Source organism: Caproicibacter fermentans (assembly GCF_014303955.1).
GTDB classification, from domain to species: Bacteria; Bacillota; Clostridia; order Oscillospirales; family Acutalibacteraceae; genus Caproicibacter; species Caproicibacter fermentans.
On record NZ_CP060286.1, the window covers coordinates 573026 to 688368 of the forward strand.

A 115343-nucleotide genomic window follows, 5' to 3' on the forward strand; every position below is an offset into this window, starting at 1 on the left:
AATTCCAGAAGCAGAATCGGCCGGATCCGTTTGCCGCCCAACAGAAGGCTGTATCGCATTGCCTGAAACAGCCCGCCCTGCAACAGCTTTTCCTCCGGAACATACTTCTCAAGTCCCGCCTGAATCGCTTCGGCGTAATTCCGCGGTTCAATCCTGCTCATCCGTTTTTCCTTCCTTTTGATCCATCTCCGTGATCTCCCGCACCTTTTGCTCGGCCTCGGTCAGCTTCCGGTAACAGAGCGAGGACAGGGCGGAACCTTCTTCAAAGAGTTTCAGGGATTCTTCCAGAGAGGTTTCCCCCGATTCCATCGTCCCGACGATTTCTTCCAACCTTGCTGCGGCTTCTTCAAAACTCAGCTTCTGTTTCACAGCACTCCAGCCTCCGATCGTTTCTTTTTTCTCATGCAGACATTTTCCACCACACAGTCAATATTGCCGTCGTTCATTTTCATGGAAAGAAATTCGCCCTTCCTTACTTTGGAAGCACTGCCGATCGGGCTCCCGTTCTCATCACAGGCCACCGCGTATCCACGCGACAGCACGGCAAGAGGACTGAGTGCGTTCAATCGCCCGCTTTCAGATGACAAAATAGTATGGCAGCTCTGTATTTTCCGGGACATATGACCGTTCAACGCGGAAGAAAACTGTGTGATTACCTGCTTTCTCTGTTCCAGCCGCTCTGCCGGGTTGCGAAAAACACCGCTGTCGGAAAGCCGGTCGATCCGCCGGCCCGCGTCGGAGAGGACGGACTCAATCGCCTGATTAAGACGCTGTCTCATACCGCGAAGCTCCGCTGCCAGCTCCATTCTGTCGGGGACCGCCAATTCCGCCGCCGCGGAAGGCGTCGGTGCCCGCAGGTCGGCGGCAAAATCACAAATCGTGAAATCCGTTTCGTGCCCGACCGCGGAAATCACCGGAATATGGGAGGCCGCAACCGCACGGGCGACCGATTCCTCATTAAACGGCCACAAATCTTCCAGTGAACCTCCGCCCCGCCCGACGATCAACACATCGGCGCAGTTCAAGCGATTGAACCGTTCAACCGCATCGGCGATCTGGGGCGCGGCCTCCGTCCCCTGAACCGCCACAGGACAAAAAACAATTTCAGCCGCCGGGTATCTTCGGCCCAGCACCGTAAGAATATCATGTACCGCAGCGCCGGAGGGCGAAGTGATGACTCCGATTCTTTCCGGATATTTCGGGATCTGCTTTTTCTTTCCGAATAAACCCTCGGCCTCCAGTTTTCTTTTTAACTGTTCAAACGCAATGCTCAAAGCGCCGACTCCGTCGGGCTGCAGATCTTCAATGTAAAGCTGATATTGACCGGTCGCCTCATAAACGCTTACACGGCCCCGGGCAATTACTTTCATGCCGTCCTCCGGCACAAACCGCAAGCGCTCCGTATAACGCGCAAACATCACCGCTTTTATGACGCTCTTTTCATCCTTTAACGACAGATATAAATGGCCTGAGCGATAATAATTTTTGAAATTTGAAATTTCTCCCGAGACAAAAACCTGCGTCAGATGCGGATCCTGTTCAAAAACGGAACGAATGTACGTATTCAGCTGCGTAACGCTCAAAACCATCGGCGTAATCCGGTTCACTGCAAATAACCTTCTTTCCACGCGGCAAGCACGGCGATCCCGGCGGCATTGTCACAGGAATATTCGGGCTCAGCAAAAAATGCTCCGTACTTTTTTTCCAGTGCGATTCGAAGAATGCCGTCGCTCATGACGCCGCCCGCAAATACAAGAGGAAGTTCCCCGTACTGCTTTAAAAGGACTTCCGCCATTCCGTCCAATGCCGCCAGAATGGAAGCGAGGCAGAACGCGGCAATCTCTTCTTTCGGCGTGCCCCTGTCAAGCATGGCCCTGCAGCGGTTTTCAATCCCGGAGAGCGAACAGTCCGCCCCCTTTAAAGTTGCCCGAACGGCTGAAGGGCGTTTTACTCTGCCGGCGAGCGCCTCCAGTTCCTTTCCTGCAGGAAAAGGGAGTCCAAGCATGGCGCCGACCCGGTCAACTGCCTGTCCGCCTTTCAGGTCCAGCGATCTGGCTACGATTTCAGTCTGAAAAACCTGTTTTTTTTCCGGCGTTGCCAGCACGGCTTCCGTCGTTCCTCCGGAAACGTGAAACGCAAGAAACCGCGTCTTAAGAAGATCGACTTTACCCGCAGAATACAGTGCCGCGGCAATATGCCCCTGCTGATGGGAAAACAAATGTAGCGGCAACCGGCAGACCTGGGAAATTGCTTTCGCAGACCCAAGGCCGGCAAGGAAGCAGGGCATATAGGAACTCTCCATGCTTCTCGGCCGGTCGGACGCTCCAACCGCCTCGATTTCCGAATCAGCAAGAGAAAGCGCGGAGAGCACCTGCGGCAGTTGGACCACATGATGAAAAACGGCGTCGCTCTGGCGGAGGCCCAGTTCTCCTTTCTTCACCGGCAGCGGCATTTTATTCTGGCTGACTACTCCGTCATTCCAGAGAGCCGCGGAGGTCGTATAGTTACTGGTGTCGATTCCCAATACGCTAGGCATGTTCCGCTTCCTGTGTCTTTGCCAGCGAACCCAGGACTCCGTTTACAAACGGTGCGTCTTCGGCGGTTCCATATTTCTTGGCGAGCTCGACCGCCTCGTTGATGGATACACTGATTGGAATATCTTTTTCATATAACATCTCATATACTGCTAGGCGCAGAATGGAGAGGGACACCTTTGAAAGGCGGCTGACTTTCCACCCGCGGGTAAAACTTTCGATTGTTTCATCCAGCGTCGATTCGTTTGTCTGCACGTTCGCCGCGACCGTTTCCGCAAAATCGTCGATAGGAAAGTCACCGGCCTCGTTTGCGGCGGTTACGACGTCGTCTATGTTTTCATGGTTGATGCTCCTTGCAAAAATCAGAGCAAAAGCCTGCTCGCGCGCTTCGCGTCTTTTCATTGATTTCCCCCGTGAGTTTATAGTTTCGAAGAAAAACCCTCCACACTGTGGAGGGTTCAACCCGTTTACCGATCATCCACGGGAATTATTATACCACATTTGCCTGCGAACACAACTATTCGCATTCAACAATCTTGATTTTATCATAGGAAATACCGGCCTGATCGGCAACAATATCCCGGACCACGATCGCGTCGTTCTGCGTATTGGTCTTGGTCTTTACGACGACGCTGCATTCTTCATTCTGCAGGAATACGACGCAGTCGTCAAAACCTTTCGCCTTAATCAGATTTTCGATCTCAGCTTCCTTCACGATGTTCTGGGCAATCGTGTTCGCCTGCGACACAGCCGTTTGCTTTGCCGCGTCTGTTTCTCCGGCGCCGCTTACAACCTTTTGCAGCATTTCAACGGATTCGTCCCGGGCTTTTTCCCGCGTAAGTCTCGCGGATGCGAAATAGTCGTCTCCCGCGACGCTCGCGCTGGTATCGACCGCCGAAGAATTTTCGCCGGAACTTGCGCCGCTTTCGTTTCCGGACGCGTTGACCAGCAGAGTTTCACCCAGCTCCCGTCCGGACGTGACGGCATTCGTCGCGGAAAGCTGCGTATTCCCCGACAGCGCCCAGTTCAGATAGACGGCCGCCCCCAGCGCAACAACCAAAGACGCAAGAACGAGCTGCCGTTTGCCCATTGTCATAATCGAATTCCCCCTGTTTTCTTTATTTTGCTTTTATGACGCATACCCGTACGGAAGAGATATCGAGAGCCGTCGTGACGGCGTCGATGACGCTCTGCTGTACCACCGGGTTTCCGCCGCCGTCGCAGACCACAACGACGCCCTTGACAACCGGCTGGATCTCGGTTACCGCAAGCGCCTGTTCGGAACCGTCGGCGCCTTTCACCAGAATGTAATTGGTCTCGTTGCTTTGATCCGTTTCATTTCTGGTCGTGCCGTCCGACTGGTCCTTCGTCGTCTGGCCGCTGGCCTTTTCTTCTTTTGCGTAAACCGACTGCTTTGTCTGTTCCAGGGTCACCATGACGTTCGCGCTGCCGACCCCCTGAATTTTTGTAATCAGCTCCGTCAGTTCAGTTTCAAGATGTGTCTCGTATTCCTCCGCCGTATAAGTTTTTAATGGCGAGACCGCTGTTTGCTGCGTCTTCCCGCTGTTTGTCAGAAATCCGGAAAGAAAAATGAGCGCGATTCCAACCAGACCGGCGCCAAGAATAATTTTACGGTAATTTTCATTCTCTGCCAAAAGGTCCAACAGACCGGTTCCCCGGGCTTTTCCCTCTTTTTCGTCACCCTTCATTGGAAACGACCTCCGTTTTGATTCCCAGCGTCTTTTCCAGCGCGGACGAAACACCGGCGCGTCCGGATGCTGCTTCCCCGTCAACGGTTACAATTACTTTATTAATTGATATGCTGCCGTTTTCATCCGTATCCATAATCACCTGAACATTTTTACAGTTTATCCCCATTCTCTTTAATTCCGAGTGGACCAATCCGGTAATACTCTGCTGCGCGGCGTCCTCATACTGCCGGTCCACCGTGGACTTCAGCCGTTCATTTTCTTTTGCCGGATGACTTTCCGTTGCCAGACCGGCCCGAATCTGCGGAACAGCCTTGGAGATTGGAGCAGCAAGAGCACAAATGATAAAAGCGCCGATGACAAACTTCGCCATTCGTTCCATGGAACCGTTCGGGACAAGGCTCTGAAGCATGGCGGCGGACAGAGCGGCAAGGCAAATTACCGTCGCCCATTCCCTGACCCCGTTCATTTCACGCCCCCGACAACAAGCATGATGACTGTTGAGATAATCAGGATCATCATGCTGCAAAGCAGGACCGCCAACATTGTTGACACTACGTCCGATGAGGCTTTCAGCAGCGAGGAGATCTCATTCAGGTCAAAAATCTGTCCGATGCCCGCGCACAGATTCAGCGTGAGGATCCAGATCATACATTCCGCGATAATCGGCAGAAAGATAAAGATCCCGGCAAGAAGCCCAAATGCGCTGACACCGGATTTCAGTAATTTGACACAGCCTGTTACGGTCTGCAGGGCCTCGCCAAGCGCATTGCCGACCACCGGGACAAAACTGCTGACGACAAACTTAGCGGCTTTCGAGCCCGTGTTGTCCAGCGACGACGCAACAATGGAATGCATGGTGATCAGGCTGGTGAACAGCGTCATGCACAGCCCCATGATCCATTTGACCATCTTATTGAGTGCAGCGCACAGCCCGCTCAGATTAATGCCGGGAGAAACCGCCGATACAATCGACAGTGCCAAAAATATATTCAGCATCGGAATAAAAAAGGTCGTTGACAGAATGGAAATCGCATTTCCGGCGGCAAGCATCAGGATATGGTACGACCCGGCGGAAACCGGCTGCCCCGCCGCGATCATGATTCCGGTAAGGACCGGAATGCAGGCCAGCAGAAACCCGGAGGCGGCGTTCAGCACATCCGCGGCGTCGTGGATACAGGATACAATCGGAGTAACCACGATCGTGCAGATGCAGAGCGTCCCGACCATTCCGATTACCCCGCCCATCGGCTTTTCGCCGAAGGACAGCTTCATCCCGTTCAAAAGCGCGCAGAGCAGAATCACCGCAAGTACGCCGCATAGAATTTTTAATGGATTTTTAGCCTGTCCTGTAAATACGCTTAAGATTTTCTGAAAGTAATTCTGAGGTGAAATAGAGGTGATGGTATTCCAGTCCGTTCCTTCCACCCCAAGATCGCCCAATAATTTTTTTGTTTCCGGAGACAAGCTGTCCGGTAACTCATCCGCTCCGCTCTGCTTCAGCTGGTCCTCATAAAACTCCTCCGTCAGCTGAGGCAGCCCGGATTCCGTCGCCGCCGCGAACACCGGATGTGAAAATACAATCGCGGCGGCAACCGCAATGATCAGGCAGACTGCTTTTTTCATTCTTCACCCACCGATCAGATTCACCGCTGTCTCCGCTATTTTTTCAAACAGAGGCAGAGACAGAATCACGATAGAAATTTTTCCGGCAAGTTCCATTTTAGAGGCCAGCGCGTTTTCCCCCGCATCCCGGCAGGAGTCTGCCGCAAACTGCGCCAGAAAGCTGATTCCGAGCGTTTTGAGCAAGATCAGGATATAGTCCGTAGTCAATCCCGTTGCGGAAAACAATGTTTGAATCTGATGCATGGCGGGAGCGACGCTTGCAAAAATTTCGAGCAGAATCACAACTCCCGCCGCAATGCTCAGTAAAACGGCGTACTCCTGATGATACCGGCGCAGCATGGCGGCAATTACCGCCGCGCAAACGGCTACTCCCGCAATTCCAACGATATTCATGTTACAAGCTGAATATGGATTTAATCGTCTTAAACAATGTGCTGATCTGCTGGATGATCATCATTAAAACAACGATCAATCCCGCCAGAGTGGTCATCATGGCCTGCTCCTGACGGCCGGAACGCTCCAGCAGCTGATTTAAAACCGCAACAATGATTCCGATTGCAGCGATTTTAAAAATCAAATCCACATCCATTTTTCTTCCTCCGTTTTCAGCACAGCAGCAGCGCCGAGGATAAGCCGGCGAATATGCCGAGCATCAGATATAATTTTGATTTCCTGTTCCGGTCTTCCCGAGCCGATTTCAGATTCGCACCGAACAACCCGGAAAACAGTTCCAGGTGCGAAATCTGGCCATCCGTATCGCTGGCTCCGAAATCCTCTCCGAAAGAGAGCAGCATTTCCCGGTCCCGCGCGGTAAATCCGTCGTATTTTGCAAAGCAAACCACGGCGGATTTCCATGCCGCGGCAAACCCCTTCCCGCCGTCAGATTGTTTCGCACACTCCCGCATAAAACGAAAATCCGTTCCATGCCTTTTTAAGACCTGAACGACAGGAACGGCGGAATAACGGACCTCCGTTTTTGCTGCGGAAAGGAACCGCAGAAACGATTCCAGGCTTTCTACCCTTACGGAAAGCTTACGCGATTCCATAAAGCCCCAGAGAGTTCCCGCCATAATCAGCAGAAGCGCCCCCAACAGCTTCAGCAAGCAAATCACCCGCTTTATAAATTCCTGCAATTTTTCCTGGCCCGTGCTTCGCATCCAAAAGAGCGACAGAAGCAAACGCCCCCGTGCGCAGCAGCTTTTGCGTCTGCACACGCCGCATCAGTTCCTGAACGGACCCGGCATGAATGCTTGCAATCATTGTGGCGCCGGTATTTAGCCCCTGTTCCACCGCAGTTACTTCACTTTCAGATCCGATTTCATCGCAGATGATAATTTCCGGCGATAAGGTTCGCACGGCAAGCAAAATTCCATCGGCTTTGGGATAACCGTCCAGCACATCGCAGCAGCACCCCAGATCATTCTGCGGAACCCCCATATAGGTCCCGGCTATTTCTCCGCGTTCGTCAACGACGGCAACCTTCTTCAGGTTTCCGCGGGAACCGCCGGACAACTGCCTTGCAAGGTCGCGGAGGATTGTTGTTTTTCCGCTGGAGGGAGCTCCCGCAAGCAAAAGTCCTTCCTGTAAGCGATTCCCAAGCTGATCCAGCAGTAAATCGGCGGCGCCCCGGATTTCGCGTGAAATTCTTAAGTTGATGGAAGAGATTTCGCGCACGGAACCGATGACCGCAGACTGTAAAACCGCCGTCCCGCAGATGCCCGCCCTATGTCCCCCGCTCAGAGTGATATAACCGTTTTTAATCTCGTTTTCATGGCTGTAGATGGAATAGCTGCACAGATTTCGAAAGCTCTCTTCCAAATCCCTGCGCTCCGCGACTAACAAGCCCGGAATCACACGGCACGCAAGGCGCCCGCCGGGGCCAAGAAAATAGGTGCCCTCCGCGCAGCAGATGCAAACCGGACGGTTCACGCGCAGCCGAATTTCCTGTGTGTGCTTCTTTACATCGGCTGGCAAATTGAAAAGAGCCGTACTAATTCTTTCACAGATACATTTGGAAGCGGTGTCAAACCGCTCGTCCCTTTCTTCGATCATTACCTTGTCCTCTCCCTTCATCCAATAGATATGGGCAAAAAGGGAAGGTTAGAACAAAAAAATAGGCCTCCGGGCCAAACGCCGGCAAAGGCCGAAAAAATCTCCGGCCCCTGCTGGGAACCGGAGATTTATTTTAGGAGCCAATTATTTCTATTGTGTAGTGAAACGACTTACTTTGTCCCGGCGGAAGAAGAGTCATTCCTCTTTTCTTTTCAAACGAGTCTCCCTCATCCGCGCAGGTAGGCAGCCCGCTCCACGGTTCCAGCGCTACAAAAGGACCGCCGTTCGAACTGGACCAAATCAGAAAATATTTGAAATCGTGAAATTCCATTTGAATCCCGCGGCCGGTCTTCGGGCAAAACAGCTTTACCGCGTCAGAGCGCAGGGAATCGAAAATCAGCGCGTCGTTTTCAAACAAATGATGATTTAACTTCAGAACCGATTCATTTTTTAAGATCGCTCGGCGCCGGCATAAATCGACAAGCCCGGTTTGTGAATCGGGGGACGGGCAGTCCGCAGTCTCCGGATATTCGAATTCCACGATATAATCCTCGAAAAGCTCCCCGGCGGTCAGCGGACAGCGAAAGCCCGGATGTCCGCCGATCTGAAACGGCAAATCGGAATTGCCCGGATTGCAAACGGTGTACCGGGTCGTCAGGCTTTTACCAAGCAGAAAATACTGAATCTCCAATTCAAAATCGTAAGGAAACCGTTCTTTTGTTTCCAAATCGGAGCGCAAAGCAAACGTAATAGAATCCTCGCTTTTGTCCTTCAGCACAAACTCCCTTTTGCGCGCAACGCCATGCCGCTCCATCCGGCAGATCCGACGGGAGGCCGTTACAGCCTGTTTATTTCGAAGACAGCCCACAATCGGAAAAAGAACCGGCGCTTGCCCGCCCCAGTAAGTTTTGTCTCCCTGCCACAAATATTCCAAGTCCGAACAGCGAAGTGAAATCAGTTCCCCACCGAATGTATTAAAATCCGCAGTTATATTTTGATTCGAAATTGTATCTTTCATGACAAATCCCCCGTTTCAAATTAGACGTTCCGTTATTTTCGAAGTCAGGAGTTTTCGCCAAGCATTTCTTCGAGCTCGTGCTCCGAAATTACGGCTACACCAAGCTGGTTGGCTTTTGTCAGTTTGCTGCCAGAGTCTTCGCCGGCCACAACATAATCCGTTTTCTTAGATACACTGCCGCTGACCTTTCCCCCGTGCTTTTCGATCAGCTCCGTTGCCTGTGCTCTGGACAGGTTCGGCAGCGTTCCGGTCAACACAAAAGTCTTCCCCTGAAAGCGGCTGTCCGAAACAGCGGTCAAACAAGACATATTAACTCCGGCGTCTTTTAAGCGGCCAATCAGATGCGCCGTATTGGACAAAGCGAAAAATTGAAGCACGCTCTGAGCGATAATGCCGCCTATGCCTTCCACCGAGGCAAGAGCGTCCTCTTCCGCCTGAAAAATTCCGTCGATGGTCCGGAAGCGGGCGGACAGAAGTTTTGCCGCTTTTTGTCCGACGTGAGGAATTCCCAGAGCAAAAATCAAGCGGTAAAGATCGTTCGCTTTAGAACGGTCAATTGCGGCAATCAGATTATCGGCAGATTTTTCGCCCTTGCGGTCCAATTCAAGGATTTGTTCCTTCTTTAAAAAATACAGATCGGCCGGGGACGACAGAAGATGCTTTTCAACAAGCTGCTCGATGACAGCCGGTCCCATCCCGTCAATATCCATTGCGTCACGGCTGCAAAAGTGAATCAGATGCCTGAGCAGTTGGGCGGGGCATTCCGGATTCGTACAGCGAACGGCGGCCTCCCCCTCTTCCCGAACCACCGGCGCACCGCAGGACGGGCAAACCTCCGGCATCGTAAAGGGCTGAGAATCTTCCGTATGGCAGACCACGCCGACCACTTCCGGAATGATCTCCCCCGCCTTTCTCATCACAACCATGTCGCCGACCCGAATTCCTTTTTCTTCAATGAAGTCCTGATTATGGAGGGTCGCACGGCTGACTGTTGTACCCGCAAGTTCAACGGGCTCAAAGATCCCGATCGGCGTCAGGGCGCCGGTTCGGCCGACATTTACCTCTATTCTTAAAAGTTTTGTCTGTTTTTCTTCCGGAGGATATTTAAACGCTTCCGCCCATCTGGGAAATTTAGCAGTGCTGCCAAGCATTTGTCTTTGTGAAAAGGAATCAACCTTTACAACCGCGCCGTCAATGGAATAATCAAGAGTTCCGCGTAATTCTCCAATCCGTCCTACCTCTTCAAGGACTTCCTCGATGGTATTGCAGGTGCGGTAAAAGGGAGGAACCGCGAATCCTAATTTTTTTAAGAAGTCCAGCGATTCTTTATGGCTGTGCAATTCGGTCCCCGCGACCTGCTGCACATTGAATACAAAAATATCGAGTTCGCGGGCAGCAGTAATCCTGGCATTTTTCTGTCTTAGTGAACCGGCCGCAGCATTACGCGGATTTTTAAACGGTTTTTCTCCTTCAAGCTCCTGAAGCGCCGCAAGTTTAAAGAAACTGCGATGAGACATGTAGACCTCGCCCCGCACTTCCAAAAACGGAATCGGCTGCGTTAGCTTTTTAGGAAGACTTCGAATCATCCGGAGATTTTCGGTAATATCTTCGCCCACCGCGCCGTCTCCCCGGGTGGAACCCCTGACAAAGACGCCGTCCCGGTACTCAGCGGAAACAGAAAGTCCATCGAATTTCGGTTCCACAATATAGGTTGGATTTCCCACCGCCGCGCGTACCCGGCGGTCAAAATCTTTCATCTCTTGACCGGAAAAGGAATCGTGAAGGCTTTCCATCGGAACCGCATGAATCACGGGGGAGAATTTATTCAGAGCTTCTCCCCCTACCTTCTGGGTTGGAGATTCCGGTGTGACAAGTTCCGGAAACTGTCCCTCGATCTGTTCCAATCGTCTGTAAAGTTCATCATATTCGAAATCGTCGATTTCAGGTGAATCCTCGACATAATATTTTTGGTTATGGTAACTGATCTGCTCCGAAAGCCGATGCCATAATTGTCTCGCTTCTTCTAATTCCAAAGCTTTCCGCCTCCTGCGAATTTCAGTCCCAATTTGCAACCACCTGCGGCACAGAGCCGACGACGACCGTTTCCGCAACCAGAATATTTGTTTTGACATCTGTTGTCGCATCAAATCCGGGCAAGAAGGAATAGATGCTCGTATTGATGTCAAGATAAATCTGATGCTTTGTCTGATTGATTCCCGCCGAAGTCAGTTCGCTGTTGAATTCGGCTGTTACGTTACCGGAAAGAGACGCCTTCAGCGCGATTTTGGGACCTTTTCCGTGAAAAAAGTCTCCGCCGATTAAAGTACCCAGAGGGACCCATACGGTAGAATATGTATCATTGTTTAGCTTATCCTGAATATTTTCAATAATTTTTGCCTTGAGCTCATTCATTTTCATCATATTGGTCGTAATGGCCAAAACCTGACCGTCGCTGCCGCGCTGAACCGTAATTAAGTCGTCATAAGATATGTTGTCCCGATTCAGCTCTTCCATTACCGCATTGTTTATCGTGTTCACGGACTTGATTTTCGCTTCGTTAGCCGTAATAGACTCTATGACCGGCCTGATCTGGCTGTTGAAAATCAGTATGAACGCAAAAAATACAAACAGAAAAAGAATGAGTCTTCCTCTGGCGGGCATCGGGCTCCGTCTTCTCCGCCTCATGGGACGCACCTCCCAAAGTATATTACTGCATAATATACAAGGAGGAATTATTATGTGAATAAAACGGGCACAAAGAAACTTGCGAATCTTTGTGCCCGTTTTTATTGTTGAATCATTTATTATTCAGCCGTTTCATCTCCGGCGGGTTCCGCGGGCTTTTCAGGCTCCTCTTCCGGCTCCAATAAAGCGCGGATGGAAAGACTGACGCGATGCTTGTCAAAATCAATATCCGTAATCTTAACCTTTACCATATCATTGATCTTCAGAACATCCTGCGGCTTTTCGATCCGGTGATCGGCGATCTGAGAGATATGAATCAACCCGTCGATTCCGGGAATCACCTGAGCAAATGCGCCGAATGTCGTCATACCGACTACTTTTACCTCAGCCACACTTCCGACCGGATATTCTTTTTTCAGGATTTCCCACGGATTATCCTCCGGCCTTTTATAGCCGAGAGAGATTTTACCCTTCTCCTGGTCCAAACCCTTAATATAAACCGTTACCTTGTCGCCAACATTTACTACTTCGGAAGGATGTTTAATTCTTGACCAGGAAAGTTCGGAAATGTGAATCATTCCGTCGATGCCGCCCAGATCGACAAAGGCGCCATAAGAAGTCAGGGATTTGACAACACCGGTATATACTTTTCCCACTTCAGCGGTTTCCCAGAATTTATCGGCCTGAGCCTTGCGTTCATCTTTCAGAACAGAACGAATGGACCCAACGGCGCGCTTACGGCTGCGGTTTACTTCGATAATGCGGAATTTAACTTCTTTTTTCAGAAGAGCCTCAATCGGATCCGTGCGGGACGCCGTTGCCTGAGACGCGGGAATGAAAACGCGCACTCCGTTTGTAACGGCAATTAAACCGCCCTTGATAATCTCAGTGACGACGCCGTCCAAAACGGACTGGTCCTCTTCCGCCGCATCGATTTTCTCCCAACCCTTTGTGGCGTCCAGGCGCTTTTTGGAAAGCATGATCGTTCCTTCCTGGTCGTTTGTACGCATAATGAGAAGATCCAGCTCGTCTCCGATTTTCACCAAATCTTCAGGTTTTACATTCGGATCAGCCGAAAGTTCGGAAGCGGGAATATATCCAGCCTGTTTTCTGCCTACGTCTACCAGAACTTCGCTTGGCGTTACTCCGACAACGACACCGTGAACCTTCTCATCTGTATTTAAACTTTTGAGAGACTCTTCAAGCATTTCCTCAAAGCTTCCCTCGGTAGTATTTTCTTTGGGACCGGCACCCTGGTTGATTTCTGACATGGTATCAAGTACCTCCTTTATAATGCTTGCCGGCGTCGACGCGCCCGCAGTAATGCCAATGCATCCAGCCCGACTCAGGGCCGACAGCGGAAGCTCGTCCGCAGATTCGACAAGATAGGCGGCGCAGTTCTTTTTGCACAATTCAAAAAGTTTGGCGGTATTGGAACTCTGCTTTCCGCCGATGATAATCATTGCGTCGCACTGCCGCGACAGTTCAGCCGCTTCAGACTGGCGTATCGCAGTTGCATTACATATTGTATCAAAAACTGCGGCATTTGTATATACCCTTTTGATGATTTCCAAACAATTTTCCCATTCATTTACACTGAAAGTTGTCTGCGATACTACACAAACGGGCTCTTCGGGCCTGACTGTTTCCCGGTCAATGATTCCTCTCAGCTCGTCGGCATTTTTAAAAACCAGGCAGCGGCCGCTGCAATGGCCTATGATCCCTTTGATCTCCGGGTGTTCCGCATCTCCGGCAACAAGAACAGTTTTCCCATCCTTCGACGCATGAGCCACAATATTTTGAATTTTTTGCACGAAGAGGCAAGTGGCGTTGCAGCACTCTATTCCACGTTCTGCAATTTCATCCAGAGTGTCCTCGGAAACTCCATGGGAACGAACTACCAGAGTTGCGCCTTCCGGGACTTCCGCAGGCGAATTCACGATTTTTACTCCGCGCTGCTCAAATCGGCTCAGTGTCTGTGGATTATGGATAATCGGGCCCAGAGTGCAAACCTGCTTCCCCTCATCGAGCAGTCTGCACACCGTTTGTACCGCACGGTCCACGCCGAAACAAAACCCGGCGGATTCTGCCACTTTAATTTTCATGATGTCACCCCGGAAAACCGACTTATTTTCATCCTCGGGAATTCCCGAGATCCGCCTCCCTCAGTTCCGCAATTCTGGCCATAACAAGCTTGCTTGCATTCCGGAATTCCGACGGAGTACCGTTTTTGATTCCAAGCTCTTCCTCTGAAATAGGGACCCCAAATGAGACATAGCATGGATGAAACAGCCTTGGCATTCTGCCTTTTTTAGGCGTAATGCAGCACGGAACAATTGGAGCATGGCAGTTGTGCGCCAGCATGACCGCACCGGATTTCGGGTGCAGAAAATTTCCGTCCCTCGTACGGGTTCCCTCGATAAAAATCCCCAGAATCCGGCCGGTGTCCAGAATATCCTTGGCTGTATAAATTGCTGTTTTATCTCCCTTTCCCCTTGAAACGGGAAAAGCTCCCAGGGATTTGATGATTGGTGCAAGGAATTTAATATGAAACAATTCTTCCTTTGCCATAAAATAGATCTGGCGTTTTTGACTGTAGGCGAGCCGAAGCGGGTCCGTCATGCTCATATGGTTGCAGCAAAGAATCGCCTTCCCGTCTTTCGGCAACTTTTCCGCATTTCGAACCCGAATCGGCATCAAGCTGCGAAAAAACCAAGGCATAAATATTCTTAAAAAAGAATAAAGAGGAGTCCGTTTCATTGTTTCACCAATTTTCATTCAGATTTTTAAGCCCGAGCGTATCACATTGACGACCCGATTTACAGACTGCTCCAACGTATTTCCGGTTGTGTCAATCTGCACAGAATCTTTCGCGGGAATCAGCGGAGCAACCTCGCGGTGTGAATCATGATAGTCACGCTGAATCATATCCTTTAAAACCTCGGAGTATTCCGCCTTTTTGCCTTTTTGCAGCAACTCCCTGTATCTTCTTTGCGCCCGTTCTTCCGGCGAAGCGGTAAGAAATATTTTGACCTGAGCGTTCGGAAGGACCACCGTGCCGATATCGCGGCCGTCCATTACGACGTTCCGCTCGGCGGCAAGGGTTCTTTGCATGGAAAACAAAAATTGCCGTACCTCCGGGATTGCTGAAACCTCAGACGCGGCGTTAGAAACCTCCTCAGCACGGATTTCCGGCGTTACGTCGCTGCCGCAGAGAAGCACTTTCTGCTTCCCATTCTGAAACTCAAGGGAAACAGTCACGTTTGAAAGGGCGGCGCACACGGCTTCCCGATTGTCCGGCGCTATCCCATGTTTGAGCATGTACAGACCGATCGCGCGGTACAAAGCCCCCGTATCAACGTAAACAAATCCAAGAATTTTAGCAGCCCGCCTGGCTACCGTACTTTTCCCCGCCCCGGCCGGTCCGTCAATCGCAACAGCAATCATCTATGATCCCCCCTAACCTGGTACGGAATTTCCGGCCAGCCGGCCGGTGGAAAACGCAATCTGAAGATTGTATCCGCCGGTATAGGCGTCCACATCCAAAACTTCGCCTGCAAAATACAAGCCCTTTATCAGCTTGGACTGCATCGTCTTCGGGTCAACCTCCCGAACAGAAACCCCTCCCGATGTGACCACAGCCTCTTCAATCGGACGAAAAGCTTCGATCGAAAATGAAAAAGATTTCAGCAGTGAAGCAAAGCCATGGCGTATTTCCCTGGTAATCAGATTGCATTTGATGTGAGGTTCAATTCCGGACCTGCGAACCGCCACGGGGATCAACGCTCTTGGCAATAAAGAGGAAAGTGAATTTTCAAAATCCCGGTTCTGATTTTCTCGGAACTCCCGAACCAGGCGGGCGTCCAGCTTCTCCGGACTGAGAGCGGGCTTTAAATCGATCGCAATACGGTAACGCCCCGGCGACATGTCGCGAAGATGAGCACTGGCGCTGAGTATCACAGGGCCGGAAAGCCCAAAATGGGTAAACAGCAGTTCGCCGAAATCATCATAGATGGTTTTGCCTGATTGCTGATCTTTTACGCTGATCGAAATATTTTTTAGAGACAGCCCCATCATCTCTTTGCAATCCGTACCCTGAACAACAAGCGGAACCAGAGAAGGTCGCAGCCGCGTCACGGTATGTCCCGCTTGCTTCGCAAAAAGATACCCGTCCCCGGTGGAACCGGTTGCGGGATATGATTTTCCGCCACAGCAAACTATTACGCTCTGCGCAGAAATTTGGCCGCCGTCCTTCAGCTTAACTCCCTGAATACTGCCATCGGAAATCAAAAGCTGTTTTGCTTCTTCGTTCAGCATTTGAGCGCCGGACGCTTTGACAAACCGCTCCAGCGCCCCGACGACATCAGCAGCTTTGTCGGACTGGGGAAAAACCCGGTTTCCGCGCTCAGTTTTGAGCGGCACGCCCAAATTTTCAAAAAAGCTCATGGTATCTTGCGGAGAAAACCGAGAAGCCGCGCCGAATAAAAAACGGCCGTTTGTCGGCACGGAAGCGATGAACTCCGGCACGCTGCAATGATTCGTGAGATTGCATCTTCCCTTGCCGGTAATGCCGACCTTCCTGCCCGGTTTCTGATTTTTTTCCAGCAGACAGACCCTTAGGCCCCTCCGGGCGGCTGTCCCGGCCGCCATCATCCCGGCTGCTCCCGCGCCGATTACTAAAACATCAAACTTCAATTCGAGCTGTCATCCACCTTTTCATAAACGCCGTAAGCGTCCCAGATATCTTCGAGATTCTGAAAGATTTTTTTAGACTCTTCAGACTTTTTCAGGGAAGTCGCGACAATCAGCGCATTGATCAGGCTGAGCGGCGCGCAAAGCGAATCCACAATGGAAGCAATTTCGCTTCTGGCAAGCAGCACGCAGCCGGATGCCTGAGCAACCGGAGAAAGGGAACTGTCTGTAATCCCTATCACCTTGGCACCTCTGTCATGCGCAAAATTCATCGCTTTCGCGATTTTTCTGGAATACCGCGGAAAGCTGATCCCAATGACCGTGTCGCTTTGATCAACCCGAATCATCTGCTCAAAAATTTCGCCTTCGCTCGTTGCCTGAACCAACAGAACATTTTCGAATAACAGGTTCAGGTAATAAGAAAGAAAAGTCCCAAGCGCCAGCGCGCTCCGCGCCGCCAGGATATAGATCTTTCTGGACGCCACAATGGAATCTACGGCCTTGTAAAAACTGTCGTGATTTGTTTCCTCCATCGTACGGCGTATTACGTCGATATCCTGATTAAATACAAAATCAAGAACATCCGAATTTCCGATCCGTTCCGACGTAACCTCCATACGCTGAAAGGAGGTCAGCTTATTCCGGATCATCTCCTGTATCGCCTGCTGAAGCTGCGGATATCCCGCATAACCGATCTGGGTGGCAAAACGTACGACCGTCGACTCGCTGACCCCAACAGTGGCTCCCAGCTTGGAGGCCGTCATAAATGCGACTTTATCATAATGCTCTTCTATATATGCTGCGATACGCTTTTGACCTTTTGAAAAACTGTCAACCTTGTTCTGAATCCTTACCGCAAGTAGATTATCCATTTCAACTCCGCCTTTTCTCTGCATTTGTCCCGGACCGTCCGCCCAGAGTATTTTGAGCCGGGGACTCCTTTTTCATCAAAAAGAGTGGCCGGATATTGATTTCCGGTCCAATCCTTATTTTAATTCCGCAGCCGTTAAAAATCAAGTAAAACTTCCGCTGATAGGACAAGGCAGCCTATTTTGACCGGAACAGTTTTTTTATCATTGGATGTATCCTGCTAAAGTATGTGATTACCAGGAGCGAAACGGCGTAATCATAAATCAGAAAAACAACATTTCCGGCCAAAAGGAACAGCCAGGGGAGATAATAGCCGAAAATCGAAAAACTCTCTTTGGGTACGCTCAGAAAAGCAACCGACAGACAAAAATCCAGTACGGCCGCAGCATTGAATACAATCAATTTCACGGCCGTCTGGAGCTCTATCCTGCGTAAATGATTTTCCAATAAAGACTTGAGAATCGGATAATACCCGAAAAACAAGACAAAAAATAAGACGGCCTCCTTGTCCGCGGCAAGAAGCACGGAAAGAATGGACTGCGCCGCATAGACGCTGAAAGCCCAGCCGGTTCCGGCTTCAGCCACAACGGAAATCATCAGAATCCCCGCAAAAGCAGGAAGCGCATAGGTTCCAACCGGAATCATGCCGGTCAGAAACATCACCGCGGTGCCGAGCGCAGTTACCACAGAACAAAAAGCCAATCGAAGGCTGTGATTCAACTCAATCTTCCTCCAAAAAAACGAACGGATCAGCAGCAAGGGTAAACGCTTCCGCCAAAGCAGTTACAGCAGAGGTTTGCAAGGCACAGCGACGTGCACAGATCGCAGCCGCCAACCCCTCCGTACTGCGGAACATTGGGATTGTATCCGCCGAACATGCCGTTTCGCTGATTCGTTACCTGGTTAAAAGCGGCACGGTACTCCGCATTGGAAGGATCCATCCGGCAGGCGTTTGCAAAATCGTTATAGGCTTCATCCAGCCATCCGCGTCTGTAAAGAACAGTGCCCTTCAAAAAGAACCATTCGGCGTTCCGGTTTTCCAGCGGAACGCCGTCCAGAATCTGTTCGGCATCCGCAATCCTTTCGGAATTAATCAGGTTGCGTACATCATAAAACCCCGTGCTCCGGCCTGAATAGCCTTCGGTTCCGGAATACCCCGCATACCCGCTTTGACCGCCGTTTTTCCGCTGCCTGCGTTCTTTGATAATCTGGTCGTACGCCTCGTTGACTTCTTTCATTTTTTCTCCGGCAAGATCGGCCAGCGGACTGTCCGCGTAATTATCCGGATGATATTTCTTCGCAAGTTCCCGGTAAGCGCTTTTTATTTCGTCATCCGTTGCGTTCGGCGATACTCCAAGAACTCTGTAAGGATCAGACATTCGTTTTCTCCTTTTTAAACAACAGTTCCTTCTGCATCTGCGGCAGGCCCAGAAAAACGACATTCCGGACAATAGAACCCATTGAATTCATTTCCATCAAATTATAAGCCGCGCCAAGCTGCGAAAGCGTTTGGTTTAAAACCTCGTTTGCATAAGCCCTCGCTTTTCGGATATCCTCGGGATCGCTTTCGCCGTTCAGATGGAACCGGATCGCAAGTGGATTAAACGCGCCTTCTTTTAGATCGTCGCTCAGGTCGTCCGCCGCGTCAATAAAATAAATCCAGCGGCCAATATAATAGCCAAACCGATTCAAAACGCGCGATTTTGGCGTGGACGGATCTTCCCCCGAAGAGAACTCCATAATGCGCTCCATCATCCGTGCCGTCGGTTCCGCACAGGAATCCAGTCCGGGCGAATCCCTATGTTCAATCTCACGCTGCCGGTCCATCGCCTCCGATATAATTTCACCTAGTCCCGGATAATCGGCTGCCGCCTTGCGATAGGCATGTCTGACAATCGGCAGAACAAAAACGCGCAGATACTTTTTGAAACCTTTCGAATCAAAAATATCGTCTTTCAGCTTATGATACAATAATATCATCGTAAGAGCGGAAGCCTGTTCAAATTCCAGCCCCGCTTTTTCGCAGAATGCGCATTGCTTGAGCGGGTTAACCACACATCTTCCCTTTTCTAGTTTGGGAATCGGTTCTGAAGAAGCCGAAATCAGAACGAGCGCGTAAAAAGTACAGTCATAATTCAATGCAAGCCTTGCAGCAATCCCGTATTTTTTACCGAGAATCTTGCAAAGCGAGCAGTAAATTCCGTTATACGCTTCAAGTTCCCGTACAAGAAGTTCCGATTTCTGAGGTTTCACATAGCCAAACAAAAAGATCATCCTTATTCCTATTGAGATCGCCACAAGTTCAATCTTATTTTACTCTACCCCGCACCGACATTTAATTAACAATGTGTAAATTTTATTGGGATGCATCGGAATATCCCTTTGTCCCGCGGTCCAGAATGATATTACCGGAAAAAGCATTGTTTTTTTTTAAATGGCATCGTATAATGAAATAAAGTAATAAGGACAGGAGGTATAAAATATGAAATTATATGATATCGACGTGATTAAATTAATTGAATTGCTGGACCAGTCAAAAGGAAATGTTTATCTGGTAACGGATGATGGAAACAAACTGAATCTGAAAAGCAAGCTATGTCAACTGTACGGCGTGCGTGCTTTGCTTGAAAAAACGAAAAACTCGACTGTATCGGCGGAATTAAGTGTAGAAAACCCAGAAGACGAGTTGATGTTTATAAACTATATGATGAGTAAATAAAATGAATTTTGAACGCCGCTGTATGATTGCAGCGGCGTTTTTTTATCCCTTCAACTTAGTAAGCCGCGCTCAGCGGATTCAGAATTCCATAAGATTTATTTTCAATATCGTCAATAAAGCGAATTGCCTTTCCGGCGCCCACCGCCACGCAATTCTGAGGATCGACGGCAATATGCACCGGCATTTTTGTCTTTTTGGAAATCAGACTGTCGAAACCAAACAGCTGAGCGGAACCGCCCGTTAAAATCATCCCGTCGGAATAGACATCCCCGACCAATTCCGGAGGGGTCTTTTCCAGCATTTCCTGAATGACGCGGATCACCTGCATGACACTGTCGATCAAAGCCTCCAGAATTTCGTCACTCGTAATGTCCGCCCACTGCGGCAGTCCGGTCATCGCGTTGCGGCCCTTCACCCGAAATGTTGAAACATCTTTTCTGGGATAAACGCACCCGATCGCCAGCTTGGCGTTTTCAGCCATGCGCCGCCCGATAATCAGGTTGTATTTTCTCCTGATGTATTTGATAATCGCTTCATTGAAAGCATTGCCGGCCACTTTGACAGAGCGGGATATCGCAATACCGCTGAGTGAAAGCACCGCCATATCCGTTGTTCCGCCGCCGATGTCAACAACAAGGGTTCCGTGAGGCTCTGAAATGTCCACTCCCGCCCCCAGCGCCGCGGCCACTGGCTCTTCGATCAGACAGATTTTTCTCACGCCGGAAGAACTGATTGCATCGACAACCGCTCGCTTTTCCACTTCCGTTATTTTACAGGGGACGCTGACCACGACGCGCGGCATTACAACGCGGCTCTGATTAATCTTCTTTAAGTATGTCCCGATCAGGTATTGGGCCAGGTCAAAATTGGAAATCACCCCCCCTCCAGCGGCAGGCAGACATTAATTTTATCGGAAGTCCGCCCAATCATCGTGTAGGCTTCTTTTCCGGTCGCGACAACCTCACCCGTTTCAACATTAACCGCCGCAGCGGAAGGCTCGTTCAGAATAATTCCTTTACCATCAAGATAGATTTTTGTCGTAGACGTACCAAGGTCTATCGCAAGGTCGGTTCCCAGCACAAAATCACATCCATTTCTTATAAAAACACATTCGGAAGCAAATGCGGACTAAATTCACCCGCTTATTATAAAATAAAATACGTTCAATTTCAACAAGGCGTCCTTTCAACCTGCGCGATTGCGGCACACGAAACGGCTTTGGCTCCGTTTTCGAGAAGGACCCTGGCACATTCGCAAAGGGTAAAGCCTGTTGTTACAATATCGTCTATCAACAATACGCTTTCCCCGGCGGCCAAATCTTTGTCGGCTCGGTAAATTCCCTTGACATTTTTCATTCGCTCCGTGCGCGGAAGCAGATGCTGCTCCGGATTATCGCGAATTTTCTCAAGGCATTCCCGATAGGGAAGATTCAGCTTTTCAGCGATTTTTCTTGCAATCAACTCCGACTGATTATATCCGCGGCCTTTTTTTCTTTCGTGGGAAATCGGTACCGCCGTTACTACATCAAAGGAAGACGCGTTCATTCGGTTCCCGATCAATTCAGAAAGCTGATCCGCATAAAATTCCGCATTGCTTTTTTCTGCGTAAAACTTAAATCTTATGATCGAATCACGAACCTGATCCTCGTAGGAGTAGAGGACGGCACATGGAATATTCTGTCCGCTGTCGGGAAGATTCATGCAGCGCACTGCGCTGACAGGCTTGATTGCGCAGACGCAGCCCTGACAAATTTTTGTTCCCGGCGCAACGATCTTGTCGCAGAAAATGCAATGCGGCGGAAAGATCAATTCCAGACAGAATAAAATTATTTTTTTAAACTTCATCCTCCCCGCCCCCGGTTAAAAGATAGGCCAGTCCCGTGTACCGTCTGGTCTTGCGATTGTTTTCAACCATAGAACGAACCGTTTCAGGAGTGCCGACAAGGATCAGCAGGGACTTAGCCCGGGTCACCGCAGTATAGAGCAGATTTCTGTAAGCAAGCTGAGGCGCACCCCGGTACATCGGCATGACTACCGCGGGAAATTCATTGCCCTGGCTTTTATGTACCGTCATCGCATAGGCAAGTTCCAGTTCCGCCGCAGTCTCGGTCTCGTAAGAGACAATTCGATCGTCCATGCGAACCGTGATCACAGAAGCTCGGCGATCTATCGACTGAATGATACCAAGGTCGCCGTTAAATACGCCCTCTCCTACCGAACCGTCCAAGCGGTTCCACGGCAGATTGTAATCGTTGCGAACCTGCATGACTTTGTCGCCCTCGCGGAAAAGCGAGCCGTTTACCCGGATTTCCGTCTTTCGGCCGTCCGGTGGATTGATTGCCTGTTGAAGTTTTTTATTCAATTCCGTTGTTCCAAGCTCTCCTTTTCGTGACGGCGAAAGAACCTGTATCTCTGTCAGGGAAGAAAAACCGTAGCTTTCCGGAAGCCGGCGGTTGCATAAATCAACAATGGTTGCGCCGATATTTGCCGGAACAGTGCATTTTAAAAAGAAAAAGTCTTCATTTCTGATGTCAAGTTCCGGCATTTCCCCGGAAACAATCCGGTGAGCGTTTCTTACAATCAGGCTCTGCATGGATTGCCGGAAAACCTGCCGAAGCTGCACAACGGGCAGAAGCCCGGAAGCGATCAGATCTCCGATCACATTCCCCGGCCCGACGGAAGGAAGCTGGTCGCTGTCGCCAACAAGGATCAGCCTGCGTCCAAGCGGAAGCGCCCTTAAAAGAGCTTCAAAAAGGGCGGTGTCAACCATGGATAATTCGTCAATTACGAGCGCATCGCACTCAAGCAGATTTTTTTCATTCCGGGCAAATACGGGCCTGTCCTCTTCGTCCCACTCCACCTGTAAAAGCCGATGAATGGTTTTTGCCTCCCTGCCTGTCAGCTCCGACATCCGTTTCGCCGCCCTGCCGGTCGGCGCCGCAAGCAAAACCTTTTCACCGCTGCGCTCCAGCAGGCGGATGATCGCGTTCAGCGTCGTTGTTTTTCCGGTACCCGGGCCGCCGGTCAGAATCAAAATTCCTTTGGACAAAGCCTCCCGCACAGCCTGCTTCTGCCCTTCGGCGTACTGAATTCCGAATTCCCTTTCAACCTCCGCAAGCCTGTCGTCAACTCCCGTAACCGACGGAGCCGGAAAGCGGAGCAGCATTTTGATCCGTTCCGCGGAATAAACCTCAGAGCGATAAAGACCGGGAAGAAAAACAAATTCCCTGTCTCGAAAAGTACAGGCGACAACGGATGTATCCGCTTTTAAATCCTCAAGGACGTCACGGGTCAGGCTCTGTTCCACTCCCAGCAGGCGGGCCGCGGCCGAGGTCAGCTTGTCCGCAGGCAAACAGGTATGTCCGTTTCCCATATTGTGCTTGATCACGTGAAGGATTCCCGCGCGAACGCGGCAGATGTCGTCCTGCGGGCGTTCCAGCGACGCGGCAATCCGGTCGGCCCGGTCGAATCCGATGCTCACGCCGTCCTCGCAGAGACAGTATGGATTTTCTCTGACGCGGTCTACTGACTGCGCGCCGTAATATTTCCAGACGCGCACGGCCTCCTCGGGAGAAATCCCATATCCGCCAAGCTGTACCATCATCTGCCTGATTCCGCCGAGCCTTTTTACCTCTTCGCAGATTTTTTCCGCCTTTGGCTTCGTAATGCCCCGAACGGAGCAAAGGCGTTCCGGCTCGTTTTCCATGACCTCCAGCGCAGTGCCGCCAAAAAGCTCCACTATTTTTTTCGCCGTAGACGGTCCGACCCCCTTTACGGCGCCGGAGGAGAGATATTTCAGCATGGCCGCTTCATTGGCCGGTTTGGAACGCTCAAACGCCTCCACATGGAACTGCTCCCCATAATTCTGGCTGGTGATCCAGTTTCCAACGACATGCAATTCCTCGCCGGCACCGACAAACGGCAAATTCCCCACCGCCGTAACCAGTTCTTCGCCGTTATTGATTTCAATAACGGCATATCCGTTTTTTTCGTTTCGAAAAATAATCTGTTCCACCGTTCCGGTCATTTCCAGAAGTCCTGTTTCCGCCATCCAGTTCCCTCTTGTTCGCGTTGTAATATCTCTAGTATAAACGATCCGATATGTATTTGCAAATATTAACGGCAAAGGATCTTTTGTACTTCATCCGGCCGGCAGAGCCGGATTTCCGGCAGTTCGTAGCAAGCGATTTCACAGATTCGTCTGGTCTCTTCGTCCATACCACAATCGACGACCAGAAGCTGCGCTGCACTGTCCGGAAACCATTTAATCCGCTCGCAGGCACTTCTTAAAACCAATTCCGCTTCTTCGTCATGCCCGGTCATGGAAACGATCAGAAAAAATCCACCCGGATTTTTTGTTTTCAGCAGCCAGAATAAAAACATCCGGAATGCTTCCACAATTCCAAGAATGGCAAACAGCACAAAAACACTTTTGAAAATAATTTCAAACATAAAAACCACCCCAACACATTCTATGTGCCGGGGCGGAATTTTGATTATTTTTTCAATACGGCTTTCAGTGCATCCACACGATCGCATTTTTCCCAGGAAACGCCGAGGTCCTCCCGGCCCATATGGCCGTAATTGGAGACAGAGCGGAAAATGGGGCGCCGAAGGTCCAAATCCCGGATGATCGCGCCGGGTCTTAAATCAAATGTCTTTTCAACCGCATCGGAGAGTTCTTCTCCCGTGTAAGGTGAAGTTCCGAACGTGTCGACACGGACGGAGACAGGCCTGGCAACGCCGATCGCATAGGCGAGCTGCACCTCGCATTTTCTGGCTATTCCCGCCGCGACAAGGTTTTTGGCGATGTAGCGGGCGGCATAGGACGCGGAGCGATCGACCTTCGTCGGGTCTTTCCCTGAAAATGCGCCGCCGCCGTGACGGGCATATCCGCCGTAGGTGTCAACGATGATTTTTCTTCCGGTCAGCCCGCTGTCTCCGACCGGACCGCCGATTACAAACCTTCCGGTTGGATTGACATAATACTTTGTTTTTTCATCCAGCCACCGCTGTGGAACCACCGCCTGAATCACATGTTTCATTACATCGACGCGAATCTGTTCCAAGGTGACATCCGGGCTATGCTGGGCCGAAACCACAACCGTGTCCACACGGACAGGTCTGTCTTCCTCGTATTCCACAGTAACCTGAGTTTTGCCATCCGGCCTCAGGTAAGGAATCAGTCCGGTTTTTCTCACTTCGCTCAGCCGCCTGGCCAGTTTATGGGCAAGTGAAATAGGAAGCGGCATCAGTTCGGGGGTTTCATCGCAGGCATAACCGAACATAAGCCCCTGGTCTCCGGCTCCAATCAGGTCGCTTTCATCCGTTGCGCCGTTTTTTGCTTCGTAGGAGCGGTCCACACCCATGGCGATGTCCGGCGACTGCACATCAATCGAAGTTAATACCCCGCAGGTGTTTCCGTCAAAACCGCAATCCGGGTTATTGTATCCGATATCCTTTACGACGTCCCTTGCAATGGAGGCAATATCCACGTAACAGTTTGTCGAGATTTCTCCCATTACATGAATGATTCCTGTCGTCGCCGTAACCTCACACGCAACGTGCGCCGCCGGGTCCTGGGCTATGATCGCGTCCAAAACGGCGTCCGCAATCTGGTCACACATTTTATCGGGGTGCCCTTCCGTTACGGATTCCGACGTAAAAAAATGCTTTGACATATATTTGTTTCCTCCTGACTTTCCTCAGTTGGCCTTAGGCCATCCCTGAAAAATAAAAAAACACCGTCCGGAAAACCGGACGGTATTGATCCACCTCATCTTTCGGCTTTCCCGCAGGATTTGGCACCTTACTTTCTTAAAAGCAGGTTGTCGGACATCACAGGGCCTGTTCCCTCCGTCGCTCTTGATAAGGACCTATTCATTTTTAATAAGCAAATTATAGCACAGGCCGCAGAAGTTGTAAAGCGTTAACCATAAAATACCCGGTTAATCATATTCTATGTCATTTGCCTATCCTGTTGTGTAAAATGGGACTGACTTTTTTATACAGCAGCATGGTCAGGCACGAAACGGTAACTCCTTTAAACAGGTTAAACGGTGCTACAGCCAGCATAATAAAGGTCGTAAGTCCCTGAATCGATGGGTTAACAGCGGAGCCCATACTGATTAATGCATTCATCGGCATGTGAAAAGCAGCCGCATAAACAGGAAGGAGCACATAGGCGTTTATCAGGCTGCTGACTACAATCAATGCCAGCGTTCCGGTAATTAAGCCGACAATCGCATACCGCCTTGATTTATGATGCTGATAAATGACCGCGCTGGGAATCACCATGGAACTTCCGAATAAAAAATTGGCAAGGTCGCCCACGCCTGCGGTAGAACTGCCGTGAATCAGCATATAAAGCAATACTTTGATCAGTTCAATCAGCACCCCGGCCGCAGGGCCCATTGCAAAGGCTCCGATCAGGACCGGTATTTCACTGAAGTCAAGTTGGTAAAATGCCGGAGCAAACCAAAGCGGAAACTCAAACATCATCAGTACGAAAGCGATTCCTGAAAGAACGCCGATCTGTGCGATACTCCTGGCATCCAGCTTTAATCCCTGTCTCTTGCCTGCTTTTTCATAATCCATTGAATTCATCTAATTTTCTCCTCTTCTTTCATCCGGACTTTACCGTCGGCTTCGGAATCGAACCGAAATCTGCGGCTGACTGCCGCTCGCGGGCTGATCGGCTGTTGCCGTTTTACCGCCGGTGGGGAAGTTCGCCCCGCCCTGAACCTTTTTCTTAAAAAATCATCCCGGATGCTCGGCAGGGTCAACGGATGAAATAAAAAAAGTCCCGCAAAAATGCGGGACGGAATAAACGTTATAAAACGCTTTTCTTCTTCCATCCGGACTTTACCGTCGGCTTTGGAATTCAACCAAAATCTGCGTTTCCGCTCGCGGGCTTGTCGGCTTAATGCCGCTTTACCGCCGGTGAGGAATTTCACCTCGCCCCGAAGACTGATTTATTTGTTTACAGTATATCACGGGAATCAGGTTCTGTCAAGATTCCGCCTGATATTCCTTTGGGATATTCCGGTCGATAATATCCTGTATGAACTGCTTGCTGAATTCCGGAGTCCGTTTCCGTACGCTGTGTTTCTTTGCCAGCGCGTCCGTATATTCGCTTAGCGGGTAAATCGCAAGATTCTCAAATCCGGTTTCATAGTGCGTGACAATCGGCTCAAATTTCATACTGGAGTATGTTGTTTTTCCTGTTTCAAAGTTTTTTGTCATTGTCACGGTCAGGAGACCGCTGACCATGTTTCTGCCATAGAGCTGCCCGGAAATGAAATTTCCCATTGCGAAAATCACAGGACATTTTGCCCCATCTGACGCTCTCATGAGCAAAGTGAGCTTTTGCACCACATGCGGGTGGTTTCCGAATATAATATCAGCGCCCCAGTCAACCATATTCTGCGCCAAATTTTTCTGCTTGTCCGTCAGGGTATAAGTGTCTTCCGTTCCCCAATGGACGGATATTACGACGACGTCGGCCATGCTTTTCGCCTTTTGAATCAGGCTTTTGATTAATTCCGTATCGCTCGCGTAGATGATCCTGTAATTTGATCCTTTCGGCAGGTACAAACCGTTGGTCATTTCCGTGATTCCGATATGGGCCGTTTTAATCCCTTTTGCTTCCACAATCCGTATATTCTGAAGGTCCTCATCATTTCGATAGGCCCCGACGACCTTGACCGGCTGGGTATCCCAGTAATCAAGCGTTGCCTTGATTCCTTTCTCGCCCATATCCAGCAGATGGTTGTTCGCCTGATTAATGACGTCGAACCCTAAATGGACCAGCTCGTCCCCAACTTCGGTCGGTGAATTAAAAAGAGGATAGCCTGAAATCGGCGCAGCCTTTGAGGCCAAAACAGATTCCTGATTAATCACCGCGACGTCGGCGCCGCGTATGGTGCCGGCAACGCGTTGATACATCGGGTCAAAATCGTAGCCTTTTCCTCCCGCCAGCTTTTGGGCATGGTTGTACACGGAACTGTGAATCAAATCGTCCCCGGCACCCAGAATCGTAATGGAAACCGGCTTTTGAACCGGTTTGGAGGAAGCAGCTTCTGATGCCGCTGAGGAGGATACGGATGATGATGGCACTGCGAAGGACGACGACTGGGCACGGTTGAAGCCCGGAATTTGTCCGGAATAAACCGCGGCTGCTGCGGCAAACACGGCGCACAATATTACGGCAACGGATATGACCGCCGTCCGCCGGGACGCGGAATGATTTTTTCTACGCATAAATCAATATACCTTCTTTGTATCACTATGATTGGGAATGATAACAGTATAACATACTGCGTTGGCAAAAGTCATGCAATTTCTGCCGCCGGCAGACTTATATCTTGAAAACATCGAGAAAAAGGTAGAAAAACTCGATCAAACTTGTTATTCTTATAATATAGTATTTTATTGGCAAATCCGAAGGAAGGTGATTGATTGAACCGCAAAAAAAGCCCCAAACTTGCCGCTGTCCTCGATATAGACTCCAATGCTCTGAAGATGCGAATTTCTCAGCTGAAAAAAGGAAAAATTGATGATCTCGAGACTCTCGAATATCCGCTGCACCTTGGCCATGAAGTTTTTACGGACGGAAAGATCAGCTTTGAAAGCCTGCGCGAACTGTCCTCCCTGCTGCACGGTTATGAAGACGTTTTGAACGGGTATGGCGTAACGGACTACAGGGCGGTTGCAACGACGGCTCTGAGAGAAGCGGAAAACCGATCGTTCATTATCGACCAGCTCAAAATTCAAAACGGATTGCAAATTGAAGTTCTTGAGGATGATCAGGAAAAGACCCTAATTTATTGGGAAATTTTAAATTATTTGAATAAAATTGAAAACAAACGGGGCGAAAGCGCTCTGATTTGTTATATCGGGGCCGGCACCATCGGCTTTTCGGTGTATGACGGAAAGCAAATGATTTTTTCTCAGAACATCCCGATGGGGTCTTTAAAGCTGCACGATATGCTGGGGAATATTCAAAATATGACGGAGGATTTTTATACCGTCGTCGAAGAATATTTGGATTCCATCCTAGGGCATATCAACATCCCACTGGAAAACGGCAAGGCTAATAATCTGATTTTGACCGGCAGCGGGATCCGACTGATTGCGAAGATCTGCGGAATTGAGCAGGCGGACGGGAGATATGAACTGGATTCCCTGAGAATCAAGGATTTATTCCAACAAATACGAAAGATGCCGCAGGAACGGATCGGTCGCAAATATAATCTTTCCGAAGAAACGGCGGAACTGCTGTATTCTTCTCTTTCAATCGCAATGAAACTTCTTCATTACACGAATTCCGCAACAATTCTGTCGCCGGAAGTGGAGCTTTGGGACGCTTTAATCCGGCAAATGCTGATTGCGAAAAGCTCGGGGCAATATCAGGACCATGTGCGCGTCAGCGCAATCTCCTGCGCAAAGAAAATTTCCGACTCCTATCATTGCAGCAGAGCGCATACGGAATGTGTCAGAGGGTTTTCCTGTAAAATTTTTGATAAAATGAAGGGCCTGCACGGTTTGGGCAGAAGAGAGCGCCTGCTTTTGGAACTGGCTTCCATCCTGCATGACTGCGGGCATTATGTTACGGTAAAGCAGCACCTTCAGAGCTCATTCGATATTATCAAGGACACGGATATTTACGGGCTCACAGACGAGGAAATGCTGCTGACGGCTTTTGTTGCACGCTATAATGAATACGACGTTCCCAGCCACCGGAACCACACCTTTGCGCTGCTGAGTGAAAATAACAGGCTGATCGTTTCAAAGCTGGTGGCAATCTTCCGGTTATCCAACGCACTTGACAAATCGCAGAAACAAAAGCTCTCCGATATCAAGGTCCGGCTGGAAAAGGACCGGTTGACGATTTCGGCCCAGAGCGACGCGAATCTTTTTTTGGAGCAATGGGCGTTTGATCAGTGTGCGCCGTATTTTAAAGAGGTTTTCGGTTGCAATCCCGAACTTACCATAAAATCTAACCTGCTGTGAAAAGGTTGTGTGACCATTGAGTGAGAAAGAAGAAAAACATGTGATCCCGTACATCAATCGGGAATTAAGCTGGGTCGATTTTAATTATCGCGTGCTGGAAGAATCCTTCCGAAAAGAAAATCCGATTATGGAACGAATGCGTTTTCTCGGCATTACGGCCTCGAACCTGGATGAATTTTTCATGGTGCGCGTCGCAGGTGTGGAAGATCAGGTAGATTCCCATTATTTCATGCGCGATCTTTCCGGATATACGCCCGCCGAACTGCTTTTGACTCTATCTCAAAAAATTCACAGCTTTATTGAAAAGCAGTATTCCTGTTTTACCCGCTCCGTTTTACCTGCTCTGAAAAAAAGCGGAATACGTTTTCTGAAAGCTGACGAGTTGAATGAAAGTCAGAAAAAATACATCTCCGAATATTTTGATAAGATTCTGTTCCCCGTTCTTACGCCTTTGGCCGTAGACAGAAGCCGGCCGTTTCCACTGCTCGCAAATCGCAGCCTGAATATTGCCGTCCGCCTGAAAGGCGAAGATGAATCTTATTTTGCGGTGGTTCAGGTCCCCGGCATTTTAACGCGTTTTCTAAATATTCCGTCGGAGGGCGGAAACGACTACATTCTTCTTGAAAATGTCATTATTTATAAGTTGGGGGAACTGTTTGAACTGAATGAAATCCGTTCGGCCTGTACCTTCCGCATTACAAGAAGCTCTGATCTTGATATTGATGAAGACTCGGACGACCTGCTGATTGAAGTACAGAAATTCCTGAAAAAGCGTAAACGCGGCAAACCCGTTCGCCTTGAACTTTCCCGGGGACATGACTATGAAACGGAATTGTTCCTGAAAGAAATGCTGGAGATTGAAGATCATCAAATTTATGAGATACCGGGCCCGCTGGATTTGACTTTCTGCTCCTCCTTTGCCTCTATGCCAAAATACGAGCAATTCTGCTACCGTCCGCTGCAGCCGGTTTATCCGCCGAGTGATTTTGCCGACTGTGACGATATTTTCAAAGCGATCCGAGAGCGGGACCGCATGGTTCATCATCCGTATGAAAGCTTTGAAACGGTCATCGATTTCGTTCGAACAGCCGCGGAGGATGAAAATGTCCTCGCGATTAAGCAGACGCTATACCGGGTCAGCGGACATTCCCCCATTGTTGCGGCGCTGATCCGCGCGGCTGAGAACGGAAAACAGGTAACCGTTTTGGTTGAACTAAAAGCCCGTTTTGATGAAGAAAACAACATTATGTGGGCGAAAAAACTGGAAGAAGCCGGATGCCATGTAATTTACGGGCTTGTCGGGTTAAAAACGCACTGCAAAATTTTGCTTGTCGTTCGCCGCGACGAAGACGGAATCCGAAGGTATGTACACATGGCTACGGGAAACTATAACGATTCAACGGCGAAAGTCTATACGGATATCGGCATTTTCACCTGTCGGGAACCATACGGGGGTTGACGCTTCTTCCCTTTTTAATGTCTTGACCGGCTATTCCCGCCCCCCTGAATATAATCGCTTTATCGTTGCCCCGTCAGCCCTTCGCCCTTTTTTTCTCCGCATGATTCGAAACGAGACAGAGAATGCAAAAAAATCTCTGCCCTGCGGAATTACCGCCAAGGTCAACTCTCTAGTGGACCCTGAGATCATTGATCTTCTGTATCAGGCGTCGAAAGCGGGAGTTCCGGTTCACCTGATTGTACGCGGCATTTGCTGCCTGATTCCCGGAAAAACAGGATTCAGTGAAAACATTACGGTAAGAAGCATTGTAGGAAGATTGCTGGAACACAGCCGCATTTTTGTATTTGGAAACGCCGGAAATACAAAAGTGTTTCTCGGAAGCGCCGACTGGATGCAGCGAAATTTGGACCGCCGTGTGGAACTTGTCTTCCCCGTGGAAGACGAACATCTTCGCGGCAGAATCATGAAGATAGTCGACTTGCTGTTAAACGACAACGAGAACGCGCGCACCATGGAAGCCGACGGCACTTACTCCAGAGTAGACAGAAGAGGAAAAACACCTCTCAGCTGCCAGGATGAGTTCGCAAAAATCGCTCAGCAATATGCACACTTCCAGTTAGACAGAGAAGTTTCAGCACCTGAAACTGCTTACTCAATAAAACGGAAAGGAATCACGGAACCATGAAAAAGATAGGACTGCTGACAAGTGGAGGCGACTGCCAGGGACTGAATGCAGCCCTTCGCGGAATTGCGAAATCTCTTTACAACCGAATGGGCCGAAACATAGAATTATATGGCATTCAGGATGGTTACCGGGGCCTGATGGAGGGAATCTGCCGCCGCATGGACGCGGATGATTTTTCCGGAATTCTGACTTTGGGAGGAACCGTTCTCGGAACATCCAGGCAGCCGTTCAAACAAATGCGGACGGAAAACGATGATAAGGTCAAAAAAATGAAATCAAATTACAAAAAATGGGGATTAGACTGTCTTATCATTCTGGGCGGCAACGGTACGCATAAGACAGCCAACCTCCTTTGGGAAGAGGGGTTGAACATTATCACTCTTCCCAAGACAATCGATAACGATTTGTGGGGAACGGACATGAGCTTTGGATTCCAGAGCGCTGTCGAAAACGCGGCTCACGTCATCGACTGCATTCACACCACCGCGACCTCGCACAGCAGGGTCTTTATCGTGGAAATCATGGGCCATAAAGTAGGCTGGCTGACTCTGTATGCAGGCATCGCGGGCGGAGCCGATGTCATTCTGATGCCGGAAATGCCTTACAATATTGAAAGTGTTGCGGAATCTCTACGCAAAAGGAATCAGCAGGGAAAACGCTTTTCCATACTTGCTGTTGCCGAAGGTGCAATCTCCATAGATGAGTCCGGACTCAGCAAAAAACAGTTTAAGGCGGAGCGGGTAAAAATGCCTTATCCATCCATTTCTTACCGCCTTGCAGATGAAATTGAAAAAATGACGGAACAGGAAACAAGAGTAACCGTTCCTGGCCATTTTCAGCGCGGTGGAAGCCCATGCCCGTATGACCGTGTCCTTGCCACACGGTTCGGTGCTGCAGCAGCAAAACTGGTCGTTGAAGAAAATTATGGAAACATGGTGTCGCTTCAAAACGACCGTATTGTTGCCGTACCACTGCAGGAGGTCGCCGGAAAATTAAAGACTGTACCGCTCGACAGTGAAATAATCCTGACTGCTCAGGATACCGGTATCAGCTTTGGAAATTGATTAATAAGCAAAAGAATGAATGCTACCCGGGCGCCTCTTTAAAGCTGCCTTTCAGACAAATCTTCTGAGTCGTCGAGGGTTATTAAAAAAACATGGCCCGGCGAGGAATTTACCTCACCGGGCCATGCTGATAAACAGTCTAACAACCGCTAATTACTCAATAATTTTGGAAACGACGCCGGAACCGACCGTGTGGCCGCCCTCACGGATCGCGAAACGAAGTCCCTCTTCCATAGCAATCGGCGTAATTAATTCAACCGTCATCTGAACGTTATCGCCAGGCATGCACATCTCGGTTCCTTCCGGAAGATCGATGGTACCTGTAACGTCTGTTGTACGGAAATAGAACTGCGGACGATAATTGTTGAAGAACGGAGTATGACGGCCGCCTTCATCCTTCGTCAGAACATAAACCTGACCGACAAACTTGGTATGCGGATGCACACTGCCCGGCTTTGCAATAACCTGACCGCGCTCAATTTCTTCTCTCTGAATACCGCGGAGAAGCATACCGATGTTATCGCCGGCTTCTGCGAAGTCGAGGGACTTACGGAACATTTCGAGGCCCGTGATAACAGACTTCTTCTTCTCCGGAGAAAGACCGACAATTTCAACTTCATCGCCGATTTTGGCCATACCGCGCTCAACTCTGCCCGTAGCGACTGTGCCGCGGCCGCTGATAGTCATAACATCCTCGACAGGCATCAGGAACGGAAGATCAGACTTGCGTTCCGGAGTCGGGATGAAGCTGTCAACAGCATCCATCAGTTCCCAGATGGATTTGTATTCCGGCGCATCGGGATCCTTGGAGGTGCATTCCAGCGCTTTCAGAGCGGAACCGCGAATAATCGGGGTATCGTCACCGGGGAATTCATATTCGTTCAGCAGATCACGAATTTCCATTTCAACAAGGTCAAGAAGCTCTTCATCGTCAACCTGGTCAACCTTGTTCATATAAACAACGATATAAGGCACGCCTACCTGACGGGCAAGCAGAATGTGCTCACGGGTCTGGGGCATCGGACCGTCCGCAGCAGAGACGACAAGGATCGCGCCGTCCATCTGTGCAGCACCGGTAATCATATTTTTAACATAGTCGGCATGGCCCGGGCAGTCAACGTGAGCATAGTGGCGGGCTTCCGTTTGATACTCAACGTGAGCCGTATTAATTGTAATACCACGTGCTCTTTCTTCCGGTGCCTTGTCGATGTTTGCGTAATCGACAAAATCAGCTTCACCTTTGAAGTTAAGAACCTTCGTGATAGCCGCAGTCAAAGTGGTCTTACCATGGTCAACGTGACCGATGGTGCCAATGTTTACATGAGGTTTCGACCTGTCAAATTTTGCTTTTGCCATTGGAGATCCTCCTTTTTATTTATCCGAACTGGAATGATAGATTTTACATTATGCTTAACATTCTAACAATAAAAAGGTTAAAAAGCAAGCATATTTTACGAGGTTATTCCGATTTTTTACTGCGGGACGTAATAATCTTTTCCGAAATATTCTTCGGTACTTCCGTATAGCTGCCGGGCTCCATAACATACTGGCCCCGGCCCTGCGTTTTAGACCGCAGATCGGTGGAATAGCCGAACATTTCCGAAAGCGGAACCATAGCGCGAATCTGCTGCGCGCCCGGGATTGCGTCCATTCCTTCGATCATTCCGCGACGGGAGTTCAGGTCGCCCATCACGTCGCCCATGTAATCTTCCGGAACGGTAACACTAACCTTCATAATCGGTTCCAAAATAACCGGATCGGCTTTCGTCATAGCTTCCTTAAACGCCATTGAACCGGCAATCTTAAACGCGAGCTCCGAAGAGTCGACTTCGTGGAACGATCCATCGTAAAGCGTGACCTTGGCATCCACAACCGGATAGCCCGCCATAACGCCGGACAGCATCGCGCCCTGAATTCCCTGGTCTACGGCAGGAATAAATTCCTTCGGAATCGCACCGCCCGTAACGGCGTTGACAAATTCATAACCCTTGCCCGGATTCGGTTCCAGTTTAATCTTAACATGACCGTACTGGCCATGGCCGCCCGACTGCCTTGCGTATTTGGTTTCGACGTCGGCAAGACGGCGCACCGTTTCTTTATAAGCAACCTGAGGCTTACCGACGTTTGCTTCCACATGGAATTCCCGCAGCAAACGGTCGACGATAATTTCCAGGTGCAGTTCGCCCATGCCGGCAATAATAGTCTGACCGGTCTCCTCATCCGTGTAGGCCTTGAATGTCGGGTCTTCTTCCGCCAGCTTGGCGAGAGCAATGCCCATTTTTTCCTGGCCGGCCTTGGTTTTAGGCTCGATTGCAACACGGATAACCGGGTCCGGGAATTCCATGGATTCGAGCACGATTTTGCGCTTCGGATCGCACAGGGTATCGCCGGTCGTTGTGTTTTTCAGACCGACCGCCGCCGCGATGTCGCCGGAGTAAACCGTTTCAAGGTCCTGACGGTGGTTCGCGTGCATCTGAAGAATGCGGCCCAGTCTTTCATTATTGTCCTTGACGGAGTTGTAAACCGTGGAACCGGCATCAACCTTACCGGAATATACGCGGAAAAATGCCAGCTTTCCGACAAACGGATCCGTGGCAATCTTAAACGCAAGCGCCGCGAAAGGCTCGTCATCGCTCGCATGGCAGTCCTCTTCCTCCCCGGTGTCCGGATTGGTGCCGCGAATTGCGGGAATGTCGGTAGGAGCCGGCATATACGCGATGATCGCGTCGAGCAGCTTCTGCACGCCTTTGTTTTTATACGAGGTTCCGCAGGTAACAGGCACAAATTTATTTGCGATCGTCGCCTTGCGAATCACCTTTTCAATTTCCGCCTTGGTCATTTCTTCGCCGTTCAGGTACTTCTCCATCAGATCATCGTCCTGTTCGGCAACCGCCTCCAGGAGCTCGGCATGATATTTCTCGGCAAGCTCCTTCATGTCCTCAGGAATGTCTTCGACCTTCATGTCTTTGCCCATTTCGTCATAATAGACGTCGGCCTTCATGTCGATCAGGTCGATAATTCCTTTAAAGGTATCTTCGCTGCCAATCGGCAGCTGAATGGGAACGGCGTTGCACTTCAGGCGGTCTTTCATCATCTGGACGGTGCGGAAAAAATCCGCGCCCATAATGTCCATTTTGTTGACGTAAGCCATGCGCGGAACACTGAACTGTTCCGCCTGACGCCAAACGGTTTCAGACTGCGGCTCAACGCCGCCCTTTGCATCATAAACCGCTACGGCGCCGTCGAGCACGCGCAGAGCACGCTCAACTTCTACCGTAAAGTCAACGTGGCCCGGTGTGTCGATAATATTGATCCGGTGGCCCTTCCAAAAGCAGGTCGTGGCGGCGGAAGTGATGGTAATGCCCCGCTCCTGCTCCTGCACCATCCAGTCCATTGTTGCGGCTCCATCGTGAACTTCACCGATTTTATGATTGATTCCAGTGTAATACAGGATGCGTTCGGTAGTGGTAGTCTTACCGGCATCGATGTGAGCCATAATGCCGATATTGCGGGTTAATTCAAGTGATACCTGCCTTGGCATAATTTCCTCCTAAATATACTGAAAATGTGCAGGCCGGCCATTACCAGCGGTAATGTGCAAATGCCCTGTTTGCCTCTGCCATCTTATGCGTTTCGTCACGCTTCTTGGCAGCGCCGCCAGCACCGTTCAAAGCATCAAGGATTTCGCCGGCAAGTCTTTCCCTCATGGTCTTTTCGCTGCGCAGTCTGGAATAATTGGTGACCCAGCGCAGGCCCAGAGTCTGCCGTCTTTCCGGACGGACCTCCATCGGGACCTGGTAGGTGGCGCCGCCGACACGGCGGGCCTTGACTTCCAGAGAAGGCATTACATTTTCCATGGCCTGCTCAAAAACATCCAACGGTTCTTTTCCCGTTTTGTCCCTGATAATATCAAATGCACCGTAAACGATTTTCTGGGCAACGCCCTTTTTCCCGTCGTACATGATATTATTAATCAATCGTGTTACAATTTTGGAATTATAAAGTGGATCCGGCAAAACATCGCGTTTCGCGGTTGAACCTCTTCTTGGCACTTTACTTCCCTCCTTCACAGAAATGAATTCATCGGTACTCGAAAGCGACATAACTCCCGTGGCCAGTACAGAGGCGCTCTATATGGTCAAACGCCGCTGCATTTCAGTTTTTTCAACATGCAGCCGTCAGGTTTCTGTCATCGTTAAATTGGCGTGCTGCTTATTTTTTGGCAGCACCGGCCTTCGGCCGTTTCGCACCATACTTGGAACGGGCCTGCATACGCTGAGCAACGCCCTGCGCGTCCAGAGTTCCGCGAATGATATGGTAACGCACGCCAGGAAGGTCCTTGACACGTCCGCCGCGAATCATCACGACGCTGTGTTCCTGCAGGTTGTGACCAACGCCGGGAATATAGGCGCTGACTTCGATTCCGTTGGAAAGCCTGACTCTTGCGATTTTTCTCAAAGCAGAATTCGGCTTTTTCGGGGTCGCGGTTTTTACAACCGTACAGACACCACGCTTTTGCGGAGAATCCTGATCGATGGAAATACGTTTCTTCGAGTTCCAGCCCTTTAAAAGTGCGGGGGCCTTCGCTTTCTTTGCGGATACTTCCCTGCCGGTATTGACCAATTGGTTAAAGGTTGGCATATGACACCTCCTAACAAAAATATTTATGTCAAGCCGCCCTTTTTGGGGCGGCGTGAACAACAAATTTTCAATCGGCTCTATTTTTAGCTGGTGCTAAAAATTGCAACCATCACGATTTTACATTATAAGCCTAAACCGCATCATTTGTCAAGTTTTCTCCGGTCGGCTCGATTTCCACGTCACTATAGCATTTCATGCCGGTTCCTGCCGGGATGAGCTTCCCGATAATAACGTTTTCCTTAAGGCCCAGTAAAGGATCGACCTTGCCCTTGATCGCGGCATCGGTCAGCACGCGGGTCGTTTCCTGGAAGGACGCCGCGGAAAGGAATGAATCCGTCGCGAGAGACGCTTTTGTAATACCCAAAAGAACCGGGGTCGCGGTTGCCTCCTGCAGATCGGTTTCCCCTGCGGCGATGCGATCGCGTACAATTTGATTTTCGGCCTCCAGTTCGCTCTTTTCAACCAGAGCGCTGGGCAGCAGGGTTGTGTCGCCCGCCTCATCGACGCGAACTTTCTTCAGCATCTGGCGTACAATAACCTCAATATGCTTGTCGTTGATATCAACGCCCTGCATCCGGTAAACCTTCTGAACCTCTTCAATCAGATAATCCTGGACGGCCTGAGTTCCGGTGATTGCCAAAACATCGTGCGGATTGACCGAACCTTCCGTCAGACGGGTACCGGCCTTGATCTCGTCGCCTTCACTGACAATAATACGGGAACCAAACGGAATTAAATACGATTTGCTGTCTCCGGTTTCGGAGTTCGTCACAACGACGTGGCGGCTCTTTTTGATTTCGTCAAAGGAAACCGTACCGGCAATCTCGCTGATAATGGCAAGATGCTTCGGTTTTCTGCCTTCGAACAGCTCTTCAACGCGGGGCAGGCCCTGTGTGATATCTTCCGCACTGGCAACACCGCCGGTGTGGAAGGTTCTCATGGTCAGTTGCGTGCCGGGCTCGCCGATCGACTGCGCGGCGATAATACCGACCGCTTCGCCGACCATAACGGGCATCCTTGTCGCAAGGTTTGCGCCGTAACATTTTTTGCAGACGCCGTGTTTCGCGCGGCATTCCAGGATCGAACGGATTTTGATTCTCTTAACGCCCTTTGAAACGATGATGTCGGCGTCATTCTCATCCATCAGTTTATCCTTGGAAACCAGCACTTCTCCGCTTTCTTCGTCCACGAAGTCTTCCAGCAGATAACGTCCGATCAGACGTTCGTGCATGGTCTCGATAATTTCCTTGCCTTCCTTGATATCAAAGATCTCAAGGCCCTCGGTTGCTCCGCAGTCGTCTTCACGGATAATGACATCCTGCGAAACATCGACCAGACGGCGGGTCAGGTAACCGGAGTCCGCCGTACGCAGAGCCGTGTCGGCAAGGCCTTTCCGGGCGCCGCGCGAAGAAATAAAGTATTCCAGAATATTCAGGCCTTCGCGGTAATTCGCACGGATCGGAATTTCGATTGTTTTACCGGACGTATTTGCAATCAGGCCGCGCATGCCGGCCAGCTGACGAATCTGACTCATGGAACCGCGGGCGCCGGAGTCAGCCATCATGAAAATCGGGTTGTAGCGGTTCAGGTTCTTTTGCAGCGCGGTGGACACGTCTTCCGTTGCTTTCGTCCAGGTTTTCAGAACCGCGTTGTAGCGCTCACCGTTGGACAGCAAGCCCATTTTATATTGCTCGGAAACTTCGTCAATCTTCTTCTCCGCTTCCGCAATGATATCCTTCTTCTGCGGCGGAATCGTGGCGTCGCTGACGGAAACGGTGATTCCGCTGCGGGTGGAATACCGGTATCCCTGCGCCTTGATTGCGTCGAGAACCTCCGATGTTTTCGGCACGCCATGAACCTCTATGCAGCGGTCAATGATCTGGCCCAGCTGCTTTTTCCCAACCAGAAATTCAATTTCCAGCTTAAAACGATTTTCCGGCTTGGAACGGTCCACATAACCAAGATCCTGTGGGACCGGGCGATTGAAAATCATGCGTCCGACGGTTGTTTCAATCATCTGGGTTTCGGGCTTGCCGTCGAATACCAAAGTCCTGCGGACTTTGATCTTTGCATGAAGGCCGATTACATGCTCGTTGTAAGCCATGATTGCCTCGTCAAAGTCGCGGAAGCATTTGCCCTCACCCGTCTCTCCGGCCTTATCCAGCGTCAGATAATACGAACCCAGAACCATGTCCTGCGTCGGCACGGTAACAGGGCGCCCGTCGGAAGGCTTTAACAGGTTGCCTGCCGCAAGCATCAGGAAGCGGGCTTCCGCCTGCGCTTCTGAGGAAAGCGGAACGTGTACGGCCATCTGGTCTCCGTCGAAATCCGCGTTATACGCGGTGCAGGCCAGCGGATGCAGCTTAAGCGCTCTTCCTTCAACCAGGACCGGCTCAAACGCCTGAATGCCCAGACGGTGCAGAGTCGGCGCGCGGTTCAACAGCACCGGATGGTTTTTTATGACGATTTCAAGCGCATCCCAAACTTCCGGCTTGGCTCGTTCAACCGCTTTTCTGGCCGCCTTGATATTGCCGGCAGCCTGTGTCTCGACCAAGCGTTTCATGACAAAAGGCTTAAAAAGTTCCAGCGCCATTTCTTTGGGAAGTCCGCACTGGTACATTTTCAGATCAGGACCGACAACAATAACCGAACGGCCCGAATAGTCGACGCGTTTGCCAAGCAGGTTTTGGCGGAAACGGCCCTGTTTGCCCTTCAGCATGTCGGAAAGAGACTTTAGCGGGCGATTGTTCGGCCCGGTAACCGGGCGTCCGCGGCGGCCGTTATCGATCAGCGCGTCCACAGCCTCCTGCAGCATCCGCTTTTCGTTGCGGACGATAATATCCGGGGCGCCAAGCTCCAAAAGTCTTTTTAAGCGATTGTTGCGGTTGATGACACGGCGGTACAGGTCGTTCAGGTCGGACGTTGCAAACCGGCCGCCGTCCAGCTGCACCATCGGCCTCAGATCCGGCGGAATAACCGGAATAGCGTCCATAATCATCCATTCGGGGCGGTTGCCCGAAAGTCGGAAAGCCTCTACTACTTCAAGGCGTTTCAGAATGCGGACCTTCTTCTGGCCAGTCGCATTGACAAGCTCAGTTTTCAGTTCCGTCGAAACCTCGTCCAGATCGATTTCGGAAAGGAGCTTTTGAACAGATTCCGCTCCCATGCCCGCTTCAAAATCGTCCTCGTACTTTTCACGCATGTCGCGGTATTCTTTTTCATTCAGGAGCTGTTTTTTTTGGAGCTCCCTGACATCGCCCGGATCCGTTACGATATAAAGGGCAAAATAAAGCACCTTTTCCAGCATTCTGGGCGAAATGTCAAGCATCAGTCCCATGCGGGAAGGGATCCCTTTGAAATACCAGATGTGGGAAACGGGGGCCGCCAGTTCAATGTGGCCCATCCGCTCACGGCGAACCTTCGCGCGCGTCACTTCAACACCGCAGCGTTCGCAGATTTTCCCCTTGTAACGAATTCTCTTATACTTACCGCAATGGCATTCCCAGTCCTTCGTAGGCCCGAAAATGCGTTCGCAGAATAAACCGTCACGCTCCGGCTTTAACGTGCGGTAATTGATCGTTTCCGGCTTTTTTACCTCACCGTGCGACCACTCACGAATTTTTTCAGGTGAAGCAAGTCCAATCTTTATGGATTCAAAGGTGTTAAATTCCATATTTCGACCCCTTCCTGTCAAATTTTATCTTCATCGGAACTCATATCGAACAGATCGTCTTTCCCAAGATCTTCGGAATCGCCGGAACCTTCGTCAGTAAAACCATCGGAATCATCAAACAGACTTCCGTCATCCTCCGCTTCTTCCATGGAGAAGCCTTCAAAGTCGCCCTCAGCGACCGTCGGTTCATCAAAGTTTTCTTCCGAAGGATTGAATCCAATATCGTCGTCGTCGTCAAAATTCTGCTTCAGGTCTATTTCATCATTATTTACATCCAGTACCTTGACGTCGAGCGCGAGGGACTGGAGTTCTTTGATCAAAACCTTAAACGATTCCGGAATTCCGGGCGTCGGAATATTCTGACCTTTGACAATTGCTTCATACGTCTTCACGCGTCCGACCACGTCGTCGGACTTGACGGTGAGAATTTCCTGAAGCGTATAGGCGGCGCCGTAAGCCTCAAGCGCCCACACCTCCATTTCGCCAAAGCGCTGTCCGCCGAACTGTGCTTTGCCGCCCAGAGGCTGCTGCGTAACAAGGGAATACGGGCCGGTGGAACGGGCATGGATTTTATCGTCTACCAGGTGGTGGAGTTTCAGATAATACATATAACCGACGGTAACGGGGTTGTCAAAATACTCCCCGGTGCGGCCGTCTTTCAAAAGGATCTTTCCGTCGGGGCTCAGTCCCGCCTGCGTCAGGCACTCCACAATATTGTCTTCGTGAGCACCGTCGAAGACAGGAGTCATAATTTTCCAGCCAAGTGCTTTTGCGGCAAGACCCAGGTGAACTTCCAGCACCTGCCCGATATTCATTCGGGAGGGTACGCCCAGAGGATTCAGCACAATGTCAAGCGGAGTCCCGTCCGGAAGGAACGGCATATCTTCCACCGGCAGAATGCGCGAGACAACGCCCTTGTTTCCGTGGCGGCCCGCCATTTTATCGCCGACTGATATTTTTCTCTTCTGCGCCAGATAGCAGCGAACCACTTTATTGACGCCCGGGCTCAGCTCGTCATGGCTGTTTTCACGGGTGAAGACCTTAACGTCGACAACAATGCCGCTTTCACCGTGCGGAACGCGAAGGGAGGTATCGCGAACCTCGCGTGCTTTTTCTCCAAAAATGGCACGAAGCAGACGCTCTTCCGCGGTCAGCTCGGTTTCGCCCTTTGGCGTTACCTTACCGACAAGAATATCTCCCGCACGGACTTCCGCGCCGATGCGGATGATTCCGCCGTCGTCCAAATCACGGAGCAGGTCTTCGTTGACATTCGGAATATCCCGTGTAATTTCTTCCGGACCAAGTTTGGTGTCGCGGGCTTCCGTCTCATATTCCTCAATGTGGATAGAGGTAAAAACATCGTCGCGCACAACTTTTTCATTGATCAGGACGGCGTCCTCGTAGTTGTAGCCCTCCCAGGTCATGAAGCCGATCAGGGCGTTTTTGCCAAGGCTGATTTCCCCGTCCTTTGTGGCCGGGCCGTCTGCGATGACGTCTCCCTCCGCCACGCGCTGGTTAATGTCTACTATCGGGACCTGATTAATGCATGTTCCCTGATTGGAACGCATAAATTTAATAACATGATAGACGTCGGTTTCCCCGTTGTCCGTAGTAATCTTAATTTCGTCGGCGGAAACGCTGCTGACGACGCCGCTGCGCTTTGCAAGCACACAGACACCGGAATCCACGCCCGCTTTATACTCCATGCCGGTACCGACAATCGGAGATTCCGTCTTCAAAAGCGGTACCGCCTGCCGCTGCATGTTGGAACCCATCAGCGCGCGGTTCGCATCGTCGTTTTCCAGAAAGGGAATCATCGCGGTCGCGACGGAAACAACCATCCGCGGCGAAACATCCATGAAATCAGCGCGTTCGCGCTCTATTTCAACAAATTCGTCGCGATAGCGGCCGTTTACCTTCGGGTTTACGAAGCGGCCTTCTTCATCGAGAGGTTCATTCGCCTGTGCCACAATATAATTGTCTTCAACATCCGCCGTCATATAGACGACTTCTTTTGTTACAACACCGGTTTTTTTGTCAACGCGGCGAAACGGCGCTTCGATAAATCCGTAATCATTGATTTTCGCGAATGTGGCCAAATAGGAGATCAAACCGATATTCGGCCCTTCCGGCGTTTCAATCGGGCACATGCGTCCATAGTGTGTGTAATGAACGTCGCGTACCTCAAATCCCGCGCGATCTCTTGAAAGACCGCCGGGCCCCAGCGCGGAAAGACGTCTCTTATGGGTAAGCTCCGCAAGCGGATTGGTCTGATCCATAAACTGAGACAGCGGAGAAGATCCGAAAAATTCACGGATTGCCGCAACCACAGGGCGGATATTGATTAAAGAATGCGGTGTAAGAACCTCCAGATCCTGGGCCTGAAGCGTCATGCGTTCACGAATCACTCGTTCCAGGCGGGAAAAGCCGATGCGAAACTGGTTCTGGAGCAGCTCGCCGACAGACCGGATTCGCCTGTTGCCCAAATGGTCGATATCGTCAATCGTACCCAGGCCAACCGCCAGGCAATTCATATAATTGATAGAGGCAAAAATGTCATCGATAATAATGTGCTTTGGAATCAGCTCGTCGATTCTGGCGATGACTTTTTCCTTGATTTCTTCATCCGTGGAACTGGACTCAAGAATTTCATTGAGAATGGTGAAACGGACCCTCTCGTTGATATCGCATTCTGTTTTGGCGTCAAAGTTTACGAATTTCTGAATATTAACCATGCCGTTGGAAATCACTTTGATTTCGCGGTCCCCATCCTGCACATACGCGATGGAGACACCGGCATCGTCAATCTGTTCCGCAAGCTCATGGGACACGGCCACACCCGCCTCCGCAAGCAGTTCCCCCGTGCGGGGATCCGCGATCGGCTTGGAAAGCACCTGACCGGAGATACGGCCGGCAAGATTCAGCTTTTTGTTGTATTTGTAACGGCCGACCCGCGAAAGGTCATAACGGCGCGCATCAAAAAACAGGCTGTTGATGTGAGCCTGCGCGCTTTCTATGGTCGGCGGTTCGCTCGGACGAAGCTTTCTGTAAATTTCAAACAGGGCTTCCTCCGTGTTTTTGCACGGATCTTTGGCAATCGTTGCTTCTATCCGCTCGTCGACGCCAAAATAATCGCGGATTTCCTCGTCCGAACCAAGACCGAGGGAGCGGATAAATACGGTAACGGGAATTTTGCGGTTTTTATCAATACGAACATAGAAAACGTCGTTCGCGTCGTTTTCATATTCCAGCCATGCGCCGCGGTTCGGGATAACGGTGGAGCTGTAAAGTTCCTTGCCCGTTTTATCGTATTCCATTTTATAATAAACGCCGGGCGAACGAACCAGCTGGGAAACAATGACGCGCTCAGCGCCGTTGATTACAAAGGTTCCGCTGTCGGTCATCAGGGGAAAATCCCCCATGAATACTTCGGATTCTTTAATTTCGCCGCTTTCCTTGTTAAGCAGCCGTGCCGTGACCCGTAATGCCGCGGAATAAGTAGCATCGCGTTCCTTGCATTCTTCCACGCTGTAATTCGGCTTGTCGACATCCAGTTTGTAATCGACAAAATCAAGTACGAGATTGCCCGTGTAATCCGTGATGCCGGAGACTTCCTTGAATACTTCCTTGAGTCCTTCATCGAGGAACCACTGATAGGACTTTTTCTGTACTTCGATAAGATTCGGCATATCAAGGACTTCATCAATACGCGCAAAACTCATTCGAGTATTTTTGCCAACCTTAACCGGTTTGACATTCACCATTGGCTCAATCACTCCATTCATAGATTTGACATTCCGCGGCATAAATTAAGCACAAAAAGTTTTCATATATCTCACGATTTTATCATACTCCAGATAAACTATTGCCTTTTGAAAGGACTTGTGATATGATAGTTACAAATCATTTTGCGTATAAGTTGCCATGATGATGCAGTATATTATTTTATTACAATATATGGTGGTTGTCAAGTAATTTTTTAAAATAGCTGAATTATTTATATGTTCAATACAAAAGCCGGAGTGAAAGCTCCGGCTTTTGTTCTTTATTTCTAACCCTGCTTTTTCTTATTGTTCAGGGTGTCAAATGTATAGGAGTCGAGTTTTTCCCTTACGATTGTAGAAATTTCGTCGTAAATCTCGTGGAATCTGCAGCAGTGATCATGCGTGCAGCTGTAAGCATCCTGCTGGCATCGGCTCAGCATATAAGGCCCTTCCACGGACTCAATGACCTGACGAAGCGTGATGGAATCCGCCGGGCCGGCAAGCATATAGCCTCCATGCGCGCCTTTATAAGATACAATCAGCCCGGAGGCAACCAGCTTTCTCAGAATTTTCAATGCAAACCTCAGGGGAACCCGCGTATGTTCCGAAAGGGTGCGGGCGTCTACTTTTCGGTCCGACTGCGCGAGGTCGTCGACGATCCGGACCGCGTAGTCGGCCTCGAGTGTCAATACCATAATGATGAACGCTCCTTAATCCAAAAAATCTTTCAGCTTTTTGCTTCGGCTTGGATGACGCAGTTTTCGAAGCGCCTTCGCTTCAATTTGACGGATTCGTTCTCTTGTTACATTAAATTCCTTGCCCACTTCTTCCAGTGTGCGGGAACGTCCGTCCTCCAGGCCGAACCGCAGCCGAAGAACCTTTTCTTCTCTTGGCGTCAGTGTGTCGAGCACATCCGCAAGCTGTTCTTTCAAAAGCGTGTGGGAAGCGGCATCCGCCGGGGCCGGAGCGTCATCGTCCGGAATAAAGTCGCCAAGGTGGCTGTCTTCCTCTTCGCCGATCGGCGTTTCCAGCGAAACGGGTTCCTGAGCAACACGCATAATTTCTCGCACTTTTTCAACCGGCATATCCAGTTCGTAAGAAATTTCCTCCGCCGTGGGTTCATGGCCGTTGGTATGCAGCAGCTGGCTCGAAACCTTTTTTACCTTATTGATTGTTTCGACCATATGCACGGGAATTCGAATTGTTCTCGCCTGATCCGCAATCGCGCGTGTAATCGCCTGACGAATCCACCAGGTGGCATAAGTGGAAAATTTGAAGCCCTTGGTATAGTCAAATTTTTCCACCGCTTTGATGAGGCCCAGATTGCCCTCCTGAATCAGGTCCAGGAATTGCATTCCTCTGCCGAGATACCTCTTTGCAATACTGACAACCAGACGAAGATTTGCTTCCGACAGCCTTTTTTTCGCCGCCTCGTCCCCGCTGGAAATGCGGATGGCAAGGTCAATTTCCTCTTCCGGACTCAATAGGGGCACCCGACCGATTTCCTTTAAATAAACCTTAACCGGATCATCGATTGCGATTCCTTCTGTACTCAGAGTGGTTTCAAGGTCTTCGCTTTCAACAATTTTCGGGTCAATTTCAAGGTCTTCCAGCGGTTCGTCACCGAAATCCTCGACGATTTCAACTCCCTGCGACTCAAGCGTATCGTAAAATTTTTCGATCTGTTCCGGGTCAAAGTCCAATTCGCCAAGCGCGTCAAGGATTTCCTTTGTGGACAGCTGCCCTTTTGCTTTTCCCTGTTCTATCAGTTCCCTGATCACCGTTTTCTTGTCAGGCATTGCCATAATGCGTCCCCCTATTTCTTTTGCTGCCTTAATTTTTTCAGGTAATCTTCTATTTCCTCAGCTCGTACCGATTCGGCCCGGCTTATCGTTAATTTATCATTTTCCTGGGAAATAATATTGATATATTCCAGCACGTCCGGCCATGTCAGTGTAATTCCGTCCTGAGCGGCAAGGATTCGTGAGACGGATGAAATTTCATCCATGGTAAATTCTTCCGAAAGATCGGCAAGGCCGACTGCATTTCCTTTTGTAATTCTGCCCACAATTACCGCATATACACGGCGGTTAAATGACGTAATAAATTTTTCAGGCGGTAAAATCGCCGCGATTTTTTCGGAGGATTCCGGAAATTTCAGCAAATGAGCAATCAGGGCTTCCTCCGCGACCGCCGCGCGAAGATTGCCTGCTTTTTCGGGATTTACACGATCCCTCAGGCCCGCGGCTTGTTGCTGAACCGCCTGAAATTGCTTTTTCATCTGCTTTTTCCGATTCCTTTTACTGTACGCTGAAATTTGATTCATGACCGTGGCCGTCGCGATTCCGGCCTCCTGTGCCAGCCGCCCCGCATAAACCTCCTGTTCAATGCGGTTTTCCAGGGTGGCAAGAACGGACGCTGCCGCATTCAGGTACTCGACCCGCTGTTCGGGGATTTGAAGATTGCGGCCCTGCTTCGCCTTTTGCAGACGATATTCCACATCGTTGCCGCAGGCGTCCAACAGCTGCTTAAACTTAATCGGCCCGTTCGTTTTTATGTATTCATCCGGATCCTTTCCGCCGGTAACGGTCAGAACCCGAACGACCAGTCCGGCGTCCCGAAGAATCGGGATTGCCCGAGAGGCCGCTTTCTGCCCCGGTTCGTCGGAATCATAGCAAACGACTATTTCTTTTGCATACCGGGCCATCAGCCGTGCCTGCGGCGCGGTCAGCGAAGTGCCGAGCGTGGCGACCGCCTCTTGAAAACCCGCCTGATGCAGAGCGATCACATCCATATATCCTTCGCATAAAATCAATCTTTCCGAATTGCAGTTTTTTGCAAAATTAAGAGCAAAAAGCAGATTGCCCTTATTGAAAACGGGCGTTTCCGAAGTGTTCAGATACTTCGGCTTATCATCTCCGAGGGTTCTTCCGCCGAATGCCACCACATTGCCCCGCAGGTCGATAATCGGGAACATGACCCGCCCGAAAAAACGGTCGACCGCCCTTCCGCTTCTGCTTTTAAAAGCCACGTTCGCAAGAATCATTTCATTCTGTGTGTAGCCTTTCTTCTCAAGCATGTCGACCAAAGCGAAGCGGGAAGCAGGAGAATACCCCAGTCCGAAGTGCCGGACAGTTTCCTGCTTTAACTCACGCCGGTTAAAATATTCTCTTCCCTCGCGCCCGGCATCCGAATTCAGCACGGAATAGAAGAATCGGGCTGTTTCCCGGTTGATTTCAAGAATCCGGGCGCGCAGTTTCGCCATGCCGTCATCGACCTGTGCTTCCGGAACCTGCAATCCGGCGCGCTGAGCAAGGAAACGAACCGCTTCCATGTAATCGAGATTCTCAATCCGCCGGATAAACGTAATCACATCGCCTCCCGTTCCGCATCCGAAGCAGTAAAACGAACCGTTTTCCGGATAGATATTAAACGACGGCGACTTTTCACTGTGAAATGGACAAAGCCCGACCAGATTCCTGCCGCTGCGTTTCAGGCTGACATAGTTCGCGGCGATTTCAGCAAGATCACAGCGCGCCTTCAGTTCCTGAAGGAACGATTCCGGCAAGGGCATACGTCCGCCTCCCTTTCAGATTCAGTTGCCGGCGCCTTATATTTTCCACGATGCCGGTACATAAATGGATTTAAACAATTCGACCGCATAATGATCCGTCATGCCGGCAATATAATCGCAGGCGGCACGGGCGCAGCCGTCCTGCTCCGCGATCAGACGCATATCCTCCGGCAGATTCTCCGGCTTTTGCAGATAATCAAACAAAGCGCCGATCAGATGAGGGACTTTGCGCTCCTCTCCCTTTGCATAGGGATTCTCATAAACGCTCTGAAACATGAAGTCCCTTAACAAATCAAATGCTGCCTGAACTTCCGGCCTCATGCCGACGGTTCCATTTTGGCTGCCCTCAATCACGGACCGAACCAGAGTATCAATCCGTTTCGATTTCCTGTGACCCAGCACCGATGTAATTCTTTCTGGAATTTCACCCTCTGTCAGCACTCCCGCGCGTTCCGCGTCGTCGATATCATGATTCAAATAAGCAATCCGGTCCGCGGTCCGTACGATGCGGCCTTCCATCGTCAGCGCTTCCGTCCCGGTCGTATGACACAGGATTCCATCCCGAACTTCTTTGGTCAGATTCAATCCTTTTCCGTTTTTTTCAAGGCGTTCCACAACCCGCACACTCTGTTCATAGTGCCGGAATCCGCCCGGAAAAATCTGATCCAGCGCGCGTTCTCCCGCATGCCCGAAGGGGGTATGTCCCAAGTCATGACCCAGGGAAATCGCTTCCGTCAGATCCTCGTTCAGCTGCAGCGCCCGGGCGATTGTCCGCGCGATCTGCGCGACTTCAAGCGTGTGAGTCAGCCGTGTGCGGTAATGGTCGCCTTCCGGAGAAAGGAACACCTGCGTTTTATGCTTCAGGCGGCGAAACGCCTTGCAGTGTATAATTCTGTCACGGTCCCTTTGGTAGGGCGTTCTCAAGTCACATTCCATTTCCTGCGTTTCACGCCCCGCCGAATTTCTTGAAAGCATGGCATAAGGTGAAAGCGTCTGTTCTTCCAGATTTTGTATCCTTTCACAAACAGTCATAAAGAAACCCCTTTCCGTGCATTTCACTGCATTATACGCGAATTCCTCTCCCTTTTCCTTTCCCGTAACAAAAAAAGTTAATTTAAGTCAAAATATTTTTCTGAAACAAGCTCCGTGCCGCACTCCCCGCAGGTTACATCCGATAAAGCATCGCTAAAAGCTTTTAAATTTTTGCTTTCCATATGGAACCGGATTTCGACCGTATCGGTATAACCGGTATGATCGATCACGCCGCCATACTGGGGTATCAGCGCTGCAACCGCGGAGTAGCGCGCGTAACCGCAGCTGATATCCAGCACGGAACAGGGCTTCATCACCGCAACGCCCGATTGTTCCAAAGCAATCGCGGCCGTATGGGAATATGCCCTGACCAGTCCTCCGGTGCCAAGCAGCGTTCCGCCGAAATAGCGGGTTACAACAACTACCGCGTCCGTTATTTCCGATTTCAGGAGAACATCCAGCACCGGCAACCCCGCGGTGCCCTGTGGCTCTCCGTCGTCGGAGTGCCGGGCTATTCCTCCCTTTCTCAGGCTGTAAGCGTAAACATGATGGTTTGCCTCGCGGTAGAGGGCCTTCTCTCTCCGCAGAAAAGAAATTGCTTCCTCCTCGTCGGCAACAGGCGCGGCGGCACCGATAAACCGGGAGCGGCGGTCTGTAAATTCCACCCGGACGGCCGCCTTCAGTGTTCGATATTCTTCTTCCATCCCCTGTCTCCCCCCGAAAAAAAAGATAGACGGCGCTTTTCTCGCCGTCTATCCGTACAAAATCGCTTTTACTTGCCGATGCCGTAACGCTTTTTAAACATATCGACACGGCCGCTTGTATCAATCAGCTTCTGTTTTCCCGTGAAAAACGGGTGGCATTTGGAGCAAATTTCAACACGGATGTTTTCCTTCGTTGATCTTGTATGAATTACATTTCCGCATGCGCAGGTGATCGTTGTATCCTGATACTGCGGATGGATCTTTTCCTTCATTCCTGTCACCTCTTTATCAACCTTACTCCATACTGCGAAGATTATAACATACACGACGGCTAATTGCAAGGACTATTTCCACCGCATTTCAATATTGCGGCTGTTGAGCCAAATAGGCGACATATTCTTCCAGACACATGGAATACTCCCTCATTTTAACCGCATTTTCCGTGCCGACATATCGGTAATGATCCGGCTGGGATCCCATTCCCGTCAGCGATTCCTTGTCGCCGGGATAGCGCAGAATGAAACCGAAGTATACACTGTTTTCGGAAAGCCAATGATATTGTTTGGTCGCCGCAAAATCGGACCCTTTTTTCCCTTCCGCGGAAAACGTCGCGGCCAGACCGGTCTGATTTTCATTGCATCCTCCCTTGCCCACGGTATTCTGCGCCTGACTTTCCGCGCGAACGCGGGAAAGATGTTCTTTCTGCATCAGGCGCTGAGTTTCAGCTTCATAAAGGCGGTTTTGCTCATCCGAATCCACATATCCCCCCGATAATGTCAGAGGGCAGCCGTCCGATTCCGCCTGAGCCATCATTTTTTTCAGAGCGGGCAAAATTCTTTGATCCACCCGATACCCGTCATAATCCGTCAATTCCGCCTTGTATCCGGATTCCAGGGGATGCGATAAATTCACCAGCATCAGATTCAGAGAATCGTCGTAGACGGGCAGACTGTCAACGTCGGATGATGCGGAGCCGGATGCCTGCAGAGAAGTATTTTGCGCCTTCTGTTCAAAAAAGTCCCGCATCTGGGACCACGCCAAAAGTCCTCCCGCCGCCACAGACAGCAAGAGCGCAGTCAGGATTACCGTCATCACAATCTTGATTTTTTTTATCTGATTCTGGCTGCGCCACTGGGCGCGCGATTTAATAATTTTTTCCCTTCGTTTCAGCATTTGCTCCATCCATTCCGTCCAATTCCGCCAATTCTTCTTTTTCATTGTATAACTTATCTGAAATGAATGCAACTGTTGGAGCATTTTCGGGATCTCTGCCAATTTATCGGCACTTAATTGATTTTTTTTCGTGATTCTAGTATGATGTAATAGATAAAATAGGTAATTAATACAAAATAAGCAGTAATGGAATGAGGCTGCAAGAAAATGAGAAAAACAAAAATTGTCTGTACACTGGGACCCGCAACAAAAGAGGAAGAGGTCATCCGTCAGCTGATGCTGTCCGGTATGAACGTCGCGAGACTGAACTTCTCGCACGGGACAGGAGCGGATCAGAAGCCCTATGTCGATCTGGTCAAAAAGCTGAGGCAGGAGTTGGATCTTCCGGTTGCTCTTCTCCTCGACACCAAAGGGCCTGAAATTCGGATCGGAAAATTTGAGAAACCGTCCGTCACCCTGAATACCGGAGACCGTTTCACGCTTACAACACGCGACGTTGCCGGTGACGATAAGTGCGTTTCCGTTACCTTTGAACGGCTGCCCAAGGAGGTTCACCCCGGCACAACGATCCTGATCGACGACGGGCTGATCGCGCTGAAAGTTGAGTCCTGCACGGAGACGGACGTGCTCTGCACCGTTGAAAACGGCGGAACCATCTCCTCTCACAAGGGAATCAACGTGCCCGGAGCGCATCTTTCCCTCCCGTTCATCAGCGAGAAGGACCGGCAGGACCTTGCTTTCGGCGTGGAGGAAAATTTTGATTTTATCGCCGCGTCCTTTACCCGCAGCGCGCAGGATATCATCGAACTTCGCTCTGAATTGCAGAAACTCGGGTGCCATAACATCCGCATAATCGCAAAAATTGAAAACACAGACGGCGTCCAGAATATTGAGGACATCATTCGGGTTTCCGACGGCATTATGATCGCAAGGGGCGATCTGGGCGTTGAAATTCCTCTGGAAGAGATCCCGATTATTCAGAAAAAGCTGATTAAAAAGGCCTCCAACGCGGGCCTACAGGTAATTACCGCGACACAAATGCTGGATTCCATGATGAAGAATCCACGCCCGACCCGTGCGGAAGCGACTGATGTCGCAAACGCGATTTACGACGGCACCAGCGCGATCATGCTTTCCGGAGAAACCGCCGCGGGACTGTACCCCGTCCTCGCCGTGAAAACCATGGCGAAGATTGCGGAGCGCACCGAAAACGACATCAATTATATTGAGCGGTTCAAAAAGCGTGATTTTTACGAACAGCCGAATGTTACCTCCGCCATTTCGCACGCAACCTGCACGACGGCATACGACCTGGGCGCCGTTGCGATTATTACGGTGACGAAAACCGGCCGCACGGCCAGAATGATCTCCAAATACCGCCCGTCCCACCCCATTATCAGCGGCACGACGGACCCGACGGTTCTTCGCCAGATGAACCTTTCCTGGGGAGTGGTCCCGGTGCTTGTGGAAGAGAAAGACACTACGGACGAACTGTTTGATCACGTGGTGGAAACCGCGAGAAAGCGCGGCCTTGTTCGGGACGGCGACCTTGTCGTCATTACCGCCGGAGTCCCTCTCGGCGTCTCCGGAACAACGAACCTACTCAAAGTTCAGCTGGTCGGGGATGTTCTGGTCTCCGGCAGAGGCGTATCCAAAGGCAGCGTGTGCGGCAACCTCTGCGTCTGCAGGGATGAAAAGGAAGCTCATGAGCGTTTTAAAGACGGAGACATCCTCGTTATCCCGGAAACGTCCAACGATATTCTTTCCATTCTGAAATCGGCCTCCGCGATTATCACAGAACGAGGCGGAATGAATTCCCACGCGGCTATCGTAGGACTGACGCTTGGAAAGCCCGTCATTGTAGCCGCGCAGAATGCCACCCAGCTGCTGAAAAGCGGCACCGCCGTTACGGTTGACGCAGGGCGCGGAATTGTCTTCAGCGGACAAAAATGCAAAAAAGGCTGAAGAAATAAAGACCTTTTTCCCCTCTTTTCCTCTGGGAAAGAGGCTTTTTTAATTTCTGTTCTTCTCAGAATTACTATTTTGCCCCGCTGACACATAGATGTATTTCGGAGGTGAAAATATGTATTATGTCAATGTGGAACGCGGAGTGAAACTTGCGGTTTATGATTTGAATCCCGCGGGTAAAAAAACTGTTTTTTTGGTTCACGGCTGGCCCTTAAATCACATGATGTTCGAGTATCAGTTTGACCTTCTTCCAAAGCTAGGTTTCCGTTGCATCTCGATTGATCTTCGTGGATTTGGAAACTCGGATGCCCCATGGAACGGCTATGACTACGGCCGCCTTGCGGATGATCTTTACGAAGTGATCCGAATGATCGGCGTTTCGGAAATGACACTGGTCGGTTTTTCCATGGGCGGAGCGATTGTGATTCGTTATATGTCGCGGTATAAAGAATATAAGATTTCAAAGCTGGCGCTGCTTTCAGCGGCTGCCCCCTGTTTTGTCAGCCGCGAAGGATGTCCGGGAGGGCTGCCTCTTGAGCAGGTTAATTCATTAGTAGCGCAGATCAGCCGCAACCGGCCGCAGGCGATCTATGATTTCGGGCAGAATTTTTTTGCGCAGCCGGTTACGCCGCCGTTCGCGGAATGGTTCCGTTCCGTTACCCTTTCCGGCCCGGGATACAGCACCCTGAAAACCGCGGAAACGCTGCGGGATGCGGATCTGCGCGCGGACCTTGAACAAATCACGGTGCCAACAGGCATTTTTTACGGTGTTTTGGACAAAATATGTCCGAAAGAACTTCCGCTTACCCTGAACCGGAAGATTCGAAATTCCAAATTGTTCCCGTTTGAACAAAGCGGGCATGCCGTATTTTACGATGAGTTGGAAAAGTTTAATCAGGAATTTTCCAGTTTTCTCACCAGCTGAGCTGCCCGCAGTTCAGCGAGCGGAGACGGAGGAAACCGTTTATGACTGCACTGCTGGACCGAAAAAACTGTATCGGCTGCGGTTTATGCGCATATACCTGTCCCGAAGTATTCCGTATGGCTGACGACGGTTACGCGAAAATCATACGGGAAAGGGTGCCCAGAGAAGCCGAGCGCACCGTTTTGGTCGCGAGGGACGAATGTCCCGTAAATGTTATTTCAGTTTCGAAGAAAGAAAACGATTCCTGATCCGGTGCGGACCAGGAATCGTTTTTTCGATTTTATCAGCGGGGAAGCTCCAGGACCGCTCCGCGGTTGCCCGAAGTAACAAGCGCCGCATATCTGGCCAGATATCCGCTTGTGATTTTCGGCTTTCTCGGCCTCCATTCCTTTCTGCGTGCTTCCAATTCCGCGTCATCCACAAGAACATCAACCCGGTTATTCGAAATATCAACGCAGATTCTGTCCCCGTCCTTTACCAGCGCAATCGGTCCGCCGACCGCGGCTTCCGGCGATACATGTCCAATCGCCGCGCCTCTGGTCGCACCGCTGAACCGCCCGTCGGTAATAAGAGCAACGCTGCCGCCAAGGCCGCGTCCCATGATCGCACTGGTCGGATTGAGCATTTCTCGCATCCCCGGTCCGCCTTTCGGGCCTTCGTACCGGATCACTACGACGTCTCCCTCGACGATTTTGCCGGAATTGATTGCCTCAATCGCGTCCTCTTCGCAGTCGAAGACTTTCGCCGGCCCCTCGTGGGTCATCATTTCGGGCGACACGGCGGAACGCTTGACCACACAGGAATCCGGCGCCAGATTGCCACGAAGAACAGCGATTCCGCCGGTTTTGCTGAACGGATTTTCGGCCGGACGAATCACCTCCGGATTCCGGTTGACGGCGTTTGCGATATTCTCCCCGACAGTTTTTCCCGTGCAGGTCATCAAATCCGTTTTCAACAGCCCCAGCTTATTAATCTCGTGCATTACGGCGTAAACACCGCCCGCCTCGTTGAGTTCTTCAATATACGCATGCCCGACAGGCGCCAAATGGCACAGACAGGGCGTGTGGTTGCTGACATCGTTCGCAAAATCAAGGTTCAGCTCGATGCTGCATTCGTGCGCGATCGCGGGAAGGTGAAGCATACTGTTGGTGCTGCAGCCGAGCGCCATATCAATGGTCACCGCGTTGCGGAACGCGCCCTCCGTCATAATATCGCGCGGACGGATGTTTCTCCGCAGAAGCTCCATCACCTGCATTCCGGCATGTTTCGCCAGCTGAATCCGTTCCGAATAGACCGCCGGGATCGTGCCGTTGCCGGGGAGCCCCATGCCGAGAGCTTCCGTCAGGCAGTTCATGCTGTTCGCCGTATACATACCGGAGCAGGAACCGCAGGTCGGGCACCCCTTGTTTTCAAATTCACAGAGCGTTTCTTTGGAGATTTTGCCGGTATCGTATTCCGCTACGGCCTCCGACACACTGGAAAAGCTGACTTTTTTTCCGTTTACCTTCCCCGCCAGCATCGGACCGCCGCTGACGAACACGGTCGGAAGATTCAGGCGCGCCGCCGCCATCAGAAGGCCCGGAACATTTTTGTCACAGTTCGGGACCATGACGAGCGCGTCGAACGCGTGGGCAAGCGCCATGGATTCTGTGGAATCCGCGATCAGCTCGCGGGAAACAAGCGAATACTTCATCCCCTGATGCCCCATGGCGAGCCCGTCGCAGACGGCGATCGCGGGGAAAACAAGCGGGGTTCCGCCGGCCATGGAAACGCCCAGCTTAACCGCTTCCACAACTTTGTCCAGATTCATATGCCCCGGTACGATTTCGTTGTAGGAGCTGACAACGCCGATCAGCGGACGGTCGATTTCTTCATTGGTCAGCCCAAGTGCGTGGAGCAGGGCGCGTTTTGGCATGCTTTTTGTTAATGCTTCACTGTTCATTGATAACACCTCGCAGTTAATTATGTATGGGACGGCGATTTCTCGCCGCCTGCCTGAAAATACACGTTATGAAAATACTCTCTGTGCATATCGGACGGAACCCATCGCGTCCGGCGAATAAAAATCCGCGTGAATGTGTTCCGCGTATTCCTGCGTCAGAACGGCGCCGCCGACCATTACCCTGCAATCGGGAACGGCTGTTCGCAGCTGACGGATCGTTTCCTCCATATTGACAACCGTGGTGGTCATCAGTGCGCTTAAGCCAACCAGGCGCACCTTCTGAGCGACCGCTGTTTCCACAATTGTTTCGGGAGCGACGTCTCGTCCAAGGTCAAGTACGTCGAATCCGTAATTTTCGAGCAGCACCTTCACAATATTTTTGCCGATGTCGTGAATATCGCCCTTTACCGTGGCCAGAATGATTTTCCCCTTTTTCTCCGTCTGACCACTCTCACTCATTTTTGCCCTCAGAACCTCGAACGCGGATTTGGCGGCTTCCGCGCTCATTAACAGCTGCGGAAGAAACAGGGTTCCTTTTTCGAAATCCTTTCCGACCCGGTCGAGGGCCGGAATCATTTCGGTATTGATGATTTCAAGCGGCTCCCTCGACGCTAAAAGCCGGGACGCCGCGGAAACCGCGCTTTCTTTCAAGCCGCGAAGAATCGCGTCGCTCAGCGCAACCTCTCCGCCGGCCGGGGCTGCGGGTTTTATCTCCTCCTGCTGAGAATACCGTCCGATATACTCCATACAGCGGTCGTCCGCCCCGCTGAGTGCGCAAAATGAACGATACGCGTCCATCATTGCCGCAGAACCCGGATTGAGGATCGCGGCGCCAAGGCCGTTCTGCATTGCCATGACAAAAAACGCCGCGTTGATTCGTTCCCGCCCGGGCAGCCCGAAGGAAATGTTGGAGACGCCGAGCGAAGTATGCGCCCCAAGGCGGTCCCGAATCAGACGAAGAGCCTCAAGCGTAACCGCGGCGTTCTGCTGCCCGGCGCTGATGGTCATGGCAAGCGGGTCAAACACCAGGTCTTTTTTCTCCAACCCGTATTTCCGGGCGGTGGAAAGGATTTTTTCGGCAATCCGGAATCTGCCCTCCGCCGTTTCAGGGATTCCGCTCTCATCCAGCGTCAGGGCGATGACCACGCCGCCGTATTTCCTGACCAGCGGAAAAATCGCCCTCATGGATTCCTCCTTGCCGTTGACCGAATTCACCAACGGTTTTCCGTTATAAACCCGCATGGCTGCTTCCATTGCCTGTGGACTGGAGGTATCGATTTGAAGCGGCAGGCCGGTGACGCCCTGAATTTCCCGAACCGCACGGCTGAGCACCGCCGTTTCATCCAGCTCCGGCAGGCCGACGTTCACGTCCAACACCTGGGCTCCGTTCTCCTGCTGGGTAACGGCTTCCCGAAGCAAATAATCCATATCGTTTTCCCGAAGCGCCTGTTTCAGCCGTTTTTTGCCGGTCGGGTTGATTCTTTCTCCGATCAGCACGGGCCGCTCCCCGAACATCACCGTGCGGGAATAAGAGGATACAACCGTAATCTCCTTTTTCGTAATCGGCTTCGGTACGACCCGCGCGCACTGTTTTGTCACCGCGCGGATATATTCCGGAGTCGTGCCGCAGCACCCGCCGACGACCCAGGCGCCGCTTTCCGCAATTTCTTTCATATCGGCAGCAAATTCCTCCGGGGTGACGTCATACACATTTTCTCCCTCCACGACACGGGGCAGTCCGGCGTTCGGGTTCATAACGACAGGAACCGAGCAGCATTCCAAAAGCCGAGGAAGAAACCTCTTCATCTGGTCCGGCCCGAATCCGCAGTTCAAACCCAGCGCGTCAACGCCGAGGCCCTCCAGCAAAGCGACAAACGCCGGAATATCCCCACCGGTCAGCAGTCGTCCGGTTTCGTCGACGATCATGGTAGCGAAAACAGGCAGAGACGTGCTTTCTTTCGCCGCGAGAACAGCCGCCTTGCATTCCAGCGTATCACCCATTGTTTCGATCAAAATCAGGTCGGCGCCCGCTTTTTCTCCGGCGGCGGCGGCCTGCGCAAAAACCGATACGGCCTCTTCAAACGCAAGGTCTCCGATCGGTTTCATCAGCTTCCCCGTAGGCCCGATATCCATAGCGACCAACGCGCCTGTTTTTTCTGCCGCCGCTTTTGCCTGCCTTACCGCTGCGGAGACGATTTCTTCCACCCCATGCCCACTGCCGCGCAGCTTGATTCGGTTCGCGCCGAAGGTGTTTGTTTTTAAAATATCCGCTCCGGCCTCAATATACTGTCGGTAAATGCCTTCGATCAAATCCGGCTTTTTAAGATTCCATAGTTCCGGCAGTTCCCCGGCCCCCAAACCGTTTGCCTGAAGAAGCGTGCCCATGCCTCCGTCGAAAAAAATCATGCGCCGTCCCAGATCATGTTTCAGATTCATTTGTTCCCTCCGTTCTGAACGGGCAGTTTTGTGCGCCGCATTCCATGCACTTGCCGATATGGCAGCTTGTTTTGTCCGCCGTTATCCCAATGACCGCCGTCACCGACTTGGTTGGTACCAGCAGAAAGCTTTCCGTCATGGACAACCCGATCCGTTTCGTAGAATCAAGGATCTGCAGAATGCCCCGCTGGTGGCGGATGGAAAAGTCCCCGTAGCCCGGACTGTACCGCGGCCGAAGATGCAGGTCCTGTCCCGCCGCCGCCTCCGCCAGAATTTCCTGCTGCCGGTCGCAGTAGCTCTCCATTCTTGCGGCGGCCGCGGCCTGAAACACTGCCGCAAGGCTCATATCCGTTTTCGAATATCGCTCCAGCAGGAGGTCGGCCTGCGGCCCAAGCGTCGCGGCAAACAAATACGCTTCCGTGCATCCGGCCAGATGCCTGCTCAAATCACGGCTTTTGATTTCCAGCCGCCCGACCGTAACGGAACCGTCCGAAAAAGCAACGGGAAAGCGGCGGCAAATGCTTCTGCCGGGACATGTTTTCGTCAACTCGTCAAGGCAGTACCAAATTTTGCGGCGAACTTCTTCCCCTGCGGGACTTCCCCGGTAGCCAAGGTAGCGAAGCGCTTCTTTTTCTTCCTTCCCCACAAAACGCCCTTCCCTTCCAATTTGCTTTTCGTCAAATAAACAAAAATCCCGTCTTCTCCTAAAAGAAGACGAGACTGTAATCCCGTGGTACCACTTCCGTTCACCCGCGCCTTAAGCACCGGGCCTTATCGGGTACAACCGCGCAGCACTTGCCCGCATACCCTGTTTCGTTAACGGGAACCCCCGTCGCAGCCTAAACGGAATCCGTCTCGGTGCGCCGCTCAAAAGTGATGTTCAATCTTACCCGCGCCAGCTTCCTTACAGCCCGGCTATTGCCGTGGAATGCTCTCTGTATGACGTTCCGGGTGATTTACTTTCTTTGTCATCGCGTTTTGTACGATTGAATTTTCTTTATTATAACCGACCCGGTGTTTCAAGTCAATGCTTCCCTGTGAAAAGTTCTTTTCTTGCTTTTGCGCTTTCGTCCGTTTATAATTGACAGAGCGCAAAGAATTGCCTTCTACGGAAAAACTGCTTGATCCATCAAGGAGAGTTGGTATGAAAAAGAAAATTGGAATTTCAGCCGCGGTACTTGCCGTATGCGCCCTGATTTTTGTGGGCTATCTGACTTTTCTCGCGCCGAAAGCGCAGGGCGGACAAAAGTCGGTAAAAATCGAAGTAGTGATCCCGTCAAAAAATATTGACCGCACCTTTCAGTACAAGACGGACAGATCCTACGTTTCAGAACTTCTGGACGATAAAAAGAGTGATTTGCAGGCCGAAATGGAGGACAGTCAATACGGCAAATTTATCTCCGGAATGCTTGGAGTCAAAGCCGACCCCGCAAAAGAATACTTTCATCTTAAAGTGGACGGAACCGACGCGACGGTGGGAGTTTCCCAGCTGCCGCTGGAAAACGGAAAAATTTACACTTTCACCTTAACGTCCTTATGAAGCAGGGTACGCCCGCGATTCGGGACATTGCGCTGATCGGTGTATGGGCCGCGCTGACTTTTGGGGTCAAGCTGGTGCTTGCCCCCGTCATTGGCGTCGAACTTGTTTCGCTTCTCCTTGCCGTTTTCACCGTGGTAGCGGGGTTCGGCAGAGGCATTGCCGCCGCGTTGGTTTTCACCAGCATTACCGTCCTGGAAAGCGCATATTACGGGGCGGGCGACTGGATCGTCCTCTACTACATCAACTGGCCGCTGCTGACGGTCCTGACGCGCGTTTTTCTTAAAAAGGGTTCCGGGGAACTGCGCGCCGCCGTCCTGCTCGGCCTGTTCGGCCTGCTGTTCGACCTGCCCTCCGGCGGGATCAAACTGGTTTTGTTCGGGCCGGTCTATGCGCTGACCTATCTGATCAGCGGAATCCCGTTCGACCTGGCTCACGGCGCGTCAAACTTTATCACCGCGTTATTTTTATTCCGGCCGCTGGCGGACAGGCTGGACCGTTTGAAAAGCGGAATCTGGAAAATATAAGGAAACACGGCGACCGCCGCCGGAGTACATTTTCAGCAAGAGAACCGGGAAATTATCCAGAAAACAGTTGACGTTCAATCTTTCCGGCTCTATACTGGTATTCGGAATCCAAACCGATGGGAGCTTACCGATGTCTACAATCCGTTAATCAAAGAAATATGCCTTGTAAAACTTGCTGCGTGTTGCGCGGCTTGTTTGTGTTAGGCAATTTTAAGGGTTAATGGATATTGCCGGATTCTTGGTTTGGATTCAAAGCCGTTACTGGCTGTAATTTTGAAAAACCGAAAACCGCGTCAGGGTATCTGTGCCTTGACGCGGTTTTTTCTTGTTTGCAGGAGGAAAACTCATGAGAAATCTCTATGTTTACAGTCCGCCTTTTTGCTCCTTCCTGATGAAAACGCTCATTACAGGAAGGAAAATTAAATTTGAAAAAAATAAAATGGACGGCGCGTTATCTCAGCACGCCGGCAGCGGTTAGGTACTGCAAGCATTGCGGCGCCAAGACCGTCTTTGTCTCCAGCGGCCTTTTTCGGGTGAATGCTCAACAGAAAGCGCTGGACGTCTGGCTGATTTTCAAGTGCCAAAACTGCGACACAACATGGAACTGTACGATCATGTCCCGCGTTAATCCTCACGCGCCGGCGCCGGATTTACTTCAGGGGTTTCACTCAAATGACGAAGACCTGGCAATGCGCTGGGCGACAGACACGGCGCTGCTCAAAAGGAACGGTGCCGAGCCGGGAATTCCGGAAATTGAAATTCTTGGCGATACGGTTGATTTCACCGAGCCGGTTGACATCGAGCTGACTGCCGAATGGCCCGCCGAATCTAAAGCGGCAACAGCCATCCGGGAAAAACTCGGAGTTTCCAGAAGCCAATTCGATCAGCTGTGTGAAAGCGGAAGAATCCGCTGCACATCGGGGCAAAACCTGAAAAAGTGCAAGCTTGCGGGCAAAATTCTGATCGAAATCCGATAGGCATAAGAAAGGCGCGGGGTGAATTTTCATCCCGCGCCTTTCATTTTTGGCTCGACGCCCGCCAAAGCTGCCGTCGATCGGATTCAGCCGCAAAGAGATCATCGCATAAAAACAGCCCCTGAGGTCAGTCTGAAAAGCCGGTTCGCCGGCCGACTTTTCAAGTACCTCTTTCGGGGCTGACAAGAATAGATGATGTCCCTTTTCAGACTACGTCGTATCCCTGATCCTCGATCGCATTGCGAATCTGATCCGGATTGACCTTTGCGGGGTCGTATTGAGTCGTAACTTTCTTCCCCTGTAAATCCACGGCGACGCTTTCCACGCCGTCCAGAGCACCTACCGCCGTTTTGACGGCGTGCTCACAGTGACTGCAGGACATTCCATTGACATTAAGAACCAATTCAGCTTTTGACATTTTGAATTCCTCCTTTAATTTTTGACGGACCGTTCCATCGGCCGAAACCGTTTCAGACTCAGCGAGTTGGTGACGACCGACACGGAGCTGAAAGCCATCGCCGCGCCGGCGATCATCGGATTTAAAAATCCGAAAGCGGCAAACGGAATTCCGATGGCATTATAGAAAAATGCCCAGAACAGATTTTGCCGGATTTTGCGCATCGTCCGTCTGGAAAGACGGATCGCAGCAGAAATGGTGCGCAGATCACCGCGCATCAGGGTAATATCCGCGGCCTCCATCGCGACATCGGTTCCGGTGCCAACCGCCATGCCGATATCCGCCGTGGCAAGCGCGGGAGCGTCGTTGATGCCGTCCCCGACCATGGCAACCACTTTTCCGGATTTTTTGAGCTTTTCCACCTCTTCCGCCTTGTGTTCCGGCAGGACTTCCGCAAGGACGTGCCCGATACCGACCTGTTTTGCGATGGCACCGGCAGTTCTGCGGTTGTCTCCCGTGATCATGTAAACGTCGACGCCCATCTCCTGAAGTTCTCGAATTGCCTCCGCGGAATGCTCTTTCAGCGTATCCGCAACCGCAAATACAGCTTCCGCCTGACGGTCAACCGTCATCAGCATGGCTGTCTTCCCCTCATTCTCCAGCTTTTCCAGAACGGACGCGACACCGGAAGCATCAATTCCGTTTTCATCCAATAATTTTCGCGTGCCCAGAAGGACACTCTTCCCTTCCACAACGGCCCGGACGCCGCGGCCCGGAATCGTTTCAAACTGAGAGGGATCCGCCACGGATTCCGAATGATCTCTGCCGTACTCATAAATAGATACGCCAAGCGGATGTTCCGAACGCTTTTCCGCTGAAGCCGCAAGCTTTAAAAGCTCCGTTTTATCTAAATCTCCGAGTACAACCAGATCGGTGACCTCAGGCTTGCCTTTGGTGATAGTCCCGGTCTTGTCCATGACAACGGCGTTCAGGCGGTACGCCGTTTCCAGATGCTCTCCGCCCTTGATGAGAATCCCGTTTTCCGCCCCAAGGCCGGTGCCGACCATGATCGCCGTGGGAGTCGCAAGCCCCAGCGAACACGGACAGGCGATGACCAGAACCGAAACCGCGCTGACAATAGACTGGTTCAGGTCGCCGGTCGATAAAAACCATGCGAGGAACGTCACGACGGCAATCCCGATGACGGTTGGAACAAAAACGCCGGAAACACGATCGGCAATTTTCTGAATAGGCGCCTTGGAACCCTGCGCATCCTCCACCATCTTGACGATTTGGGCAAGAACCGTATCCCTGCCGATGCGGGACGCTTCAAACGTAAAGGTTCCGTATTTGTTGACGGTCGCGCCGATGCAGAGATCGCCCGGCTTCTTTTCCACCGGAATGCTCTCGCCCGTAAGCATGGACTCGTCAATGGAGGAAGAACCCTCCACGATTTTCCCGTCGACGGGAATCCGTTCGCCGGGCCTGACAATGATGCGTTCCCCGATTCTGACTTCTTCGACCGGAATATCCGCCTCTTTTCCGTCCCGGATTACCCGGGCGGTTTTTGCCTGCAGCCCCATCAGCTTTTTAATTGCTTCCGACGTTTTCCCTTTTGCAACGGCTTCAAAATATTTGCCCAAAAGGATCAGGGTGATCACGACGGCCGCTGCCTCAAAATAGAGGTCTTTATGGCCGTTTGCAGCCGGGGCCTCAAAGAAAACGTTATAAAGGCTGAAGAAATACGCGGCGGAAGTACCCATGGCGATCAGCACATCCATGTTGGCACTTCCGGAACGAAGCGCGTAATAGGCGTTGCGGTAATACCGGAATCCGATCACAAACTGAACCGGCGTGGCAACAATTAATTGAAAGTACTGATTTTGTAACAGCGGCGCATGCAGTCCGGTCATGGAAAAAATCATGGCCAACAGCAGAGGCGAGCTCAGAATAACGGATGCAATCAGGGAATATTTCAAACTGTTTACTTCTTTTTCCCTGGCTTCTCTCTCGTGGTCCTTAGAAACCTCTTCCGCCTGCTCCGCGCCGTACCCAAGGGATTCGACCGCGCCGACCAGGTCCGATATTTTCACGGCGTCCGGATCAAATTCCACCGTCGCTTTTTCCGTCGTCAGGTTCACGCCGGCATTTTTAACGCCTTCCATTCTGCTCAGCTTTTTTTCAATTCTGGCGGAGCATGCCGCGCAGGACATTCCGGTAATATTGAGGACGGTTTTACCCGACTGCCGCTCCGGATCGCGGATGACGGAATATCCCAGCTTTTCGACCGTTCCGTCCAGCCTTTCCGGGTCGACCTCGCCGTCGTCGTATTCCACGGTAGCTCGTTCCATTGCAAGATTGACGTTTGCGGACTTTACCCCGTCCACCCTGCGCAGCCCTTTTTCGATTCTTGTCGCGCAAGCCGCGCAGGACATGCCTGAAATCTTTATTGTTTCCTTTCTGACCATAAGTATCTTCCCTTCTGCATAGGAATTACCGATTCCCCGGTTTATTTCCGCCCTGCCGGTTCATCTTGCAGCAATCGGGAATGCCGTCGCCGAATTCCTTTTTATTTTCCTTTGCCATCTTTTCCAAAGACCGATTGATTGATTTTTTTATTTTATTCCAAAGCATCATAACAATTTGCTCCCTAGACAAAACCACCGAATGATTTGCTACCGAACAGGATTCCCCGCTCCGCCGTTTTTATTTTCCTTCCGGTCGTAATCATCCAGAAAACTGTGTGTTTTTCCGCCGCTCCGGTATCCTAGTACCGTATCCAGATTGACATTGTGAACACTGTGAAAAATGTTTCGGTCAATTCCCGGATTTATCTTTCTGAGCCGTTCGACCAGCTCCTTTGTTTCCCTTCGTTTGGAGCCGCCGCCGTTCAACTCGCAGTTTTCCGTAAAGCGGCAGGCGCACCGGATGAAGCTGAGCTGATTGGAATCACGCCAGCTGATAATGTCCGCTTCATGTACCAGATACATCGGCCGGATCAATTCCATTCCCGGGTAATTCCTGCTGTGAAGCTTCGGCATCATCGTCTTGATTTCGGCCCCGTACAGCATACTCATCAGGGTCGTTTCAACCACATCGTCAAAATGATGCCCAAGTGCAATTTTGTTGCATCCAAGCTCCTGCGCGTTTTTGTAAAGATGCCCCCTGCGCATTCTTGCGCAAATATAACACGGCGAGCCTTCCATCCGTGAAACGATGTCGTAAATTTTCGTTTCAAAAATTTTGATTGGAAGATTCAGGAGCGCGGCATTTTCTTCGATCCGCCGCCTGTTTTCTTCGTTATAACCCGGATCCATCACCAGATATTCCGCCTCAAACGGAAATTCGCTGTACTTTTGTAAATGCTGCATGCATTTGGCGGTCAGCATCGAGTCTTTTCCTCCTGAAATGCAAACCGCAACCCGATCTTCCGGCTGAATTAACCGGTACTCTTTCACCGCGGTCAAAAACGGAATCCATATTTTCCTGCGGTATTTTTTAAAAATACCGGTCTCAATTTCTTCACTCTTCTTCATTGGGACACTCCTGAATTATAATAACATATCATTCAGATATATTTACATTTTAAGTCTGTGATTTGATTATATACCTTTTTAGTCTTTTTTGTCAAGGCCGATGTGACTGCACTGTACTTTGCCACAGGATTTTTCATAATCAAACTGAAATCGTTTATACTAAAGTTAAAGTGATAAAATGAGAAGTATTGTATGCAAAGCGTTAAAAACAGCAACCGGAACACCGGTCCTCAGGAAAAAAAATTAAACACCTACAGTCTTGCGGGTCTTGGCGTCGGCGGAATTATCGGCTCCGGATTCTTTTTGGGCTCCGCAATTTCCATCCGTCAGGCCGGCCCGTCCGTAATTCTTTCTTTTTTGCTGAGCGGGCTTGTGGTTTCTCAGGTTCTGGGCGCCATCACAAGCATCAGCATCAACCGCCCTGTGACCGGCTCTTTTAAAGTGTATGCGGAACAGTTTCTGGGGAAATACGCCGGATTTACAATGGGCTGGGTGCTTTATATCTCCAACCTGCTGGCTATTGGGTCGGAAGCTGTAGCCGCGGGTATCTTCATACGGTTTTGGGTCCCGAAAGTAAGCGTTGCCGTATCCGCGTTTTCCATTACGGTTCTTGTAATATTAATCAACAGGCTGAATACGAATCAATTCAGTCTGGTGGAATCCGGAATGGCAGTGCTGAAAATCTCGGCGCTTCTGTTTTTCATAATCGCCGCCATTCGATTTATCGCAGCGAACGGAATTGCCGTAAAATCCAATCCTTTTTCTTCCTTGCAAGCATTCTTGCCCAACGGAATCTCCGGCTTCTTTCAATCCATGCTGATCGCCGTATTTTCTTACGCGGGAATCAGCACGGTCGCTATGGCGACCGCAAAGGTGAAAAAAACCGGAAAAAGAAATCCCGGCCGCCACCATTCTGATGATGGCGAGTATCATCCTTTTTTATGCGGCTGCAATGTTCCTGATCATCTGTACTGTGAACTGGAGGGCTGTCAACACCGGCATCTCCCCGCTTGTCCAGGCTCTTTCCGCAATCGGTCTGGGATGGGCGTCGGCAATCATCAACGCCGCCATTTTTATCGCGGCTGTTTCCGTCATGCTTGGAACCTATTTCGGGAGCGTACAGATTCTGCTTTCGCTTTCCGACGCCGGAGAAGCCCCGAAAGCCTTTGGAAAAGCAAACCGAAAGGGATTTTTCCGGAACGCCTGGCTTTTGACCGGACTGCTGTCGCTTTCCGTGGTCGGTCTTTCTTTTTTGCTGAGTTCGAAGCTGTTCAATTATCTGATTTCCGCCTGTTCCTACTTTTCCTTTTTCAGCTGGACGATTAATCTGATTATCTTCCTTATGTGGCTGAAACGCCGGCATCCGCAAGAAAAGTTCATCTCCCCGATGATTCTGGGCAAAGGCGGATCTTATATGTCTCTTGCGGTCATCGCAATTCTTATCTTTTTCAGTCTTGGAGTAGAGGATTACAGAATCGGTTTTTTCACGGCCGCCGGCCTGATCCTTCTGATTTCCATGTGCTATCTATTCTATCAAAAGGAACGCAAGCATAGCCGATAACCTGGGAACCGCCCGGCGTCGTTAGAGAAGCCGGGCGGTTCCTAAATTTATTAAATATATACAACAATATTTATTGAAATATTGAAATTATGTGATATTATAATATCTTGGAATGTTACATAGATATAGAAAAGACCGCGCCGGTATTTTCTGATTTTTGCCATGCAAAGCGGTCAAACAATGAATCTGTTTAGTACTAGGGAGGAATCCGAATGCAGGAATTTGTCATCTTCGCCTTGCCGTCGATGCTGGTTGCCGCTGTTTCGTATCTTTTGGGAAGCATCAGTTTTTCCATTCTCTTTACAAAACTGTTTTACAGCCGTAAGGACATTCGAACCCTTGGCAGCGGGAACGCCGGTTTGACAAACGTGCTTCGCTGTGTCGGCGTCAAAGCGGGAATTCTCACGTTTGTCTTCGACTTTTCAAAGGGCGCCGCTTCGGTGCTGGTCGGCAGGGCCGTGTTTCAGCAGCTCTGCCTGCAATACCGTTTGCCGGAGTATTTTATTCAGTACGGAGCCTATCTGGCAGGCATTGCGTGCGTCGTGGGGCATATCTACCCGCTTTATTTTCATTTTCGGGGCGGCAAGGGCGTGCTTGCTTCCGCCGCCATCATTGCTTTTCTGGACTGGCGGTATTTTCTGATCGCGGTTTCGATTTTCGCCGTTGTCTTTACCTTTACAAGAATTGTTTCCATCTCTTCCGTCTGCGGCGCTCTGTCTTTTCCGCTGATCAATTTCCTATTCTCTTATTTTCGCGACTGCAGACCGGGTGCCGCTCCGCTTTCCTACGTATGGATTACAACCGCTTTTTCCATGCTGTTTGCCGGCCTTTTGGTGTATAAGCACCGGGCAAATCTGGAGCGGCTGAAAAACGGTACGGAGAAAAGATTTTCCATAAAACACTCATAGTGAGAGAATCCCCCGCGGAAAGAAAAAATTCTTTCCGCGGGGGATTCTCACAGCCGGTCAGAAAACCTCTCTGGTCGCCACAATATCGGCCTGTGTCCCACAGACGCGGGAAATAATGACGTCGCCGATCTTAACGGGCGGCGTGATTTCACAGGCTCTGATTTCCCTGAGGCAGTCGAAGATTTTGCTCTTTTCAATCGGAGCGGATGTTCTGACCGGCAAAGGCCGGCTGCTGCCGCGAACATGGACCAAAGAAGTAACCATTCTTTTCGGAACGGTCAGCTCTTCCTGCGCATATTTTTTTCCGACGTTGCAGGAATATCCTTCCACCGACAGGATTTTGCCGTCTTCCACCTCGGCCGTCATCCGGCAGCCCATCGGGCAGCCGATACAAGTAATTTCCTTCCGCATCTGTCAGGCCTCCACTTTCACCGTAAGTTCTTTTGCTCCGGCAGCCCTGCTGAGAAGATCCGGCCCAAGTTCCAGACTGACCATCTCGCCGGGAGTCAGGATACGGTATTTTCTGGAATACAGTTCCGTGCCTTCCGCGCTTACGCTGATCTTAGCGTTCCGGTAAACCCCTTTCGGGCGAAACATCAGTGTAACCGGGCTGCCGCCGGATCCGGCATGAAGAACCTGCGGCACCGCTCCGGCCACGCCGAAGCCCCCCGTGACGGGAATCCTGGCTCCGTTTTCCGCCAGCTGACCCTGTACAAACTGAAAGGCTTTTTTTGCCCGCCTTTTCCGCCTCCTGAGACACAAAATCCACCAAGTCGTGCACATGAAGCACATTTCCGCAGGAAAAGATCCCCGGAACGGATGTTTCCAGATTTTCGTCGACCTCCGCTCCACCCGTTGCTGAGGAAATTTTCACGCCCGCCAGCTTGCTGAGTTCGTTTTCCGGAATCAGTCCGACGGAAAGAAGCAGCGTGTCGCATTCATAATATGTTTCCGTTCCCGGGATCGGCTGTTTCGTCTCGGGGTCAACCTCCGCAACCGTCACGCCCTCCAGACGCTCGCGTCCGGAAATATCGACGACCGTGTGATTCAAAAGCAGCGGAATCCCGTAATCATCCAGACACTGTACAATATTTCGCTTGAGTCCGGAGGAATACGGCAGCAGTTCCACGCAGGCAAGCACTTTTGCCCCCATAAAGGTCATTCTGCGGGCCATGATGAGACCGATGTCGCCGGAGCCGAGAATCATCACCTTTTTGCCCGGCATGATTCCCTCAAGGTTTACAAATTTCTGCGCCGTCCCGGCGGTATAGATACCGGAACACCTCCAGCCCGGTATGGCGAGCGCGCCGCGGGGACGCTCCCTGCACCCCATTGCCAAAATCACGGATTTTGCCTGGAATTGCTGCAGCCCGTTCACATTGCTGACCGCAGTGACCACCCGTTCTTCCGTAATATCCAGAACCATGGTGCAGCACTGATAGGGAATCTGGTACTCGACCACTTTGTCAATGTATTTCTGGGCATATTCCGGACCGGTCAGCTCTTCGTGAAACGTATGCAGTCCGAAGCCGTTATGAATGCATTGTTTCAGGATTCCGCCCAGAGCCTCCTCCCTTTCGAGAATCAGGATGCTCCTGCATCCGCTCTCATAGGCGGATACCGCCGCGGCAAGACCGGCCGGGCCGCCGCCCACAATCAGGATATCGACCGTTCTCATTCCGCCCCATCCCCCTTTTCAAACAGATTGCCGGAAAGCAGCTTTGAGTTTCCGCCGAACTTTGTCACTTCCAGCGGAGAAATATGCAGCTCTTCGCTTAGAATTTCAACCGTCCGCGGCGTACAGAATCCGGCCTGGCATCTTCCCATCCCGGCTCTGGTCCGGCGCTTGATCCCGTCAACGGTTCTGGCGCCCACAGGTCTGCGAATCGCTTCCCTGATTTCCGCCTCCGTAACGGTTTCACACCGGCAAACGACTTTCGCATAGTCCGGGTTGGAGGCGATCGCCCTTGCCCGTTCCTCATTGGTCATTTCCCTGAATTTGGGGATTCCTTTCCGAATCGGATTATAATTCGGATTTCCCTTCGCATGGAGCTTTTCCGCGATTAACTCCGCCAGATAACGGCCGATCGCGGGCGAAGAGGTTAATCCGGGAGATTCCACTCCCGCAGCGTTAAAGAACATCGGAGCATCGGGGGCCTCCCCCAGGACAAAATCATCCCGGTCGCAGTGCGCGCGAATGCCGGAGAACGTCGTAATGACGTCCCGCATCGGAATATGCTCCCACGTAAGACTACCGAACCGAATCGCTTTTGCCAGTCCTTCCGATGTTGTGCGGGTGTCGTCCCGCACGTCGAGGTCCTCCGCCGTGGGACCGATTAAAATCGTTCCGTCCACAGTCGGCGTGACCAGAATACCCTTTCCCATTTTCGTCGGCAGCTGAAAAACAGAGGCGTGAAAAACATCGGCATATTTTTTATCGAGGATATAATATTCTCCTCTGCGCGGCAGGATGCGAATCTTGTCCTCAGAAACCATATTATTGATCTCATCAGAGTAAAGCCCAGCGCAGTTTACAACCGCTTTTGCGGAAAAGGTTCCCGCACCGCTTTGCACAATCCAGCAGTCTTCCCCTTTTTGGATTCCCGTAACCGGCGCGTTGCGATAAAACCGGACTCCGTTTTCCGCCGCGTTTTCCGCATTTGCCACCGTCAGTTCATAGGGGCATACAATGCCTCCCGTTTCTACCAGAAGCGCGGCGCAGGCCGCGGGGCTGATATTGGGTTCCCGTTTTCTGAGTTCCTCTCTGCCGATTACGCTGAGGTTCGGCACGCCGTTCCTTTCCCCCTGATGCTTCAGCTCTTCCAGTTTGGGGATTCCATCTTCTGAAAAAGCGACGACCAGGGACGTGTTCCACTTCAGCGGCACGTCCAGTTCGGAGCACATCTTTTGAAACATGCCGTTTCCCATAACATTATATTTTGCTTTCATTGTGCCGGGCTTCGCATCATATCCGCCGTGAACGATCGCCGTATTGGCCTTGCTCTGTCCCTCGCAGATATCGGAAGCCTTTTCCAGCAAAGCTGTTTTCAGTTGATACCCGGCCAGCATTCTCGCCGTTGTGCATCCCACAACCCCGCCGCCGATAATCAGTACATCCAGCATGACCATGAACACCAACCTTTTTTTGTTTCGCTCTGACGCGAAATACTGTTTCATTTTCTAAAAAACCGCAAAAGAATACAGGGGTAGACAGGACGAATTGTTTGCCCCTGCTTCTTTCACTGTTACCGGATGGAAGTAATACGAATTACCAGGGAATCACTTTAAACAGCAGGCACGCCAGCAGTCCGCCCACAATCGGCCCGAAAATCGGGACGATCAAGCCGTAGCTCCAGTTGGAGCCGCCCTTATTCTTAATGGGCAGCACCGCATGCGCCAGACGCGGACCAAGGTCACGTGCAGGGGTTGATCGCGTATCCGGTCAGGCCGCCGAGGGACATGCCGATGGAAACGATGATTCCGAAAACCAGCAGATAATTCAGGCCGACGCCGCCCGCTCCCTTTACGTTGCCGATCCCCATGATGGTAAAAACAAGAAGGAAGGTTCCGACGAGTTCCGAAAGGAAGTTGCGGGGAAGGTTGCGGATGGCCGGACCGGTCGAGAAGCATCCCAGAATGGTGGCTTGATTCTCGGTCTCGTCAAACTGGTCCTTAAACAGCGCGTAGACAATCAGTCCGCCGCAGAAACCGCCCAAAATCTGGGACACGATATACCCCGGCACCATGCTCCAGGCAAAGCTGCCCGCCGCGGCCAGGGCAATGGTCAGCGCGGGATTGAAATGCGCGCCGGACGCCGCGCCGAACACAAACGCCGGAAGCATGACGGCAAGGCCCCATGCAATGGTGATCTGTACGGAACCGCCGCCCTTCATGCCTGATTTGTTCAGGGTAACATTGGCAACGACGCCGTCGCCCAGAATGATAAGAATTGCTGTGCCGACAAATTCCCCAATATACGGTAACATTATCATACACCTCAATTTCAATCTATTATATTTTCGAATGAATCATTTTAATCTTTTGCCCAGCCGAGAGAACATTTGACCGCCTTATGCCAGCCTTTAACCAATTCGTCGCGCTCACTGTCTTCCATAGCGGGTTCAAAGACTTTCGAGATGCGCCAGTTCTGAATCACTTCTTCTTTTCCAGACCAGTATTTTACCGCGAGTCCCGCCAGGTAGGAGGCTCCCATCGCCGTTGTTTCCACGCAAACCGGACGGCGTACCGGCGCGCCGATCATATCGGACTGAAATTGCATGAGGAAGTCGTTTGCGCAGGCTCCGCCGTCCACCTTGAGCGAATTCAGTTTGATTCCGGAATCCTGTTCCATCGCTTTCAGTACGTCCAGCGTCTGGTAGGCAAGCGATTCCAGCGTCGCGCGGATCAGGTGGTATTTGCTGGCGCCTCTTGTCAGCCCGACAATCACGCCTCTGGCATACTGATCCCAGTAGGGCGCCCCAAGGCCTGTAAACGCAGGAACCACATAGACGCCGTTTGTATCCTTAACCTTTTTCGCCATGTATTCCGAATCCGGCGAGCTGTCAATCAGCCGCAGCTGGTCGCGAAGCCACTGGATGGACGCGCCCGCGACAAAGATGGAGCCTTCCAGCGCGTAATTGACTTTTCCATCGAGTCCCCATGCGATGGTAGTGACCAGCCCGTTCTTGGAATAAACCGGCTTTTCCCCCGTGTTCATGAGCAGGAAGCAGCCTGTTCCATATGTATTTTTGGCTTCGCCGGCCGAGAAACAGGTCTGACCGAAAAGAGCCGCCTGCTGGTCGCCCGCCGCGCCCGCGATTGGAATCGGGCCGCCGAAAATCGTGGGATCCGTTTCCCCGTAGACACAACTCGACGGCATGGCCGCCGGAAGCATGCAGGCCGGGATATTCAGTTCCTTTAAAATTTCCTCGTCCCACTTCAATTCCTGTATATTAAACAGCATGGTACGCGACGCGTTTGAATAATCCGTTACATGTACTTTCCCTTTGGTCAGATTCCAAATCAGCCAGCTGTCCACCGTTCCGAACAGCAGTTCCCCCGCTTCCGCCCTTTCGCGGACACCGGGCACGTTTTCCAGAATCCACCTTAACTTGGTCGCCGAAAAATAAGCGTCGATGACAAGTCCGGTCTTTTGACGGAAGATGTCCGTCAGGCCCTTTTCTTTCAGACTGTCGCAGTATTCGGACGTGCGCCTGCACTGCCAAACAATGGCATGATAGACCGGCTCGCCGGTCTTTTTGTCCCAGACGATAGTCGTTTCACGCTGGTTTGTAATTCCGATGGCCGCAATGTCCTTCGCGCTTGCGTTGATTTTGTACATTGCCTCCTGGGCTACCCCGATCTGCGTGGACCAGATTTCCATTGCATCATGTTCCACCCATCCGGGCTTTGGAAAGTACTGCGTAAACTCCTTCTGAGCCACGCTGATCATCTCGCCTTTTTCGTTAAACAGAATGCAGCGAGAGCTGGTCGTTCCGGCATCCAATGCCATGATATACCGACCCATTTACAATTCCTCCCTTTCTATCCGCATAGAAGAATTCAATTTTATGCAAATTGCATAAAATATCTTGACATCATCCTAGCATTGATTTGTTCTTCTGTAAATACACAATATTTGGCGTTTGTCTATACGAATAAAGGAATTTGTCTAATTACTTCTCTGCCAATCTAGAGTATTATATGATTGTGAGGTGGAAACAAGCATGAAAATTATTTATAACGCCGACAGAAAACTCCTTGTTAAGTAATGAAAAAGACTACTTCGTAATAAAATATACAGGGCTTAAAAATCAATTTATTTCGTATGTTTTACAGAAGGGACTGTTTATGATGAAAGGCTCATTAAAAAGCGCGATGGAAGAAATCGCAAGTGCCATCAAGGCCAATAAAGATTATCTGACGGATCTTGACCGCGAAATCGGCGACGCCGACCACGGAATCAACATGGCGAGAGGCTTTGACGCCGTGATGGCCAAGCTGAATTCCGCTGAACCGGCCGATTTGTCCTCCGGGCTCAGGCAGGTGGCTTTAACGTTGATTTCAACGGTAGGCGGCGCCTCCGGCCCGCTTTACGGGACGGCATTTCTGCGCGCCGGTAAGACGGTGCGTCAAGGCGATATGCTGAATCCCAAGCTTGCGCTCTCCATGTTCCGCGCGGCGGTTGACGGAGTGGAAGAACGCGGCAAAGCAGAGGAAGGCGATAAAACCATGGTGGACGCTCTGGAACCCGCTTATCGCGCCTTTGAGGATACCCTGAAAAGCGGCGGAGATTTTCCGGAATGCCTGGAAGCCGCGCGCGACGCCGCGAAAAAAGGCGTTGAATACACCAAAACCATCCCGGCCAAAAAAGGACGCGCCAGCTACCTGGGAGAAAGAAGCATCGGTCACCAGGACCCCGGAGCCACATCGGTGTGGATTATCCTGAACGCCCTGCTACAATACGCTCAAAAGATTCATAAGGAGCAATAAATATGGTTGGACTTGTGATTGTGTCACACAGCGAAAAGATCGCGGAAGGCGTACGGGACCTTGCAAAGCAGATCGCCGGAGAGGCTGTCAGGATCGAAGCCGCCGGCGGCGTCGCGGATCATAAAATCGGCACGGACGCTTTGCGGATTGAGCATGCCATCCGGCTGGCGGACACGGGAGACGGAGCCGTTGTCCTCCTCGACCTTGGCAGCGCCGTTCTCAGTACGGAAACCGCGCTGGAATTTCTGGACGACGCGCGGCGCGGCCGCGTTTTGATTGCAGACGCACCTCTGGTGGAAGGAACCATGACCGCGGCCATATGCGCCTCAACCGGCGCTTCTTTAAAGGAAGTCGTCTCGGCCGCGAAAGAAGCCTGCAATGCCAACAAGCTATGAGTAGTTACGAAGCGACTGTCCTGTAAAAAATTTATAGTCTTATGTAATAAAGCAAACGCGGCAAAGGCCGCGCAGGTGCGAGCAACCAGCATGTTAAAAGGATTTGCGGCTCTACGCCGCGGAATAAAAGAAAGCGAGGTTGAACTTTATGAAGAAGATTATCAATCATCCCGCGGATGTTGTGGATGAAATGCTGGACGGCATGGTGTACGCCTATCCGCAGTACGTTCGCCGGCTGGAAGGCCTTAACGTGCTCACGCGGACAAAAGCTCCGACTGAGAAGGTTGCCCTCGTCAGCGGAGGCGGAAGCGGCCACGAACCCGCGCACGGCGGTTACGTCGGGCGCGGCATGCTGGACGCCGCCGTGGCCGGAGCCGTTTTTACCTCCCCTACGCCGGACCAGATTTACGAAGCCGTCAAAGCGGTAAACGGCGGCAGGGGTGTTCTTCTGATTATCAAAAACTACACGGGAGACGTTCTGAACTTCGAGATGGCGGCTGAAATGGCCGACGCCGAAGGCATCCGTGTGGAAAAGGTCGTGGTCAATGACGACGTGGCGGTGGAAAACAGCACGTTCACCAGCGGACGCAGAGGGATCGCCGGAACGCTTTTCGTCCATAAGATTGCCGGCGCAAAAGCAGAATCCGGGGGTACGCTGGACGAGGTAAAAGCCGTCGCTGAAAAGGTAATTGCGAATGTGCGTTCCATGGGAATGGCGATTTCTCCCTGCACGGTACCGGAAGCGGGCAAACCAAGTTTCGTGCTGAAAGAAAACGAAATGGAAATCGGCATGGGAATCCACGGGGAACCGGGCATTCAGAGGGAACCCATTCAAACAGCCGACCGGATTGCCGACCGCCTTCTTGAAAAAATATTCGATGACCTGCGGCTTTCCCCAGGGGATGAAACGGCGGTATTGATCAACGGCCTCGGCGCGACACCGCTGATGGAGCTGTTTATTATGAACCGGAGGGGTTGCCGAAGTCTTCGCCGGGAAAGGAATCAAAATTGTAAAAACTTACGTCGGAAACGGCATGACTTCCCTTGAAATGGGCGGATGTTCCATTTCCGTCCTAAAGCTGGATGACGAGCTGAAACAACTCCTCGGCGCACCGGCGGAAACTCCCGCCTTTGTACAGTTTTAACCTAATCATTCATATCCGTTCCGTCCGCTGTACACGGCTGACGGGACGGCAGTCCTGTTATATCCCAAAAAGCAGTCGGCATCAGGAGGAATCTAATGGAACGTATGACTCACACCAAGCAACTGCTTGCAAGCTCCCTGAAAGACTTAATGAAAACCACACCGTTTCGAAAAATAACCGTTCAAAATGTTACCGACCACTGCGGATTGAATCGTCAGACCTTCTATTACCACTTTAAAGACATCTATCAGCTGCTGGAATGGATTTATCAGAATGAAATTTTCAAGCAGGTGAACGGAGTCAATCGCTACAGCTGGAAAAACGCCCTGATCGACGTGCTGCGCTACTCCAGGCAGAACAAGGCCTTTCTGCGAAATATTAACCGTTCGCTGCGAAAAGAGACGGTGGAAAAATTTCTGTACCCCATCCTTTATCGCTGGATCGGCATGATCTATGAAGATGCGTGCTACGGTCTCTCCGTAAACCCGGAAGAAAAGCAGTTTCTGCTCGATTTTTTCACGAACGCGTTTGTCAGCTTCATCATTCGGTGGATTGGCAACGGAATGCAGGAAAGCGAAGAGGAGCTGCTAAAGAAAGCCGAATGGATCAAGGAAATGTTCCTCGGTATGGCGGTCATGCATACCGCTCCTGAGCAGTTCACGGATTCCTCCGGCCTTCCCGTATTTGATTTTACGCGGCGGTGTTCCGCAGCGATGCAGGCTGAAATCTATTGAACCTCTGAGCTATCTTTTCCATACAGTTCAGGCTAAACAGGAAATCGCTTTTCAAGGCTCGCCGGGAGTGGTACAATAGGACCATACTAAAGGAGGAAAGCTCATGGATGCGATTTCCTGTATAGAAGAACGACAAAGCGTAAGAAAATTCCTTTCAAAACCGATTGACAGGGACCTGATTACGAAACTGGTAGACTTGGCCGGGCAGATTCCGTCGTGGAAAAACGCGCAGCCTACAAGATATGCTGCCATTGACAGCAGAGAAATTCTGGACAGGCTCGCCGAAGAAGCGACGCCTGATTTCAATTCCAGAGTTCTGCGCGGCGCGCATGCGGCAGTTGCTGTGACCGCCGTGAAAAAGAGAAGCGGGTTTGAGCGCGACGGTTCTCCTTCCACAAAATACGGAGACGGCTACACCTTTTTCGACTGCGGAGTTTCCTGCCAGACTTTTTGTCTGGCCGCAAAGGATCACGGGATCGGAACCGTCATTCTGGGCGTATTCGACATCGACAAAGCCTCTGCCATTCTGAACGTTCCGCCTGAGGAAGAGCTGATCGCCCTGATTGCTCTGGGCTATCCCGACGGCGAAACACCGAAAGTGAAAAAGAAGGACCATGAAAAACTGCTTCGCTGGCTGTAAGTCCGGCGTCGGCTGACAAAGCCCCGGTGGAGTCCGAAAGGATTCCGCCGGGGCTTTGTTTCACACGCGGGAAATATTAAAACTTCTCATAAGTGTCATAGACGCTCCTGACCGACAGATCTTCGGCAAGCCGCGCCGGATTCAGCGGAACGTCGAGTTCCGTTTTCTTCAAAGCGATGATCCGGTCGGTATGGGCGGAGAGATCAAAATAATTGTCGCTGAAAACCGCGTCGCAGTGCTTCAAATCGAGTTCCACAAATTTAGCGAACGCATCAGCCCGGAGGCGAATGAAAAATCGGTCTTCCTTCTCCGTGATGTCCATTTTAATTCCGGGATTATGGAAATGAAAGTGTTTTGCTTTGCAGAACAGAACGGTTCCCCCGCTCACCCGCTTATCGCCAACACTAAACAAATACTCCAGATAAACGTCATACTTTTTCTCCTCCGTCGTAAATTGCCGTGAAAAGTCCAGGCTTGCGCATTGCTTTGAGGAAAGGGGTTCCGCACATACAGGCATTTCACCGCTCTCAAGCATCTTTGAATCCGGCGTCATCAGCTTCCATTCCAAACAGCCTGTTACGGAAGTTTTCGATTCATTGGAAACATGAAGAGAAACCCGCGTCCCTTCCTCACAGGCGCTGGCAAGAACCGGAGCAAAACACCGTTTCACTGTGTAATGCAGTGCCTTCCACCGGCCGCATCCGTCGATGCCGGACCAAGAAGCGACAGGCCAGCAGTCATTCAGCTGCCAGTAAATCACGCCCATGCACCTTCCGCGGCAGCGTCGCCAGTGTTCCACCCCATACCGAATTCCCTCCGCCTGAATCAGCTGGGAAAGGTAAAGCAGCGAATCAAAGTTGCCGGGATACCTGAAATACTGAGAAATATAATACAATATTTTTTCATTGCCCGTCCCGCTCTTCTGGTGCGATTCCATAACGCGCGAAAAAATGTTCCACTCCTCCGGAGGAGCAAACGTCCTTACGGTTTTCAGGCTTGGGAAGGATTGGAGGCCGAATTCCGACATGAAGCGCGGAACGACCGACCGGTAATCCGTAAACGGCTTTTTTCCATGCCAGACGTCCCAGTCATGCATATCTCCCCTGTTCTCATCATTAGGAGCATGAAAATCACCGCCCGATGACGGCGAAGATGGCCAATACGGAGTATCGGGATCCAGCCGGGAGACAAATTCCGGCAGACTCTTTTCAAACTGCTCCTGATACTCCATCCGATACCGTTTCAGCGATGTCTCGTTTTTCCAGTTCTGAACCCACATCCATTCCATTTCGTTGTTGCCGCACCAAAGCGCAAGCGACGCATGTCCGCGAATCCGTTTGATATTGTCCTCCAGCTCATGTCTGACACTGTCCCGAAATTGTTCGTCAAAGTCATATACCCCGCACGCAAACATAAAATCCTGCCAGACCAGAAGCCCGTAACGGTCGCACAGCTCGTAAAAATAGTCGTCAGGATAGATTCCGCCGCCCCAGACGCGGATCATATTGAAATTGGCGCGAACGCAGCTTCGGATCAATTTCTCGGTTCGGGCTCTGTTTCTGCGGGAAAGAAGGTTATCCTCCGGAATATAGTCCGCTCCCATAGCAAAAATCCTTACGCCATTGATTTCAAACGCGAATGACGTTCCCCACCGATCCCGCTCCCTGACCAGTTTCAGCATCCTCAGCCCGAGTCGAAACTCTTTTTCGTCCAGCTTGCGTTCCCCCTCATACAGAAAAAGAGAAACACTGTAAAGCGGCTGTTCGCCATAGCCGTTGGGCCACCACAGGCGCGGTTCCTTCACCGAAAGGGGAATGGAATTGCTTTCGTCCAAGCTGACCGTCCGTTTTGTCAGAATACTCCCCTCGGGGGATGTCAGCACGGCTTTGACTTGAAAATCATCCCCGGCCCATTTTTCAAGGGATACGGAGATGTTCAGCACCACGCTTGAACTTTGATGAACCTGAGAAACGGAATAATCCCCGATATACGCACGATCGCGGCCGATCAGCATAATGTTCCGCCAAATTCCCATGTCCGGAATCATCGGGCCCCAGTCCCACCCGAACATATAATGCGCTTTGCGCAGATGCGAAATTCCGCCGCTGTAAGCCTCTTCCGAATTGCGAAGCGGCTGCTCTCGCTGCTTTTCCGCAACGAACTGGGTCGGGGAATGGAAAATAACGTCGATTATATTCTCTCCTGGCCGGAGCATCTTCTTACAGTCAAACTCATAGGTTCTGTGCATATTGTCGGTGTTCGCCAGAAGGCAATCGTTGACAGAAAGCGTGCAAAGGGTATCCAGCCCCTCGCAGCGAAGCTGTACCCTGTCATGCCGAAGCAATTCTTCGTCGACAAGAAACGAGCGCCGATATTCAAAATCGCCGTCGAAAATGTTCAGCGTGTCAGATTCGTTGGTTCCATAAAACGGATCTTTTATGAGACCCGCGTCCAGCAAATCGGAACAAACCGAGCCGGGAACCCGGGCGTGCCTCCATTCGGGCTGCCCCACCCTGCGCATCATCCATGATCCGTTTAAATCCAGCACCATGTTACCATCACCGATTTCTTTATTCTGAATCCGGGAAACAAAAAGCATCAGAACCATTGACAAAAAGCCTCAAAACCACTTGGGTTTTGAGGCTTTCAAATCATTTTGGAGGCGTCACCCGGATTCGGACCGGGGATGAGGGTTTTGCAGACCCTTGCCTTACCACTTGGCTATGACGCCAAAAATGGAGCGAACGACGAGGCTCGAACTCGCTACCTCCACCTTGGCAAGGTGGCGCTCTACCAGATGAGCTACGTTCGCATTTTGGTGCCTCCGGGCGGAATCGAACCACCGACACGGGGATTTTCAGTCCCCTGCTCTACCGACTGAGCTACAGAGGCAAATATGGCGACTCGGATCGGGATCGAACCGACGACCTCTAGCGTGACAGGCTAGCGTTCTAACCAGCTGAACTACCGAGCCATCTGAAATGGTGGGAACAATAGGACTCGAACCTATGACCCCCTGCTTGTAAGGCAGGTGCTCTAACCAGCTGAGCTATGCTCCCGGCTGTTCGCACCGTTTCATCAGCGACGTGTTATATAATACAATATTTATCCGCAGTTGTCAACAGGAAAAACTACTTTTTTTCAAGTTTTTTACCATTTTATTCATTATGCCTCTAAGAAAAATTCATTCGCTCCAGTACTCTGCGCCGGCCTATTTTACTGCAGCGATAACCATTCGGTCCGTCTTATCCGCCGGAGGCAAAAAGCTTTGATCCGCCCAGACGCCCGCAACACGGAGCCCCGCGCGTTTTAGAAGAGAACACAGCGTCTTGGAATCATAAGCCCGCTCATAAAACCGTTCGGAAGAGCGCTCATAGGCGCTTCCGGACCGCTCGAAAAAATCCAGTGAAACGGCAACCCGGTTTGTCTTTGCCTCAAACGCGTTCTGCCACACGCAGAACAGGCTGCCTAAATCATACACAAACGTGTGGCTGCCGAGAATTTCCCGGTGTTTATAAACGGTATTCGCGTCAAAAACAAAGCATCCGCCCGGGTTCAGGCAGGCCGAGACCCGACGAAACGTTTCAAATACCTGCTGCTGCGTTTCCAAATGATTGACGGAATCGAGAGAGCTGACAACCGTGTCCACCGGGCCGCAAAGCTCCAGCTCTTCCATTCTTTGATTTAACAGCAGCACGGAATAACCCGCAGCGGAAAGCTTTTGCTGCGCAAGCGTCAGCATATCGGCGGAAGCATCCAGACCGATGACTTCGACGCCGCGCCGGGCGAGCTCCAAAATCAGGCTGCCCGTGCCGCAGGCAAGGTCCAGCGTAAGGCCCGGCTGGTGCCCAAGGCGGCTGAAAATACTGAAAAGATAATCGGCGCGTTCCCCGTAGGAAACTCCCGCAATCAACGAGTCATAATAACGCGCAAATGTCGCATATTCCATTTTATTTGGCTTTCTCGCTGTCTTCCAGCTTCTGAAAAACCATATTGTAACCATCGCAGCCGTAATGAAGGGAACGGTTTACACGGCTGATCGTGGCCGTTGAGGCTCCCGTAGTCGCAACAATATCGCTGTAAACTTTTTTATTGTTCAGCATGTGCGCAACCCACAGCCGCTGCGACATGGCCTTGATTTCCGGAACCGTGCAAAGGTCTTCAAAAAACGCATAGCATTCTTCCGGCGTCTTCAATGTAAGAATTGCGCTGAATAAAAAATCGACGCTGTCGTCCTTCAACTTTGAGTTCAATTCAACCACTCTCCCAACTTTATCAGAATATCATTTCAGCGCATAAAAGTCAAACAGGATCGATCCATATCATTGCTTTTCCGCAATATCACAAGCCGACAAAATCCTTTCAAGGATCGCATCGGCGCCCTCCCCGTTCACGGCGGAACAGGGTACCACCACAATTTCAGGACAGGCGGCAAACTCGCTGCGATACATCTCTTCCTGGGACCTGCGTCCGGTTTTGTTGAGTTTGTCACACTTTGTAGCGGCTATCAGACAGGGAATGCCGCTGTCAGTCAGAAAACGGACCATTTGAAGATCATCCTGCGTCGGTGCGTGCCGAAGATCCATCAGCTGCACAACCAGGCGGATATCCCTCGTCTGATGAAAATAGCCTTCCGCCAGTTCCGCCCACCGAAGCTTTTCGGATTTCGAAACCTTTGCGTAACCGTACCCCGGAAGATCGACAAACCGGCAAAATCCCAGATTGTAAAAATTAATGGTGGCTGTCTTGCCCGGAGCCGAGCTGGTCCTCGCCAGCGACTTTCGGGAAAGCAAGCGGTTAATCAAAGAAGATTTTCCCGCATTCGACCTGCCGGAAAAAACAATTTCCGGCAGGGTTGAAGCTGGGAGCTGATCCGCGCGTCCGGCGGATAATTCAAAAAATGCTGTTTCAATACTCATATTTTAATTACCATTACTGAGGAATCGAGGCTGCGCCGGTGGATGGGCGGTCCATGTTTTTCGGCGCCGAAAGCTGCATCGTTTCCGGCGTTTCCGAAGCCTTCTGCGGGATCGGCATCTTCGTCAGCGCAATCTTCAAAACCTGATCAATTTTATCAACAGGCTCAAACTGGATGGAGTTTTTTACCACCGTATCGATCTCTTCCAGGTCGGATACATTCTCCGCCGGAATAATGACGGTTTTGATGCCGGACCGATAAGCCGCCATTGTTTTTTCCTTCAGGCCGCCGATCGGCAGAACGCGGCCCAGCAGCGTAATTTCGCCGGTCATGGCGACGTCGTGCCGAATGGGAATATTGCAGAGTGCGGAGGTAATCGCCGTTGCCATTGCCGTACCGGCGGACGGACCGTCCTTCGGAATTGCGCCTTCGGGCGCATGAATGTGAATATCGTATTTTGTGTAGAAATCATGGCTGATTCCAAGATTGCCGGCTCTGGTTCTGATGCAGCTGATCGCAGTACGCGCGGATTCCTTCATAACGTCGCCGAGCGAACCGGTCAGTTCCAGTTTACCGGTCCCGTCCATAACGGCGACTTCAATCGGCAAAAGGGTTCCGCCGACGCTGGTCCATGCCAGGCCGTTGACCAGGCCGACCATATCCTGCTTACTTGCGTTTTCCGGCTTAAACTTTTCGGGTCCGAGAAGCTCCTCGAGCTTTTTCGGGCTGATCGTGATTTTCTTTTTCGCGTCCTCAACAAAATATTTGGCGCATTTTCTGCACAGGGACGCAATGCGGCGTTCCAGAGTTCTGACTCCGGCTTCCCTTGTGTAGCCGTCAATCAGTTTATGAACGGCCGCGGGGGCAATCTTCATCTGCGAAGGGCTGATTCCGTGCTTCTTCAGCTGCTTTGGAATCAGGTGCTTCACTGCAATATTATATTTTTCCAGATGCGTATAACTCCCCAGAGTAATGACGTCCATGCGGTCGAAAAGAGGTTCCGGAATTGTGCTCGCGTCATTCGCAGTCGTGATAAACAGCACGTTGCTCAAATCAAAGGGCATATCGATATAGTGATCGTAAAAAGCGTTGTTCTGTTCAGAGTCCAGAACCTCCAGCAGCGCGGAGGACGGGTCGCCGCGGAAATTATTGCCCATTTTATCGATTTCGTCGAGCAGAATCAGCGGATTGTTGGTTCCGGCCTGTTTCAGCGCGTTGATAATCCGGCCGGGCATGGAGCCGATATAAGTGCGGCGGTGCCCCACAATATCGGATTCGTCCCGGACGCCGCCGAGCGATACGCGAACGTATTTGCGCCCGATCGCTTCCGCGATGGAATGGGCAATCGACGTCTTGCCGACGCCCGGAGGGCCTACAAGGCAGATAATTTGTCCCTTGATCTCCGGAGACAGCTTTTTGACGGCCAGAATTTCAAGAATACGCTCTTTCACCTTTTCCAGACCGTAATGCTCACGGTCAAGAATTCTTCCGGCCTTTTTCAGGTCGATGTGTTCCTTGCTCGAAACGTTCCACGGCAATTCCAGACAGGTTTCCAGGTAGCTGACGATCACGCTTCCCTCGTGAGAGCCCTCCGGCATTTTAGAGAGACGGTCGCATTCTTTCATCAGCTTGTCGTGCTGTGCTTTCGGAAGGCCGAGTTTTTCAATGCGGTCGCGCAGATCGTCCGCTTCCTGCTGAGGATTGTCGTCTTCGCCAAGTTCATAGGAAATGGCTTTCATCTGCTCGCGCAGAAAATATTCCCTCTGATTGCGGTCGATTTGTTCTTTCGCCTTTTCACTGATCTGCGTTTCTATGGAAAGGACCTGTGTTTCCTTCTTCAGAATTGCGGCAAGCTTCTCCAACCTGCGAACAGGGTGCAGTTCCTCCAGAATCGTCTGCTTTTCTTCAAAGTCAAACATGATATTGGATGCAATATAATCCGCCAGTTCCCCGCAATCCTTTTTTTGAACCACGCCGATGACAATATCCGGCGGAATGTGGGTATAGTTCTGGATGAACTGTTCAAACAGGTTCTGCGTATAGCGAATCAGCGCCTCCGCCCTGCGGGTAGAACGGAACGGCAGCGTTTCAACTTTATTTAAATTGACCAGCAGGAAAGGGCTCACCGATTCATAGGACAAAACGGAAGCCCGGTAAAGTCCTTCGGCAAACAGCCGAACCCCGTCGTCGCTGCGCCGGATGACCTGCTTGATTTTTGCCACGACCCCCATGGAATAGATATTTCCCTCTGCGGGGTCATTGTCCGCAAGATCTTTTTGTGTGACAAGGAAAATCAGTTGATTTTCCTCCATTGCCTTTTCGAGGGCCAAAATGGACTTGCGGCGGCCGACGTCAAACTGCAGCAGCATGCCCGGAAAAATAACGAGCCCTCTCAGTGCAAGAGCCGGAATCTGGCCGGCCCCGTGCTGTATGTCAGTTTCATTCATACTCATAAAAAGCTCCTTGAAAAAAAAGCTGTTGCAGGCGAATCGTTTACCGCGCTGCAACAGGCAAATTGATTGGTCAGGAAGCGGTGTCCTTTCTTCCCCTTTTACTTGGGGCCGTGATCTTGAGCGCGACCGGCTTTCGCTCCGGGTTATAAGTGATTTCCGGCTTTGCTCCGTCTTCCACTGCATCCTTTGTAATGATTACTTTCTCAACCGTATAATCGGACGGAACATGATACATCAAATCCGTCAACATATTTTCAAGAATGGAACGCAGGCCCCTTGCACCCGTGCGCCGTTCAAGCGTTTTCTGTGCGATCGCGCTGAGCGCTTCCGGTTGAAACTCAAGTTCTACCTTATCCAACTGGAAAAGCTTTTTATACTGGTTGACAAGACTGTTTTTCGGTTCGGTCAGGATCCGGACCAGCGCGTTCTCGTCCAGGCCGTCAAGCGCCGCAATAACAGGGAGCCTTCCGACAAGTTCCGGAATCAATCCGAATCTGACAAGATCGTGCGGAATCACGTCCTTCATCCAGGAGGTGGAGTCCAGTTCGGCTTTGCTGCGCACCTGCGCGCCGAATCCGATGGAGGATGAGGCCGAACGACGCTCGATAATCTTGTTTAAGCCGTCGAACGCGCCGCCGCAGATAAAGAGAATGTTCGTCGTATCAATCTGCAGAAACTCCTGCTGCGGATGTTTTCTTCCACCCTGTGGAGGAACATTGGAGACCGTACCCTCCAATATTTTCAGCAGAGCCTGTTGCACACCCTCACCGCTGACATCCCTCGTAATGGATGGATTTTCTGATTTTCTGGCAATTTTGTCGATTTCATCAATATAGATAATTCCGCGTTCCGCTTTTTCAATATCAAAGTCAGCCGCCTGAATCAGACGCAAAAGAATATTTTCAACATCTTCGCCCACATAACCGGCTTCCGTCAAAGTCGTTGCGTCGGCAATGGCGAACGGCACATCCAGTATTTTGGCAAGTGTCTGGGCAAGCAGTGTTTTTCCAACGCCCGTCGGCCCCAAAAGAAGGACATTGCTCTTCGTCAACTCAATATCGTCTTTGTCGCGGCCGTAATAAATTCGTTTATAATGGTTATACACCGCGACCGATAGGGCAATTTTGGCTTCTTCCTGCCCGATGACATATTCGTCGAGCTGTTTTTTAATCTCCTGCGGCTTCGGCAGCTCCGCGGCTGATTCGCTGTAACTTTCCTTCCTTGTGGAAAGGTTTTTTTCATCGTTCAGGATAGATGTGCAAAGCTCGATGCATTCGTCACAGATGAAAACGCCGGGTCCCGCGATCAGGCGGCGCGCCTCGCTCTGCGGTTTTCCGCAGAAGGAGCAGCAGATTTCTCTTCCTTTATTATCATCGTTATTCGGCATTCAATCACCCTATTTCGTCGAATCTTCGTGGCCTTGTATCACTTTGTCAATCAATCCGTAACGGACCGCGTCCTCCGCAGTCATAAAGTTGTCGCGTTCGGTGTCCCTCATAATCACCTCAAGAGGCTGCCCGGTGCGCTCGGAAAGAATTTCATTCAGCTTTTTCTTGATGTGCAGCATATGATCGGCCTGAATTTTAATATCCGTGGCCTGGCCCTGCGCGCCGCCGCTCGGCTGATGAATCATAATATCACTGTTGGGCAGCGCGTACCGCTTTCCTTTCGCGCCCGCCGCCAGAAGGAACGCCCCCATGCTGGCAGCCATGCCCATGCAGATGGTGGAAACATCGCACTTAATGTACTGCATGGTATCGAAAATCGCGAGGCCCGCCGTAACGGAGCCCCCGGGGCTGTTGATATAAAGGCTGATATCTTTCGTCGGATCCTGGCCCTCCAGATACAATAGCTGAGCGACCACAAGACTGGAGGTCACATCATTCACTTCGTCCGTCAGCATTACGATTCTGTCGTTTAAAAGACGAGAAAAAATATCGTAGGAACGCTCGCCCCGATTAGTTTGCTCAATTACATAGGGCACTAAACTGCTCATTTCTAAAATCCCTCCAGTTGCCAGCAATATTAGAGCATTGGCGAAATCTTATTAATTATTCCGTCATCCGGCATCTTTTTATATATGCAGGCCTTGATATTGCAATTATTCCTTTTCTTCGGCCACCACGGCGCTGCCGCGAACCAAATCAAAAGCTTTTTCCACCGCGATATCCTGAACTAAATCTTCTTTACGGATTAAGGACTTTACCTTATCGGAATCCATCTTGTAACTTTCCGCCAGTTTGGCATACTCCTGCTCAACATCTTCATCGGCCGGAACGATTCCTTCGAGCTCCGCGATTTTTTCGAGCGCAAGGCGCAGCTTGACCTGACGCTCAGCCTGCGGGCGGAACTGACCGCGGATCGCGTCCTTATCCTGACCTGTATACTTCATGTAGGTATCGACATTGAGACCCTGCGACTGAAGACGATAGCTGAAATCGCGCAGATCGTCGTTAATCCTGTTTTCATACATTGCTTCCGGAATTTCAGCTTTCAGCCTGGAAACGACCTCGTCGATCAGTTTATTGTCAAGATCGTCTTTGGCTTTTTCTTCCCTTGCCTTAGTCAGTTTTTCGCGGATATCCGCGCGGTAGGCATCCAGCGTATCAAACTCGCTGACATCCTTGACAAAATCGTCGTCGACCTGCGGGAGCTCCTTCATCTTGATTTCATGAAGCTTTATTTTGAAAACCGCTTCTTTTCCGGCGAGCTCCTCCGCGCCGTAGTCTTCCGGGAATTTTACGTTGACTTCAAACTCGTCGCCGGATTTGTGCCCGATCACCTGATCCTCAAAGCCGGGAATAAACTGACCGGAGCCCAACTGCAGACTGTAATTTTCCGCTTTTCCGCCGGAAAATGCTTCGCCGTCGACATATCCGTCAAAATCGATTACCGCGGTGTCTCCGTTCTGGGCTTCCCTGTCTTCCACGGTTACCATTCTTGAATTGCGGTCGCGCACCTTTTCAATTTCCGCGTCCACATCCGCATCGGCCACTTCTGAAATCTTTTTTGTTGCGGGAATGCCTTTATATCCCTCGATCTCCACTTCCGGCTTCGTAGTGATGGTCGCCTTGAACACAAGCCCTTCCTTATCGGCGGAAACCAGATCGAAATCAATTTTATCCTCAATCATTTCAAGCTTAGCTTCTTCAATCGCCTGTTCAAGCGCGCCCGGATATACGGAGTTGATTGCTTCATCGTAAAAAACATTTTCTCCGTAGTACTTTTCGATAAACTTACGGGGCGCCTTTCCCTTGCGGAACCCAGGAATCGTGATTTTTTTGCTTTCTTTATGATAAGCCGCAGCTACGGCTTTTTCAAATTCTTCAGCATCCACAAGAACCTCCAGCTGGTAGCGGTTCTTTTCCACCTGAGTGGTCGATTTTAAACTCATTTTTCATTTCCTCCTGCAAATCTGCGATTGTCTAAGCTATTATATCACATGGAATGTAAAGTTTCTACCTTTCCCTGAAATGTTTTTAATTTATTCATTTTACTAAAATTGGCGAAAATCCAAGGTAATCACAGGAAATAAGATGCATGCGGATACCCCTGTACTCCCCGTCCGGCGCCCGTTTTGCCGCAAGGCTGCCGTGAATATGGCCGAAATAGCAGTCGCTGATTTTATGACTTGTCAAAACGTCCAAAATCTCCGTGCACTCCATTCCGTCGTAAACGGGCGGATAGTGCAAAAACACAACCGGTTTCAGGCCCAGCCTTTCCGCATCGTCCAGTGATGCATTCAGCCGGCCGACTTCACGGCTGACTATTTTTTTGTCCTGCTGACTTTCGGCATTGTAAAGCCAGCCGCGGGTGCCGCAGACAGCCCTGTCTCCCGCCGGCGCGGCGCAGTTGTGTATCAGCCCGATATCCGTAAACCCGTTTTCAGCAAAAAAATGCTCGATTTTTTGTCTGGTGGACCACCAGTAATCATGGTTCCCTTTCAGGATCAGTTTTTTTCCCGGCAGCTCATGGATAAAGCGGAAATCCCGCTGCGAATCCTCCAGCTTCATGGCCCAGGAAATATCCCCGGCAATAACGACGGTGTCTTCCCCGCCGACGACGCTGCGCCAGTTCTTTTGAAGACGCTCGGTATAATTTTTCCAGCCCTCAAACACATCCATCGGCTTGTCGGCACCAAGGGAGAGGTGAAGATCGGCTATCGCATACAATGACATAACGGCACGCTCTCAGACGGATTCAGAATCCAATATTTTCAGCACCGCCGCGCCCATCTCCTCCTTTTTGCAGGAGGAAGAAAAGCGCACCGTCTTCGATTCCAGCGCGGCGATCGGCGCGGGAACCCGGGTGGCGGTCAGTTGTGAAAGGCGGCTCACCGCCTGAAATTCATCGCCGGCCGGGGCATGGTCTTCCAGCGCCCGCAAAACCTCCGGCGCGAATTTGTACGGGCTTGCGGTGGAAACAATCACGGCAGGGGTTTTGCTGTCGCCCGTATCCCGCAGATACTTTTCATAGACGCGGGCTGCAACACCCGTGTGAGGGTCGCAAAGATAATTTTGGTTTGCAAACAGTGATTTTATTTCTTCTCTGGTTTCGTCGTCGCTGCAGAATCCGGCGTAAAACAGCTCTCTGATTTTTGACAGAACCGCTTCGTCCACCTGATATTCACCGGTTTCGTTCAGCCGGCGCATCCAGTCGGCAACCTTTTCGTCGTTTTGGTCCGTCAGATCGTATAACAGACGTTCCAGATTGCTGGAAACAAGAATATCCATCGACGGAGAAATCGTCGTGTAGAATTCGCGGTTTCTGTTGTATTTGCCCATGGTCAGGAATTCCGTAAGCACGTTATTGGCGTTGGAAGCGCATATCAGTTTATGAACCGGCAAACCCATCTTTTTGGCGTAATAAGCGGCGAGAATATCGCCGAAATTTCCCGTGGGAACAATAAAGTTGACCGGCGCCCCCCGCTGAACCGAGTGCCCGGCACACAGGTCGCAGTAAGCGGAAAAATAGTACACGATCTGCGGCAGAAGCCGGCCCCAGTTGATGGAATTCGCGCTCGAAAACATCATGCCCTTTTTCGCGAGGAGCTCCCTCATCTCCGCATCGCCGAAAATCCGTTTGACCCCGGTCTGCGTATCGTCAAAGTTTCCCTCCACCGCACAGACGAAAACATTTCCGCCGCTCTGCGTGCGCATCTGCCTTTCCTGCATCGGGCTGACGCCGTCCTTCGGATAAAAAACAAGGATGCGCGTTCCTTCCACATCCTGGAATCCTTCCAGCGCCGCCTTACCGGTATCGCCGGAGGTTGCGACAAGAATCAGCGCCTCCCGGTCCGACCTGATTTTTTTTAAAGAATGGGTCAGCAGAAGAGGAAGAATTTGAAGCGCCATATCCTTAAACGCACAGGTTGGGCCGTGCCACAATTCCAGATACGAAACATTTTGGTCCAGCTGAAAGACGGGCGCCGGTCCTTCCGGAAAGCGGTCCGGACGGTATGCAAGCTCCACGCATTCTCTCACTTCTTCGACGGTAAAATCAGTCAGATAGCGGGATAGAATGCGCGCGGCGCGCTGCCGATAGCTTTCATTTTCCATCAAAGCCAGTTCCTCTTCGCCGACAGCCGGAAACTGTTCCGGGACAAAAAGGCCGCCGTCCCCGCAGAGTCCCTGAGAAATCGCCTGCGCAGAGGTCGCTTTGCCTGTACGGCTTCTGGTTGACTGATAATTCAATTTCTGTTCCCCCTTGCCAAAATATAGGTTCCGGTTTTGCAGTTTCAATAAAAGGACGAAAAGCAGAATGCGTCTTTGATATGATTCAGGGAGACCACGGAGCGGCCGCTGCCCGAAGTCACAATCCCAATTACGTCAAAACGAGGCTGCAGCAGGGTTTTGTTTTTTTGCAGATACAAAAGGGCCGTCTTTGCGATTTTTCTCTGTTTGCCCGGCGTGACGGCATATTCGGGGCCAACCAAGGAAAATGCCTCTCTTGTTTTGACTTCGGCAAATATAATATACTGACCGTTTTCCGCGATTATGTCGATCTCACCGAACCGGCTATGATAATTCCGTTCCAAAATCCGATACCCGTTTTCGGTCAGATAATCGGACGCAGCCTTTTCCCCAAAGGGCCCTGACGAATTATTCATTGCCGGACCCGGCCAATATCTTTTTTAAAAAGGTTCTGCGGTGCACCGGGCAAGGGCCCTTTTCCCGGAGTCTGTCCATATGCAGCGCGGTCCCGTAACCCTTGTGCTTTGCGAATCCATAGTCCGGATAAATTTCGTCAATCCGGCACATCACCCGGTCACGGCTAACCTTGGCAAGAATGGAAGCCGCCGCAATACTGGCGGAAAGAGAATCGCCCTTTACAATTAGTCTCGTCTCTACGCCGAGGTCAGGCATTCGGTTGCCGTCGACCAGAGCGCAGTCCGGGCAAAGATTCAGCTGATCGAACGCCCGCCGCATGGCGAGGAAAGTCGCCTGAAGGATATTGATTTCATCGATCTCGCCTTCGGTTGCAAATCCGACGCCGTATGCCTGCGCCGTACCGCAAATGACATCATAGAGCTCTTCCCGCTTGTTGGGACTTAACTTTTTAGAATCGTTGAGGCCTTCAATTTGAACCTGCGGCGGGAGGATAACCGCTGCGGCAAACACGGGCCCGGCAAGCGGTCCACGCCCCGCCTCGTCGATCCCGCACACAAGCGGATAGCCGTCGCGCCGTGCTTCTTCTTCGTAAAAATGCCAGTCAGTCATGCCCTTCACCGGCCTTTTCCAATGTGATCCTTCCGATTTTACCCGCCCGAAATTCATCCAGAAGCATGATGGCGGCACGTTCCGTATCGATTGCTCCGCCGCCCGCGCGCATTCCGCGTTTTCTGCCGATCATCTCCAGCAATTCATAACCGCCAAGGCCCGAAATGTCGTTTTCCAGACGGTACCGCTTCGCCAGAAGCCCCGCATAGCCGGCGGCCAGAACCTCCAGCAGCCGGCATGCCAGAGTTTCAAGATCGATGACGTCATCCTTGATCGCACCGGTAAACGCCAGACGTTCCCCTACGGCGGGGTCTTCAAATTTCGGCCACAGAATGCCGGGAGTGTCAAGGACCTCCATCTCTTTTCCCACCGGAAACCACTGGCTGCTGCGGGTGACGCCGGGCCTGTCTTCCACCGATGCACGGCTGTTGCCGGAAAGACGGTTAATCAGCGAGCTTTTCCCAGCGTTCGGGATTCCGGCGACAAGAATTCTGATTCTGCGCCCCGCCATCCCTTTTTCCCGCCAGGCCTCCAGCTTTTCCGCAAGGATGCGTTTGGCCAGCGGCAAAAACCCGTTCAGGCCGTTTCCCGAACGGCAGTCCACAGCAATCGCCCCCATGCCGTGCTCCTGAAAAAACGCAATCCATTCTCTGGTAAAGACGGGGTCCGCAAGATCGGATTTGTTCAGAAGCATGATACGGGGTTTTCCGCCCGCCAGCTGATTCAGCTCCGGATTCCGGCTGCTGTAGGGAATCCGGGCGTCGATTACTTCCGCCACAGCGTCAACCAGCTTGATATTTTTTTCCATGAGCCGACGGGTTTTGGCCATATGGCCGGGAAACCACTGAATCGGCCGGCCTTCCTGCATGAATTTACCCCCTTAAGAATTTACTTTTCCAAAGCGGTCAAACGGATAAAGGACCCATTCCGCCTTGCCCAGTATAAATCGCTGGTCCACCATTCCCACGTCGCGGCTGCGGCTGTCGTTGGAAACCAGGCGATTGTCGCCAAGCACAAAGACACACCCTTTCGGTACGGTCAGCGGAAATTGATAATCCGAAGGCTGTTTGGTAATACCGTTTTGAATATACCGGGATTCGTCCAGGCGTTTTCCGTCGACAATGACGGTGCCGGACTGAAAATCAATATTAACCGTTTGGTTTTCAAGCGCAATCACCCGCTTGATAATCGGTTCCGAAAGCCCCTGCGTATGGGTAATGACGACTACGTCGTCCTGCCGGGGTTTGTAAAACCCGCTGAAGAGAAGGATTCTGTCGCCGGAGCGCAGATTGGGCAGCATGGAAGGCCCGCTGACACTTACGATCCTAACCGAAAAGGAGAACAGAAGCACAACAATAATCAGGGAGGTGATCAGCGCCTCGATCCATTCGTAACAGTTAACGGCGAAGCCGTTCGTTTTGGACGGCTTTTTCCCCTTTTCCGCTTCCGGCTCCGCTTTTTCCAACGGGAATTCAACTCCTTACCCAATTACATAACGTTTTATTTTACAATAGAATGGAACGGGTTCAAAAGGAAAACCACCTTGCCGATCACATACCGGCAGTCGATCATTCCCACTTCCTGAAACCGGCTGTCTTCGGAAATGGTGCGGTTGTCCCCCAGAACAAAAATATGGCCTGCCGGAACTTTCTGTGGAAATTTAACGTCATACTGGTCTTTTGTAATTCCGTTTTTAATATACGCGGACTCGTCAATTTCTTTTCCGTCGACAGATACGATGCCGGTCGTAAAATCGATATTCACCGTCTGTCCTCCGGTCGCGATCACGCGCTTGATGATGCGTTCCTTCAGTCCGGTTCCGTTCGCATCGATTACCACAACGTCCCCCTGAGAAAGATTCCTGCTCAGGCAGGATACCAGGACCCGGTTGCCATTATAAAAATTGGGTTTCATGGAATCCCCGTCAACAACGATATTGACGCGGAACAGAGACACAAACAAAATCATGATGACGGAAAGCGAGATAATCAGGGCTTCGATCCACTCATAGCAATTCTCCGCAATCCGGTTCTCAACAGCACCGTTTTCCTGCAGGGAATCGGCATCCGACACATCCTTCATTCTATTTCCTCCGATCAAAAGAACAAAAAAGGGACACCGAAATGTCCCTTCCCATGCGCTGTATGAATTCTCTTACTGGATTTTGCTCTTGACCTTTGCGGCCTTGCCGACCCTGCCGCGCAGATAATACAGCTTTGCCCTGCGGACATTACCTCTGCGGATGACTTTGACTCCCTTTACATTCGGGGAATGCAGCGGAAAAACCCTTTCCACGCCAACGCCGTAGGAAACGCGGCGGACCGTAAAGGTCTCGCCGACACCGGAGCCTTTGCGGGCAATAACGGTTCCCTCAAAAGCCTGAATTCTTTCGCGTTCGCCTTCACGGATGTTAACGTCGATCCGAACGGTATCGCCGATTTCAAAAGCGGGCAGCTCCGCTTTCATCGAATTTTGTGAGATTGTCTTTAAAGCGTCCATGATGAATCCTCCTAAATTTCAGACATTCATGCCGTCGGCAGAGGACTGTCCGTTTCAATGCCATAAAATTTTTTCAGGCATTGAATCCCATCGGATTTCTCCGACGGATCTCAAATGCTTCTCTATCATATCACATTCCTGCGAACCGCGCAACATTTTTCTGACAGGCATGCCTCTATTTTTCGTGCTGCAGAAGGTGGAGCGCAAAACCGCCGAAATCGGGCTCGAGATATACCGCTTTTACCCTTCCGTTTTCGTCACGGGCCAGCGTTTCTTCGTGAAACCGGATACCGGAAGTCTTTAAAAAAGAGTACGCGCGTTCCGCGTCGCGGGTGCCGATTGCAACGTGCCCGCCTTTGTTGTAAAACGGGGCTTTCATCAATTCAAACAGGCTGCCGGAAAAATAACTTTTTTCATATTCCGTCACATTCTGAAACAGCACGGAGGACAGGGCTTCACCGAGCGCCTTCGCCTCGCCGGAGGAAGCGCAGTTGATTCCCACATGCGCGATATGAAAGTCAAGATGTTCCAGAATCGTCTCGCGGACGCTCTGTTCAATCCGGTCAAATCTGCGGTTTTCTATATCGTCGTAGCTGAGCATAAAATCCCCGCCGGCAGCCGCAACCTTCGAACAAGAAAGGTACTCGTTCATTTCTTTTCTGGTCAGATCTCCGGTCGGGACAAATTTGACCTGCGGATACGGGCCCGAGAAAAGCTGCATGGTCTTGAGTCCGCCCATTTGAATGGCGGGGAAGAACTTAAGAACCGTCAGTCCCATGGAAACGGCCCGATGAACCTCCGACGGCGTAATGCAGCCCGGCACCACCGGCAGATTCTCCTTTTGGCAATACCGGATCACTTCTTCGCTGAAATCCGGGGATACAATGAATTTTGCTCCGCACTCCTTCGCTTTTTCAGCCTGTTCCACCGTCAGCACCGTACCGGCCCCGATACAGAAATCCGGCATCTCCGCCGCGATTTTTTGAATACACGCGGCGGCGGCTTCCGTGCGGAACATTACCTCCATCAGCGGAAGGCCGCCTTTCCGAAGCGCTTTCGCAAGCGGCAGCGCGTCTTCCTCCCTTTTGATATTCAGGACAGGGATCATCCCGTAGCTTTCTATCAAATTCAATACCGACCTCATAAAAACACAACCCCTTCTTTTTTTGATTAAGACTTCGTCTTCTCCGATTCTCTTAAAAAAGCTTCGACCTCTTTCATCGTGGGAATGGAACCGGCCGCGCCGCGCCGGCTGACCGCCAGGGATGACGCGGCGGAAGCAATGCGAAGCGCAAGAGCCGCGTCGTTGTTTTTCAGTATGCCGGCAAGGTAAAAACCGGTAAAGGTATCACCCGCCGCCGTGGTGTCTTCGATCGGCACATCGTATATGCCATGACTTAGCCTTCTGTTTTTGTCGGCATAGACAACGCCCTGTTTTCCAAGCGTAAGTACTATTTTCACCTCAGGATATTTTTTCAGCAGCAGGTCCGGAATCTCATCCAGCTGTTTTGCCCCGCTGATTTGCAGTCCTTCGATTTCATTTAATAAGAGCGTATCGGCCGCCTCTATGGGGCACTCGAAAAGCTGCCGGTTGACGGGGGAAGGATTCAGAAAAATTCTCATCCCCCGTTCCGACGCCTGTTTCATTAAAAACGGAAGCTCTGAAATTTCATTTTGAAGGAGAAGAACATCTCCGTTTCCAAACCCGGAAAGAACCTTACAGATAAAATCACGCGTTATTTCCTGGTTGGCTCCGCCGTAAAGGACAATGCAGTTCTGGCCGCCGCGGTCAACCTGAATCATCGCACTGCCCGTAAACTCATGGCCAGTGTCGAGCAGCGACCAATCCGCGCCGCATTCATCCAATATCTTCTGAAAAACAGGAAGGTCTTTTTCAGCCAGCGCACCGGCGAAAAAAACAGCCGCTCCGGCTCTTGCCGCAGCGACAGCCTGATTAAACCCTTTTCCGCCGGTAGAAAGCGTCATCCGATTGGAGAGAATGGTCTGCCCCGGCAATACAATAGAATCCACTTGAAATACATAGTCAAGATTTAATGAACCAAAATCCAGAATTTTCATAACTTCACATCCGACTGTTCTGTCGATTTTCCCGCATGAGGGCCGGTGGAATCTCGAACCACCAGTTCCGCATCCACCAAAACCTTCAATACGGTCTGATCTCCTTCAAATATTTTGTCCATCAGGCGCGACACCGCCATTTTGCCCATGGTCTTCTTATGAATTTTCAGCGTTGTCAGGAGCGGTTCCGAAATGCTGGCAAGCATCAGGTCATCCATTCCAATGACGGAAATATCGTCCGGTACCCGTTTGCCCGCCTGCCGGAACGCCCTGAGGGCGCCGACCGCCAGAATGTCGTTGTCTGCGAAAAAAGCTGTTGGAAAATCCCTTCTGTCTTCCGCGTATTTCAGCAGCATCTCATAGGAAGTATCCAGATCCGGCTGAACATAATACGTATCCGCGGAATTGACCGGAAGATTTTCTTCCTGCATGGCGCGCAGGAAACCCACTTCGCGGGCATGAAAATTGTCCGTAACGTATTCGCTCCGGATATGCCCAATCCGGGTGTGCCCGAGAGATTTCAAGTAGGAAACCGCCGAAAACACCGCGTTTTCATTATTCATGACAACCGCGTCAAAGCTCTGGTTTCTCATTTCATTGTCAACCACCACAACAGGGGCCGTCAATTTTTTAAGAAAATCGGAATCCTCCGCGCGGTATTCCGTGCCAAGAAAGATAATCCCGTCATCCTGTTCCGCGTTGATTTCTTCAATCATCCGTTCCAGATTGTCGGAAGTCACATTGGTTATTTTTAAATTAATCCCAGCGGAACGCGCTCCGTCCTCAATGCCGTCAATCACGCGGGTGATAAATTCGCCGTTATGTTCAACCAGAAGACCTTTGTCCTTGTATTTGATAAACCGAATACTTTTCCGGTCCGTGCGGTTGTACGACCTTTTCTGATGGTATCCGGATTCCTCCAGAAACGTCCTTACTCTCTGTCTCGTTTCAACACTGACGCCGTCTTTGTCATTCAGCACCAGGGAAACCGTGGCGGGAGATACGCCCGCCAGTTCCGCTATTTCTCGAATTGTCATCATGAGCAGCCCCTTCGGTATTCGTTTCTATTCACTGTTCTTCATTATAAAGCAACAAAAGAAACATTTCCATATCGTGGAGCCGCATCGATAAATTTTTTCGACTTTCCGCTCCCGGAAATCTTTAAGATTAAGTTGTTTCTCTCTTCCGCTGCACCATTGACTTGACGATCGGGTACAAAAACACCGTGGCAATCAACAGAAGCAGAACCAGCGTAACGGGTCTGGTAACAAATATCGCATAGCTCCCATTGGACAAAACCAGAGCTCTTCTCAAATTGGATTCCAGCATACCGCCCAGCAAAAGTCCGAGAATAAACGGTCCGACCGGAAATCCGCCGCGTTTAAAAGCAAATCCGAGAAGGCCGGCAAGGGACATGACGATCACGTCAAAAATGCTGTTGTTCAGCGCAAAGGAACCGACAATACACAGAACACAGACCGCAACCCAAACCGTCTGAGGCTTTACATTCAGAACCTTCGCAGATGCTTTCGCGGTTAAAAGTCCAAATATCATCATCAGGACGTTGGCCAGGATCATCAGCAGCATGATATTGATGACAAACGGCTTATTGTCCGTAAACATCTTGGGTCCCGGCTGCATTCCGTACATGGTAAGCGAACCGATCAGAATCGCGCTGACGGAGTCGCCGGGAATCCCCAGCGTAAGCATGGTTGTCAGGGCGCCGCCGATTACCCCGTTGTTCGCGGCACAGCTGACGGCCAGCCCCTCCATCGAACCGTTTCCGTATTCTTCCGGATGCTTGGACATTTTTCTGGCCTGTCCCCAGCAGATAATGGAGGCGATGTCTCCGCCCGCCGCCGGGATTGCCCCAACGACCGTTGCGACGAGAGATGCGAAAAAGGTCGGCGCGGCAAGCGCCTTTGCCTCCGATTTATTTGGCAGCACACGTCCTAGCTCCAGATTGGCCGCTTTTTCCCTGGCTTCCCTGTCCTGCTGAGACTGTTTGTATTCAAAAATCTGAGACAGGACCTCTCCGATTCCAAACATCCCGATCATGACAGGCAAGAAGGAGATGCCGGCGAGCAAATCGGTAGAGCCCATTGTGTAGCGCTTGACGGACAGGATCGGGTCCAGACCGACTGTGGAAAGCAGAAGGCCGAGGAATCCGACCGTGACCCCTTTCAAAACAGAAGTTCCGGAAACTGTAATCATCATGGAGATGCCGAACAAAGCGAGGGCGAAATACTCGGTCGGACCGAATCCCACGGCAAACTTTGCAAGGGGAAACGAGAAAAAAATCAATGCTACCGTACTGATAATTCCCGCAATAGCGGAATAAATCACATTGATTCCAAGCGCAAGCCCGCCCTTGCCCTGCTTGTACAGCGCATAGCCGTCGAACGTGCTCGCGATGGAAGCCGGCGTTCCCGGCGTATTAATCAGAATTGCAGAGATCCCGCCCGCAAAGATCGCGGAATTCCAAAGTCCGATCAGCATTGCAAAGCCCTGATCGGCAGGCATCCAGAAAGTGATCGGCGTCAGAATAGCGATTCCCATGGTAGCCGAAAGACCTGGAAGGGCGCCGATGACGGCACCGGCTATTACGCCAATCAGCAGAGAAAGCAGCACCATCGGCTGCATTAATTGTAAAAAGCCTTGAACCCATTCCGTCATAAAGAGCACCCCTTAAATGGCAAATTGAACTTTCAGCCCCAAATTAAAAATACCGTAAATCAAGGCCACGAAAATGATGGAAAACAACAGATTATACTTCCAGCTTCTGTGGTAGATCCAGTTGACAAACATACAAAAGGCCAGCGCGGCAACTACAAAATGGATCAGTTTCCACAGGATAAAGAATGCCAGAATTGCGCAAACAGTCAGCAGTAAAGGACGAATGTTCGGTCTTTGCTCCTCGTCCATCTCAAAATAAGCGAATTTGCCGTTATCTTTTAATCCTTTCACAAAAAGAGCCAGTCCGAACAAAATTACGGCTGACGAAACAATAACCGGAAAAAATCCCGCTCCCGGCACGCCGCTGATTGTAGAAGACGACATGCCAAGACCGATTCCCGGAATAAGAAACCAGACGCCCACCCCCGCAAACAAGCAAGCCCGGTATCGTATCACCTTTATACATAAGAAACCTCCGTTTCAAAGGCAGTGCAAAAATCTTTTGCCGGGTGGAAGCCCCCTTCCACCCGACAGAATGGCGTTACTGCTTTACAATTCCCAGCTGCGGGATCAGGGCTGAATAATCGGTCAATTCTTTCTTCGCCTCGGTATCCATGTCGGAACCGCTCATGTACGCGAAGTTATAACCCTTCTGTGACAGAAGCTTTTTCACATCGTCGGAATTGATTGCCGTCTTGGACGCTTTTTCCAGAACGTCTACAATTTCCTGCGGCGTATCCTTTGGAACCGCAAATCCGCCCCAGCCCTGAACACTGACGTCAATGCCCTGCTCTTTTGCCGTTTTGATATCCGGATAAATCGAGGAACGTTCGTCGCCGATGACGGCAAGAATCTTCAATTCGCCGGAATCAACGCTTGACTGAACCTCCGACGGGCTGACTGCCGTAGCATCGATGTTTTTGCCAAGGAGTGCAGCCACGGCAGGAGCCGCTCCGTCAAACGGAACATGGGTGAACTTGCAGCCGGTTTTCTGTTCAATGCTGGCCGCGGCAATCTGCCAGATCGAACCGGTTCCGGAATTTCCAACCTTTACTTCGCCGGGATGAGCCTTCGCATAATCGACAAAATCCTGAAGTGTTTTCCATTTGGAATCGCTCCGAACCGTAATGGCCGCCGGAATCGTCATCGCCCTTGCGATAAATTTGAAATCGTCGGTGGAAAGCGTTGTGAAGCCAAGCGCCTTCAACATCGTGGACTCAACCGGCATGTAGGCAATCGTATATCCGTCCGCCTTGCTGTTTTTTACATACTCCAGACCCACGGCTCCGGAAGCACCTGTCTTATTGGTGACAATAACCGGTTTGCCAAGCACCTGCTGAAGCTGGGAGGCATAGATGCGGGCCACCGTATCGGACGCCCCGCCTGCGGAATAAGGTACAATCAGAGAAATTTGTTTGGTCGGAAAGTCGGTTGCTTTCGAGGCTGCGGCAGACGATGCCGAGCCGGAAGCAGATCCCGTACCGCTGCAGCCTGTAAATAAGGCGGCGGTCATGGTCAGGGCCAGGGTTGCGCTGAGTATTTTTTTTAAGTTTTTCATACGAGCTCCTCCTAATCATCTTTATATCGACAGCATTTCCCATAAATGCCGACAATACCTAAATCATAACGGGCGGTTGTTCACAGATATTTTTGGATCTGTTTGACCAGTTCTGCCTTCTGTTCCTCGTTCAGATCGATCAGCGGTTTTCGCATGTGCCCGCCGTTCAGTCCCCTGTAGTCCAAAACAGTTTTAAAGTAAGCCATATCCGCACCGGAACGTATGATTTCGCAGATTTCGTTTGCGATTTTCTGCTCTTTCAGTGCTGTTTCATAGTCACCTTTGCAAAAGGCCTTATAAACGCTGACGAAGTGTTCCGGCATCGGTCCGGAGCAGCCGGACACGGTCCCCTCCACACCCATGGCAAGCGCTGCGAGAAAAAGCCGGTCCGTGCCAAACAACACGGAAAATTTTCCGTCGTTAATCAATAAATAGTCCTTCACGCGAAGCATATCGGGATAGCTGTATTTGATCCCTACAACATTTTTACACCTGTCGGCTATTTCCTGCACTACATGCGGTTTCAAATCATTGGCCGCGCATTGAGGAATAGAATACAGATAAATTGGAAAATCTGTCGGAAGGCCTTTCGCAATTTCCTCGTAGTACAGCACCATTGCCTTATCGTTAACGCCAAAATAGCTGGGAGTCACAATGCCGACTCCATCGGCGCCGATTTTACAGGCATGTTCCGCCAGCCGAACGGTTTCTTTTAACGTCATGGCGCCTGCATGTATGTAAACAGGCACCCTACCGTCCGCTTTCTTCACGACAGTCTGGGCAACAAGCTCCCTTTCCTCCGGGGACATCAGGTACATCTCGCCCGTCGTACCCGTCGGATAAAGACAGTTGATCCCTTTCTGAATCAGAAATTCGGTCTGCTTTTCCAGAGCGTTGACGTCAACCTGATCATTGCCATCAAAAGGTGTCGTCATCGCGGTGATCACGCCGTACAATTTTTTCAACCCTTTTTCCTCCGTTCTAAAAGTAATTTAAAACTCGTTGTTTGTTTATTAAACAATCTGTTTTTGTTCTGCTTGTTTTTTATGGCAGTAGTTTTAATTCTTCTAACCATAATTGACATTTTAATAAATTTTACGAATTGCAGCAACATTAATGTAGCATTATTCAACATCAATGTCAATATTTTTTTATAATATTTTTATATTTATGTGTCATATTGACAACGATTCTCTGAAATGCTATGATGTATCCGTTACTTGATATCTTAATAATTTTTATTAAACATTTAGCTGAATTCTTAAGGAGGACTAAAAATGCAGAGACTTCTGAACCGTCCACAGGATTATGTTGATGAAATGCTCGATGGTATTTATCTTGCTCATCCCACACAGGTTAAATTCATTAACGAAGACAAAAGATGTCTGGTCTCTTCGAAAACAAAAGAAGGTAAAGTCGGAATCATCACCGGCGGGGGCTCCGGGCACCTTCCTCTCTTTTTAGGTTATGTCGGCGAAGGACTGCTGGATGGATGCTGCATCGGCGGTGTATTTCAGTCACCGAGCTCCATGCAGATTCTCGACGTGACAAAAGAAGTGAACCGCGGCGCCGGAGTCCTCTATCTATACGGAAACTACGGCGGAGACATCATGAATTTTGATATGGCAAAAGATATGGCGGAGATGGAGAGCATCGAAGTTCGTCAGGTCGTAGCCGGAGACGATGTGGCTTCTTCCCCCAAGGGTTCGGAAAACAAACGCCGTGGCGTAGCGGGAATCTTTTATGCTTTCAAAATTGCCGGAGCCGCGGCGGAATCCATGCTTCCGCTTGCCGAAGTGGAACGCCTTGCACAGAAGGCCTCCGATCACGTTCGGAGTATGGGGGTCGCCTTGACCCCCTGTACGATCCCGGAGCTGGGAAAAGCGAATTTCAGTATTTCGGACGGTGAAATGGACCTTGGGATGGGAATTCACGGGGAGCCTGGAATCAAAGTAGACAAGCTGAAAACCGCGGATGAAATCGTGGACGAGATTCTGTCCCACATTCTTCCGGATCTGCCCTATTCGAAGGGAGACGAGGTTTCCGTGCTCGTCAACGGACTGGGCGCAACGCCTAAGGAAGAGCTGTATATTGTTTTCCGCCGTGTTGCGAACGTACTGGCTGAAAAAGGCATTTCCCTCTACAACAGTTATGTGGGGGAATTCGCAACCTCCATGGATATGGCGGGTATGTCCATCTCTTTGCTAAAACTTGACAGTGAACTGAAGAACTACCTTTCCATGCCCTGCTCTACGCCGTTTTTTCTTCAGAATCAAATATAAGGAGAACCACTGCAATGAATGTTGTTACCAGAAAGCAGCTTGTTGATTTTGTCTGTGAAGCGTCCCGTCTGATGGAGGAAAAGAAAGAGTATCTGATTGAACTCGACGCCGCGATGGGTGACGGCGACCTTGGGCTGACGATGTCGGCGGGGTTCGGAAAAGCCAGCGAATTTGTTCTGTCTAGCGAAGAGACCGATCTTGGAAAGCTTTTGATGCAGGCCGGAATGGTGTTCGCCCGCACCGTTCCATCGACGATGGGAACACTGATCGCCTCCGCTTTCTTAAAAGCCGGCAAGGGGGCTCTCGGGAAAACAGAGCTTACAGTCGACGGCCTTGCGTGCTTTGCTCAAGATTTTGTTTGCGGCATTATGGAACGCGGAAAAGCCCAACGTGGAAACAGAACGATTGTGGATTCCCTTGCTCCGGCAGCCGACGCGCTTCAAAAGGCGGCGAAAGAAGGACTTTCCGTCGCGGAATGCTGTAAGCGCGCGATGGAAGGCGCCGCCAAGGGGGTTGAGGATACCAAATCCATGCTGCCCGCGTTTGGCAGAGCGGTCTATTTCGGCGAAAAGGCCCTGGGACGTCCCGACCAAGGCGCATTGGTCGGTTATTACCTGTATCAGGCTTTGTCATCGTCTGCACAAGAATAAACCAGACCTTAAAATGCCCGCTTCCGTTCTAACTTCGGAAGCGGGCATTTTAAAAATATTTTCCTTTTTTAAAAACCAGTAAAACCATCAGATAGACGCAGACCAGAAGAAGCGTAAAGTTGCCCGGTGAACGGAACAGCACGAAAAAGCCGATCGCGGAAAGCGGAGCCAAAAACAGAAAGGAAATCACCTGCACCGTTGCCGCCGCTCTGTCCGGCTCCCAACGAGTACACAGCAGCGAATACAAGGCCTGTCCTCCGTCCAAAGGCTCGATCGGCAAGGAATTGAACGCGAATAACGTGAAATCTGCCAGCATCAGATTCTTTGCCGTCGAGTTTTGGAAGGCGGAAAACAAAATTGCGGCCAGAAGATTGGCCGCCGGTCCCGACAAAGAGACGACGGCATCTCTCAGGTATCCGCGATCCGGCCGTGAGGTCCGGATGATGTCAATGCCAAAAACGGTGAACCTGACTGTTTCGGGCAGGCAGCCAAAAGCGTACATTACGCCAAGATGGCTGGATTCGTGAAGAGCCGCCGCCGCCAGACCGGCCGCAGCCACACCGCTTCTGTCAAACAGAAGCAGCAGCGCAATCAGAGCAAAAAAGAAATAACTGAACGTAACCCGGCAGCCGCCGACCGTAAAATTCATGGCGATGCGGAGGAAGAGGGCGCCTTCCCCTGAGAGGAAGGCGAAGCGGAAGCGTTATTTTCCGATTGCGGAGCGGAACCCTGCGCGGATGATCCGTCCGGTTGTGTCTGCGTACCGGATGACGCCGGAGCCGAAGCATTCTCTGGCTGTGAAGGGGTAAAGCCCGCTCCGTTCGCTGAGCCTGCCGAGGATGCCTGAAAAGCCGGGTTGCTTGTCTGATCCGGCGCAGAAGACGCTTCCTGGGTATTTTCCGGTCTGGAGCTGGTCATGTCTGACCATAGATCGATTACCACATGCTTCATATTTTCCATCTGTGAATCAGCTACAATCGAATCGTTCAGCGATTCAAAATACCAGCTTCTCACTTTTTGATAAACCGTTCCGCCGTTCAGGCGCAACGCTACTGCGGCGATTAAGACGGCCGTGCAGGCGCTGATCTGCACCACGGTCAGCAGTTTGGCGCTTGCCCTGCGGTTAACCGGGTCCGACTGCGGTTCAAAATCATCGGCCTCGGCAGAATACAGTTCCGCATCCGGGTCCGTATTTTCCGGCTCCTCCCATGTTTTGCGCGTCCTGGAGCCCGTCACCACTAAATTTTGGCCTTTCCGTTCCGTTTCCGTTCTTGTATTTCGCTTCATTTGAAATCCTCCTGCAAATCATGTTCGAGTAATCATATGAAAATGATCGCACAAACAGAACCGAACCGGATCAAAAGCGGACAGAGTATCCGTTGATCTCCTCGAGTCATTCTTGTAAAATGACCGATTTTTTGTTAAGATATCGATAAGAAAAGAGGGATTTCATATGAATCAAGCTTTAGCACAAATGGCGCAAAAGAAAATCGAGTCGGCGGTAAAGGCACTGAACGCGAATCGCTTTGACGCGCGTTATGTTGCAAACCGGAAAGAACTTTTAAAACTCCTCGATGAAATGGTTCCTGAAAACGCCGCCGTTGCAAACGGCGGTTCCGTTACGCTGGAGGAAACCGGGGTCATGGACTTTATCCGCAGCGGCAGATTTCAGTTTCTGGACCGTTACCGCACAGGGATGACCGCGGAAGAAAAGCGTGAAATCTTTCTCCGCTCTCTGAATTCCGACTGGTATTTCACCAGCGCCAACGCAATTACAATGGACGGACAGCTTTTTAACATTGACGGGAACTCAAACCGGATCGCGGCGATTGCCTACGGCCCCAGAAACGTCGTTGTGATCGCGGGCGCCAACAAACTGGTCCAGGACCTTACGGAAGCCGAAAGCCGTGTGAAAAACTGGTCTGTGGCGGCAAACTGCTTCCGTCTGAACGTTCACACAACCGGCTGTTCTCTGACCGGAAAATGCACCGACTGCAAAAGTCCGGAACGCATGTGCTGCAACACTTTGATCAGCAGTTTTCAGCGCGAACCTGGAAGGGTCAAGGTTTTTCTTCTTCCCGAAACGCTGGGATACTGATTTGCTCACTGCCCCTGCCCGCATCCGCTGCCGCGCCTGCGGGCGGAGCTGCGCAGAGGGTTTCATGCCACAAACAGAAAGACGGCCTCCGCAATCCGCGAAGGCCGTCTTATCTTCTAAAAATTACTGTTTGGACTGAATGTACCGGTCGATCGACCGGGCGGCGTCTTTCCCGCCGCCCATTGCAAGAATGACCGTAGCCGCGCCGCTGACAGCGTCGCCCGCGGCATATACGCCCTCGCGGGATGTCCGCATGGTTTCCTCGTTTACAATAATACAGCCGCGCTGATTTGCCTCAAGGCCCTCGGTCGTTGTACGAATCAGCGGGTTCGGCGAATTTCCGATTGCCATAACAACACAGTCGACCGGAATTTTAAAGTTGGAGCCTTCCACCGGAACCGGCTTGCGGCGTCCGGAAGCGTCCGCTTCTCCCAGTTCCATCCTGATACACTCGATCGACTCCACTTTTCCGTCCTTATCGCCATGGATTGCCACCGGATTGCAAAGCAGATTAAATTCGACGCCCTCTTCTTTTGCGTGATGGACCTCTTCACGCCGGGCCGGCATCTGCTCTTCCGCACGGCGGTAAACAATATGAACCTGCTCCGCACCAAGGCGCAGGGATGTTCTGGCCGCGTCCATCGCGACGTTGCCGCCGCCGACCACGGCAACCCTCTTCGGCTCGATCATCGGCGTATCGTATTCCGGCTTATACGCCTTCATCAGGTTCACACGGGTGAGAAATTCATTGGCGGAATAAACGCCGACCAGACTTTCGCCCGGAATATTCATAAAGCTGGGCAGACCCGCGCCGGTTCCGACAAAGACGGCCTCATACCCCATATCAAACAATTCGTCGACGGAGAAAACCTTTCCAATCACCATGTCGGTCTTGATCTCCACGCCCTTTTGCTTGAGCGCGTCGATTTCCTTCTGTACGATTTCCTTCGGCAGACGAAACTGCGGAATTCCGTACATCAGTACGCCGCCGGCCGCGTGCAGCGCCTCAAAGACCGTAACGGAGTAGCCCTTGGCGGCAAGATCGCCCGCACAGGTCAATCCCGCCGGTCCGGCCCCGATCACCGCGACCTTGTGGCCGTTGTGCTCCGCATGGAATTCTTCGTCCTTTCCGTTCTTTATGTGCCAATCCGCGGCAAAACGCTCCAAACGTCCGATTCCGACCGGCTCGCCCTTGATTCCGCGCACACAGTTGTGTTCGCACTGATTTTCCTGCGGGCAGACACGCCCGCAGACAGCGGGCATGGAATTCGTCAGTTTAATGGTTTGATAGGCGCCTTCCATATCCCCTGCCGCGATGCTGCGGATAAAGTCCGGAATATGCACCCCGACCGGGCAGCCGGAAACACACGGCTGGTTTTTGCAGTGAAGGCAGCGCTCCGCTTCTTCCTTCGCCATCGCCTCCGTATAGCCCAGAGAAACTTCTTCGAAATTTTTGTTGCGGACGTTCGGTTCCTGCTCCGGAATCGGCGTCTTTTTCGGATTCATATTAGGCATTTTCCACACTCTCCATCAGATGGCATTTATAGTCATGGGCCGCTTTCTTTTCCATTTCCGCATAGGTTCTGGAACGTTTGATCGTTTCGTCGAAATCCACTTCATGCCCGTCGAAATCCGGGCCGTCCACACAGGCGAACTTTGTCTTTCCGCCGACGGTCAGGCGGCAGCCGCCGCACATCCCGGTTCCGTCGATCATGATCGGGTTCATGCTGACAATCGTCTTCATACCGTATTCCCTTGTCAGGTTGCAGACGGCGCGCATCATAACCAGCGGCCCGATCGCCACGACCAAATCGTAACCCGCTCCCTCTTCGATTTTCTTTTTCAGCGCGTCGGTTACAAACCCCTGGTTCCCGTTGGAGCCGTCGTCCGTCATCACGGTAAGGCTGTCGCTTGCCGCGCGCATCTCGTCTTCAAGGATAATAATATCCTTGTTCCGGAAGCCGGCGATCATGTCCACCTTTGCCCCCAGCTGATGCAGGGCCTTGGCCTGCGGGTACGCAATCGCGCAGCCCGCGCCGCCGCCGACCACCGCCGCCTTATGATAACCCTCCAGCTCGGAAGCCTTGCCGAGAGGCCCGATGAAATCAAGAATCGCGTCGCCGACCTTCAGCTGATCGAGCAGAATCGTCGTTTTGCCGACAATCTGATAAATAATGGTGACCGTTCCCTTTTCGCGGTCGTAATCCGCGATGGTCAGCGGAATTCGCTCTCCGTATTCATTAACGCGCAGGATAATAAACTGACCCGCTTTTGCCTTTTTCGCAATATAGGGAGCGTCAACCACCATTAACGTCATGGAGTCGTTGAGTTTCCTTTTTTCTATAATAGAAAACATAATTTCACTCCTGTTAGATTGATAATATTTATACAAACATTATGACATATCACATCGGTTTTTGCAATAGAAAGTTTACCCTAAACTGTCACGGCCATCCTAATCGGATCAATCAAAATTTTTCAGCAAAAATGCCGAATGACATAAAAAGAGTGCCTGCTTTTCAGCAGACACCCTGACCATGATTAATAATGCTACAAAATAATGCAGATCAGCCCGTTGCAGCCCTCGTTGATAATTCTTTCAATGGTTTCGCGGACTTTATCGCGCGCGTCGTTCGGCATTCGCGTCAGCTTGTTGTGAAGCCCTTCATTGACCAGTTCGTGCAGACTTTTCCCAAAAATGTTGGATTCCCAAATCTGCGACGGATTGGATTCGAACTCCTTGAGGATGTATTCCACCAGCTCCTGCGACTGCTGCTCGGAGCCGACAATCGGGGTAATCTCCGTCGTGATTCGCGTCTTCATCATATGGATGGACGGAGCCGCCGCCTTCAGCCGGATCCCGTACTTTCCGCCCTGCCGGATGATTTCCGGTTCTTCCAGACTGAGCTCTTCCACCGTGGGCATAACGATTCCATATCCGTTTTCTTCCACATCCCGGTAAGCGTCCTTGATGCGGTCGTACTGTTTTTTAACATCGGCCATCTTCAGCACCTGATCCATCAGGCTGCCTTCGTCGCCGATTTCCAGTCCTGTCTTTTCCCCCAGCACCTTATAAAACAGATTCGGCTGAAGCGACAGGCCGATTCTTGCGTGCCCGTTGCCAAGCTCCACGGATTCGGTTTTCGCCGCATTGACATATTCGCACTGCCCGACTTCCCCGATAATATTCTCCACTTCGCGGATTCGGCCGACCTTTGAAGCCGCCGCCTGTATCGTGGAATATACGCTGCTTCTCAGCCAATGATCCTTTTCCAGACCGGAAAGCCATTTTGGCATGTCGACGCGGATTTCCTTCACCGGAAATTCAAACAGGATCTTTGCCAGAATCATTCGGATTTCTTTTTCTTCCATCCGCAGACAGTTGACGGGCAAAACCGGAACCCCGTATTTTTTTTGCAGTTTTTCCGCAAGCGCGGCTGCTTCCGCCGTGTCCGGATCAATGCAGTTCAACAGAACAATAAACGGTTTATCGATCTTTTTCAGCTCGTCGATCACGCGCTCTTCCGCTTCCTCGTACTCTTCACGCGGAATGTCGCTGATACTGCCGTCCGTTGTAATCACCAGGCCGATGGTCGAATGCTCCGTAATGACCTTTTTGGTGCCGATTTCCGCCGCCATGTTAAACGGGATCGGATCGTTGTACCACGGGGTCATGACCATGCGGGGATTATCGTTTTCGATGTACCCCAGCGAGCTGGGAACAATGTAGCCGACACAGTCGATCATTCTGACGGAAAACGTTGCCGTCTGGTCGATTTTAACGGTAACGGCCTGCTCCGGAACAAATTTCGGCTCCGTTGTCATGATTGTGCGCCCAGCGGCCGACTGAGGCATTTCGTCGACCGCTCGGTCCCGTTTATAATCGGAATCCATATTTGGAATCACGATCGTATCCATGAAGCGTTTAATGAATGTGGATTTGCCGGTTCTGACCGGGCCGACTACTCCTATGTATATATCCCCGTTGGTGCGTTCCGAAATATCCTTGTAGATATTGCTGCTGTGTTCTTCCATTTTACCTCCCCCTCAAGGCTGAGATCATTTTATGCCGGTACCGGGATTTCGCTTTTTACATGGGAATCAACAGCATTCCTCTGTTTTCCATAACGTCGCCGGCTATGCCGTTTTCCTGTTTGATGGTAGTCATTGACGTTCGGTAATCGCGGGCAATGTTCCAAAGGTTTTCCCCTGCTTCGGCATAGTAAATGCATAATGCCGCGGAATTGTCGCGGGCGACCGGCTTCTCTTCGTCCGCCGTGACATCTGTAATCGCTTTAAACGAGTACCGGCTGAAAATTTCCGCGGTTAAACGCAGCTCGGTCTTCGCCTCTATCCCGCTGCCCATAATCCGGAAGCTGATCCCTCCGACTGCAATCTGTGCTTCGCATTTCGTATTGTCGCCGGAGCTGCTGCAGGCACGGGTATATTCAAAATCGAGCAGGCGCTCGAAATAAAACGGTTTGCTTTCCTCATCCAGCGCCAGTACGCACAGGCTGTATTTCCCTTTAAAAGTAATCTGGCCGCCCTGAATTTCCGCGGAGACGGTGCTCATTTCATTCCAGACGTCAATCACCCGGGAAACGGTGTTGTCTTCGACGGACAGAGTGCTTTTGTGCACCGTGGTATCCCCGACCAATTCCGCCAGGTTATCCACCGTTTTCTGTTTTGACTCAATATTCATGTCGAAATCCTTTGAATAAGCGTCGTTGACTACCGTAACTTCCGATCCCTGATAAGCCGCCGCGCTGGCAAACAATCGAATCTGGGTATCAAAAAACGTCTTGTCGCCGGAGTAATCGTTTTTAATCTGAGCTTCCACCCCGATGACGCTCAGCTTGACATCGCAGAGGCAGTCGTCCGTTACGCCGGCGCAGTCAAGCATCTGACTGAACGGAATGGTAAACTCCATGGCCTCCGGCATACTGTTTTCTTCCGTACCGTCATACAGGAATTTGACGCAGGCCTCGCCCTTGACCATCAGCTTCCCGGCCGTAACCTTAAAGTCCTGGAGAACGGCAAAGGCGTCCGTACGCATGATGCTGTCGGCCGGAGGCTTGCCGCTGCCAAGCTCAAGGATTTCATCCACGCTGAACTGTTGCTGGCAGAATCCGACCAGATTGTTGATCTTCATTGTTTTTTTCTGCTGCTCAACATCGGAACCGACGATGTTGCTGACAACATCGCTGTGTCCCTGGACAACCACTTTCGCACACACCGAAAAGGCGCCGTGAATATCCAGGCGCCGTGGACTCGTCGCGCGGCAGTTAATATATTCCACTCGCGGGAACGCATAAATCTGCGCGTTTTCAGCCGCCTGTTTTAAAGAGATCTCCGATGAAAAAGTGTCGGTGCTGTCGCAGAACCGGATCCGCATTCCGCCAGGGTCGAGATAAAAGACCTTTACGGTAAAGCCTCCCTCCAGCATCAGGCGGTCGCCGGAGATCGACCGTGACCCGATTTTCGGGTAAATCTGGCATTTTAAAATGCGCTGTATATCCGGGCAGTAATCCGGAAGGCTGATGTTCAGGTCGACTGGCTGCTCCTGGCAGCCGTCGAAAATAACTTCTCCGACTGCCATCGCCTCGCGGTCAAGCATATAATCCATAGAGGCCCTCTCCTTTTTTTAATTCTACGTAATTGTTATTCCGGTCTTGTCTTATTTATACCATGTGAATGGAAAAAATCGACGGGCAAGGATGCCTGAATGGAAGAAAGAGCATAAAAAACGCCCCCGGTTTTCCGGGGGCTGAATTTATTGTTCCTTTTTAATGTTAAACATCCTGCGAAGCAAAAAACTCCAGAATTTCGAACTGTGTACAACGACTACCTTCATGGTTGTATCCCTCCCGGAATTATGTTCAGCACCCCTTAAACAGTGCGATGCCCAGCGCAATGATGATAACAGACGCAAAAAACATGATCAGCCCAATGGGGCAAAAACAGGACAGCAGCAACCCAAAGCCAAACGCCACAATATAATGCGCCCAGCATTTCACGTCACATTTATGCCTGCCTCCCATACGATCACCGCCCTGCCGCAGTTTTAAATTCTATTAACAGTATATACCGGGAGGGTAAAATGTGTGCAAAACAGAATTTAAGATTGGACCAGGATCAAAGCGTCACCGTCGTGGACGCTGACGCGGGCCTCCTCCGCCTCAATGCGGTTGCTGACTCCGAGAGGATCGTCGGAATGAAGAACCGCTTTGGTCAGCGGATATTTCATTCCGATATAGCTGACGCGGCATGCCGGGCACCCGAACGGGAACACGGAAACGGTTGCTCCCCTCATTCCGTTCAAAGTCAACCGCCCGCCGCAGATTAAAAATACTCTGCAGGATTTACCGACAAGAACCGATTTGCATCCCTGGCGGCTCAAATACTGAAGAACGCAGAGATTCGCATAGGAGTGGTCGAAACGTTCGCCGCCCAGGACGCCGAACAGCGCAAATTGACGGAAGCCCCGCCGTATGCCTTCCTTTACCGCCGCAAGCGTGTCCGTCTCATCCTTTTCAACGGCCAGCCGGATAGTTTCCACCTGACCCGGCAATTCGCCCCGATAGGAGTCGAAGTCGCCGATCAGAAGATCGGGGCGGACCTGAAACCGGTTGGCGTTTTCAAGGCCGCCGTCGGCACAGATGACGAAGCAGTCCTCCGGTTTATATTCCCCGAAATTTTCCGCGCTGTCAATCGGAACCGATCCGATCACCATACAGATTACTTTTTGTCCCATTCCCTGATCCCATCCATTTCCTGATACATTGCCACATAGCTTTCATGTCTTGTTTTGCTGATTTTTCCATCCCTGGTCGCCTGCAGCACGGCACAGCCCTTTTCGCAGGTATGCGAACAGGAGGAAAACCGGCACTGATTCAGGTACGGGGCGAATTCCGGGAAACAGAACGGCAGATTTTCCTTTGAGATGCGGTCGCTCTTTTCCAACGTTATGGAAGAAAACCCCGGCGTATCCGCAACATAGCCGCCGTCCTCTAGCTTCAGAAGCTGAACCTTGCGGGTTGTATGACGGCCTCGGCCCAGCTTGCGGCTGATTTCGCCCGTTTGAAGGTTCAGGTCATGAAACATACTGTTTAAAAGAGTGGATTTTCCAACGCCGGAATTCCCGGTAAAAGCCGTTGTTTTCCCAGGCAGAATCCGCTCCACTCTCTCCACGCCCTCTCCCGTTTCACAGGAAACGCTGAAAGAGCGGAAGCCGGCGGCGGAATAGATTTTCTCAAGCGGTTCCACCGGCATCAGGTCCGTTTTGGAAAAGACAAGCACGGGTTCAATTCCCTTGTCCACAGCCGCGGCAATCTCACGGTCCGTATTCAAAAGGTTCGGCGAGGGGTCGCAGGCCGATACGACAATCACCAGTTGGTCCAGATTCGCAACCGGAGGACGAAGCAGAAAATTCCGGCGCGGCTGAATTTCTTCAACGGCGCCGGTTCCGTCCGGTTCTGCGGAAATGGTCACATAATCGCCGGCAAGCGGCGTAATGCCGTTTTTACGGAAAATTCCCCTTGCCCTGCACTCGTAAATCCGGTCGGCGGTCTCCACCGAATAGAAGCCCCCGATTCCCTGTAAAATCAATCCCTGAACCATCATTTTCAATCGCTCGGCGAGACGGACCCGCCGGACGGGATCTCGCTGGAAGAGGAGGAACTGCCGGTCGGCTCCACATAAGCGGTAGACCACTGGAGCTTGCCTTCGCCCGTGTCAAAATTCAGGGAATAAATGTTGTACTTGCTTCCGTCCAGCGTAATGGTAAGAGTCTGAATCCCGTCGGTTCCGGTAAACTCAAGCTGACACACGTCATTATAAGACGGATTGACCGTTTTGGTAACATTCAGGTCACTGCCGAGATAAGCCCTCAGCACGATATCGTGCGACACATTCTTTGGAAGCTGGACATAGATGGTAACTTTTTTCTGCGCAGGCCCGGAGCTGACAATCAGATTGACCGTGGTGCCCTGGTCAACCTTTACGCCGTTGAGAGGGTCGGTTTCAATCACGGTCCCTTTCGCCTGATCACTTGCCTGCTCTTTCGTGGTTCCGACCGTAAGCCCTGCGTCCGTTATCATTTTTCTCGCGTCGTCAACCGTTTGCCCGGCTACGTTCGGCACGGGGATTTTCTGGATATCCTTTCCGGAGCTGACGTAAACATTAATCACATCCGTACCGGCTGTAACCTCGGTTTTCGCCGGGGGCTCCGTTCTGACGACGATTCCCTTGTCTACCGTATCGCTGGCAATCGGCAGAATTTTATAATCCAGATTCAGCTTTTTCAGCGCGGCTTCCACATCCGCCTGAGAACTGCCGGAATAATCGTCGAGAGTAATCGTCGCGCCCCCGCTGCTCACCGTCAGGGTAATGGTGGTGTTTTCCTTCACCATCGTGCCGGCTTTCGGGGTCTGGTCTAAAATCGTACCCTTTTCCGCCGTTGGGTCGCTCTTTGGCTCTTCCTTGATCGTAAAGCTGTAAGTGGGGTCGCTGTTGATCTCGTTCTTCACTTCGTCGATGTTTTTGCTGACATAGTTGGGCATCGTAACATCCTTCGGCCCGGAGTTGAGGCTGTGAACCAATGCCGCGACCCCGAAACTGATGGTCACAATCAGGAACGCCGCCGCGATTCCGGCAACGATCAGAATGGCAACCGGCTTTTTCTTTCTTGCCGGCTCTTCGTCGGGTTCTTCCTCATAATCATAGTTGTCGTTGTAATTGGGCTGATCGTTGTTTCTGACCGAGTTGATCGCATCGATATATTTCGTCGGTTTTTCATCAATAAAATATTTATACTGGAATTTCGTACTCGGATTTCTTTTAAATATTTCAATATCACGCAGCATTTCGGCGGCTGACTGATACCGGCGCTCCGGATTCTTCTGCATCGCCTTCAGCGTGATCTCCTCCAAGCCTTCCGGAATGGAGGGATTCAGCTCGCGCAGCGGCTTCGGGTCGGTCTGCAGCTGCATGATGGCTACGGAAACGGCGCTGTCCGCTTCAAACGGAAGCTGACCCGTCAGCATTTCATACAACATGACGCCGACGGAGTAAATATCTGTTTTTTCGTCCGTCCTGTCGCCCCGCGCCTGTTCGGGCGCGATATAGTGAACCGAACCGATCGCCTTGTCCGTCATGGTGCGGGTCTCGCTTCTGGAAAAGCGGGCGATTCCAAAATCCGTCACCTTAATGGTTCCGTCCTGAAGCAGCATGATATTCTGCGGCTTGATGTCCCGGTGAACGATTCCTTTTTCGTGAGCGTGCTGGAGCGCGCGCAGAATCTGGACGGAGAAATGGATCGCTTCTTTCCATTTGATCCGTTTCTGCTGATCCAGATATTCCTTGAGTGTGATTCCGTCGATATACTCCTCGACAATGTATTGAATTCTGTCCCCAAAGCTGACATCGAATACTTTTACGATGTTGGGGTGGGAAAGAACAGCAATCGCCTTCGACTCATTTTTAAAGCGCCGGATAAACTCTTCGTTGCCCAAAAACTCGTCTTTCAGAATTTTGACGGCCACGGCGCGGTCGTCAATCGTATCGTAAGCGCGGTAAACGACCGCCATACCTCCGACTCCGACCAATT

106 protein-coding genes, 5 tRNA genes, 5 pseudogenes and 3 riboswitches (2 of these 119 running past the window's edge) are annotated in these 115343 nt (G+C 51.2%); of the genes and pseudogenes, 22 read left to right on the forward strand and 94 right to left on the reverse strand.

The genetic code is table 11. From position 1 onward, the window contains the following. From HCR03_RS02805 to HCR03_RS02920, 24 genes are all read right to left on the reverse strand, one after another. Positions 1-161: the start of a polyprenyl synthetase family protein gene (locus HCR03_RS02805; RefSeq protein ID WP_187036599.1), read on the reverse strand. Its footprint begins 727 nt before the window's first position; 161 of the gene's 888 nt are visible here — the first part of the coding sequence; the start codon lies at positions 159-161; its stop codon lies beyond the left edge, outside the window. Then, positions 148-369 (reverse strand): exodeoxyribonuclease VII small subunit, encoded by a 222-nt coding sequence (gene xseB, locus HCR03_RS02810; RefSeq protein ID WP_066644193.1) that lies wholly within the window; start codon positions 367-369, stop codon positions 148-150. Before xseB ends, HCR03_RS02805 begins: the two co-directional genes overlap by 14 nt. Beyond that, positions 366-1607: an exodeoxyribonuclease VII large subunit gene (gene xseA, locus HCR03_RS02815; RefSeq protein WP_276529912.1), complete on the reverse strand. Its 1242-nt coding sequence runs from the start codon at positions 1605-1607 to the stop codon at positions 366-368. The genes xseB and xseA overlap by 4 nt, the downstream gene beginning before the upstream one ends. Continuing rightward, positions 1604-2536: a tRNA (adenosine(37)-N6)-threonylcarbamoyltransferase complex transferase subunit TsaD gene (locus tag HCR03_RS02820; protein WP_156991430.1), complete on the reverse strand. Its 933-nt coding sequence runs from the start codon at positions 2534-2536 to the stop codon at positions 1604-1606. The genes xseA and HCR03_RS02820 overlap by 4 nt, the downstream gene beginning before the upstream one ends. After that, a complete protein-coding gene (gene nusB / locus HCR03_RS02825; protein WP_066644191.1) occupies positions 2529-2936 on the reverse strand; it encodes a transcription antitermination factor NusB in 408 nt (135 codons plus the stop codon). The genes HCR03_RS02820 and nusB overlap by 8 nt, the downstream gene beginning before the upstream one ends. A 115-nt stretch (positions 2937-3051) precedes the next feature. Further along, complete coding sequence (locus HCR03_RS02830) at positions 3052-3630, reverse strand: SpoIIIAH-like family protein (RefSeq protein WP_066644190.1); 579 nt, start codon at positions 3628-3630, stop codon at positions 3052-3054. A gap of 22 nt (positions 3631-3652) precedes the next feature. After that, complete coding sequence (locus tag HCR03_RS02835; RefSeq protein WP_187036601.1) at positions 3653-4243, reverse strand: stage III sporulation protein AG; 591 nt, start codon at positions 4241-4243, stop codon at positions 3653-3655. Then, positions 4233-4712: a stage III sporulation protein AF gene (locus tag HCR03_RS02840; protein ID WP_066644188.1), complete on the reverse strand. Its 480-nt coding sequence runs from the start codon at positions 4710-4712 to the stop codon at positions 4233-4235. The genes HCR03_RS02835 and HCR03_RS02840 overlap by 11 nt, the downstream gene beginning before the upstream one ends. After that, the gene (locus tag HCR03_RS02845) at positions 4709-5869 is read right to left on the reverse strand and encodes a stage III sporulation protein AE (RefSeq protein ID WP_156991432.1); all 1161 of its coding nucleotides are present in this window, start codon (positions 5867-5869) and stop codon (positions 4709-4711) included. Before HCR03_RS02845 ends, HCR03_RS02840 begins: the two co-directional genes overlap by 4 nt. Positions 5870-5872: 3 nt before the next feature. Beyond that, positions 5873-6262 carry a SpoIIIAC/SpoIIIAD family protein gene (locus tag HCR03_RS02850; RefSeq protein WP_066644186.1) on the reverse strand — a complete coding sequence of 130 codons (390 nt, stop codon included), beginning with the start codon at positions 6260-6262 and terminating at the stop codon, positions 5873-5875. 1 nt (position 6263) lies between these two features. Further along, on the reverse strand, positions 6264-6458 hold the full coding sequence (spoIIIAC, locus tag HCR03_RS02855; RefSeq protein WP_066644185.1) for a stage III sporulation protein AC: 195 nt from the start codon (positions 6456-6458) through the stop codon (positions 6264-6266). A gap of 16 nt (positions 6459-6474) precedes the next feature. Next, positions 6475-6972, reverse strand: a complete 498-nt coding sequence (locus tag HCR03_RS02860) for a stage III sporulation protein AB (RefSeq protein WP_187036603.1) — start codon at positions 6970-6972, stop codon at positions 6475-6477. Then, on the reverse strand, positions 6902-7921 hold the full coding sequence (locus HCR03_RS02865; RefSeq protein WP_187036605.1) for a stage III sporulation protein AA: 1020 nt from the start codon (positions 7919-7921) through the stop codon (positions 6902-6904). Before HCR03_RS02865 ends, HCR03_RS02860 begins: the two co-directional genes overlap by 71 nt. Before the next feature lie 133 nt (positions 7922-8054). Then, complete coding sequence (locus tag HCR03_RS02870; RefSeq protein ID WP_066644182.1) at positions 8055-8939, reverse strand: aldose 1-epimerase family protein; 885 nt, start codon at positions 8937-8939, stop codon at positions 8055-8057. Positions 8940-8983: 44 nt separating this feature from the next. Continuing rightward, positions 8984-10972, reverse strand: a complete 1989-nt coding sequence (ligA, locus tag HCR03_RS02875) for an NAD-dependent DNA ligase LigA (protein ID WP_228725075.1) — start codon at positions 10970-10972, stop codon at positions 8984-8986. 22 nt (positions 10973-10994) lie between these two features. Then, a complete protein-coding gene (yunB, locus tag HCR03_RS02880) occupies positions 10995-11624 on the reverse strand; it encodes a sporulation protein YunB (RefSeq protein ID WP_066644180.1) in 630 nt (209 codons plus the stop codon). 119 nt (positions 11625-11743) lie between these two features. Beyond that, positions 11744-13729, reverse strand: coding sequence for a bifunctional 4-hydroxy-3-methylbut-2-enyl diphosphate reductase/30S ribosomal protein S1 (locus HCR03_RS02885; RefSeq protein ID WP_066644179.1), 1986 nt, complete (start codon positions 13727-13729; stop codon positions 11744-11746). Between the two features lie 28 nt (positions 13730-13757). Continuing rightward, positions 13758-14402 (reverse strand): lysophospholipid acyltransferase family protein, encoded by a 645-nt coding sequence (locus HCR03_RS02890; protein WP_330601101.1) that lies wholly within the window; start codon positions 14400-14402, stop codon positions 13758-13760. After that, positions 14403-15071 (reverse strand): (d)CMP kinase, encoded by a 669-nt coding sequence (gene cmk / locus HCR03_RS02895; RefSeq protein ID WP_066644178.1) that lies wholly within the window; start codon positions 15069-15071, stop codon positions 14403-14405. A gap of 12 nt (positions 15072-15083) precedes the next feature. Next, positions 15084-16319 (reverse strand): BaiN/RdsA family NAD(P)/FAD-dependent oxidoreductase, encoded by a 1236-nt coding sequence (locus tag HCR03_RS02900; RefSeq protein ID WP_187036610.1) that lies wholly within the window; start codon positions 16317-16319, stop codon positions 15084-15086. Continuing rightward, a complete protein-coding gene (locus tag HCR03_RS02905; protein WP_066644177.1) occupies positions 16316-17188 on the reverse strand; it encodes a MurR/RpiR family transcriptional regulator in 873 nt (290 codons plus the stop codon). The genes HCR03_RS02900 and HCR03_RS02905 overlap by 4 nt, the downstream gene beginning before the upstream one ends. Before the next feature lie 175 nt (positions 17189-17363). Next, a complete protein-coding gene (locus tag HCR03_RS02910; protein ID WP_207708903.1) occupies positions 17364-17906 on the reverse strand; it encodes a hypothetical protein in 543 nt (180 codons plus the stop codon). Between the two features lie 29 nt (positions 17907-17935). After that, the gene (locus tag HCR03_RS02915; RefSeq protein ID WP_066644176.1) at positions 17936-18565 is read right to left on the reverse strand and encodes a J domain-containing protein; all 630 of its coding nucleotides are present in this window, start codon (positions 18563-18565) and stop codon (positions 17936-17938) included. Further along, on the reverse strand, positions 18558-19451 hold the full coding sequence (locus HCR03_RS02920) for a DUF5685 family protein (protein WP_066644243.1): 894 nt from the start codon (positions 19449-19451) through the stop codon (positions 18558-18560). The genes HCR03_RS02915 and HCR03_RS02920 overlap by 8 nt, the downstream gene beginning before the upstream one ends. Positions 19452-19668: 217 nt before the next feature. Here HCR03_RS02920 and HCR03_RS02925 point away from each other — a divergent pair, with 217 nt between their 5' ends. Next, positions 19669-19905 carry a hypothetical protein gene (locus HCR03_RS02925; protein WP_066644175.1) on the forward strand — a complete coding sequence of 79 codons (237 nt, stop codon included), beginning with the start codon at positions 19669-19671 and terminating at the stop codon, positions 19903-19905. A gap of 55 nt (positions 19906-19960) precedes the next feature. Here HCR03_RS02925 and mreB read toward each other — a convergent pair. The 7 genes and pseudogenes from mreB to HCR03_RS02960 all read right to left on the reverse strand — a co-directional run bounded on the left by mreB (position 19961) and on the right by HCR03_RS02960 (position 28166). Beyond that, positions 19961-20985 (reverse strand): annotated as a pseudogene (mreB, locus tag HCR03_RS02930) (rod shape-determining protein MreB). An 89-nt stretch (positions 20986-21074) separates the two neighbouring features. Then, entirely contained in the window at positions 21075-21749 is a 675-nt protein-coding gene (locus HCR03_RS02935; protein WP_187036612.1) for a ComF family protein, read from the reverse strand. Next, positions 21739-23955, reverse strand: a complete 2217-nt coding sequence (gene recD2 / locus HCR03_RS02940; RefSeq protein WP_066644172.1) for an SF1B family DNA helicase RecD2 — start codon at positions 23953-23955, stop codon at positions 21739-21741. Before recD2 ends, HCR03_RS02935 begins: the two co-directional genes overlap by 11 nt. Before the next feature lie 65 nt (positions 23956-24020). Then, the gene (locus HCR03_RS02945; RefSeq protein WP_066644171.1) at positions 24021-24356 is read right to left on the reverse strand and encodes a hypothetical protein; all 336 of its coding nucleotides are present in this window, start codon (positions 24354-24356) and stop codon (positions 24021-24023) included. A gap of 44 nt (positions 24357-24400) precedes the next feature. Continuing rightward, a complete protein-coding gene (gene metK / locus HCR03_RS02950) occupies positions 24401-25585 on the reverse strand; it encodes a methionine adenosyltransferase (protein WP_156991437.1) in 1185 nt (394 codons plus the stop codon). 92 nt (positions 25586-25677) lie between these two features. Continuing rightward, a riboswitch (SAM riboswitch) is annotated at positions 25678-25779 on the reverse strand. Positions 25780-25868: 89 nt separating this feature from the next. After that, positions 25869-26510 (reverse strand): ECF transporter S component, encoded by a 642-nt coding sequence (locus tag HCR03_RS02955; RefSeq protein ID WP_228725077.1) that lies wholly within the window; start codon positions 26508-26510, stop codon positions 25869-25871. A 7-nt stretch (positions 26511-26517) separates the two neighbouring features. Beyond that, a riboswitch (FMN riboswitch) is annotated at positions 26518-26654 on the reverse strand. Between the two features lie 91 nt (positions 26655-26745). After that, positions 26746-26878, reverse strand: a riboswitch (FMN riboswitch). 37 nt (positions 26879-26915) lie between these two features. Further along, positions 26916-28166 carry a CapA family protein gene (locus HCR03_RS02960; protein ID WP_187036614.1) on the reverse strand — a complete coding sequence of 417 codons (1251 nt, stop codon included), beginning with the start codon at positions 28164-28166 and terminating at the stop codon, positions 26916-26918. A gap of 198 nt (positions 28167-28364) precedes the next feature. Here HCR03_RS02960 and HCR03_RS02965 point away from each other — a divergent pair, with 198 nt between their 5' ends. The 4 genes from HCR03_RS02965 to HCR03_RS02975 all read left to right on the forward strand — a co-directional run bounded on the left by HCR03_RS02965 (position 28365) and on the right by HCR03_RS02975 (position 33126). Next, a complete protein-coding gene (locus HCR03_RS02965; protein WP_187036616.1) occupies positions 28365-29918 on the forward strand; it encodes a Ppx/GppA phosphatase family protein in 1554 nt (517 codons plus the stop codon). A 16-nt stretch (positions 29919-29934) separates the two neighbouring features. Continuing rightward, on the forward strand, positions 29935-31377 hold the full coding sequence (gene ppk1, locus HCR03_RS02970; RefSeq protein WP_228725078.1) for a polyphosphate kinase 1: 1443 nt from the start codon (positions 29935-29937) through the stop codon (positions 31375-31377). 100 nt (positions 31378-31477) lie between these two features. Further along, a complete protein-coding gene (locus tag HCR03_RS19630) occupies positions 31478-32062 on the forward strand; it encodes a polyphosphate kinase (protein WP_267459213.1) in 585 nt (194 codons plus the stop codon). Then, positions 32059-33126: a 6-phosphofructokinase gene (locus HCR03_RS02975; protein WP_156991439.1), complete on the forward strand. Its 1068-nt coding sequence runs from the start codon at positions 32059-32061 to the stop codon at positions 33124-33126. The genes HCR03_RS19630 and HCR03_RS02975 overlap by 4 nt, the downstream gene beginning before the upstream one ends. A 153-nt stretch (positions 33127-33279) precedes the next feature. On the opposite strand, the gene tuf is transcribed toward HCR03_RS02975, so the two are convergent. The 13 genes from tuf to HCR03_RS03040 form a co-directional block, all read right to left on the reverse strand. Further along, complete coding sequence (gene tuf / locus HCR03_RS02980) at positions 33280-34482, reverse strand: elongation factor Tu (protein ID WP_187036618.1); 1203 nt, start codon at positions 34480-34482, stop codon at positions 33280-33282. A 103-nt stretch (positions 34483-34585) separates the two neighbouring features. Further along, on the reverse strand, positions 34586-36667 hold the full coding sequence (gene fusA, locus HCR03_RS02985) for an elongation factor G (protein WP_066644163.1): 2082 nt from the start codon (positions 36665-36667) through the stop codon (positions 34586-34588). A gap of 40 nt (positions 36668-36707) precedes the next feature. Continuing rightward, the gene (rpsG, locus tag HCR03_RS02990; protein WP_066644162.1) at positions 36708-37178 is read right to left on the reverse strand and encodes a 30S ribosomal protein S7; all 471 of its coding nucleotides are present in this window, start codon (positions 37176-37178) and stop codon (positions 36708-36710) included. Positions 37179-37338: 160 nt separating this feature from the next. Continuing rightward, entirely contained in the window at positions 37339-37767 is a 429-nt protein-coding gene (gene rpsL, locus HCR03_RS02995; RefSeq protein WP_066644161.1) for a 30S ribosomal protein S12, read from the reverse strand. A 130-nt stretch (positions 37768-37897) separates the two neighbouring features. Further along, the gene (rpoC, locus tag HCR03_RS03000) at positions 37898-41440 is read right to left on the reverse strand and encodes a DNA-directed RNA polymerase subunit beta' (RefSeq protein WP_066644160.1); all 3543 of its coding nucleotides are present in this window, start codon (positions 41438-41440) and stop codon (positions 37898-37900) included. A 17-nt stretch (positions 41441-41457) separates the two neighbouring features. Next, positions 41458-45204 (reverse strand): DNA-directed RNA polymerase subunit beta, encoded by a 3747-nt coding sequence (rpoB, locus tag HCR03_RS03005; RefSeq protein WP_066644159.1) that lies wholly within the window; start codon positions 45202-45204, stop codon positions 41458-41460. 287 nt (positions 45205-45491) lie between these two features. Then, positions 45492-45899: an RrF2 family transcriptional regulator gene (locus HCR03_RS03010; RefSeq protein ID WP_066644158.1), complete on the reverse strand. Its 408-nt coding sequence runs from the start codon at positions 45897-45899 to the stop codon at positions 45492-45494. 15 nt (positions 45900-45914) lie between these two features. Further along, positions 45915-47003, reverse strand: coding sequence for an RNA polymerase sigma factor RpoD (gene rpoD / locus HCR03_RS03015; protein ID WP_175391674.1), 1089 nt, complete (start codon positions 47001-47003; stop codon positions 45915-45917). Between the two features lie 17 nt (positions 47004-47020). Then, positions 47021-48778 (reverse strand): DNA primase, encoded by a 1758-nt coding sequence (gene dnaG, locus HCR03_RS03020; protein WP_187036620.1) that lies wholly within the window; start codon positions 48776-48778, stop codon positions 47021-47023. 36 nt (positions 48779-48814) lie between these two features. Further along, the gene (locus HCR03_RS03025) at positions 48815-49810 is read right to left on the reverse strand and encodes a deoxyguanosinetriphosphate triphosphohydrolase (RefSeq protein WP_066644155.1); all 996 of its coding nucleotides are present in this window, start codon (positions 49808-49810) and stop codon (positions 48815-48817) included. Between the two features lie 77 nt (positions 49811-49887). Continuing rightward, on the reverse strand, positions 49888-50514 hold the full coding sequence (locus HCR03_RS03030; protein WP_066644154.1) for an IMPACT family protein: 627 nt from the start codon (positions 50512-50514) through the stop codon (positions 49888-49890). A gap of 68 nt (positions 50515-50582) precedes the next feature. Then, positions 50583-50786, reverse strand: coding sequence for a 50S ribosomal protein L31 (gene rpmE / locus HCR03_RS03035; RefSeq protein WP_066644153.1), 204 nt, complete (start codon positions 50784-50786; stop codon positions 50583-50585). A gap of 88 nt (positions 50787-50874) precedes the next feature. Next, positions 50875-51687, reverse strand: coding sequence for a M15 family metallopeptidase (locus HCR03_RS03040; RefSeq protein ID WP_166525188.1), 813 nt, complete (start codon positions 51685-51687; stop codon positions 50875-50877). Positions 51688-51894: 207 nt separating this feature from the next. Between HCR03_RS03040 and pyk the strand changes: the two genes are divergently transcribed. The 3 genes from pyk to HCR03_RS03055 all read left to right on the forward strand — a co-directional run bounded on the left by pyk (position 51895) and on the right by HCR03_RS03055 (position 54828). Next, entirely contained in the window at positions 51895-53652 is a 1758-nt protein-coding gene (gene pyk, locus HCR03_RS03045) for a pyruvate kinase (RefSeq protein WP_066644151.1), read from the forward strand. Between the two features lie 118 nt (positions 53653-53770). Further along, entirely contained in the window at positions 53771-54580 is an 810-nt protein-coding gene (locus tag HCR03_RS03050) for an alpha/beta fold hydrolase (protein WP_156991442.1), read from the forward strand. A 41-nt stretch (positions 54581-54621) separates the two neighbouring features. Continuing rightward, positions 54622-54828 (forward strand): ferredoxin, encoded by a 207-nt coding sequence (locus tag HCR03_RS03055; protein ID WP_066644149.1) that lies wholly within the window; start codon positions 54622-54624, stop codon positions 54826-54828. A gap of 35 nt (positions 54829-54863) precedes the next feature. Here HCR03_RS03055 and ilvD read toward each other — a convergent pair whose 3' ends face one another. From ilvD to HCR03_RS03070, 3 genes are all read right to left on the reverse strand, one after another. After that, entirely contained in the window at positions 54864-56522 is a 1659-nt protein-coding gene (ilvD, locus tag HCR03_RS03060; protein WP_187036622.1) for a dihydroxy-acid dehydratase, read from the reverse strand. A gap of 66 nt (positions 56523-56588) precedes the next feature. Beyond that, positions 56589-58958, reverse strand: a complete 2370-nt coding sequence (locus tag HCR03_RS03065; protein WP_187036624.1) for a homocysteine S-methyltransferase family protein — start codon at positions 58956-58958, stop codon at positions 56589-56591. Next, positions 58942-59604, reverse strand: coding sequence for a vitamin B12 dependent-methionine synthase activation domain-containing protein (locus HCR03_RS03070; protein ID WP_066644146.1), 663 nt, complete (start codon positions 59602-59604; stop codon positions 58942-58944). The genes HCR03_RS03065 and HCR03_RS03070 overlap by 17 nt, the downstream gene beginning before the upstream one ends. A 498-nt stretch (positions 59605-60102) precedes the next feature. Here HCR03_RS03070 and HCR03_RS03075 point away from each other — a divergent pair, with 498 nt between their 5' ends. The 3 genes from HCR03_RS03075 (at position 60103) to HCR03_RS03085 (ending at position 61999) form a co-directional block, all read left to right on the forward strand. Further along, entirely contained in the window at positions 60103-60498 is a 396-nt protein-coding gene (locus tag HCR03_RS03075; protein ID WP_066644144.1) for a DUF4430 domain-containing protein, read from the forward strand. Beyond that, entirely contained in the window at positions 60495-61022 is a 528-nt protein-coding gene (locus HCR03_RS03080) for a hypothetical protein (RefSeq protein ID WP_066644143.1), read from the forward strand. The genes HCR03_RS03075 and HCR03_RS03080 overlap by 4 nt, the downstream gene beginning before the upstream one ends. 425 nt (positions 61023-61447) lie before the next feature. Next, positions 61448-61999: a DUF1062 domain-containing protein gene (locus HCR03_RS03085; RefSeq protein WP_187036626.1), complete on the forward strand. Its 552-nt coding sequence runs from the start codon at positions 61448-61450 to the stop codon at positions 61997-61999. A 202-nt stretch (positions 62000-62201) separates the two neighbouring features. Here the strand turns inward: HCR03_RS03085 and copZ are convergent, their stop codons facing one another. Genes copZ through HCR03_RS03105 form a run of 4 tightly spaced genes read right to left on the reverse strand, consistent with a single transcriptional unit; the run spans position 62202 to position 65929 of the window. Then, entirely contained in the window at positions 62202-62414 is a 213-nt protein-coding gene (copZ, locus tag HCR03_RS03090) for a copper chaperone CopZ (protein WP_066644141.1), read from the reverse strand. A 14-nt stretch (positions 62415-62428) separates the two neighbouring features. Continuing rightward, entirely contained in the window at positions 62429-64861 is a 2433-nt protein-coding gene (locus HCR03_RS03095; protein WP_187036628.1) for a heavy metal translocating P-type ATPase, read from the reverse strand. A 25-nt stretch (positions 64862-64886) separates the two neighbouring features. Continuing rightward, on the reverse strand, positions 64887-65030 hold the full coding sequence (locus HCR03_RS03100) for an LDCC motif putative metal-binding protein (protein ID WP_156991448.1): 144 nt from the start codon (positions 65028-65030) through the stop codon (positions 64887-64889). A 38-nt stretch (positions 65031-65068) separates the two neighbouring features. Beyond that, a complete protein-coding gene (locus HCR03_RS03105) occupies positions 65069-65929 on the reverse strand; it encodes a tRNA lysidine(34) synthetase (protein WP_066644139.1) in 861 nt (286 codons plus the stop codon). A 192-nt stretch (positions 65930-66121) separates the two neighbouring features. Here HCR03_RS03105 and HCR03_RS20450 point away from each other — a divergent pair. The 3 genes and pseudogenes from HCR03_RS20450 to plsY all read left to right on the forward strand — a co-directional run. Continuing rightward, a pseudogene (locus HCR03_RS20450) lies at positions 66122-66745 on the forward strand (amino acid permease); the annotation flags it as partial. Positions 66746-66848: 103 nt separating this feature from the next. Further along, positions 66849-67490: an amino acid permease gene (locus tag HCR03_RS20015; RefSeq protein ID WP_267459231.1), complete on the forward strand. Its 642-nt coding sequence runs from the start codon at positions 66849-66851 to the stop codon at positions 67488-67490. 212 nt (positions 67491-67702) lie between these two features. Beyond that, positions 67703-68398: a glycerol-3-phosphate 1-O-acyltransferase PlsY gene (gene plsY / locus HCR03_RS03120; protein ID WP_156991376.1), complete on the forward strand. Its 696-nt coding sequence runs from the start codon at positions 67703-67705 to the stop codon at positions 68396-68398. Positions 68399-68455: 57 nt separating this feature from the next. On the opposite strand, the gene HCR03_RS03125 is transcribed toward plsY, so the two are convergent. The 5 genes and pseudogenes from HCR03_RS03125 to glpK form a co-directional block, all read right to left on the reverse strand. Beyond that, positions 68456-68809, reverse strand: a complete 354-nt coding sequence (locus HCR03_RS03125) for a DUF1667 domain-containing protein (RefSeq protein WP_066644136.1) — start codon at positions 68807-68809, stop codon at positions 68456-68458. Between the two features lie 3 nt (positions 68810-68812). After that, positions 68813-70076, reverse strand: a pseudogene (locus HCR03_RS03130) (NAD(P)/FAD-dependent oxidoreductase). Then, positions 70073-71521, reverse strand: a complete 1449-nt coding sequence (locus HCR03_RS03135; RefSeq protein WP_156991374.1) for an NAD(P)/FAD-dependent oxidoreductase — start codon at positions 71519-71521, stop codon at positions 70073-70075. Before HCR03_RS03135 ends, HCR03_RS03130 begins: the two are co-directional and overlap by 4 nt. 145 nt (positions 71522-71666) lie before the next feature. Continuing rightward, positions 71667-72384, reverse strand: a pseudogene (locus HCR03_RS03140) (MIP/aquaporin family protein). Positions 72385-72431: 47 nt separating this feature from the next. Next, positions 72432-73925 (reverse strand): glycerol kinase GlpK, encoded by a 1494-nt coding sequence (glpK, locus tag HCR03_RS03145; RefSeq protein ID WP_066644133.1) that lies wholly within the window; start codon positions 73923-73925, stop codon positions 72432-72434. Positions 73926-74248: 323 nt separating this feature from the next. On the opposite strand from glpK, the gene dhaL reads away from it, so the two are divergent. The 5 genes and pseudogenes from dhaL (at position 74249) to HCR03_RS03170 (ending at position 77804) form a co-directional block, all read left to right on the forward strand. Next, positions 74249-74890 carry a dihydroxyacetone kinase subunit DhaL gene (gene dhaL / locus HCR03_RS03150; RefSeq protein WP_228725080.1) on the forward strand — a complete coding sequence of 214 codons (642 nt, stop codon included), beginning with the start codon at positions 74249-74251 and terminating at the stop codon, positions 74888-74890. A gap of 2 nt (positions 74891-74892) precedes the next feature. Further along, a complete protein-coding gene (gene dhaM, locus HCR03_RS03155) occupies positions 74893-75285 on the forward strand; it encodes a dihydroxyacetone kinase phosphoryl donor subunit DhaM (RefSeq protein ID WP_066644131.1) in 393 nt (130 codons plus the stop codon). 148 nt (positions 75286-75433) lie between these two features. Next, positions 75434-76430: pseudogene (gene dhaK / locus HCR03_RS03160) on the forward strand (dihydroxyacetone kinase subunit DhaK). A 95-nt stretch (positions 76431-76525) separates the two neighbouring features. Beyond that, a complete protein-coding gene (locus HCR03_RS03165; protein ID WP_066644129.1) occupies positions 76526-77164 on the forward strand; it encodes a TetR/AcrR family transcriptional regulator C-terminal domain-containing protein in 639 nt (212 codons plus the stop codon). 103 nt (positions 77165-77267) lie between these two features. Further along, positions 77268-77804, forward strand: coding sequence for a nitroreductase family protein (locus HCR03_RS03170; protein WP_066644128.1), 537 nt, complete (start codon positions 77268-77270; stop codon positions 77802-77804). 76 nt (positions 77805-77880) lie between these two features. On the opposite strand, the gene HCR03_RS03175 is transcribed toward HCR03_RS03170, so the two are convergent. From HCR03_RS03175 to HCR03_RS03310, 28 genes are all read right to left on the reverse strand, one after another. Continuing rightward, on the reverse strand, positions 77881-80412 hold the full coding sequence (locus tag HCR03_RS03175; RefSeq protein WP_207727262.1) for a beta-mannosidase: 2532 nt from the start codon (positions 80410-80412) through the stop codon (positions 77881-77883). A gap of 49 nt (positions 80413-80461) precedes the next feature. Next, positions 80462-80535 (reverse strand) — tRNA-Cys (locus HCR03_RS03180). A 5-nt stretch (positions 80536-80540) separates the two neighbouring features. After that, a tRNA-Gly gene (locus tag HCR03_RS03185) sits at positions 80541-80616 on the reverse strand. Positions 80617-80620: 4 nt separating this feature from the next. Next, positions 80621-80696: transfer RNA gene (locus HCR03_RS03190), tRNA-Phe, on the reverse strand. Between the two features lie 5 nt (positions 80697-80701). Further along, positions 80702-80778: transfer RNA gene (locus HCR03_RS03195), tRNA-Asp, on the reverse strand. Between the two features lie 8 nt (positions 80779-80786). Continuing rightward, positions 80787-80863: transfer RNA gene (locus tag HCR03_RS03200), tRNA-Val, on the reverse strand. 152 nt (positions 80864-81015) lie between these two features. Next, the gene (locus HCR03_RS03205) at positions 81016-81753 is read right to left on the reverse strand and encodes a class I SAM-dependent methyltransferase (protein WP_156991411.1); all 738 of its coding nucleotides are present in this window, start codon (positions 81751-81753) and stop codon (positions 81016-81018) included. Between the two features lies 1 nt (position 81754). Then, positions 81755-82057, reverse strand: coding sequence for a YerC/YecD family TrpR-related protein (locus HCR03_RS03210; RefSeq protein ID WP_066644126.1), 303 nt, complete (start codon positions 82055-82057; stop codon positions 81755-81757). Between the two features lie 69 nt (positions 82058-82126). After that, positions 82127-82723 carry a ribosome biogenesis GTP-binding protein YihA/YsxC gene (gene yihA, locus HCR03_RS03215; protein WP_187036634.1) on the reverse strand — a complete coding sequence of 199 codons (597 nt, stop codon included), beginning with the start codon at positions 82721-82723 and terminating at the stop codon, positions 82127-82129. Between the two features lie 13 nt (positions 82724-82736). Then, complete coding sequence (lon, locus tag HCR03_RS03220; protein ID WP_228725081.1) at positions 82737-85169, reverse strand: endopeptidase La; 2433 nt, start codon at positions 85167-85169, stop codon at positions 82737-82739. A 76-nt stretch (positions 85170-85245) separates the two neighbouring features. Beyond that, positions 85246-86562 carry an ATP-dependent Clp protease ATP-binding subunit ClpX gene (gene clpX, locus HCR03_RS03225; protein WP_187036638.1) on the reverse strand — a complete coding sequence of 439 codons (1317 nt, stop codon included), beginning with the start codon at positions 86560-86562 and terminating at the stop codon, positions 85246-85248. Between the two features lie 9 nt (positions 86563-86571). Continuing rightward, positions 86572-87171: an ATP-dependent Clp endopeptidase proteolytic subunit ClpP gene (gene clpP, locus HCR03_RS03230; RefSeq protein ID WP_066644123.1), complete on the reverse strand. Its 600-nt coding sequence runs from the start codon at positions 87169-87171 to the stop codon at positions 86572-86574. 105 nt (positions 87172-87276) lie between these two features. Next, positions 87277-88569 carry a trigger factor gene (tig, locus tag HCR03_RS03235; protein WP_066644122.1) on the reverse strand — a complete coding sequence of 431 codons (1293 nt, stop codon included), beginning with the start codon at positions 88567-88569 and terminating at the stop codon, positions 87277-87279. Positions 88570-88663: 94 nt separating this feature from the next. Next, the gene (locus tag HCR03_RS03240) at positions 88664-89353 is read right to left on the reverse strand and encodes a metallophosphoesterase (RefSeq protein ID WP_066644121.1); all 690 of its coding nucleotides are present in this window, start codon (positions 89351-89353) and stop codon (positions 88664-88666) included. A gap of 12 nt (positions 89354-89365) precedes the next feature. Further along, positions 89366-90868: a threonine synthase gene (thrC, locus tag HCR03_RS03245; protein WP_187036640.1), complete on the reverse strand. Its 1503-nt coding sequence runs from the start codon at positions 90866-90868 to the stop codon at positions 89366-89368. A gap of 44 nt (positions 90869-90912) precedes the next feature. After that, positions 90913-91284: a YraN family protein gene (locus tag HCR03_RS03250; RefSeq protein WP_066644119.1), complete on the reverse strand. Its 372-nt coding sequence runs from the start codon at positions 91282-91284 to the stop codon at positions 90913-90915. After that, on the reverse strand, positions 91277-91894 hold the full coding sequence (locus tag HCR03_RS03255) for a ribonuclease HII (RefSeq protein ID WP_066644118.1): 618 nt from the start codon (positions 91892-91894) through the stop codon (positions 91277-91279). Before HCR03_RS03255 ends, HCR03_RS03250 begins: the two co-directional genes overlap by 8 nt. Beyond that, complete coding sequence (ylqF, locus tag HCR03_RS03260) at positions 91887-92762, reverse strand: ribosome biogenesis GTPase YlqF (RefSeq protein WP_066644117.1); 876 nt, start codon at positions 92760-92762, stop codon at positions 91887-91889. The genes HCR03_RS03255 and ylqF overlap by 8 nt, the downstream gene beginning before the upstream one ends. A 12-nt stretch (positions 92763-92774) precedes the next feature. Then, a complete protein-coding gene (gene lepB / locus HCR03_RS03265; RefSeq protein WP_156991405.1) occupies positions 92775-93359 on the reverse strand; it encodes a signal peptidase I in 585 nt (194 codons plus the stop codon). A gap of 35 nt (positions 93360-93394) precedes the next feature. Next, positions 93395-93976 (reverse strand): signal peptidase I, encoded by a 582-nt coding sequence (gene lepB / locus HCR03_RS03270; RefSeq protein WP_066644115.1) that lies wholly within the window; start codon positions 93974-93976, stop codon positions 93395-93397. Between the two features lie 72 nt (positions 93977-94048). Next, on the reverse strand, positions 94049-94393 hold the full coding sequence (gene rplS / locus HCR03_RS03275) for a 50S ribosomal protein L19 (protein WP_066644114.1): 345 nt from the start codon (positions 94391-94393) through the stop codon (positions 94049-94051). A gap of 175 nt (positions 94394-94568) precedes the next feature. Further along, positions 94569-95525: a bifunctional 4-hydroxy-2-oxoglutarate aldolase/2-dehydro-3-deoxy-phosphogluconate aldolase gene (gene eda / locus HCR03_RS03280; protein WP_187036642.1), complete on the reverse strand. Its 957-nt coding sequence runs from the start codon at positions 95523-95525 to the stop codon at positions 94569-94571. 38 nt (positions 95526-95563) lie between these two features. Next, positions 95564-96472 (reverse strand): PfkB family carbohydrate kinase, encoded by a 909-nt coding sequence (locus HCR03_RS03285; RefSeq protein ID WP_187036644.1) that lies wholly within the window; start codon positions 96470-96472, stop codon positions 95564-95566. Further along, positions 96469-97512 carry a LacI family DNA-binding transcriptional regulator gene (locus HCR03_RS03290; RefSeq protein WP_187036646.1) on the reverse strand — a complete coding sequence of 348 codons (1044 nt, stop codon included), beginning with the start codon at positions 97510-97512 and terminating at the stop codon, positions 96469-96471. Before HCR03_RS03290 ends, HCR03_RS03285 begins: the two co-directional genes overlap by 4 nt. A 127-nt stretch (positions 97513-97639) precedes the next feature. Then, positions 97640-99148, reverse strand: coding sequence for a tripartite tricarboxylate transporter permease (locus tag HCR03_RS03295; protein WP_066644110.1), 1509 nt, complete (start codon positions 99146-99148; stop codon positions 97640-97642). A gap of 12 nt (positions 99149-99160) precedes the next feature. Continuing rightward, on the reverse strand, positions 99161-99571 hold the full coding sequence (locus HCR03_RS03300) for a tripartite tricarboxylate transporter TctB family protein (RefSeq protein WP_187036648.1): 411 nt from the start codon (positions 99569-99571) through the stop codon (positions 99161-99163). Positions 99572-99689: 118 nt separating this feature from the next. Beyond that, a complete protein-coding gene (locus HCR03_RS03305) occupies positions 99690-100706 on the reverse strand; it encodes a tripartite tricarboxylate transporter substrate binding protein (protein ID WP_083209996.1) in 1017 nt (338 codons plus the stop codon). An 80-nt stretch (positions 100707-100786) separates the two neighbouring features. Then, a complete protein-coding gene (locus tag HCR03_RS03310; RefSeq protein ID WP_066644108.1) occupies positions 100787-101671 on the reverse strand; it encodes a dihydrodipicolinate synthase family protein in 885 nt (294 codons plus the stop codon). 312 nt (positions 101672-101983) lie between these two features. Here HCR03_RS03310 and HCR03_RS03315 point away from each other — a divergent pair, with 312 nt between their 5' ends. Together HCR03_RS03315 and HCR03_RS03320 are read left to right on the forward strand one after the other, a co-directional pair. After that, on the forward strand, positions 101984-102988 hold the full coding sequence (locus HCR03_RS03315; protein ID WP_066644107.1) for a dihydroxyacetone kinase subunit DhaK: 1005 nt from the start codon (positions 101984-101986) through the stop codon (positions 102986-102988). A 14-nt stretch (positions 102989-103002) separates the two neighbouring features. Continuing rightward, positions 103003-103638: a dihydroxyacetone kinase family protein gene (locus HCR03_RS03320; RefSeq protein ID WP_066644106.1), complete on the forward strand. Its 636-nt coding sequence runs from the start codon at positions 103003-103005 to the stop codon at positions 103636-103638. Between the two features lie 49 nt (positions 103639-103687). On the opposite strand, the gene HCR03_RS03325 is transcribed toward HCR03_RS03320, so the two are convergent. Continuing rightward, positions 103688-104287: a zinc metalloprotease gene (locus HCR03_RS03325; protein ID WP_066644105.1), complete on the reverse strand. Its 600-nt coding sequence runs from the start codon at positions 104285-104287 to the stop codon at positions 103688-103690. Beyond that, on the reverse strand, positions 104284-104925 hold the full coding sequence (locus tag HCR03_RS03330; protein WP_187036650.1) for a hypothetical protein: 642 nt from the start codon (positions 104923-104925) through the stop codon (positions 104284-104286). The genes HCR03_RS03325 and HCR03_RS03330 overlap by 4 nt, the downstream gene beginning before the upstream one ends. A 166-nt stretch (positions 104926-105091) precedes the next feature. Between HCR03_RS03330 and HCR03_RS03335 the strand changes: the two genes are divergently transcribed. After that, a complete protein-coding gene (locus tag HCR03_RS03335) occupies positions 105092-105736 on the forward strand; it encodes a lactate utilization protein (protein ID WP_187036652.1) in 645 nt (214 codons plus the stop codon). A gap of 123 nt (positions 105737-105859) precedes the next feature. Here the strand turns inward: HCR03_RS03335 and gltA are convergent, their stop codons facing one another. From gltA to pknB, 8 genes are all read right to left on the reverse strand, one after another. Beyond that, positions 105860-107251: an NADPH-dependent glutamate synthase gene (gltA, locus tag HCR03_RS03340; RefSeq protein WP_187036653.1), complete on the reverse strand. Its 1392-nt coding sequence runs from the start codon at positions 107249-107251 to the stop codon at positions 105860-105862. Continuing rightward, a complete protein-coding gene (locus HCR03_RS03345; protein ID WP_187036655.1) occupies positions 107244-108092 on the reverse strand; it encodes a sulfide/dihydroorotate dehydrogenase-like FAD/NAD-binding protein in 849 nt (282 codons plus the stop codon). Before HCR03_RS03345 ends, gltA begins: the two co-directional genes overlap by 8 nt. Positions 108093-108286: 194 nt before the next feature. Continuing rightward, positions 108287-109771: a stage IV sporulation protein A gene (spoIVA, locus tag HCR03_RS03350; RefSeq protein WP_156991403.1), complete on the reverse strand. Its 1485-nt coding sequence runs from the start codon at positions 109769-109771 to the stop codon at positions 108287-108289. A 55-nt stretch (positions 109772-109826) separates the two neighbouring features. Further along, positions 109827-111362, reverse strand: a complete 1536-nt coding sequence (locus HCR03_RS03355) for a DUF3794 and LysM peptidoglycan-binding domain-containing protein (RefSeq protein WP_187036656.1) — start codon at positions 111360-111362, stop codon at positions 109827-109829. 253 nt (positions 111363-111615) lie between these two features. Continuing rightward, the gene (locus HCR03_RS03360) at positions 111616-111777 is read right to left on the reverse strand and encodes a hypothetical protein (RefSeq protein WP_166525184.1); all 162 of its coding nucleotides are present in this window, start codon (positions 111775-111777) and stop codon (positions 111616-111618) included. Between the two features lie 77 nt (positions 111778-111854). Continuing rightward, positions 111855-112490, reverse strand: coding sequence for a thiamine diphosphokinase (locus HCR03_RS03365; protein ID WP_187036658.1), 636 nt, complete (start codon positions 112488-112490; stop codon positions 111855-111857). Beyond that, entirely contained in the window at positions 112475-113359 is an 885-nt protein-coding gene (gene rsgA, locus HCR03_RS03370; protein WP_066644097.1) for a ribosome small subunit-dependent GTPase A, read from the reverse strand. Before rsgA ends, HCR03_RS03365 begins: the two co-directional genes overlap by 16 nt. A gap of 2 nt (positions 113360-113361) precedes the next feature. Beyond that, positions 113362-115343, reverse strand: the 3' portion of a protein-coding gene (gene pknB / locus HCR03_RS03375; RefSeq protein WP_066644096.1) for a Stk1 family PASTA domain-containing Ser/Thr kinase. The gene runs 49 nt beyond the window's last position; the window shows 1982 of its 2031 coding nt (coding positions 50-2031); the start codon falls outside the window, past its right edge; its stop codon occupies positions 113362-113364.

What these genes read in the sequence shown, in the direction of transcription:
- HCR03_RS03205 (WP_156991411.1), bottom strand. Translation starts at nt 81,753, where the DNA reads ATGGAATATGCGACATTTGCGCGTTATTATGACTCGTTGATTGCGGGA.
- HCR03_RS03360 (WP_166525184.1), bottom strand. Translation starts at nt 111,777, where the DNA reads ATGGGAGGCAGGCATAAATGTGACGTGAAATGCTGGGCGCATTATATT.
- lepB (WP_066644115.1), bottom strand. Translation starts at nt 93,976, where the DNA reads ATGAAGGATGTGTCGGATGCCGATTCCCTGCAGGAAAACGGTGCTGTT.
- HCR03_RS03250 (WP_066644119.1), bottom strand. Translation starts at nt 91,284, where the DNA reads ATGAATAATTCGTCAGGGCCCTTTGGGGAAAAGGCTGCGTCCGATTAT.
- yunB (WP_066644180.1), bottom strand. Translation starts at nt 11,624, where the DNA reads ATGAGGCGGAGAAGACGGAGCCCGATGCCCGCCAGAGGAAGACTCATT.
- HCR03_RS03105 (WP_066644139.1), bottom strand. Translation starts at nt 65,929, where the DNA reads ATGAAGAAGAGTGAAGAAATTGAGACCGGTATTTTTAAAAAATACCGC.
- yihA (WP_187036634.1), bottom strand. Translation starts at nt 82,723, where the DNA reads ATGAGTATTGAAACAGCATTTTTTGAATTATCCGCCGGACGCGCGGAT.
- HCR03_RS03175 (WP_207727262.1), bottom strand. Translation starts at nt 80,412, where the DNA reads ATGGTTCTGATGCTTTTTGTTTCCCGGATTCAGAATAAAGAAATCGGT.
- dhaL (WP_228725080.1), top strand. Translation starts at nt 74,249, where the DNA reads ATGATGAAAGGCTCATTAAAAAGCGCGATGGAAGAAATCGCAAGTGCC.
- spoIVA (WP_156991403.1), bottom strand. Translation starts at nt 109,771, where the DNA reads ATGGAAGAACACAGCAGCAATATCTACAAGGATATTTCGGAACGCACC.
- HCR03_RS03255 (WP_066644118.1), bottom strand. Translation starts at nt 91,894, where the DNA reads ATGACTGACTGGCATTTTTACGAAGAAGAAGCACGGCGCGACGGCTAT.
- nusB (WP_066644191.1), bottom strand. Translation starts at nt 2,936, where the DNA reads ATGAAAAGACGCGAAGCGCGCGAGCAGGCTTTTGCTCTGATTTTTGCA.
- HCR03_RS02955 (WP_228725077.1), bottom strand. Translation starts at nt 26,510, where the DNA reads ATGAATTCAATGGATTATGAAAAAGCAGGCAAGAGACAGGGATTAAAG.
- dnaG (WP_187036620.1), bottom strand. Translation starts at nt 48,778, where the DNA reads ATGCCCTTGCCGGAATCGTTCCTTCAGGAACTGAAGGCGCGCTGTGAT.
- cmk (WP_066644178.1), bottom strand. Translation starts at nt 15,071, where the DNA reads ATGATTGCTGTTGCGATTGACGGACCGGCCGGGGCGGGGAAAAGTACG.
- dhaM (WP_066644131.1), top strand. Translation starts at nt 74,893, where the DNA reads ATGGTTGGACTTGTGATTGTGTCACACAGCGAAAAGATCGCGGAAGGC.
- HCR03_RS02945 (WP_066644171.1), bottom strand. Translation starts at nt 24,356, where the DNA reads ATGTTTGAAATTATTTTCAAAAGTGTTTTTGTGCTGTTTGCCATTCTT.
- ilvD (WP_187036622.1), bottom strand. Translation starts at nt 56,522, where the DNA reads ATGAACAGTGAAGCATTAACAAAAAGCATGCCAAAACGCGCCCTGCTC.
- HCR03_RS03135 (WP_156991374.1), bottom strand. Translation starts at nt 71,521, where the DNA reads ATGCTGGATGTACTGATTATCGGCGGCGGGGTTGTGGGATGCACAACG.
- HCR03_RS03330 (WP_187036650.1), bottom strand. Translation starts at nt 104,925, where the DNA reads ATGAAGCGAAATACAAGAACGGAAACGGAACGGAAAGGCCAAAATTTA.
- rpmE (WP_066644153.1), bottom strand. Translation starts at nt 50,786, where the DNA reads ATGAAGGAAAAGATCCATCCGCAGTATCAGGATACAACGATCACCTGC.
- HCR03_RS02845 (WP_156991432.1), bottom strand. Translation starts at nt 5,869, where the DNA reads ATGAAAAAAGCAGTCTGCCTGATCATTGCGGTTGCCGCCGCGATTGTA.
- HCR03_RS03075 (WP_066644144.1), top strand. Translation starts at nt 60,103, where the DNA reads ATGAAAAAGAAAATTGGAATTTCAGCCGCGGTACTTGCCGTATGCGCC.
- rpoD (WP_175391674.1), bottom strand. Translation starts at nt 47,003, where the DNA reads ATGCCTGACAAGAAAACGGTGATCAGGGAACTGATAGAACAGGGAAAA.
- HCR03_RS02820 (WP_156991430.1), bottom strand. Translation starts at nt 2,536, where the DNA reads ATGCCTAGCGTATTGGGAATCGACACCAGTAACTATACGACCTCCGCG.
- HCR03_RS03050 (WP_156991442.1), top strand. Translation starts at nt 53,771, where the DNA reads ATGTATTATGTCAATGTGGAACGCGGAGTGAAACTTGCGGTTTATGAT.
- clpX (WP_187036638.1), bottom strand. Translation starts at nt 86,562, where the DNA reads ATGCCGAATAACGATGATAATAAAGGAAGAGAAATCTGCTGCTCCTTC.
- HCR03_RS03345 (WP_187036655.1), bottom strand. Translation starts at nt 108,092, where the DNA reads ATGTTTTCTATTATAGAAAAAAGGAAACTCAACGACTCCATGACGTTA.
- ylqF (WP_066644117.1), bottom strand. Translation starts at nt 92,762, where the DNA reads ATGCAGGAAGGCCGGCCGATTCAGTGGTTTCCCGGCCATATGGCCAAA.
- HCR03_RS03170 (WP_066644128.1), top strand. Translation starts at nt 77,268, where the DNA reads ATGGATGCGATTTCCTGTATAGAAGAACGACAAAGCGTAAGAAAATTC.
- HCR03_RS02925 (WP_066644175.1), top strand. Translation starts at nt 19,669, where the DNA reads ATGAAATTATATGATATCGACGTGATTAAATTAATTGAATTGCTGGAC.
- HCR03_RS03320 (WP_066644106.1), top strand. Translation starts at nt 103,003, where the DNA reads ATGAATGTTGTTACCAGAAAGCAGCTTGTTGATTTTGTCTGTGAAGCG.
- tuf (WP_187036618.1), bottom strand. Translation starts at nt 34,482, where the DNA reads ATGGCAAAAGCAAAATTTGACAGGTCGAAACCTCATGTAAACATTGGC.
- HCR03_RS02865 (WP_187036605.1), bottom strand. Translation starts at nt 7,921, where the DNA reads ATGATCGAAGAAAGGGACGAGCGGTTTGACACCGCTTCCAAATGTATC.
- rsgA (WP_066644097.1), bottom strand. Translation starts at nt 113,359, where the DNA reads ATGATGGTTCAGGGATTGATTTTACAGGGAATCGGGGGCTTCTATTCG.
- metK (WP_156991437.1), bottom strand. Translation starts at nt 25,585, where the DNA reads ATGTCAAAGCATTTTTTTACGTCGGAATCCGTAACGGAAGGGCACCCC.
- HCR03_RS03365 (WP_187036658.1), bottom strand. Translation starts at nt 112,490, where the DNA reads ATGGGACAAAAAGTAATCTGTATGGTGATCGGATCGGTTCCGATTGAC.
- HCR03_RS03080 (WP_066644143.1), top strand. Translation starts at nt 60,495, where the DNA reads ATGAAGCAGGGTACGCCCGCGATTCGGGACATTGCGCTGATCGGTGTA.
- pyk (WP_066644151.1), top strand. Translation starts at nt 51,895, where the DNA reads ATGAGAAAAACAAAAATTGTCTGTACACTGGGACCCGCAACAAAAGAG.
- HCR03_RS02960 (WP_187036614.1), bottom strand. Translation starts at nt 28,166, where the DNA reads ATGCGTAGAAAAAATCATTCCGCGTCCCGGCGGACGGCGGTCATATCC.
- HCR03_RS02830 (WP_066644190.1), bottom strand. Translation starts at nt 3,630, where the DNA reads ATGACAATGGGCAAACGGCAGCTCGTTCTTGCGTCTTTGGTTGTTGCG.
- HCR03_RS03325 (WP_066644105.1), bottom strand. Translation starts at nt 104,287, where the DNA reads ATGAATTTTACGGTCGGCGGCTGCCGGGTTACGTTCAGTTATTTCTTT.
- HCR03_RS03295 (WP_066644110.1), bottom strand. Translation starts at nt 99,148, where the DNA reads ATGACGGAATGGGTTCAAGGCTTTTTACAATTAATGCAGCCGATGGTG.
- HCR03_RS02835 (WP_187036601.1), bottom strand. Translation starts at nt 4,243, where the DNA reads ATGAAGGGTGACGAAAAAGAGGGAAAAGCCCGGGGAACCGGTCTGTTG.
- HCR03_RS19630 (WP_267459213.1), top strand. Translation starts at nt 31,478, where the DNA reads ATGATTCGAAACGAGACAGAGAATGCAAAAAAATCTCTGCCCTGCGGA.
- HCR03_RS02885 (WP_066644179.1), bottom strand. Translation starts at nt 13,729, where the DNA reads ATGAAAATTAAAGTGGCAGAATCCGCCGGGTTTTGTTTCGGCGTGGAC.
- rpoC (WP_066644160.1), bottom strand. Translation starts at nt 41,440, where the DNA reads ATGGAATTTAACACCTTTGAATCCATAAAGATTGGACTTGCTTCACCT.
- HCR03_RS02905 (WP_066644177.1), bottom strand. Translation starts at nt 17,188, where the DNA reads ATGGATAATCTACTTGCGGTAAGGATTCAGAACAAGGTTGACAGTTTT.
- HCR03_RS03335 (WP_187036652.1), top strand. Translation starts at nt 105,092, where the DNA reads ATGAATCAAGCTTTAGCACAAATGGCGCAAAAGAAAATCGAGTCGGCG.
- HCR03_RS03065 (WP_187036624.1), bottom strand. Translation starts at nt 58,958, where the DNA reads ATGAATCTGAAACATGATCTGGGACGGCGCATGATTTTTTTCGACGGA.
- HCR03_RS02975 (WP_156991439.1), top strand. Translation starts at nt 32,059, where the DNA reads ATGAAAAAGATAGGACTGCTGACAAGTGGAGGCGACTGCCAGGGACTG.
- HCR03_RS03125 (WP_066644136.1), bottom strand. Translation starts at nt 68,809, where the DNA reads ATGCGGAAGGAAATTACTTGTATCGGCTGCCCGATGGGCTGCCGGATG.
- HCR03_RS02840 (WP_066644188.1), bottom strand. Translation starts at nt 4,712, where the DNA reads ATGAACGGGGTCAGGGAATGGGCGACGGTAATTTGCCTTGCCGCTCTG.
- HCR03_RS03165 (WP_066644129.1), top strand. Translation starts at nt 76,526, where the DNA reads ATGGAACGTATGACTCACACCAAGCAACTGCTTGCAAGCTCCCTGAAA.
- rpsL (WP_066644161.1), bottom strand. Translation starts at nt 37,767, where the DNA reads ATGCCAACCTTTAACCAATTGGTCAATACCGGCAGGGAAGTATCCGCA.
- HCR03_RS03285 (WP_187036644.1), bottom strand. Translation starts at nt 96,472, where the DNA reads ATGAAAATTCTGGATTTTGGTTCATTAAATCTTGACTATGTATTTCAA.
- HCR03_RS02935 (WP_187036612.1), bottom strand. Translation starts at nt 21,749, where the DNA reads ATGAAGTTTAAAAAAATAATTTTATTCTGTCTGGAATTGATCTTTCCG.
- clpP (WP_066644123.1), bottom strand. Translation starts at nt 87,171, where the DNA reads ATGAGCAGTTTAGTGCCCTATGTAATTGAGCAAACTAATCGGGGCGAG.
- rplS (WP_066644114.1), bottom strand. Translation starts at nt 94,393, where the DNA reads ATGGACGCTTTAAAGACAATCTCACAAAATTCGATGAAAGCGGAGCTG.
- HCR03_RS20015 (WP_267459231.1), top strand. Translation starts at nt 66,849, where the DNA reads ATGGCGAGTATCATCCTTTTTTATGCGGCTGCAATGTTCCTGATCATC.
- HCR03_RS03095 (WP_187036628.1), bottom strand. Translation starts at nt 64,861, where the DNA reads ATGGTCAGAAAGGAAACAATAAAGATTTCAGGCATGTCCTGCGCGGCT.
- lon (WP_228725081.1), bottom strand. Translation starts at nt 85,169, where the DNA reads ATGAATGAAACTGACATACAGCACGGGGCCGGCCAGATTCCGGCTCTT.
- HCR03_RS03100 (WP_156991448.1), bottom strand. Translation starts at nt 65,030, where the DNA reads ATGATGCTTTGGAATAAAATAAAAAAATCAATCAATCGGTCTTTGGAA.
- HCR03_RS02850 (WP_066644186.1), bottom strand. Translation starts at nt 6,262, where the DNA reads ATGAATATCGTTGGAATTGCGGGAGTAGCCGTTTGCGCGGCGGTAATT.
- HCR03_RS03290 (WP_187036646.1), bottom strand. Translation starts at nt 97,512, where the DNA reads ATGATGACAATTCGAGAAATAGCGGAACTGGCGGGCGTATCTCCCGCC.
- HCR03_RS02915 (WP_066644176.1), bottom strand. Translation starts at nt 18,565, where the DNA reads ATGTCTGATCCTTACAGAGTTCTTGGAGTATCGCCGAACGCAACGGAT.
- HCR03_RS03010 (WP_066644158.1), bottom strand. Translation starts at nt 45,899, where the DNA reads ATGGTATTGACACTCGAGGCCGACTACGCGGTCCGGATCGTCGACGAC.
- HCR03_RS03355 (WP_187036656.1), bottom strand. Translation starts at nt 111,362, where the DNA reads ATGGATTATATGCTTGACCGCGAGGCGATGGCAGTCGGAGAAGTTATT.
- plsY (WP_156991376.1), top strand. Translation starts at nt 67,703, where the DNA reads ATGCAGGAATTTGTCATCTTCGCCTTGCCGTCGATGCTGGTTGCCGCT.
- spoIIIAC (WP_066644185.1), bottom strand. Translation starts at nt 6,458, where the DNA reads ATGGATGTGGATTTGATTTTTAAAATCGCTGCAATCGGAATCATTGTT.
- HCR03_RS03305 (WP_083209996.1), bottom strand. Translation starts at nt 100,706, where the DNA reads ATGAAAAACTTAAAAAAAATACTCAGCGCAACCCTGGCCCTGACCATG.
- gltA (WP_187036653.1), bottom strand. Translation starts at nt 107,251, where the DNA reads ATGCCTAATATGAATCCGAAAAAGACGCCGATTCCGGAGCAGGAACCG.
- rpoB (WP_066644159.1), bottom strand. Translation starts at nt 45,204, where the DNA reads ATGGTGAATGTCAAACCGGTTAAGGTTGGCAAAAATACTCGAATGAGT.
- HCR03_RS03025 (WP_066644155.1), bottom strand. Translation starts at nt 49,810, where the DNA reads ATGACTGTTTGTGAAAGGATACAAAATCTGGAAGAACAGACGCTTTCA.
- tig (WP_066644122.1), bottom strand. Translation starts at nt 88,569, where the DNA reads ATGAGTTTAAAATCGACCACTCAGGTGGAAAAGAACCGCTACCAGCTG.
- HCR03_RS02890 (WP_330601101.1), bottom strand. Translation starts at nt 14,402, where the DNA reads ATGAAAATTGGTGAAACAATGAAACGGACTCCTCTTTATTCTTTTTTA.
- copZ (WP_066644141.1), bottom strand. Translation starts at nt 62,414, where the DNA reads ATGTCAAAAGCTGAATTGGTTCTTAATGTCAATGGAATGTCCTGCAGT.
- HCR03_RS02870 (WP_066644182.1), bottom strand. Translation starts at nt 8,939, where the DNA reads ATGAAAGATACAATTTCGAATCAAAATATAACTGCGGATTTTAATACA.
- fusA (WP_066644163.1), bottom strand. Translation starts at nt 36,667, where the DNA reads ATGCCAAGGCAGGTATCACTTGAATTAACCCGCAATATCGGCATTATG.
- recD2 (WP_066644172.1), bottom strand. Translation starts at nt 23,955, where the DNA reads ATGGCGGAAACAGGACTTCTGGAAATGACCGGAACGGTGGAACAGATT.
- HCR03_RS03055 (WP_066644149.1), top strand. Translation starts at nt 54,622, where the DNA reads ATGACTGCACTGCTGGACCGAAAAAACTGTATCGGCTGCGGTTTATGC.
- glpK (WP_066644133.1), bottom strand. Translation starts at nt 73,925, where the DNA reads ATGGGTCGGTATATCATGGCATTGGATGCCGGAACGACCAGCTCTCGC.
- HCR03_RS03030 (WP_066644154.1), bottom strand. Translation starts at nt 50,514, where the DNA reads ATGGAAGAAGAATATCGAACACTGAAGGCGGCCGTCCGGGTGGAATTT.
- HCR03_RS03315 (WP_066644107.1), top strand. Translation starts at nt 101,984, where the DNA reads ATGCAGAGACTTCTGAACCGTCCACAGGATTATGTTGATGAAATGCTC.
- HCR03_RS03240 (WP_066644121.1), bottom strand. Translation starts at nt 89,353, where the DNA reads ATGTCATTGTATGCGATAGCCGATCTTCACCTCTCCCTTGGTGCCGAC.
- HCR03_RS03040 (WP_166525188.1), bottom strand. Translation starts at nt 51,687, where the DNA reads ATGCTGAAACGAAGGGAAAAAATTATTAAATCGCGCGCCCAGTGGCGC.